97 protein-coding genes (1 of these 97 cut by a window edge) are annotated in these 113,158 nt (G+C 73.4%); 53 read left to right on the forward strand and 44 right to left on the reverse strand.

Features of this window, described 5'->3' with window-relative positions:
• Positions 1-597: 597 nt before the first annotated feature.
• Positions 598-783 (forward strand): hypothetical protein, encoded by a 186-nt coding sequence (locus ACFYZY_RS14090; RefSeq protein ID WP_388693236.1) that lies wholly within the window; start codon positions 598-600, stop codon positions 781-783.
• Positions 784-1,099: 316 nt separating this feature from the next.
• On the opposite strand, the gene ACFYZY_RS14095 is transcribed toward ACFYZY_RS14090, so the two are convergent.
• Positions 1,100-1,666 carry a Uma2 family endonuclease gene (locus ACFYZY_RS14095; RefSeq protein WP_388693237.1) on the reverse strand — a complete coding sequence of 189 codons (567 nt, stop codon included), beginning with the start codon at positions 1,664-1,666 and terminating at the stop codon, positions 1,100-1,102.
• A 197-nt stretch (positions 1,667-1,863) separates the two neighbouring features.
• Between ACFYZY_RS14095 and ACFYZY_RS14100 the strand changes: the two genes are divergently transcribed.
• From ACFYZY_RS14100 to ACFYZY_RS14110, 3 genes are all read left to right on the forward strand, one after another.
• Positions 1,864-3,891, forward strand: coding sequence for a thioredoxin domain-containing protein (locus ACFYZY_RS14100; RefSeq protein WP_388693239.1), 2,028 nt, complete (start codon positions 1,864-1,866; stop codon positions 3,889-3,891).
• 747 nt (positions 3,892-4,638) lie between these two features.
• Positions 4,639-4,872, forward strand: a complete 234-nt coding sequence (locus tag ACFYZY_RS14105) for a chaplin (protein WP_388693241.1) — start codon at positions 4,639-4,641, stop codon at positions 4,870-4,872.
• A gap of 241 nt (positions 4,873-5,113) precedes the next feature.
• A complete protein-coding gene (locus ACFYZY_RS14110; protein ID WP_388693243.1) occupies positions 5,114-6,442 on the forward strand; it encodes a glycoside hydrolase family 26 protein in 1,329 nt (442 codons plus the stop codon).
• 76 nt (positions 6,443-6,518) lie between these two features.
• On the opposite strand, the gene ACFYZY_RS14115 is transcribed toward ACFYZY_RS14110, so the two are convergent.
• From ACFYZY_RS14115 to ACFYZY_RS14150, 8 genes are all read right to left on the reverse strand, one after another.
• Entirely contained in the window at positions 6,519-7,655 is a 1,137-nt protein-coding gene (locus ACFYZY_RS14115; protein WP_388693245.1) for a GNAT family N-acetyltransferase, read from the reverse strand.
• On the reverse strand, positions 7,652-8,317 hold the full coding sequence (locus ACFYZY_RS14120; protein WP_388693247.1) for a lipopolysaccharide biosynthesis protein: 666 nt from the start codon (positions 8,315-8,317) through the stop codon (positions 7,652-7,654). Before ACFYZY_RS14120 ends, ACFYZY_RS14115 begins: the two co-directional genes overlap by 4 nt.
• 30 nt (positions 8,318-8,347) lie before the next feature.
• A complete protein-coding gene (locus ACFYZY_RS14125) occupies positions 8,348-9,541 on the reverse strand; it encodes a glycosyltransferase (RefSeq protein ID WP_388693249.1) in 1,194 nt (397 codons plus the stop codon).
• Complete coding sequence (locus tag ACFYZY_RS14130) at positions 9,538-10,344, reverse strand: polysaccharide deacetylase family protein (RefSeq protein ID WP_388693250.1); 807 nt, start codon at positions 10,342-10,344, stop codon at positions 9,538-9,540. Before ACFYZY_RS14130 ends, ACFYZY_RS14125 begins: the two co-directional genes overlap by 4 nt.
• The gene (gene murJ, locus ACFYZY_RS14135; RefSeq protein WP_388693252.1) at positions 10,238-12,046 is read right to left on the reverse strand and encodes a murein biosynthesis integral membrane protein MurJ; all 1,809 of its coding nucleotides are present in this window, start codon (positions 12,044-12,046) and stop codon (positions 10,238-10,240) included. Before murJ ends, ACFYZY_RS14130 begins: the two co-directional genes overlap by 107 nt.
• Before the next feature lie 280 nt (positions 12,047-12,326).
• Positions 12,327-13,673, reverse strand: coding sequence for an O-antigen ligase family protein (locus ACFYZY_RS14140; RefSeq protein ID WP_388693254.1), 1,347 nt, complete (start codon positions 13,671-13,673; stop codon positions 12,327-12,329).
• A gap of 2 nt (positions 13,674-13,675) precedes the next feature.
• Positions 13,676-15,127: a sugar transferase gene (locus tag ACFYZY_RS14145; RefSeq protein WP_388693256.1), complete on the reverse strand. Its 1,452-nt coding sequence runs from the start codon at positions 15,125-15,127 to the stop codon at positions 13,676-13,678.
• Complete coding sequence (locus tag ACFYZY_RS14150) at positions 15,124-16,260, reverse strand: glycosyltransferase (RefSeq protein ID WP_388693258.1); 1,137 nt, start codon at positions 16,258-16,260, stop codon at positions 15,124-15,126. The genes ACFYZY_RS14145 and ACFYZY_RS14150 overlap by 4 nt, the downstream gene beginning before the upstream one ends.
• Positions 16,261-16,712: 452 nt before the next feature.
• Between ACFYZY_RS14150 and ACFYZY_RS14155 the strand changes: the two genes are divergently transcribed.
• The 5 genes from ACFYZY_RS14155 (at position 16,713) to ACFYZY_RS14175 (ending at position 20,119) form a co-directional block, all read left to right on the forward strand.
• Positions 16,713-16,952: a chaplin gene (locus tag ACFYZY_RS14155; protein WP_388693260.1), complete on the forward strand. Its 240-nt coding sequence runs from the start codon at positions 16,713-16,715 to the stop codon at positions 16,950-16,952.
• Positions 16,953-17,453: 501 nt separating this feature from the next.
• Positions 17,454-17,789 carry a hypothetical protein gene (locus ACFYZY_RS14160; protein ID WP_388693262.1) on the forward strand — a complete coding sequence of 112 codons (336 nt, stop codon included), beginning with the start codon at positions 17,454-17,456 and terminating at the stop codon, positions 17,787-17,789.
• A 232-nt stretch (positions 17,790-18,021) separates the two neighbouring features.
• Positions 18,022-18,831 (forward strand): hypothetical protein, encoded by an 810-nt coding sequence (locus ACFYZY_RS14165; RefSeq protein WP_388693264.1) that lies wholly within the window; start codon positions 18,022-18,024, stop codon positions 18,829-18,831.
• Between the two features lie 152 nt (positions 18,832-18,983).
• Entirely contained in the window at positions 18,984-19,451 is a 468-nt protein-coding gene (locus ACFYZY_RS14170; protein WP_388693266.1) for a hypothetical protein, read from the forward strand.
• Positions 19,452-19,837: 386 nt separating this feature from the next.
• Positions 19,838-20,119 carry a chaplin gene (locus ACFYZY_RS14175; protein WP_388693267.1) on the forward strand — a complete coding sequence of 94 codons (282 nt, stop codon included), beginning with the start codon at positions 19,838-19,840 and terminating at the stop codon, positions 20,117-20,119.
• 68 nt (positions 20,120-20,187) lie between these two features.
• Here ACFYZY_RS14175 and ACFYZY_RS14180 read toward each other — a convergent pair whose 3' ends face one another.
• Both ACFYZY_RS14180 and ACFYZY_RS14185 read right to left on the reverse strand, forming a co-directional pair.
• Entirely contained in the window at positions 20,188-21,054 is an 867-nt protein-coding gene (locus tag ACFYZY_RS14180; RefSeq protein WP_388693269.1) for a tyrosinase family protein, read from the reverse strand.
• Positions 21,038-21,451, reverse strand: a complete 414-nt coding sequence (locus ACFYZY_RS14185) for a tyrosinase family oxidase copper chaperone (protein ID WP_388693271.1) — start codon at positions 21,449-21,451, stop codon at positions 21,038-21,040. Before ACFYZY_RS14185 ends, ACFYZY_RS14180 begins: the two co-directional genes overlap by 17 nt.
• A 174-nt stretch (positions 21,452-21,625) precedes the next feature.
• Between ACFYZY_RS14185 and ACFYZY_RS14190 the strand changes: the two genes are divergently transcribed.
• Genes ACFYZY_RS14190 through ACFYZY_RS14205 form a run of 4 tightly spaced genes read left to right on the forward strand, consistent with a single transcriptional unit; the run spans position 21,626 to position 24,772 of the window.
• Complete coding sequence (locus ACFYZY_RS14190) at positions 21,626-22,129, forward strand: DUF5949 family protein (RefSeq protein WP_388693273.1); 504 nt, start codon at positions 21,626-21,628, stop codon at positions 22,127-22,129.
• Positions 22,130-22,157: 28 nt separating this feature from the next.
• Positions 22,158-22,805, forward strand: a complete 648-nt coding sequence (locus tag ACFYZY_RS14195; protein WP_388693275.1) for a vitamin K epoxide reductase family protein — start codon at positions 22,158-22,160, stop codon at positions 22,803-22,805.
• Position 22,806: 1 nt separating this feature from the next.
• Positions 22,807-23,820, forward strand: coding sequence for a glycoside hydrolase family 26 protein (locus tag ACFYZY_RS14200; protein ID WP_388693277.1), 1,014 nt, complete (start codon positions 22,807-22,809; stop codon positions 23,818-23,820).
• 22 nt (positions 23,821-23,842) lie between these two features.
• Positions 23,843-24,772 (forward strand): hypothetical protein, encoded by a 930-nt coding sequence (locus tag ACFYZY_RS14205; RefSeq protein WP_388693279.1) that lies wholly within the window; start codon positions 23,843-23,845, stop codon positions 24,770-24,772.
• A 6-nt stretch (positions 24,773-24,778) separates the two neighbouring features.
• Here the strand turns inward: ACFYZY_RS14205 and ACFYZY_RS14210 are convergent, their stop codons facing one another.
• Complete coding sequence (locus ACFYZY_RS14210) at positions 24,779-25,384, reverse strand: TetR/AcrR family transcriptional regulator (protein WP_388693280.1); 606 nt, start codon at positions 25,382-25,384, stop codon at positions 24,779-24,781.
• A gap of 18 nt (positions 25,385-25,402) precedes the next feature.
• Positions 25,403-26,089 carry a hemolysin III family protein gene (locus tag ACFYZY_RS14215; RefSeq protein WP_388693282.1) on the reverse strand — a complete coding sequence of 229 codons (687 nt, stop codon included), beginning with the start codon at positions 26,087-26,089 and terminating at the stop codon, positions 25,403-25,405.
• 194 nt (positions 26,090-26,283) lie between these two features.
• Here ACFYZY_RS14215 and ACFYZY_RS14220 point away from each other — a divergent pair, with 194 nt between their 5' ends.
• Positions 26,284-28,107, forward strand: coding sequence for a phosphoenolpyruvate carboxykinase (GTP) (locus tag ACFYZY_RS14220; RefSeq protein WP_388693284.1), 1,824 nt, complete (start codon positions 26,284-26,286; stop codon positions 28,105-28,107).
• A gap of 261 nt (positions 28,108-28,368) precedes the next feature.
• On the opposite strand, the gene ACFYZY_RS14225 is transcribed toward ACFYZY_RS14220, so the two are convergent.
• Complete coding sequence (locus ACFYZY_RS14225; RefSeq protein WP_388693286.1) at positions 28,369-28,770, reverse strand: hypothetical protein; 402 nt, start codon at positions 28,768-28,770, stop codon at positions 28,369-28,371.
• Between the two features lie 97 nt (positions 28,771-28,867).
• Positions 28,868-30,079 carry a pyridoxal phosphate-dependent aminotransferase gene (locus tag ACFYZY_RS14230; RefSeq protein WP_388693288.1) on the reverse strand — a complete coding sequence of 404 codons (1,212 nt, stop codon included), beginning with the start codon at positions 30,077-30,079 and terminating at the stop codon, positions 28,868-28,870.
• Positions 30,080-30,363: 284 nt separating this feature from the next.
• Here ACFYZY_RS14230 and mptB point away from each other — a divergent pair, with 284 nt between their 5' ends.
• The 3 genes from mptB to ACFYZY_RS14245 all read left to right on the forward strand — a co-directional run bounded on the left by mptB (position 30,364) and on the right by ACFYZY_RS14245 (position 33,317).
• A complete protein-coding gene (mptB, locus tag ACFYZY_RS14235) occupies positions 30,364-31,848 on the forward strand; it encodes a polyprenol phosphomannose-dependent alpha 1,6 mannosyltransferase MptB (protein WP_388693290.1) in 1,485 nt (494 codons plus the stop codon).
• An 11-nt stretch (positions 31,849-31,859) separates the two neighbouring features.
• The gene (locus ACFYZY_RS14240; RefSeq protein WP_388693292.1) at positions 31,860-32,309 is read left to right on the forward strand and encodes a glutaredoxin family protein; all 450 of its coding nucleotides are present in this window, start codon (positions 31,860-31,862) and stop codon (positions 32,307-32,309) included.
• Between the two features lie 90 nt (positions 32,310-32,399).
• Complete coding sequence (locus ACFYZY_RS14245) at positions 32,400-33,317, forward strand: DUF6891 domain-containing protein (protein WP_388693294.1); 918 nt, start codon at positions 32,400-32,402, stop codon at positions 33,315-33,317.
• Positions 33,318-33,467: 150 nt separating this feature from the next.
• On the opposite strand, the gene ACFYZY_RS14250 is transcribed toward ACFYZY_RS14245, so the two are convergent.
• Together ACFYZY_RS14250 and ACFYZY_RS14255 are read right to left on the reverse strand one after the other, a co-directional pair.
• Positions 33,468-35,075: an amidohydrolase family protein gene (locus tag ACFYZY_RS14250; RefSeq protein WP_388693296.1), complete on the reverse strand. Its 1,608-nt coding sequence runs from the start codon at positions 35,073-35,075 to the stop codon at positions 33,468-33,470.
• Positions 35,076-35,250: 175 nt separating this feature from the next.
• The gene (locus ACFYZY_RS14255; protein WP_388693298.1) at positions 35,251-36,699 is read right to left on the reverse strand and encodes an alanine racemase; all 1,449 of its coding nucleotides are present in this window, start codon (positions 36,697-36,699) and stop codon (positions 35,251-35,253) included.
• A 123-nt stretch (positions 36,700-36,822) separates the two neighbouring features.
• On the opposite strand from ACFYZY_RS14255, the gene ACFYZY_RS14260 reads away from it, so the two are divergent.
• Genes ACFYZY_RS14260 through ACFYZY_RS14270 form a run of 3 tightly spaced genes read left to right on the forward strand, consistent with a single transcriptional unit; the run spans position 36,823 to position 39,307 of the window.
• Positions 36,823-38,130, forward strand: a complete 1,308-nt coding sequence (locus tag ACFYZY_RS14260; protein ID WP_388693300.1) for a sugar kinase — start codon at positions 36,823-36,825, stop codon at positions 38,128-38,130.
• A complete protein-coding gene (locus ACFYZY_RS14265; RefSeq protein WP_388693302.1) occupies positions 38,127-38,888 on the forward strand; it encodes an IclR family transcriptional regulator in 762 nt (253 codons plus the stop codon). The genes ACFYZY_RS14260 and ACFYZY_RS14265 overlap by 4 nt, the downstream gene beginning before the upstream one ends.
• Complete coding sequence (locus ACFYZY_RS14270; RefSeq protein WP_388693304.1) at positions 38,885-39,307, forward strand: RidA family protein; 423 nt, start codon at positions 38,885-38,887, stop codon at positions 39,305-39,307. Before ACFYZY_RS14265 ends, ACFYZY_RS14270 begins: the two co-directional genes overlap by 4 nt.
• Positions 39,308-39,364: 57 nt before the next feature.
• On the opposite strand, the gene ACFYZY_RS14275 is transcribed toward ACFYZY_RS14270, so the two are convergent.
• Complete coding sequence (locus tag ACFYZY_RS14275) at positions 39,365-40,318, reverse strand: helix-turn-helix domain-containing protein (RefSeq protein WP_388693306.1); 954 nt, start codon at positions 40,316-40,318, stop codon at positions 39,365-39,367.
• A 91-nt stretch (positions 40,319-40,409) separates the two neighbouring features.
• Between ACFYZY_RS14275 and ACFYZY_RS14280 the strand changes: the two genes are divergently transcribed.
• Positions 40,410-44,639 carry a S8 family serine peptidase gene (locus ACFYZY_RS14280; RefSeq protein ID WP_388693308.1) on the forward strand — a complete coding sequence of 1,410 codons (4,230 nt, stop codon included), beginning with the start codon at positions 40,410-40,412 and terminating at the stop codon, positions 44,637-44,639.
• Between the two features lie 64 nt (positions 44,640-44,703).
• Here the strand turns inward: ACFYZY_RS14280 and ACFYZY_RS14285 are convergent, their stop codons facing one another.
• Complete coding sequence (locus tag ACFYZY_RS14285) at positions 44,704-46,059, reverse strand: M14 family metallopeptidase (protein WP_388693310.1); 1,356 nt, start codon at positions 46,057-46,059, stop codon at positions 44,704-44,706.
• Positions 46,060-46,260: 201 nt separating this feature from the next.
• On the opposite strand from ACFYZY_RS14285, the gene ACFYZY_RS14290 reads away from it, so the two are divergent.
• Positions 46,261-47,538, forward strand: coding sequence for a serine/threonine-protein kinase (locus tag ACFYZY_RS14290; RefSeq protein ID WP_388693605.1), 1,278 nt, complete (start codon positions 46,261-46,263; stop codon positions 47,536-47,538).
• Between the two features lie 412 nt (positions 47,539-47,950).
• On the opposite strand, the gene ACFYZY_RS14295 is transcribed toward ACFYZY_RS14290, so the two are convergent.
• The gene (locus ACFYZY_RS14295; RefSeq protein WP_388693311.1) at positions 47,951-49,663 is read right to left on the reverse strand and encodes a chitinase; all 1,713 of its coding nucleotides are present in this window, start codon (positions 49,661-49,663) and stop codon (positions 47,951-47,953) included.
• Between the two features lie 323 nt (positions 49,664-49,986).
• Here ACFYZY_RS14295 and ACFYZY_RS14300 point away from each other — a divergent pair, with 323 nt between their 5' ends.
• From ACFYZY_RS14300 to ACFYZY_RS14370, 15 genes are all read left to right on the forward strand, one after another.
• On the forward strand, positions 49,987-51,054 hold the full coding sequence (locus tag ACFYZY_RS14300; protein ID WP_388693313.1) for a hypothetical protein: 1,068 nt from the start codon (positions 49,987-49,989) through the stop codon (positions 51,052-51,054).
• 123 nt (positions 51,055-51,177) lie between these two features.
• Complete coding sequence (cpaB, locus tag ACFYZY_RS14305) at positions 51,178-51,885, forward strand: Flp pilus assembly protein CpaB (RefSeq protein WP_388693315.1); 708 nt, start codon at positions 51,178-51,180, stop codon at positions 51,883-51,885.
• Positions 51,886-51,892: 7 nt separating this feature from the next.
• Positions 51,893-53,161 carry a CpaE family protein gene (locus tag ACFYZY_RS14310; RefSeq protein ID WP_388693317.1) on the forward strand — a complete coding sequence of 423 codons (1,269 nt, stop codon included), beginning with the start codon at positions 51,893-51,895 and terminating at the stop codon, positions 53,159-53,161.
• Between the two features lie 3 nt (positions 53,162-53,164).
• Positions 53,165-53,548, forward strand: a complete 384-nt coding sequence (locus ACFYZY_RS14315) for a TadE/TadG family type IV pilus assembly protein (protein WP_388693319.1) — start codon at positions 53,165-53,167, stop codon at positions 53,546-53,548.
• Positions 53,545-53,934 carry a TadE/TadG family type IV pilus assembly protein gene (locus ACFYZY_RS14320; protein ID WP_388693320.1) on the forward strand — a complete coding sequence of 130 codons (390 nt, stop codon included), beginning with the start codon at positions 53,545-53,547 and terminating at the stop codon, positions 53,932-53,934. Before ACFYZY_RS14315 ends, ACFYZY_RS14320 begins: the two co-directional genes overlap by 4 nt.
• A complete protein-coding gene (locus ACFYZY_RS14325; RefSeq protein WP_388693322.1) occupies positions 53,931-55,274 on the forward strand; it encodes a CpaF family protein in 1,344 nt (447 codons plus the stop codon). The genes ACFYZY_RS14320 and ACFYZY_RS14325 overlap by 4 nt, the downstream gene beginning before the upstream one ends.
• A gap of 27 nt (positions 55,275-55,301) precedes the next feature.
• The gene (locus ACFYZY_RS14330) at positions 55,302-56,243 is read left to right on the forward strand and encodes a type II secretion system F family protein (RefSeq protein WP_388693324.1); all 942 of its coding nucleotides are present in this window, start codon (positions 55,302-55,304) and stop codon (positions 56,241-56,243) included.
• Between the two features lie 11 nt (positions 56,244-56,254).
• Positions 56,255-57,142, forward strand: a complete 888-nt coding sequence (locus tag ACFYZY_RS14335) for a DUF5936 domain-containing protein (RefSeq protein ID WP_388693326.1) — start codon at positions 56,255-56,257, stop codon at positions 57,140-57,142.
• Between the two features lie 360 nt (positions 57,143-57,502).
• Positions 57,503-57,715, forward strand: a complete 213-nt coding sequence (locus ACFYZY_RS14340; RefSeq protein ID WP_388693328.1) for a Flp family type IVb pilin — start codon at positions 57,503-57,505, stop codon at positions 57,713-57,715.
• Positions 57,716-57,789: 74 nt separating this feature from the next.
• On the forward strand, positions 57,790-58,347 hold the full coding sequence (locus tag ACFYZY_RS14345) for a pilus assembly protein TadG-related protein (protein ID WP_388693330.1): 558 nt from the start codon (positions 57,790-57,792) through the stop codon (positions 58,345-58,347).
• A gap of 155 nt (positions 58,348-58,502) precedes the next feature.
• A complete protein-coding gene (locus tag ACFYZY_RS14350; RefSeq protein ID WP_388693332.1) occupies positions 58,503-58,937 on the forward strand; it encodes a hypothetical protein in 435 nt (144 codons plus the stop codon).
• A 9-nt stretch (positions 58,938-58,946) separates the two neighbouring features.
• Positions 58,947-59,567 (forward strand): OmpA family protein, encoded by a 621-nt coding sequence (locus ACFYZY_RS14355; protein ID WP_388693334.1) that lies wholly within the window; start codon positions 58,947-58,949, stop codon positions 59,565-59,567.
• A gap of 182 nt (positions 59,568-59,749) precedes the next feature.
• Positions 59,750-60,124: a hypothetical protein gene (locus ACFYZY_RS14360; protein WP_388693335.1), complete on the forward strand. Its 375-nt coding sequence runs from the start codon at positions 59,750-59,752 to the stop codon at positions 60,122-60,124.
• Positions 60,125-60,385: 261 nt separating this feature from the next.
• Positions 60,386-61,459 (forward strand): hypothetical protein, encoded by a 1,074-nt coding sequence (locus ACFYZY_RS14365; protein WP_388693337.1) that lies wholly within the window; start codon positions 60,386-60,388, stop codon positions 61,457-61,459.
• Positions 61,460-61,622: 163 nt separating this feature from the next.
• A complete protein-coding gene (locus ACFYZY_RS14370; RefSeq protein ID WP_388693339.1) occupies positions 61,623-62,741 on the forward strand; it encodes a hypothetical protein in 1,119 nt (372 codons plus the stop codon).
• Here the strand turns inward: ACFYZY_RS14370 and ACFYZY_RS14375 are convergent.
• Entirely contained in the window at positions 62,713-63,087 is a 375-nt protein-coding gene (locus tag ACFYZY_RS14375) for a DUF192 domain-containing protein (RefSeq protein ID WP_388693341.1), read from the reverse strand. The two genes, ACFYZY_RS14370 and ACFYZY_RS14375, sit on opposite strands and share 29 nt — an antisense overlap.
• Positions 63,088-63,128: 41 nt before the next feature.
• Between ACFYZY_RS14375 and ACFYZY_RS14380 the strand changes: the two genes are divergently transcribed.
• The gene (locus ACFYZY_RS14380; RefSeq protein WP_388693343.1) at positions 63,129-63,860 is read left to right on the forward strand and encodes a prepilin peptidase; all 732 of its coding nucleotides are present in this window, start codon (positions 63,129-63,131) and stop codon (positions 63,858-63,860) included.
• A gap of 402 nt (positions 63,861-64,262) precedes the next feature.
• Here ACFYZY_RS14380 and mgrA read toward each other — a convergent pair whose 3' ends face one another.
• Positions 64,263-65,300: an L-glyceraldehyde 3-phosphate reductase gene (gene mgrA, locus ACFYZY_RS14385; protein ID WP_388693345.1), complete on the reverse strand. Its 1,038-nt coding sequence runs from the start codon at positions 65,298-65,300 to the stop codon at positions 64,263-64,265.
• 126 nt (positions 65,301-65,426) lie between these two features.
• Here mgrA and ACFYZY_RS14390 point away from each other — a divergent pair, with 126 nt between their 5' ends.
• From ACFYZY_RS14390 to ACFYZY_RS14410, 5 genes are all read left to right on the forward strand, one after another.
• The gene (locus ACFYZY_RS14390) at positions 65,427-66,188 is read left to right on the forward strand and encodes an isoprenyl transferase (protein WP_388693346.1); all 762 of its coding nucleotides are present in this window, start codon (positions 65,427-65,429) and stop codon (positions 66,186-66,188) included.
• 430 nt (positions 66,189-66,618) lie between these two features.
• Positions 66,619-67,944 carry a PhoH family protein gene (locus tag ACFYZY_RS14395; RefSeq protein ID WP_388693348.1) on the forward strand — a complete coding sequence of 442 codons (1,326 nt, stop codon included), beginning with the start codon at positions 66,619-66,621 and terminating at the stop codon, positions 67,942-67,944.
• Between the two features lie 373 nt (positions 67,945-68,317).
• Positions 68,318-69,040: a transglycosylase SLT domain-containing protein gene (locus tag ACFYZY_RS14400; RefSeq protein ID WP_388693350.1), complete on the forward strand. Its 723-nt coding sequence runs from the start codon at positions 68,318-68,320 to the stop codon at positions 69,038-69,040.
• Positions 69,041-69,181: 141 nt separating this feature from the next.
• The gene (locus ACFYZY_RS14405; protein ID WP_388693352.1) at positions 69,182-70,567 is read left to right on the forward strand and encodes an AI-2E family transporter; all 1,386 of its coding nucleotides are present in this window, start codon (positions 69,182-69,184) and stop codon (positions 70,565-70,567) included.
• The gene (locus ACFYZY_RS14410) at positions 70,564-71,235 is read left to right on the forward strand and encodes a hypothetical protein (RefSeq protein WP_388693353.1); all 672 of its coding nucleotides are present in this window, start codon (positions 70,564-70,566) and stop codon (positions 71,233-71,235) included. The genes ACFYZY_RS14405 and ACFYZY_RS14410 overlap by 4 nt, the downstream gene beginning before the upstream one ends.
• Before the next feature lie 99 nt (positions 71,236-71,334).
• Here the strand turns inward: ACFYZY_RS14410 and ACFYZY_RS14415 are convergent, their stop codons facing one another.
• Positions 71,335-71,868: an alkyl hydroperoxide reductase gene (locus ACFYZY_RS14415; protein WP_388693355.1), complete on the reverse strand. Its 534-nt coding sequence runs from the start codon at positions 71,866-71,868 to the stop codon at positions 71,335-71,337.
• Positions 71,869-71,874: 6 nt separating this feature from the next.
• Positions 71,875-72,429 (reverse strand): peroxiredoxin, encoded by a 555-nt coding sequence (locus tag ACFYZY_RS14420; protein ID WP_388693357.1) that lies wholly within the window; start codon positions 72,427-72,429, stop codon positions 71,875-71,877.
• Between the two features lie 134 nt (positions 72,430-72,563).
• Between ACFYZY_RS14420 and ACFYZY_RS14425 the strand changes: the two genes are divergently transcribed.
• Entirely contained in the window at positions 72,564-73,547 is a 984-nt protein-coding gene (locus ACFYZY_RS14425) for a LysR substrate-binding domain-containing protein (RefSeq protein ID WP_388693359.1), read from the forward strand.
• Positions 73,548-73,583: 36 nt separating this feature from the next.
• Here ACFYZY_RS14425 and ACFYZY_RS14430 read toward each other — a convergent pair whose 3' ends face one another.
• Genes ACFYZY_RS14430 through ACFYZY_RS14440 form a run of 3 tightly spaced genes read right to left on the reverse strand, consistent with a single transcriptional unit; the run spans position 73,584 to position 77,160 of the window.
• Entirely contained in the window at positions 73,584-75,959 is a 2,376-nt protein-coding gene (locus ACFYZY_RS14430; RefSeq protein ID WP_388693361.1) for an FtsX-like permease family protein, read from the reverse strand.
• Complete coding sequence (locus ACFYZY_RS14435) at positions 75,956-76,639, reverse strand: ABC transporter ATP-binding protein (protein WP_388693363.1); 684 nt, start codon at positions 76,637-76,639, stop codon at positions 75,956-75,958. The genes ACFYZY_RS14430 and ACFYZY_RS14435 overlap by 4 nt, the downstream gene beginning before the upstream one ends.
• On the reverse strand, positions 76,636-77,160 hold the full coding sequence (locus ACFYZY_RS14440; RefSeq protein WP_388693365.1) for a PadR family transcriptional regulator: 525 nt from the start codon (positions 77,158-77,160) through the stop codon (positions 76,636-76,638). Before ACFYZY_RS14440 ends, ACFYZY_RS14435 begins: the two co-directional genes overlap by 4 nt.
• A gap of 254 nt (positions 77,161-77,414) precedes the next feature.
• Here ACFYZY_RS14440 and ACFYZY_RS14445 point away from each other — a divergent pair, with 254 nt between their 5' ends.
• A complete protein-coding gene (locus ACFYZY_RS14445) occupies positions 77,415-79,658 on the forward strand; it encodes a transglycosylase domain-containing protein (RefSeq protein WP_388693367.1) in 2,244 nt (747 codons plus the stop codon).
• A gap of 175 nt (positions 79,659-79,833) precedes the next feature.
• On the opposite strand, the gene ACFYZY_RS14450 is transcribed toward ACFYZY_RS14445, so the two are convergent.
• The 3 genes from ACFYZY_RS14450 to ACFYZY_RS14460 all read right to left on the reverse strand — a co-directional run bounded on the left by ACFYZY_RS14450 (position 79,834) and on the right by ACFYZY_RS14460 (position 84,271).
• Positions 79,834-81,765, reverse strand: coding sequence for a SpoIIE family protein phosphatase (locus ACFYZY_RS14450; RefSeq protein ID WP_388693369.1), 1,932 nt, complete (start codon positions 81,763-81,765; stop codon positions 79,834-79,836).
• 311 nt (positions 81,766-82,076) lie between these two features.
• Positions 82,077-82,742, reverse strand: coding sequence for a DUF402 domain-containing protein (locus ACFYZY_RS14455; RefSeq protein WP_388693371.1), 666 nt, complete (start codon positions 82,740-82,742; stop codon positions 82,077-82,079).
• Positions 82,743-82,849: 107 nt separating this feature from the next.
• On the reverse strand, positions 82,850-84,271 hold the full coding sequence (locus ACFYZY_RS14460) for a class II fumarate hydratase (protein WP_388693373.1): 1,422 nt from the start codon (positions 84,269-84,271) through the stop codon (positions 82,850-82,852).
• Positions 84,272-84,377: 106 nt separating this feature from the next.
• Here ACFYZY_RS14460 and ACFYZY_RS14465 point away from each other — a divergent pair, with 106 nt between their 5' ends.
• Positions 84,378-85,916, forward strand: a complete 1,539-nt coding sequence (locus ACFYZY_RS14465; RefSeq protein ID WP_388693375.1) for a ricin-type beta-trefoil lectin domain protein — start codon at positions 84,378-84,380, stop codon at positions 85,914-85,916.
• A 66-nt stretch (positions 85,917-85,982) separates the two neighbouring features.
• On the opposite strand, the gene ACFYZY_RS14470 is transcribed toward ACFYZY_RS14465, so the two are convergent.
• Complete coding sequence (locus tag ACFYZY_RS14470; protein ID WP_388693377.1) at positions 85,983-86,627, reverse strand: lipoprotein; 645 nt, start codon at positions 86,625-86,627, stop codon at positions 85,983-85,985.
• 173 nt (positions 86,628-86,800) lie between these two features.
• Between ACFYZY_RS14470 and ACFYZY_RS14475 the strand changes: the two genes are divergently transcribed.
• The gene (locus ACFYZY_RS14475) at positions 86,801-87,331 is read left to right on the forward strand and encodes an SRPBCC family protein (protein WP_388693379.1); all 531 of its coding nucleotides are present in this window, start codon (positions 86,801-86,803) and stop codon (positions 87,329-87,331) included.
• 71 nt (positions 87,332-87,402) lie between these two features.
• Here the strand turns inward: ACFYZY_RS14475 and ACFYZY_RS14480 are convergent, their stop codons facing one another.
• Positions 87,403-89,070, reverse strand: a complete 1,668-nt coding sequence (locus ACFYZY_RS14480) for a fumarate hydratase (protein ID WP_388693380.1) — start codon at positions 89,068-89,070, stop codon at positions 87,403-87,405.
• Between the two features lie 220 nt (positions 89,071-89,290).
• Here ACFYZY_RS14480 and ACFYZY_RS14485 point away from each other — a divergent pair, with 220 nt between their 5' ends.
• Complete coding sequence (locus ACFYZY_RS14485; RefSeq protein ID WP_388693382.1) at positions 89,291-90,013, forward strand: DUF1707 domain-containing protein; 723 nt, start codon at positions 89,291-89,293, stop codon at positions 90,011-90,013.
• A gap of 281 nt (positions 90,014-90,294) precedes the next feature.
• Positions 90,295-90,666 carry a WhiB family transcriptional regulator gene (locus ACFYZY_RS14490; protein ID WP_388693384.1) on the forward strand — a complete coding sequence of 124 codons (372 nt, stop codon included), beginning with the start codon at positions 90,295-90,297 and terminating at the stop codon, positions 90,664-90,666.
• Positions 90,667-90,795: 129 nt separating this feature from the next.
• Here ACFYZY_RS14490 and glpX read toward each other — a convergent pair whose 3' ends face one another.
• The gene (gene glpX / locus ACFYZY_RS14495; protein WP_388693386.1) at positions 90,796-91,827 is read right to left on the reverse strand and encodes a class II fructose-bisphosphatase; all 1,032 of its coding nucleotides are present in this window, start codon (positions 91,825-91,827) and stop codon (positions 90,796-90,798) included.
• Between the two features lie 119 nt (positions 91,828-91,946).
• On the opposite strand from glpX, the gene ACFYZY_RS14500 reads away from it, so the two are divergent.
• Entirely contained in the window at positions 91,947-92,480 is a 534-nt protein-coding gene (locus tag ACFYZY_RS14500; RefSeq protein WP_388693388.1) for a DUF4245 domain-containing protein, read from the forward strand.
• A gap of 147 nt (positions 92,481-92,627) precedes the next feature.
• Here ACFYZY_RS14500 and ACFYZY_RS14505 read toward each other — a convergent pair whose 3' ends face one another.
• The 4 genes from ACFYZY_RS14505 to ACFYZY_RS14520 all read right to left on the reverse strand — a co-directional run bounded on the left by ACFYZY_RS14505 (position 92,628) and on the right by ACFYZY_RS14520 (position 96,587).
• Positions 92,628-93,218 carry a malonic semialdehyde reductase gene (locus ACFYZY_RS14505; protein WP_388693390.1) on the reverse strand — a complete coding sequence of 197 codons (591 nt, stop codon included), beginning with the start codon at positions 93,216-93,218 and terminating at the stop codon, positions 92,628-92,630.
• A 177-nt stretch (positions 93,219-93,395) separates the two neighbouring features.
• Positions 93,396-93,668 (reverse strand): exodeoxyribonuclease VII small subunit, encoded by a 273-nt coding sequence (locus ACFYZY_RS14510; RefSeq protein ID WP_388693392.1) that lies wholly within the window; start codon positions 93,666-93,668, stop codon positions 93,396-93,398.
• A gap of 92 nt (positions 93,669-93,760) precedes the next feature.
• Positions 93,761-94,978, reverse strand: a complete 1,218-nt coding sequence (gene xseA, locus ACFYZY_RS14515; RefSeq protein ID WP_388693394.1) for an exodeoxyribonuclease VII large subunit — start codon at positions 94,976-94,978, stop codon at positions 93,761-93,763.
• A 247-nt stretch (positions 94,979-95,225) separates the two neighbouring features.
• Positions 95,226-96,587, reverse strand: coding sequence for an APC family permease (locus ACFYZY_RS14520; RefSeq protein WP_388693396.1), 1,362 nt, complete (start codon positions 96,585-96,587; stop codon positions 95,226-95,228).
• A gap of 105 nt (positions 96,588-96,692) precedes the next feature.
• Between ACFYZY_RS14520 and ACFYZY_RS14525 the strand changes: the two genes are divergently transcribed.
• Together ACFYZY_RS14525 and ppgK are read left to right on the forward strand one after the other, a co-directional pair.
• Entirely contained in the window at positions 96,693-97,736 is a 1,044-nt protein-coding gene (locus ACFYZY_RS14525; RefSeq protein WP_388693397.1) for a 4-hydroxy-3-methylbut-2-enyl diphosphate reductase, read from the forward strand.
• Positions 97,737-97,881: 145 nt separating this feature from the next.
• Positions 97,882-98,634, forward strand: coding sequence for a polyphosphate--glucose phosphotransferase (gene ppgK, locus ACFYZY_RS14530; protein WP_388693399.1), 753 nt, complete (start codon positions 97,882-97,884; stop codon positions 98,632-98,634).
• Between the two features lie 192 nt (positions 98,635-98,826).
• Here ppgK and ACFYZY_RS14535 read toward each other — a convergent pair whose 3' ends face one another.
• On the reverse strand, positions 98,827-99,618 hold the full coding sequence (locus ACFYZY_RS14535; RefSeq protein WP_388693401.1) for a DUF6542 domain-containing protein: 792 nt from the start codon (positions 99,616-99,618) through the stop codon (positions 98,827-98,829).
• Positions 99,619-99,779: 161 nt separating this feature from the next.
• Here ACFYZY_RS14535 and ychF point away from each other — a divergent pair, with 161 nt between their 5' ends.
• A complete protein-coding gene (gene ychF / locus ACFYZY_RS14540) occupies positions 99,780-100,868 on the forward strand; it encodes a redox-regulated ATPase YchF (protein WP_388693403.1) in 1,089 nt (362 codons plus the stop codon).
• Between the two features lie 127 nt (positions 100,869-100,995).
• Here the strand turns inward: ychF and ACFYZY_RS14545 are convergent, their stop codons facing one another.
• From ACFYZY_RS14545 to ACFYZY_RS14570, 6 genes are all read right to left on the reverse strand, one after another.
• Positions 100,996-101,388 (reverse strand): DNA-binding protein, encoded by a 393-nt coding sequence (locus ACFYZY_RS14545; protein WP_388693405.1) that lies wholly within the window; start codon positions 101,386-101,388, stop codon positions 100,996-100,998.
• Complete coding sequence (locus tag ACFYZY_RS14550; protein ID WP_388693406.1) at positions 101,388-101,639, reverse strand: hypothetical protein; 252 nt, start codon at positions 101,637-101,639, stop codon at positions 101,388-101,390. The genes ACFYZY_RS14545 and ACFYZY_RS14550 overlap by 1 nt, the downstream gene beginning before the upstream one ends.
• Positions 101,640-102,070: 431 nt before the next feature.
• Positions 102,071-103,093 (reverse strand): guanitoxin biosynthesis L-enduracididine beta-hydroxylase GntD, encoded by a 1,023-nt coding sequence (gene gntD / locus ACFYZY_RS14555; RefSeq protein WP_388693408.1) that lies wholly within the window; start codon positions 103,091-103,093, stop codon positions 102,071-102,073.
• 41 nt (positions 103,094-103,134) lie between these two features.
• Complete coding sequence (locus ACFYZY_RS14560; RefSeq protein ID WP_388693409.1) at positions 103,135-103,788, reverse strand: hypothetical protein; 654 nt, start codon at positions 103,786-103,788, stop codon at positions 103,135-103,137.
• On the reverse strand, positions 103,785-105,080 hold the full coding sequence (locus tag ACFYZY_RS14565) for an MFS transporter (protein ID WP_388693411.1): 1,296 nt from the start codon (positions 105,078-105,080) through the stop codon (positions 103,785-103,787). Before ACFYZY_RS14565 ends, ACFYZY_RS14560 begins: the two co-directional genes overlap by 4 nt.
• A protein-coding gene (locus ACFYZY_RS14570; protein ID WP_388693413.1) for an amino acid adenylation domain-containing protein crosses the window boundary here: on the reverse strand, positions 105,077-113,158 show its 3' portion. It continues 237 nt past the right edge of the window; only the last 8,082 of its 8,319 coding nucleotides appear in the window; its start codon lies beyond the right edge, outside the window; it ends in the stop codon at positions 105,077-105,079. Before ACFYZY_RS14570 ends, ACFYZY_RS14565 begins: the two co-directional genes overlap by 4 nt.

Here is a 113,158-nt window from a genome sequence, read left to right on the forward strand (position 1 = left end):
CGACCAGCTCGTACGAGACGTCGAGCATGGCAGGATACGGAACCAACAGAGCCCCCGGGCTGTCGGCAGTGTCGAGTGGAATCAACACCGCCAACGACCGGGGGCTCTGTCACGTCACCACCCCAGCTGACCAGGCCTTATAGTCCTTCAGGGGCAGGATGAAAAAGGCTCAGTGGCCACGCTGAAAGAGCTCACTGGCCGGTGGTCGAGCTGGATCCGCAGTTGTACTCAGATCAGGAGCGCGCCGCCTCCCTCCCTGGCCTCGCAGCCCACATCGTCGCTATCAAGCCGTTCTGACTCACCATCCGACTGGCTTTGTCTCGGGTCACATCGGCGTGCCCCTGGCGATGGGAACATCAGCCCCCCCTCGGATCGTTGCAGCCAGTGGTTCCCGCTGGTGCTCCGATGGGGACCGGTCTTCCTGGTTGGTCTGAGGCACCGGTACAGGTCCGTATGCGGGCGATGACACAGGCAGCCAAGCCGTACTGAGCGCGATCACCAGCAGCGCCCGGATGGATCAACCTGTCGTCAACGGCAGGGTGGTCGGGCTGGGCTGCCGCCGTGGCATCGGTCTGACCCCCTGCGGGGAGGAACCCGGTGCAGTTCAAGGTCATGACCGTCATCATCGTCATGCTCACCGCGCTCGTCATCGCGCTGGCCGCGATTTTGTGCAGCCTGATCAGCGGCAGCTCGCGCCAGGCAGCGATGAAGACGGGCGGCGTCGCCTTCGTCTCGGTGGCGGGACTCGGCATGGTGATCACCGCCTATCTGAGCCCTGCCTGAACCGAGATGCCGTGCGGGACGGCTCTCCGCCGTCTCGCACGGCCGGGATCACCACATGAGCCTCCATGCTCGACTTGGCGGGGATCGGCCTCGCCTCCCCGTGCCTTCCTGTCTCGCCGTCGGCGGCGACGTCCGCATGGAAGGTCGGCTGGTGGTCGAAACGCGTCAGCTCGCATCTGCCTGCAGTGCCGCGGTTCCAGTCGCGGCTGGAGCGACAGTGGCATCTATGGCGAAACGGGCAAATATCCTGATCGGCCCGCGGAGAACCACGATGGGGGCGCTGTCGGTCGAACGTCGAAAGCGGAGGTCTCCGCCCCTACATAACCCCAAGGTCGACCGTGATGGAGAAAGGCGCGGTGGCCTTCACTGTGCCGGTGAACATCTCGCCGTCCCTGTAAGCCTTGGTGGCGGGGTCGAGGACGTACGTGTAGACGATCGGGACACCGGTGGCGGCCTGCTCGACCCGCCAGTAGAAGGGGATGCCCGCCTTGGCGTACTGGTCCACCTTCACGATTCGGTCCGTGGTCTCCGAACCGGGCGACACGACCTCGACCACCAGCAGCACGTGCTCGGGGCGGGTGGGCGTGAGGTCGATGGTCTCCGCCCGGTAGACGGTGACGTCCGGACGGCGGTTGGTGAGCGGAACGTCCTGCAGGCGGACGTCGAAGTCCGTGTCGGCGTTCCAGTCCGGGCCCGCGGCGGCGTCCAGGGCATTGGCCAGGAGCCGGGCCAGCCGGTTGTGCCGCTTGGAGGCGCTCGGGCCCACGACGACCATCCCGTCCACGATCTCGATGCCGGCGCACTGCTCCTCGGACCAGGAGTCGTACTGCTCCGCGCTGATCTGCGTGTGCATCCACGCGGGCGCCACCATCTCGGCGGACATGGTGTACCTCCTTCGAGGAGCCTCGGCGGGTCCGGCGTCGCTGCGCCCAGCCTACTGTTCCGAGGGGTCGGGCCACCCGGTCCGGAGGGGGACGGACACGTCCGCCGCGTGATGGCTCACCGGCGCAATTCGGCTGAGCGGGGCGGGCCCGTGAGGGTTCCGCCGGTCGTGCCGGGCGCTGTGAGAGGCTGGATCGCATGAACCGGTTGGCCGGCACGACCTCGCCCTACCTGCTTCAGCACGCCGACAACCCGGTCGACTGGTGGCCGTGGGGACCGGAGGCGTTCGAGGAGGCGGAACGGCGCGACGTGCCCGTCCTCCTGAGCGTCGGCTACAGCGCGTGCCACTGGTGCCACGTCATGGCGCACGAGTCCTTCGAGGACGACGACACCGCCGCGTACCTGAACGAGCACTTCGTGTCCGTCAAGGTGGACCGCGAGGAGCGGCCCGACGTGGACGCCGTCTACATGGAGGCCGTGCAGGCCGCCACGGGGCAGGGCGGCTGGCCCATGACCGTCTTCATGACGCCGGAGGGGAAGCCGTTCTACTTCGGCACGTACTTCCCGCCCGAGCCCCGCCACGGGATGCCGTCCTTCCGCCAGGTGCTCGAAGGCGTTCACCGCGCGTGGACGACCCGGCGCGGCGAGGTGGGCGAGGTCGCCGCGAAGATCACCGCGGACCTCGCGGAGCGGGAGCTGGGCGTCGGTGCCGAGGGGCCGCCCACCGAGGAGACCCAGGCCCTCGCGCTCCTCCGGCTGACCCGGGACGTCGATCCCGCGAGCGGCTGGTTCAAGGGGGACACCAAGTTCCCGCCGTCGATGGTGATCGAGTTCCTGCTGCGCCACCACCAGCGGGCCGGTTCCGTGGCGGCCCTCGAGATGGCGGAGGGCCTGTGCGACGCGATGGCCCGTTCGAGCCTGTACGACCAGGTGGGCGGCGGCTTCCACCGGTACGTGCTCACGCCGGGGACCGGCGGTCCCCTGGTGCCCCACTTCGAGAAGATGCTGTACGACAACGCCCTGCTCTGCCGGGTGTACGCCCACCTGTGGAGGGCGACCGGCAGCGACCGGGCCCGCCGGATCGCCCTGGAGACCGCCGACTTCCTGGTCCGCGAACTGCGCACCCCCGAGGGCGGTTTCGCCTCCGCGCTCGACGCGGACTCCGACGACGGCACCGGGAGGCACGTCGAGGGCGCCTACTACGTGTGGACCCCCGAGCAGCTGACCGGGGTCCTCGGCCCGGAGGACGCCGCCCTCGCCGCCGCCCACTACGGCGTCACCGAGGAGGGCACCTTCGAGGAGGGCGCCTCGGTCTTCCGGCTCCCGCAGGACGCGGGCGTGGCCGACGCCGAGCGGATCGCGTCGATCGCCGCCCGGCTCCTCGCGGCCCGCGAGGAGCGCGAGCGCCCCGGCCGGGACGACAAGGTCGTCGCCGCCTGGAACGGCCTCGCCGTCGCCGCGCTCGCCGAGACCGGAGCCCTCTTCGACCGCCCCGACCTGATCGAGCGCGCGACCGAGGCCGCCGACCTGCTCGTCCGGGTCCACCTGGACGAGGGCGCCCGGCTCGCCCGTACCTCCCGGGACGGCCGGGCCGGTGCCAACGCCGGGGTCCTGGAGGACTACGGCGACGTCGCCGAGGGCTTCCTCGCCCTCGCCGCCGTCACCGGGGAGGGCGCCTGGCTGGAGTTCGCCGGCTTCCTCCTGGACGTCGTCCTCGACCGCTTCACCGCCGGGGGCGGCGCGTTGTACGACACGGCCGACGACGCCGAATCCCTCATCCGGCGCCCCCAGGACCCCACCGACAACGCCGCCCCGTCCGGCTGGACCGCCGCCGCCGGAGCGCTGCTCTCGTACGCGGCCCACACCGGTTCCGAACCCCACCGGGCCGCCGCCGAGGGGGCCCTCGGTGTCGTCGGGGCCCTCGGCCCGCGCGCGCCCCGGTTCATCGGCTGGGGTCTGGCCGTCGCCGAGGCCCTCCTCGACGGGCCCCGGGAGATCGCCGTCGTGGGCGCCCCCGGCGACGAGGCGTTCCGGGAGCTGCGCCGTACCGCCCTCCTGGCCACCGCCCCCGGCGCGGTCCTCGCCGCCGGGGACCCCGGGAGCGAGGAGTTCCCGCTCCTGAGGGACCGGCCGCTGGTGGACGGGAGAGCCACCGCGTACGTCTGCCGGCGCTTCGCCTGCGACGCGCCGGTCACCGATCCGGCCGGGCTGCGCCGCGGGCTCTGACCCCGGCGCGGAACGGGTACGGCCCCGCCGCCCCTCCCCGGAGGGGCGGCGGGGCCGCGTCGTGACCGGACCGCCCGGCTGCCGCCGTCGGAGATTCCGATGAATTCATCGGGCGGGTGGCGATCGGATGAACGAGAAACATTTGTTCGTACCGTACTTCGATCCGCTCGCGCAGGGGTGTGCGACGCGTGGAATCGGAGGTGAACGCCCTGCCGGAGCCCTTGTGCCATGATGCGGGAATCGCAGCGGAAGGAGCGAAAATGGCGCCCGATCCCGGGAAATGGGAACGGATGGCCTTCATTCCGAAGAGCCGGTACACGAGCGACCCGCCCGCCGCCGACCGCTCCCCGTCTTCGGCGTCTCCGGCGTCTCCGGCGTCCCCGGCGTCCCCGGTCTATTCCGCCCTGGTGGCCCAGTGGACGCGGGCGGGCCGGGCGGTGCCGGGGCTGCCGGACCGGGAGTGGGAGCGCCTGACGGCGGCGCCGGTCTGGCCCCGCTGAGAACGGGCGGGCGGACGAACGGGCGGACGCGGACGAACGGGCGGGCGCGGACGGCTCCGCGCCGATGGCGCCGTGCGGGCGGTTCCGTGCGGGCAATGGAGTGAAAGAACCCGCGCCGTCGTTATTCGGGTTTCCTTTGTGCGGAATGTTCGTTGTGTTGTGTACAGCGGAGGCCGGGGGAACTTCCTTCTCCCGGGCATCACGAGATCCGTGAGAATTGCTCCGCCGAGGAAAGGATCCAGACGAAATGAACTGTAAGAAGGCTGCGGCCGTCGTCGCCGGTATCGTCCTGGCCATGGGTGTGTCGTCGCCCGCCTTCGCGGACGCCGGCGCGGAGGGTGCGGCCGTCGGCTCGCCCGGCGTCCTGTCCGGCAACGTCATCCAGGTTCCCATTCACATCCCGGTCAACCTGTGCGGCAACAGCGTGAACGTCATCGGCCTGCTGAACCCGGCGGCCGGCAACATCTGCGTCAACGACTGATCCGAGGCGGTACGCGGACAGGCGCGGGGCCGGCCCCGGAGAGCACCCGCTCTCCGGGGCCGGCCCTTGTCGCGTCACGGGCCGCGCGGCCCGTCCGGCGCGGCTCCCCCAATGGGGCGATCAAATCCACCGATGGGCCAGTGAACAGAGGGAAGCAAGGTCCTCGGACGGCTCATAAGGAATATTTTCGGAGAAACATACTGACGAACTCCCATTTCACACTCGACATGGAGGAGCGGCCGTGGCAGTCGTACACCGGAGAACGCCGAGGACATGGCTGGGGGTGTTCACGGCCGCTCTCCTCGCCGCGGGTCCGTCCGTCCTGTCGTCCCCCGCCCACGCCTCCGTGTCCGATTCCGGGCCCGAGCCCGTGACCGCACCCGTGGCGGGGGACCCCGGGCCGTCCTCGCTCGCCGGTGCCATGGGTGCCTTCCTCTCCTCCGGAGCGCACGGGGTCGCCCGCATCGCCGAACTCGAACGCTGGCTCGGCGGCCGTGAACTCCGCGTCGGCCACACCTACCTGCCCGGCGACCGCTGGAAGAACATCGAGGGCCCTCCCGGTTTCCTCGACGCCTGGGCGGACTGGCGCAAGGAGAAGGCCGACCGCCTCTTCGTCCTCAACGTCCCCATGCTGGAGCGCAACGAGGCCCGCCTCCCCGACGCCGAGGTCCGACGGCAGCTCGGCCGCGGCGCGTCCGGCCGCTACGACCACCACTTCAGGACCCTCGCCGAGCGGCTCGTCGCCCTGGGGGCGCACGACACCGTCATCGTCCTCGGCTGGGAGATGAACGGCATCACCTACAGCCACCGGTGCGGTCCCGACCCCGCCGCGTGGAAGGAGTACTGGAACCGCATCGTCACCGCCATGCGCTCCGTGCCGGGCCAGAAGTTCCGCTTCGACTTCAACCCGAGCCGCGGCCTCGACGCCGTGCCGTGGACCGAGTGCTACCCGGGCGACGGCGTCGTCGACATCATCGGCATGGACTCGTACGACCAGCCGCCGGGAAGCAGTTTCGACCAGCACGTCAACGAGCCGTACGGGCTTCGGAAACAGGTCGATTTCGCGGCCGAGCACGGAAAGCTGATCTCCTACCCGGAATGGGGCCTCTTCCGCAACGGCGACAATCCGGAATACATGCGGCGCATGCTCGAATGGATGAACCTGCACAAGCCGCTTTACCACACGATCACCGATTACTGCCCGCACGGCGTCTGGCAGTGCGACGACAATCCGGAGTCGTCGCTGGTGTTCCGTCAGATGCTGTACGGGAAGGAACCGGAGGTTCCGACGGAGCCGAAGCCGGAGCCCGAGCCGAAGCCCGAACCGGAGCCCAAGCCCGAGCCGGAGCCGGAACCCAAGCCCGAACCGAAGCCGGAACCCAAGCCCGAACCGAAGCCGGAACCCGAGCCCAAGCCCGAGCCCCGGCCCCCGGCCGCCTGCTGGACCGTGGGTCTCGGTTCCTGGGTGGAGGGCTGGCTCGGCGGGTCCGTCTGTCTTCCGAAGGACCCCTGGAAGAGCGGGACCGACGTCGGCTGGAAGGACGCGTTCAAGGGCGCCTGGCCCTTCTGATCCTCCCGGTCCCCGGCCCCGGCCGGGGACCGTTCCCCGTGACGGCGACGGCGACGGCGGTGACGGCGGCGGGAGGTCACCCGCCGCGCCGCACGTGCTTCCCCGCCCGGGCGAGCGCCCGCCCCGCCCGGGTGTCCTCCCGCGCCCGCCGGACCGCCCACCGCCGCGCCCCGGCCGCGCCCGCCCGCGCCCAGAGCAGCGGAGCCGTACCGGCACCGGCCAGGAGCAGCCGGCGGTTGCGCACGGGCTCCGGACGCCAGTGGTGCTTGTACGGCTCGCTGCCCCGCAGCATGCTCAGGGCGGCCCGCCCGCCCGCGCCGGCCTCGCGCGCCCCGTGCCGCAGCAGCATCGCCGCCACGTCGACCTTGCGGGCGCGCAGCTCCGGGTCGGCCCCGTACAGGTACCCGCCGGCCAGCCGGGGCGACATCAGGGTCAGGTCGGCGGCGACCACGTCCCCGGCGAGCCGGAACTCGGTGACCATCGCGTCCCCGCGCTCCACCATGGGACGCACGGCCCGGACGAGATGCTGGGCGAACCGCTCGCTGGTGTGCTCGGTGGTCACGCCCCGCCCCTGCCACTGGAGCCGGTGGAGCCGCAGGAGCCGGTCCAGGGCGGCCGGGACCTCCTCGCCGGGCACCACGCGCGCGTCGATGCCGAGCGCGTCCAGCTTGCGCAGTTTGGCGCGGACCCGCTGGGCCTTCCCGGAGGGGATGCGGGCCAGGAGCCCCTCCATCGGTACGGCGGGCAGTTCCAGGCACAGCGAGTCGGGCAGGGTCCGGCGCGGACCGGGCCAGTGGGCGAGGACCCGCTCGCTGGCCGCGCCCGGCCGGACCTCCCGCAGGTCGACCACCGCGCCCCGGGCGGCCCGCGCGATCCCCCGGGCCAGGGCGGGCGCCGCCTCCGGGCAGCCGTCGTCGAGGAGCACGTCCGTGAAGTCGGTGATCGAGCCGCCGAGCTGGGTGAGGACGGGCAGCGGCCCCCGGGCCCGCATCAGGGGCGCGGCGGCCACGAGCCCGCCGTCCTCCCGCCGTACGAGCACCACCCGCAGCGCGCCGGGCCGCCCGTACGAGAGCCACCAGGAGTGCAGCCAGGAGTGGGACTGGAAGGGGGTGGCGGAGGAGCAGCACCGGTACAGCGCCGTCCACTCGGCCGCGAGCCGCCCGAAGTCCTCCCCGTCGCGGCAGACCTCGGTCCGCAGGGCCCCCGGGGTCACACCGTCTCCGGCTGGTGCGCGGCGGCGGCCGGGGCGGGCACGGCGGCGGCCCCGGCCTGACGGGAGTGGCGGGCCTCGTCGCGCGCGGCGGCGCGCCGCGGGCGGACGAGGAGGGCCAGGCCGCCGAGGAGCCCGCCCGCGCAGCCGCCGACGAGCGCGGCGAGCGGCGCGGACGGCGAGACCGGGTCCACGGGCTTCGTGGCGCGGGAGAACCGGACGACCTTCACGCCCGTGCTCCCCGCCACGTGCGCGCTGTCGAGGATCAGCGCGCGGGCCACCCCGTCGGCCATGGCCACCGCTTCGGCGGGCTTCGCGGACCGGGCGGTGATCGAGATCATCGGGGCGTCCGGGGAGGTCTCCGCCGTCACGCTCCTCCGCAGCGTCCCGGCGGTCACCCCGGCCCACACCTGGGCGTCGCCGGTCACCGCGATGTCGGTGGCGACCCGCCCGTACGCCTGGGCGAAGCCGACCGCCCCCGCCGGGTCGGTCCTTCCGGCCGGTACGACGATGACGTGGCTGGTCGCCGCGTACTCCGGGGTCTTCAGCGCCCCGTAGCCGCCGCCGAGGGCGGCCCCGGCGAGGACGGCGGCGGGCAGCACCGCCCAGCGGCCGGGGAGGCGCGGTCCGGCGGGCGGGAAGGAACGGAGGGGTGTGGTCTTCACGGGTCGGGTTTCTCCCACTTCACGGATGCTTCACGGGGACGGTGGCTGGGACGGGGACGACGGCTGGGACGGGGACGGGGCCGGAGTCCGGGGCCGGACCTGGGGCGGGATGCCGTGGACGGTCCGCTCGTAGAGCGACGCCAGCAGGCGGGCGCTGTGCGCGATGTCGTAGCGGCGGGCCGCCTCCGGCACCGGGAGCCGGGTGGTCCCGGCGGCCCGGAGGTCCCGCAGGGCGGAGGCCAGCCCGGGTACGGAACCGGTGATCCGGCGCGCGCCCGGGGCCGCGTCCGGCGGCAGGTCCTCGACCGCCGGACAGGCCGCGTACAGAACGGGAAGGCCGGCCGCCAGCGCCTCCACGACCGCGAGCCCGAAGGTCTCGTCGGGCGAGGGCGACACGAAGACGTCCATCGCGGAGAGCAGTCCGGGCAGCGAGGGCCCGGCCGCGCCGGGGGCCGGGGGGTCCTCGCAGGCCCCGGTGAGGAGCACCCGCCCGCCCGCCCCGAGGCCGTCGGCCAGCCGCAGCAGCGCCTCGCGCTCGCCGCCCCCGCCGACGAGGAGCAGCCGGGCCTCCGGCACCGCCGCCACCGCCCGTACGAGCAGGTCGAACCGCTTCCCGGGCGCCAGCCGCCCCACCCCGCCGACGACGTACGCGTCCTCGGGGAGGCCGAGCGCGGCCCGGACGCGGCGGCGGGCCCCCGCGTCGAAGGCGAACCGGCCGGTCTCGATGCCGTTCGGCACCACCCGGACGCGGTCCCCGGGCACGCCCCAGGCCACCAGCCGGCGGGCCACGCCGACCGAGACGGCGACCGTGGACGTGCCGAGCCGCTCCGACGCCAGGTACAGGGCGCGGGTGCCCGCCGACAGCGGCCGGCCCTCGATCTGGGTCTCGCCGAGGGAGTGCTCGGTGGCGACGATCCGCCGCACCCCGGCGAGCCGGGCCGCCGCCCTGCCGTACACGCACGCCCGGTACAGGTGCGTGTGGACGAGGTCGTAGCGGCCCCGCCGGACGATCCGGGCGAGCCGGGGCAGCGTGCCGAGGTCGCGGTTCCCCGTCATGCCGAGGTGGGTGACGGGGGTGCCGTCCGCCTCGATGCCCGCCGCGACCGGACCCGGGTCGGTGAGCGTGACCACCTCGCTCCGCACGGGAAGGTGGCGCAACAGGAGCCGCAGCTGCTGCTCGGCACCGCCGATGCCGAGGCCGGTGATGACGTGCAGGACCTTCACCGGGCACCGACCACGGCCGGCCCGTACCGGGCGGGGGCGGGCAGGTCGGCGGGGCGGCGCCGGCGCAGCGGGTGCAGGAGGCGCTTGGCGGCGAGCCGCCAGGAGGTGTCGTTCTCGCCGATGTGGACGCGGGGCAGGGCGTACGCGCCGGTGTACGGGCCCGGGTCGATCGCGCAGGCGTAGCGGTAGCCGGCCTCGCGCACGGCCCGCATCGCACGCCGGTCGAACCGCCCGTACGGGTAGCAGAAGCCCTCCACCGGGCCGCCCGTCAGCTCCTCCAGGAGCTCGCGGCTGCGCAGGGTCTCGGCGGCCAGCGTCCGGTCGTCGGCCTCGGGCAGCGGGACGTGCGTGAGGCCGTGCGAACCGATCTCCATCCCGGCGCGGGCGATCCGCCGGACGGCGTCCCCGGAGAGCAGCCGCTTGCGCGGGCCCGCCGCGTCCCAGCCGTTCTCGCCGCCGAGCCGCCCCGGCAGGACGTACACCGTGGCCGTGAAACCGTGCCGGCGGAGCAGCGGCAGCGCCGCGTCCGCGAAGTCCGCGTACCCGTCGTCGAAGGTCAGGCCCACCAGGCTCCGGGCGCGCCCCTGGGCGGCGGCGGTGAGCAGCTCCCCCACCGACACCCCGCGCAGCCCGCGCTCGCCCAGCCAGCGGAGCTGCCGGGCGAAGCGCACCGGGGAGACGGTCACCCGGTACGGGTCATCGGCGGTGTTCGCGATCGAGTGGTACATCGCCACCCACAGGGGCGGTCTCCCCCACGGGGGCGGCTTCGGCAGCAGGCGGCTCGGCGCGGTGACGGCGGGCATGGGGGGTCCTCCGGTGGGCGGAGCTGGACAGGGGGAGAAGGCCGGGCGCCTCGGGGGCGCAGACGAGGAACAGCAGGAAGACGCCGGCGACGGCGAGGGCGGCGACGGCGACGGCGAGGGCGGCGGGACCGATCGCGACCGAGCAGACCCAGCCGGCGCCGGTGGCCCCGGCGCCCGTGCCCGCGAGGCGCAACAGCCCCGCGCCGAGCCGGCCGGCCCGGACCGGGACGGCCTGGCGGTGCGCGCCCCGCAGCAGCAGGACGGCGGTGAGCGTGATGCCGAACGCGTTGGCGCCGGCGATGCCCACCGCGCCCCAGCACCGGGCGCCGGGCACGCCCGCGACGGCGGTCGCGACGAGCCCCGCGCCCATGGCGACGGCCGGGTACCAGAGCGGGCGGGCGGCGGAGAAGTAGCAGCGGACCAGGGCGCCGACCATCGTCTGGCCCAACAGGCCGAGGGCGTACACCCGCATGACGGTGGCGGTGGCGGCGGTGTCCGACGCCCCGAACTCGCCCCGCTCGAAGAGGAGTTCGACGATCCGGGGGGCGGTGGCGATCACCGTCGAGGCGCCGGCCAGTACGACGACGGCGGCGAGCAGCAGGTCCCGCTCGACCCGGTGCCGGGCCGTCTCCGTGTCGCCCGCCGCGAGGGCGCGGGCGACCACCGGGAAGCTGACCGTGCACAGCATCAGCGACAGGATCATCGGCATCTGCGCGACCTTCTGCGCGTAGTTCAGGTGCGAGATGGCGCCGGCGGGCAGCGGCGCGGCGAGGAACCGCTCGATCAGGGTCTGTGACTGGCGGCAGAGCGAGAACGCGACGACGGGCGCGATCAGGCCGAGCACCAGGACCCGGCCGTCCCTCCCGCCCGTGGGCGCGGGAGCCGCCGCGTCCGGCGCCGGTACGGTCCCGGAGCGCAGCGCCCGGACCAGGGAGGGCGCCTGCACGAGGACCATCAGGACCCCGCCGACCGCCACCCCGACGGCGGCCGAGCGCACCCCCCAGGATTCGCGCAGCACCAGGACGGTGCCGATGATCCCCACGTTGTACGCCACGTAGATCGCCGCCGGCGGCAGGAAGCTGCCGTGCGCGCGCAGCGCGGCCGAGCAGTAGCCGACCAGGGCGAAGGAGAGCACGCAGGTCGCGGTGGACCGGGTGCAGTCGACGGCGAGCGCCGGGTCGGGGAGGCCCGGCGCGAGGGCGGCGACGAGCAGCGGGGCGGCGACCACGAGGACGGCGGCGACGACGGCGGCGGTGAGGGTGAGCCGGGGGAGCGTGCCGCGCACGAGCGCGCGCACCGGGTCGGCGAGGTCGCCGGACGCGCCGCCGGAGCGATGCGCCAGGGCGCGGGAGAAGGCGGGCACCAGGATCAGCGCCATCGCGTCCTCGATGAGCAGCGTCGAGGCGAACTCGGGCACCGTCCACGCCACCAGGAACGCGTCGGTCGCGGCCCCGGCCCCGAAGTACCCGGCCAGGGTCTGGTCCCGTACGAGGCCGAGCAGCGCGCCGACGGCGGTGAGACCGGCGGTCACGGCCGCCGCCTTCGCCAGGAACCCCCGTCCCCGCTGTTCGTCGCCCGCGCCCCGCGCCCCGCGCGCGTGCGCGCGGGCCCGGCGCCCGGGGCGGGCGGACGGCGCGGACGCGGTCTTCGGCGCGGGGACGGCGGGCGACTGGGGCACGGACGGGGCGGACGGCTCGGACACGGACCCGGACGGGGCGGACGCGCCGGGCCCGGCGGACGGTCCGGGCGCACCCGGCGGGACGGCCGGCCCCGGGACCCACGGCGAGTCCGCCGGCACCGCCGCCGCCCACGGATCGGCCGTCCAGGGGACAGCCGTCCAGGGATCGGCCGGCGGGGTACCGAGCGGCGGGCGGGACGCGGGGCACGGCTCCCCGGCCCACGGCGCGTCGGCCCACGGCTCCCCGGCCTCCGGCTCCCCGGTCCACGGCGCGTCCGTGGGCCGGGGCTCCCCGGCCCACGGGTCACGCACGCCCCACCCCCACCCCCGCCAGCGACCACCGGGCCGCCAGGCCGAGCACGACCGACATCAGCACCGTCGAGGGCCCGCCGATGTCCGCGTAGAAGAAGTCCACGAGCTGCCAGACGAGCAGACCCGTCGCCACGAGCGCGCAGTCCGCACCGGGGCCGGGGCCCGGACCGGAAGCCGTGCCGGGCCGCCGACGCAGCGCGCCGGCCAGCAGCGCCGCCCAGCTGCCCGCCAGGGCCAGCAGCCCCACGAGACCCTGCTCGCTCAGGACGAGCAGGTACATGTTGTGCGGGGAGAGCAGCGGCTGGCGGTGGAAGCCGGCGCCCGCGCCCGCCGTGTCGCCGCCGGAGGACAGCGCGACCGAGGCGTGCGCGTCGCGGTACCGGGGGAAGCCCTTCAGGCCGACGCCCGTGAGCGGCTCCGCGCGCCACATCTCCCCGGCCGCCGCCCACATCGTGTACCGGTCCGTCACCGACTGGTCCGGCGCCGCCGTCACCCGGGTGATGCTGGCGACCCGCTCCTCCACCACCTCCGAGCCGATCCCCAGGCCGCCGACGAGGACGACCCCGAGCGCGCCCGCCGCGAGCGCGACCCGGACCGCCCGGAGCGGCCCCGCCAGGAGGAGCTGGAGCGCGCAGGCGAGCACGGTCGCGATCCACGCGCCCCGGCTGAAGGACAGCACGAGCGGGAGGAACAGCAGCCCCGTGCAGACCAGCGCGGCCGTCCGCGCCCGCCCCGGGCCGCTGCCCAGCGCGATCCCGGTGGCGGCGACCAGGCCGTACGAGACGGCCGTCGCCATGCCCATCACGTCGGTGGCCCCGAAGGTGCCGACGGCCCGGATGTCCTCGCCCCGGTACGAGGCGCCCGTACCGGTCAGGTACTGGGCGACGCCCACCGCGCCCTGGAGCAGCGCGAGCCCGACCAGGGCCCAGGCGACCACGGCGAAGTCCCGCCGGTCGCGGACCGTCAGGAGCACGGCGGCCGGGACGAGGACGAAGACCTGGACGTAACGGGCGACGCCCGGGAGGCTCGACGCCGGGTCGTTCGAGGTGATCGCGGCCAGGCAGATCCCCAGCACCGGCAGGCCGAGGACGACGGCCGCCGTCCGGGTCAGCGGCCGGGCCCCGTCGCGCACCACCCGCACCAGGCAGATCAGGACGAGGAGCCCGGAGGCCGCGTCCGCGACCGTCCCCGTGCCGCCGGTGCCGCCGTCCGCGCCGCCGGGGACGAGCAGCAGCGCGACCACGGCGAGGACCGGGGCGAGCGCCGCGGCCCGGCGCAGCCGGTCCCGCGCGGCCGGGGGGACCGGGGCGGCCACGGGCGGCGACGCGGCCGTGGCCATCCTCAGCTCCCCGTGGGCCGGACGAACTCGCCCGCCGTGCGCAGCAGGATGCAGACGTCCTGCCAGAGCGACCAGTGGTCGATGTAGTGGTTGTCGAAGCGGCAGCGGTCCTCGATCGAGGTGTCGCCGCGCAGCCCGTGCACCTGCGCGAGCCCGGTCAGCCCCACCGGCATCCGGTGACGGTCCGCGTAGCCGGCGTGGATCTTGCTGAACTGGGCGACGAAGTGGGGGCGTTCCGGCCTCGGGCCGACCAGGCTCATGTCGCCGCGCAGCACGTTCCAGAGCTGCGGCAGCTCGTCCAGGGAGGTCTTCCGCAGGAAGCTCCCGGCCGCGCTCATCCGCAGGTCGCCCGCCACGTTCCAGCGGGTGGCCGCCTCGGTGTCGTCGGAGGGGCGGAGCGTACGGAACTTGAGCAGGGTGAAGGGGCGCCCGTGCCGGCCCACCCGCTCCTGCCGGAACAGGACCCCGGGGCCGTCCGAGAGGCGCACCGCGAGCGCGCAGAGCAGCAGCACGGGCAGCGCGGCCACGAGCGCGAGCGCGGCGAGGACGACGTCGAGGACCCGCTTGGCGCCCAGTCCGCGCCGTTCGTCCAGCGGGACGATCCGGTGCCAGGCGTACCCCCACATGTGTTCGCCCATCGGACCGGGCCGGTGCCGGCCGCCGACCCGCCAGGTGGCGCAGCCGTACTGCTGGAAGAGCGTCACCAGGCCCGGGGCGTCGTCCAGGAACACCGCGTCGCACACGGTGTTCTGGATGACGGCCCGGTGGATCTCCTCGGTCGTGGTGAGCACCGGGAGCCCGGCCTCCCCGGCCGGCCGGACGCCGCCCTGCTCCGGCACGCCGACGATCCCGACCGGCCGCAGCCCGTACTCGGGGTGCCGGGCGGCGGCCGCCGCGAACCGGCGCGCGGCCGCCGCCCCGCCGACGACGAGGGCCGACCGGGGGTGGGCCCGCGCGATCCGGCGTCGCCGGGCGAGGACCAGCGCGCGGACCAGGCACACGACGAGGACGTGGACGCCGTACGCGGCGCAGAGCCGCGCCGGGCCGATCGCCAGGGCCGGGGAGTACGCGGCGGCCCCGGCCGCGGCCAGGCACCAGGCCACCCCGGCGCGGGAGGCGAGCGCGGGCAGTTCGTCCAGGGCCCGGACGTGCGCGGCCGGCCGGTGGAGCCCGGCCCACCCGTCGAGCACCAGGACGACCGCCAGGACCGGCAGCACGAGCCGGACGTCGTGGTGGGCCGTGCTCAGCACGGAGGCGGCGGCGACGACCGCCAGGCAGTCGGCCGCCACCGGCGCCGCCGCGCCGGGCCGGGTGCCGGGCCGGGTGCGGCCGCGCGGCGGCGCGAGCCGGCCGGGCGTGCCGCGGGGCGGCGCGAGGGGGGCGAGACCGAGGGTCCGGTCCGCCGTGGGCCGGGGACCCGGCGAGGAGGGAACGCTGGTGCTTTCCGTGGTCACTGCGCAATCGGCTCTCTGTGCTCGTCCCCCCGCACACCGGCCAGCTCGCGGTAGACGTCCGCGACGGCGGCGCCGGTGCGCCGGACATCGAAACTGCTGAGTACGTGTGCCTGGGCCTCGCGGCCCAGACGGCGCCGCAGCTCCGGCCTGCCGAGGAGGCGGCCGAGAGCGGCGGCGAGCGCGGCCGGGTCCTCGGGCGGGACCAGGCACAGGGGTTCGTGGTCCGGCGGCAGGCTCTCCCGGGCCCCGTCCACGTCGCTGACGACGACGGGCCGGCCGCTCGCCATGGCCTCCAGGGGCGCGAGCGCCATGCCCTCCCAGCGGGACGGCAGGACGACCACGTCGGCCGCCCGGTACCAGGGGGCGGTGTCCCCGACGGCCCCGGTGAACCGCACCGAGGGACCGGCGGCGGTCCGCAGCGCCTCCCCGTCCGGACCGTCGCCGACCAGGACGAGCCGGGCCGTGGGCACCTCCGCGAGGACGGCGGGCCAGGCGGCGAGGAGGACGTCCTGCCCCTTCTGGCGGCAGAGCCGGCCCACGCAGACGACGGTGGGGGCGGGATTGCGGGACGGTCCGGCGCCGGCGAACCGGTCCACGTCCACGCCGTTGTGGACGACCGACCAGTCCGCCTCGACCCCGGCCGCCTCGCCGGTCCGCCGCTCGGCCTCGCTCACGCAGAGGACGCGGTGCGTCCAGCGGGCGCCGAACCGTTCCCAGCGCCGGGCGAGCGCGGCGGTCGTCCCCCCGACCGCGGCGAAGGACCAGGCGTGCGGCTGGTACACCGTGGGGACGCGTCCCCGGACGGCGAGCCGGGCGCACAGCCCGGCCTTGGCGCTGTGCGCGTGGACGAGGGCGGGCCGTACGGTGCGGATCAGCCGGGCCAGGTCCCACGTCTCGCGGACGAGGGAGGGCCCGGGGGCGCGGCGGGCCCGCCAGTCGTGGACCTCGGCCCCCTCGGCGCGGACGGCGGCGGAGAGACCGGTGCCGGGCGGGCAGGCGACCGCGACCCGCAGGCCGGCGGCGCGCTGGGCGCGGACGAGGTCGGCGACGACGCGGGCGACCCCGCCGTCGCCGGGCTGGACCGCGTGCAGGACGGTGACGGACCCGGGGTCCGTGTCGCATGGTGACAGCACGTCAGCGCCGGACGTCGGCCCGGGCGGACGCCGCGCCGCGGGGCACGGCAGGAACCGCTGAATTCCGCATACAGGTTCTCCGCTTTGATGAGAGAAGGAAGGGAAGACCCGCGAAGGCCGGGAGGGGAGAAGGTGTCGTCCGCACGAAAGGAGTGAACGCGCGGCGGGCCCGGAAGCAACGTTCGGGAACGTTATAACCCCGGCGGGGGACGATGGCGGGCATTAGATGTCCGGCGACACCAACTGCCGTGTCCGGCGGTCCCGTTCTCCGCCGCGCGTGTCGCGGCCTTCCGCGTCCGGCGGCCCCGCCGGCCCCCGCGCGGTCCGGCACCCGGGTGAACGTCACCCGTTCGGGAGAGCAACCGATGGAAATGTGGCGCGTTGTTGAGAGAGTCGGGTCGCACAGTCCGCGCGGTCCGAGTCGCATGAATTCGATCGAGGAGCACTTCCCCATGTCCCGTATCGCCAAGGCCGTTGTCCTCACCGCCGGTGCCGCCGCCGCCGTCGCCGGTGCCGCCGGTGCCGCCGTCGCCGACTCGGGTGCCGAGGCCGTCGCCGCCCACTCGCCCGGCGTCCTGTCCGGCAACGTCCTCCAGCTCCCGATCCACATCCCGGTCAACATCTGCGGCAACACCGTCGACGTCATCGGCGTGCTGAACCCCGCCTTCGGCAACACCTGCGTCAACGCCTGATCGAGCACTTCTGATCGGTCCTTCCGCAGCCGGTGCGCTCACCCCTCGGGGTGGGCGCACCGGCTTTTTCTCGCCGTGGTGGAAGCGGTGCGCCTCCGAACGCGCCGTCGCGCGCCGCCCGGTGCAACGGCGCACGCCCCTCCGGAGGGTGGGGCGCCGGTGCGGATTCACCCGAACGAATGCGTGGCGCTCGGTAGTTCCGCGACTGCGGAGGGCTATGTCCGCAGGCACCCGGAGAGGGCGACGGACCGGCGGGCGGGGGAGGGGAACGGGTGTACGCCCACTCCGGAGGTCCGTTCTTTCCGGCCGCTCCGGTGCGTCTGCACGTATGTACGGCCGGCGCGGCGCCGACCGTGTCGACCGGACACGGCACCGAGAAATTCGCCCGTCCGGAGTTTCCGGCGGCCGTACTCCTCGTTACAGAGGGAGAACGCCGCGCGGCATTTCCCCGGAAACTCCGCGCGGAAAGTGACGTGAAAGAGCAGAGGAAGGATTCACCCCATGAAGCCCACCAAGGTCGCCGCGGTCGTCGCCGGTTCGCTGATGGCCCTGGGTGCCGCCGCACCCGCCATGGCCACGGAGGCGCTGACCCCCACCAGCCTGAACGGCGGTCTGGAGGCGATCAGCGCCAACGGGCTGAAGACGGACATGCTGAGCAACACCACGGAAGGCTCCCCGGTGAAGACCGTCACCGACACGGCGGAACGGCTGAACGAGACCGCCAAGGGCACCCCGCTGCTCGGCGGTCTCCCGGTCCCCGGCGGTCTCCCGGTCCCGGGTGGCCTTCCGGTCCCCGGCGGCCTTCCGGTCCCGGGTGGTCTTCCGCTGGGCGGCTGACGACACATCAGCGAGCCTGGCTGTCACGGGTGTGCGCGGCGGCCGGAGCGTTCCGCCCCACGGTCGGCTGATCGAATGATTTTCTGATCGGCCGCCGTGTGGCCCTCGCTCCGTGGGTCACTCCGCCTCCTACTCTCTCGCCAGTCCCACGAGAACGACGGTGGGTACCGGGCCGGACGGAGCGAGGGGGGAATCCTCGCCGGCCCCTCCTTTTCTCCAGAGGAAGAGCGGTATGCGGTCGATCATCAGCAGGAAAGTACTCACCGCGGCGGCAGCGACCGGCATCCTGTCGCTGAGTGGCGGATTCGCCCTTGCCGCGAGCTCCCCCGGGGCGGGTGACGGGCCGGGGTACGGCGGGTCCGGCCACGTCCAGGGTCCCCTTCCGGCGGACGTCTGCGGCAGGGCCATGGAGAGGGGCGACGCCGTCGCGGCGGCCCTCGGCCACCTGTGCGCGCCCGAGGAGGACCCGGGAGGCTACGGCGAGGAGCCGTCGCACCCGCCGACGACGCCTCCCACCAAGCCGCCGACGACGCCTCCCACGCACCCGCCCACCACGCCCCCCACGCACCCGCCGACGACGCCGCCGACGCACCCGCCCACCACGCCTCCCACGCACCCGCCGACGACGCCTCCCACGCACCCGCCGACGCACCCGCCCACTACGCCCCCCACGCACCCGCCGACGACGCCGCCGACGCACCCGCCGACGACGCCTCCGACGCACCCGCCGACGACGCCTCCGACGACCTACCCGCCGAAGCCCGACGGGTGCGAGGAGCCCGACCACTGCGGGCCCACCAAGCCGCCGACGACGCCTCCCACGAAGCCGCCGACGCACCCGCCGACGACGCCTCCGACCACGCCCCCCACGACGCCGCCGACCACGCACCCGCCGGTCACGCCTCCCACCACGACCCCGCCCCACCTCCCCGAGACCGGCAGCGAGGCCGAACTCATGGGGGCGGCCGCGATCAGCGCCGCCCTGGTCGTCGGCGGCACCGTCCTGTACCTCCGCGGCGGACGCGCCGCCCGCCGCCACTGACCCTCCGTACCGTCACGGCGTCAACCGGGGCCCTCGCCTTCACCGGCGGGGGCCCCGCGCGTTGCTGCACACAGGGGAAACCCGCCACGTTCCCCCGGGGGCCTCGTTGTCAGGGCATGACTCTGCGCTCTCACGCCGGCATGGGACTCCTCATGACCGCACTCGCCTCCGCCGCCCTGGCCGCGCCGGCCTCCGCCGTCGAAGCGCCGGTGGTCGTCCCGCTCCAGGGGCTCGAACCGGTCCTTCCGATGGACGCCCCCACCGTGGCCACCGGCGTCCCCGTCCCGGTGCCCGGCGCCCCCACCGGCTTCCAGGAGGGCACCGGCTCCCTCCCCGGCGCCACCCTGCCCAGCGTGCCCCTCGTCGGCGCCTTCCCGAAGACCGTGGTGGACGCCCCCCTGCCCGAACTCCTGAGGGGCGGCGACCCCGGTCACGCCCTCCTCGCCGCCCCGGGCTCGGAGATGCTGGCGGCCACCCCGGGCGCCACCGTCGGCAACCCGGTGACCGCACCGCGCGGTGCCGGTCTGCCGAAGCTCACCGCGCCCCGGGTCGGCCTGCTCGCCCCCACGGCGAGCGGGGCCCTGGACTCCACGCTCGGCCTGGCACCCGAAGGACCCTGACCGGCCGGTGGGCGAACGGGGCGCCCGCGGCCCGTTCGCCCGCGCTTCCGTTCCCCATGGCCCCCACAACTCCAAACCCCACAACCCCCGTACTCCCGTTCTGCGTTCTCCTGTGCGAGCGGTGACCGGGCGGGTGAAGGGACGATTCTTCCCCGCCACCCCAAGGGATGTCGGTCGTTGCAGAAGAAGGCTTGTCGCATGGCCGCGGCCCGCGGACCGGAGCCGTTCCGTCGCATCCGGCGGCGGACGGAATTCCGGTCCGCGGACCATTTTCCTTTTCTTTTCCCCGTTCGGCCCAATGGCCGTGACCCCTCGCCCCGGACGGCGTTGAACGGGCATGACGGCCGTGATTCCTGCGGTCGCTATCCACGTCCAAGGAGTTCTTGATGTCTCGCATCGCGAAGGCTGCCGTTGTCCTCGCCGGCACGGGTGCCGTTGCCCTCAGCGGAGCCGGCCTGGCCGTCGCCGACTCGGGCGCCGAGGCCGTCGCCGCCCACTCGCCCGGTGTCGTCTCCGGCAACGTCCTCCAGGTCCCGGTCCACATCCCGGTCAACCTCTGCGGCAACACCGTCAACGTCATCGGCGTGCTGAACCCCGCGTTCGGCAACACCTGCATCAACGCCGACCTCGACGACGACCACGACGAGGACGGCGGCTACGGCGGCTGATCCCCCCTACGTTCCCCCACGTGTCCCCCCGGCCCGCCCAGGGCCGGGGGGACACGTGCGTGCGGGGATCAGGCGTACCGGTAGATCCGGCTGTGGTCGAACATCGAGGCCGGAGTCACTCCCCAGGGCGCCATCGCCTGGTGCCGGGCGACGACCTTGCCGTGCTGCCCGTCACCCAGCGGCGGCGGCTCCGCCGGCAGGTAGGCGGCCCCCGGGTTGCGCTGCTGCCAGCGCGACCAGACCAGGTCCACGAAGGAGTGGTGCAGCCAGAAGACCGGATCGTTCACCGAACCGCCGCCGAGCATCAGGCCGCCGACCCAGCGGTGCACCCGGTTGTGGATGCGGAACCGGTCGTTGCCCTGCCCCGAACCCCACCCCTCCAGCCGGTTCCGGAAGCCGGAGGGGCTGGTCGAGTTCCAGGGCGCCACGTCGTACACCCGCTCCCGCATCACCTCCTCCAGCTGGGCCTGGGTGGGAAGCGTGATCGGATCGCGGGGGCGCCCGAAGTCCCTGGTCAGGAAGCGGCTCTGGGTCATCGAGTGGGTGATGTTCCAGCGCCCGGAGGAGTGTGCGAAGGGGCCCGTCATCACCTGGAGGTCGGCCCGGCGCCCGTTGCCGCCCATGAAGTCCTCGCCCCAGAGGGACGAGGCCGGACTGTTGTCGCGGGTCCAGTCCCAGTACGGGACGGACACCGCCGGATCGACCCGGCGCAGCGCCGTCTCGAACTCCAGCAGGAACTTGCGGTGCCAGGGCAGGAAGCTCGGCGTCATGTGGGCGACCCGCAACTTCCCCTCCCCGTCGGCGACGTAGTGGTCGATGTGGGTGCGGACGAACCGGTCGTACGTGCCGTCGCGCTTGAGCTCCAGGACGGCGGCGACGAACCGGCGGCGCTCGGCGGCGGTCAGATCGCGCTGGTTCTTACGCGTGTACACCACGCGGGGTCCCTCCCATCGGGTCGGCGGGGACGCCGTGGGCGCCGGCGAGGGGGGAGAGCGGGAACCCGCCCAGCTCGTCCACGGCCGCGCGGGTCGCCGCCAGGGGCGTCGGACAGGACTCGTAGTGGTCGACCGGCGTGACGTAACCGCCGTCGGCGCAGCGCATCAGGTGCAGCGGCCGGCCGTCGACCAGGGCCACGGGCTCACCCCCGGGGCCTGAGAAGCCCAGGATGCGGTGGCCCCCGTACATCTCGTCGAAGGCGTGCGGGTCGTCCGGGACCTCCTCCGGGCCCCCGTCCGGACCGCGGAGCGCGACCCTGCCGAGGGCGCCTCCCGTGAAGGCGGTGACGGCCAGGGCGAAGAGGGACCGCAGGGCGACGCGGCGCGGGACGATCATCGGTGATCTCCAGGTGGTCGGCTGGGGGTCCCCCCGCCGCAGGTAGGGGGAGCCTTCAGGGCACAACGATGAAAACCCGGGTTCGTTGCGGCGGAAATGCCAGCGGTGTGAATATCGGCCGACCGGGTGAAAGGGACGGGGGAAAGGGGTGGTTGCGGCATTAGCATCCGATTCATGACCACTTCCCCTGTCGCTTCCTCGGCTCGCAGTGCCTCACCGCTGGGGACCCTCACGGTGATCCCGTGGTCCAGCGAGCCCTCCGCCGACTCGGCGGGCACGCCGTTCCTCATGGCGTACTCGCTCGGCGACGGCCGGGACGGTCCGGAGGCCGGGCGGCGGGCGATGCGGTCGGCCCTGGAGAACACGGGCCTCTCGCTCGGCGACCGGCTCTTCGACCTGGAGCGGGACACCGGGATCAACGCCTCGCTGCTCGTGGAGGGCGGCTCGGCCGTGCTCACCCTGCCCTTCCTGAAGGCGCGGTGCCCGGTGCCGGACGAGTGGGGGGCCGCCGCCCGCGAGAGCGGCAAGGTCTATCTGATCTGCTCGGCGCGTCCCTGGCCCGAGGCCGTGCCGGGCCGGCCCGTGGAGGAGGAGCGGCTGCGCGCCTTCGTCTCGGACGAGGAGATGCTCGCGGACAGCGCCCATGTCCTGATGCCGGTCCGGCGCCTCCAGGGCTGAGCGGGCGGAAACGGAAAGGGGTCGCGCCATGACGACGGTGGACGTACGGGGCGGGGTGCCGGGACAGCGGCGCGGGGAGACGGCCGGGGAGCCCGGGGGCCCGGTCGGAGCGAGCCGGGCCCTCGCGTGGCTCCTGGTGGTCACGGGTGCGGCCGGGCTGCTCGCCGCCTGGGTGATCACGCTCGACAAGTTCAAGCTCCTGGAGGACCCCGGCTTCACCCCGGGGTGCAGCCTGAACCCGGTGGTCTCCTGCGGCAGCGTCATGAAGAGCGAACAGGCGGCGGTGTTCGGGTTCCCCAACCCGATGCTCGGTCTCGTCGCGTACGGGATGGTGGTCGCGATCGGCGCCGGCCTGCTCGCGGGCGCCCGTCACCGCCGCTGGTACTGGCTCGGCCTCCACGCCGGCACCCTCTTCGGCGTCGGCTTCTGCACGTGGCTGATGCACCAGTCGCTGTACGAGATCAACGCGCTCTGCCTGTGGTGCTGCCTGGCCTGGACCGCCACGATCCTCATGTTCTGGTACGTCACCGCGCACAACGTGCGGACCGGCGTCCTGCCCGCCCCGGCGGGGGCGCGGACCTTCTTCGGCGAGTTCGCCCTCGCTCCTCCGCTGCTGCACATCGGGGTGGTCGGGATGCTGGTCCTGACCCGCTGGTGGGACTTCTGGACGAGCTGACATGGGCCGTCGCCCCCGCCGGCCCGCCCCGCCGCGAGCCGCACCGACGCTGCTGCTCGCGGCCCTCCTCGTCCTCCTTCCGCTCCTCCTGCCGGACGGCCGGATCGCGCCCGGCCACCGGCACGCCGGGAAACGGCCGCCGGAGGTGGCGGCGGGGTTCTTCACCGGCTCCGACGAGGCCGGGGTGCGGCGGATCGCCCGGGTGCAGGAGTGGCTCGGCGGCGAGCCGCTGACCGTCGGGCACACGTACCTGCCCGGCGACCGCTGGTCCAACATCGAGGGACACCCCGCCCTCTTCGGCCCGTGGGCGCGCTGGAAGGAGGAGCGGCCCGGACGGCTCTTCGTGCTCAACGTTCCGCTGCTCGACCGCAGCGAGGCCCGGCTGCCCGACGCCGAGGTGCGCGCGGAGCTGCGGCGGGGCGCGGAGGGCGCGTTCGACGGGCACGTCCGGACCCTGGGGGAGCGGCTGGTGGCGCACCGGCTCGGGGACGCGGTCCTGGTCCTCGGCTGGGAGATGAACGGCACCACCTACAGCCACCGTTGCGGACCCGACCCGGAGGCGTGGAAGGCGTACTGGCGGCGGGCGGTGGGGGTGCTGCGGGCCGTGCCGGGGCAGCGGTTCCGCTTCGACTTCACGCCGAGCCGGGGGCGCGACGCCGTGCCGTGGCCGCTCTGCTACCCCGGGGACGACGTCGTGGACATCATCGGGATGGACGCCTACGACCAGCCCGAGGGGCTCCCCTTCGAGGGCCAGGTGAACGAGGAGTACGGCCTCGCCCACCACGTGCGGTTCGCGGCGGAGCACGGCAAGCCGGTCTCGTACCCGGAGTGGGGGCTCTTCCGCAACGGCGACAACCCGGCGTACGTACGGGGGATGCTCGACTGGTTCGCCGCGCACCGGCCGGTCTACCAGACCGTGACGGACTACTGCCCGCACGGGGTGTGGGAGTGCGCGGACAACCCGGAGTCGGCGCGGGTGGTCAGGGGCGCGCTGGGAGCGCCGGGCCGGCCCTGACGTCCGGTCTATGGTTCTCGGCATGCGACGCACGGATGCCCTCGGGGAGGACGGCGCCCGGGTGGGGCTGTCCCTGGAGGTGGGGTCCCGCGACCGGCCCGGACTGCGCCTGTTCGCTGCCGAGGGGCGGCTGCTGCTCGCGCAGGAGGGGCGGCCGGTGCTCCTCGCCGCCGTCGACGACGACCACTGCGGGGTCGTGTTCCGGCGCACCGACGCCTACCGCTCCGTCGTCCCGCCGCTGCGGGCCGCGGCCGCGCGGGAGGCGGCCGGGCGGCCGGACCGCTGGGCGCACCGCTTCGCGGAGCACCTGGCGCGGGCGCCGGACGGGCCGCTGCACGACGGGCGGTGGCTGCTCTCGCACGAGGGCCCGGCGTTCTGGAACCACCTGGACCCGCCGCCTTCCGCGGACTGGGGCGAGACGCTCGTCGAGGGGCATCCCGAGGGGTACCTCGACTGGTTCGTCCACAACGGGTCGTGGGAGGTCCTTCCGCTGCGGCCGATGCCGGACCACGGCGACGCGCGGGTCAAGGCGTACCGCAAGCAGGCCCGTGACGGGACCCTGCCTCCCGTCCTGCTGTGGTGGGTCAGCGGTCTCGACTGCCACGTGGTCCTGGACGGCCACGCCCGGCTGGCCGCCGCGATCGCCGAGTCGGTCACGCCCCCGCTGCTGTACCTGGACCGCACCGCGCCCGGCGACGAGGTGGCGGCGGGGACGGAGCGGGCGGCGGAGGAGTACGAGGCCGAACTGGTCCGTTTCGCCGGGCTCCGCGCCCGGCACGGCGACGTCGTTCCCGACGGCGCGGAGATCGCGGGGCCCGTGCTGGCCCGTCGTCTCGCGGAGCTGCGCACGGGGAAGCGGCCCACCTGGGCCTGGCCGCTGCCCGGCGGGCGGGACGAGTGGAGCCGTGTCGCCCGCGAGGTGACGGGCGGGGAGGGCGATCTGCCGGTCTGAGCGGGTTCAGGGGAGCGCCGGGCCGGCCTTGAGGGTGTCGACCGTGCGGTCGAGGAGGGCCACGAGGTCGTCGGCGCGGCCGTGTTCGGCCCAGTGGACGGTGGTCTCGCGCAGGGCGCCGAGGACGGCGGCGGTGAAGACCCGCACCTCCAGGTCGCCGGGGGAGCGGCCGGCGCGGTCGGCCAGGGCGCGGGCGAGGCGGCGCCCGGTCTCGGCGGTGGTGTCGGTGAACCGGGCCCGCACGGCGGGGATCTCCGCCATGAGCCGGGCGCGCAGCCGGGTCTCCTCCGGTTCCTCCGCGAAGGCGGTGCGGACCGCTTCGAGGAGGACCGCGCGCAGGGACTCCAGCGGTTCCTCGTCCGCGGGGCGGGCGCGCAGCCGGGCTTCGAGGAGGGCGTCGTTTTCGTCGGTGAGGAGGATGTCCTCGCGGACGGGGAAGTAGCGCGTGACGGTGGACGGGGAGACCTCGGCCGCCGCCGCGATCCGGTCGGTGGTCGCGGCCTCCCAGCCGTGCTCGGCGGCGAGCCGGTAGGTGGCCTTCCGGATCGCGGCGCGGGTCTTCGCCTTCTTGCGTTCGCGCAGGCCGGGGCGGGTGGGGGGTTCGGCAGCCATGGCCACCATGGTCCCAGGTCAGGCGTGCTGGTACGCCACCAGCGAGATGCCGACGTAGTGGACGGTGAAGGCGGCGAGGGTCAGCGTGTGGAAGACCTCGTGGAAGCCGAACCAACGCGGGGAGGGGTTGGGGCGCTTGATGCCGTAGACGATGCCGCCCGCGCTGTAGAGCAGGCCGCCGACGACGACCAGGACGAGGACGGCGATGCCGCCCGTGCGCAGGAAGTCGGGGAGGAAGAAGACGGCGGCCCAGCCCATCGCGATGTAGCAGGGGGTGTAGAGCCAGCGGGGCGCGCCGACCCAGAAGACGCGGAAGGCGATGCCGGCGAGGGCCGCCGCCCAGACCGCCCACATGAGCGGCTTCGCCGTGGAGTCGGGGAGCAGGAGCAGGGTGAGCGGGGTGTAGGTGCCCGCGATGATCAGGAAGATGTTGGCGTGGTCGAGGCGCCGGAGCACGGCTTCGCCGCGCGGCCCCCAGGTGCCGCGGTGGTAGAGCGCGCTGACGCCGAAGAGCAGACACGCGGTCAGGACGTAGATCCCGCAGGCGACACGGGCGCGGGACGAGTCGGCGAGGGCGACCAGGACGATGCCCGCGACGATCACGGCGGGGAACATGCCCGCGTGCAGCCAGCCTCGCAGCAGGGGCTTCAGCGGGAGCGCCGGGGACGGGTCGGCCGGGGTCACTTCCGGAGGGACTGCAGTCATGCACGGAATCGTACCTACGCTCCCGTAGGTCCCGTATATGAGTGGCGATGCTCACATGTGCGGCCCTCTGGACATATGGGCAGTTCCATCGGATGATCAAATGAGTGCGGTCGGCACCGGATGAGCAGCTACGAAGCATCCGGGTCGCGGCCCCCACGGGGCAAAAACCAAAAACCCCCTCAAAAGGAGCAATCGTGGCGCGCGACAACGCGGCTCCCACCGCCGTCCCCACCCAGCACCGTGAACTGGTCTCCTGGGTGAACGAGATCGCCGAGATCACCCAGCCCGACGCCATCGTCTGGTGCGACGGCTCCGAGGCCGAGTACGAGCGCCTGTGCGAGGAGCTCGTCGCCAAGGGGACCTTCAAGAAGCTCGACCCGACTCTGCGCCCGAACTCCTACTACGCCGCCTCCGACCCCTCCGACGTCGCGCGCGTCGAGGACCGCACCTTCATCTGCTCCGAGAAGGAGGAGGACGCGGGCCCGACCAACCACTGGAAGGCCCCGGCGGAGATGAAGGAGATCTTCGCGGGCGAGGACGGCATCTTCCGCGGCTCCATGAAGGGCCGCACCATGTACGTCGTGCCCTTCTGCATGGGCCCGGTCGGCTCCCCGCTCTCCGCCATCGGCGTCGAGATCACCGACTCCGCGTACGTCGCCGTCTCCATGCGCACCATGACCCGCATGGGACAGGCCGTCCTCGACGAGCTGGGCGACGACGGCTTCTTCGTCAAGGCCGTCCACACCCTCGGCGCCCCCCTCGCGGAGGGCGAGCAGGACGTGCCGTGGCCCTGCAACTCCACCAAGTACATCTCGCACTTCCCCGAGACCCGCGAGATCTGGTCGTACGGTTCCGGCTACGGCGGCAACGCCCTGCTCGGCAAGAAGTGCTACGCGCTCCGCATCGCCTCCGTCATGGCGCGCGACGAGGGCTGGCTCGCCGAGCACATGCTGATCCTCAAGCTGACCCCGCCGCAGGGCGAGTCGAAGTACGTCGCCGCCGCCTTCCCCTCGGCGTGCGGCAAGACCAACCTGGCCATGCTGGAGCCCACGATCTCCGGCTGGACCGTCGAGACCATCGGCGACGACATCGCCTGGATGCGCTTCGGCGAGGACGGGCGGCTCTACGCCATCAACCCCGAGGCCGGCTTCTTCGGCGTCGCGCCCGGCACCGGCGAGCACACCAACGCCAACGCCATGAAGACCCTCTGGGGCAATTCCGTCTTCACCAACGTCGCCCTCACCGACGACGGCGACGTGTGGTGGGAGGGCATGACCGAGGAGGCGCCCGCGCACCTCGTCGACTGGAAGGGCAACGACTGGACGCCGGAGTCCGGGACCCCCGCCGCCCACCCCAACGCCCGCTTCACCGTCCCGGCCGGCCAGTGCCCGACGATCGCCCCCGAGTGGGAGGACCCCAAGGGCGTCCCGATCTCCGCGATCCTCTTCGGCGGCCGCCGCGCCTCCGCCGTTCCGCTGGTCACCGAGTCCTTCGACTGGAACCACGGCGTCTTCCTGGGCGCGAACGTCGCCTCCGAGAAGACCGCCGCCGCCGAGGGCAAGGTCGGTGAGCTGCGCCGCGACCCCTTCGCCATGCTGCCGTTCTGCGGCTACAACATGGGCGACTACATGGCCCACTGGGTCAAGGTGGGTGCCGGCGCCGACCAGGCGAAGCTGCCGAAGATCTACTACGTGAACTGGTTCCGCAAGAACGACGCCGGCAAGTTCGTCTGGCCCGGCTTCGGCGAGAACAGCCGCGTCCTGAAGTGGATCGTCGAGCGCCTGGAGGGCAGGGCCGAGGGCGTCGAGACCCCGATCGGCGTCCTGCCGACCCCGGAGTCCCTGGACACCGACGGCCTGGACCTGCCGGCCGAGGACCTGGAGTTCCTCCTCAAGGTCGACCGCGACGTGTGGCGCGAGGAGGCCGCCCTGGTCCCCGACCACCTGAACACCTTCGGCGACCACACGCCGAAGGAGCTGTGGGACGAGTACCGCGCGCTGGTCGAGCGCCTGGGCTGATCCCGCACCCCGAACTCGTGGTGGGTTGCCCCGACATTCCGCCCTGACCAGTGGGGTCACGACGGCCCACCACGATCCGCCCGGCCCCCGGAGCCCCCTCAGGCTCCGGGGGCCGGCGCATGTCCGGACCCGGAGGCGCGGGCCTCCCGTACGGAGGGGCGGTGGAACGGAGTCCGGGGCACGGCCGGGGGTCCGGCCGTGCCCCGGAGGGGGGTGGGTGGCACCCGGTCCGCGCGGTTCGTGGCGCGCGGACCGGGGCCGTCAGGGGGCGGCGACCGCGGCCGGGGCGGGTTCCCCGGCCAGCGCCGCGGTGTGCGCGTCCATGCGCTCGGCGGTGAGGATCGCGGCGGCCGTGTCGGCCCGGGAGGCGGCGACGACCAGGGCACGGCCCGCGAGGGCGTGCGCCTTGCGGTGCAGTTCCCGCGCGGGCGTACCGCTCAGGGCCGCGTGACGCGCGGGCGGCGCGCCGCGCAGCCGTGCCACCTGCCGGGCGATGAGCTCGCCGGCCTCCGTGTCGCCCAGCTCGTCGGTGACGGCGAGCAGGGCGGCGAGGTGTCCGGCGAGCTGGATGTCCAGCTCCTCCTCGCGGGAGCGGTGCGGGTACGCGTCGTGGGCGTCGTCGGCCATCCGGTGGACCGACTTGGTGCGGATCGGTTCGTACATGGGGACGGCCTCCTGAGGTGCTCTGGAGCCATCCTAGCTTAGATCATGTCTAAAGTTGAGTCGTGTCCGGGGGGATTCCGGTGGCCGGCGCGGTCCGTCAGGGCTGGGCGTAACCGTCCAGGAAGCGCCCGATCCGCGTCACCGCGTCCGCCAGGTCCGCCGCGGCCGGCAGCGTGACGATCCGGAAGTGGTCCGGCTCGTGCCAGTTGAAGCCCGTCCCGTGCACGACCATGATCTTCTCGGCCCGCAGCAGGTCGAGGACCATCTGCCGGTCGTCCTTGATCTTGTAGACGTTCGGATCGAGCCGGGGGAAGAGGTACAGCGCGCCCTTCGGCTTCACGCACGTCACGCCCGGGATCTGCGTGAGCAGCTCGTACGCCGTGTCCCGCTGCTCCAGGAGCCGCCCGCCCGGACGCACCAGTTCCTCTATCGACTGCCGGCCCTGGAGCGCGGCGGCCACCGCGTGCTGCGCGGGCATGTTCGCGCAGAGGCGCATGTTGGCCAGGATCGTCAGCCCCTCGATGTACGAGGAGGCGTGGTGCTTCGGGCCGCAGACCGCCAGCCAGCCCGAGCGGAACCCGGCCACCCGGTAGTTCTTGCTCATCCCGTTGAAGGTGAGGCAGAGCAGGTCGGGGGCGATGGCGGCGGTCGGGGTGTGCGTGGTGCCGTCGTAGAGGATCCTGTCGTAGATCTCGTCCGAGCAGACGACCAGGTCGTGCCGCCGGGCGATCTCCGTCAGGGAGCGCAGCATGTCGTCGTCGTAGACGGCGCCCGTCGGGTTGTTCGGGTTGATGATCACGATCGCCCTGGTGCGGTCGGTGATCTTCCGCTCGATGTCCGCGAGGTCGGGCATCCAGTCGGCCTGCTCGTCGCAGCGGTAGTGCACGGCCGTCCCGCCCGCCAGCGACACCGAGGCCGTCCACAGCGGGTAGTCGGGGGCCGGGACGAGGACCTCGTCGCCGTCGTCGAGGAGGGCCTGCATCGCCATCTGGATCAGCTCGGAGACGCCGTTGCCGAGGTAGATGTCCTCGACGGAGAGCGGGATGCCCTTGGTCTCGTAGTGGCTCATCACCGCCCGGCGGGCCGAGAGGAGGCCCTTCGCGTCGCCGTAGCCGTGCGCGTGCGAGAGGTTGCGCAGCACGTCTTCCAGGATGGCGGGCGGGCACTCGAAGCCGAAGGCGGCCGGGTTGCCCGTGTTGAGCTTGAGGATGCGATGACCCGCGGCTTCGAGCCGCATCGCCTCTTCGAGTACCGGGCCCCGGATTTCGTAACAGACGTTGGCGAGCTTCGTGGACTGGATCACCTGCATGACGAGAGCTTACGGCCGCCCCGGCCCGGACGCTCCGTGTTCTGGGCCACGTCGTGGCGGACGCGGGTCCGGAAGCCGGACGGGGCGGGGCGCCGGGGGCCGGGCGGGCACGGGACGCCGGGACCGGACGTGGACGGGCGTCTCCGGCGTGGCGCGGGGGAGGGGCCGGGCGCGAGGGGGGGCGGGGAGGGGCCGGGCGTTAGGGAGCGCGCGGGGGGAGGGCCGGGTGCGGGGGAGGGGCCGGGCGCGGCGGGGTGCGGCGCGGCCGGATAGGTTGGCACGTCATGTGGTCTTTCAGCGCTTCCGGATGCCGGTGGCTGGGTGCGGGCGGGTCGCTCGCCGTCGCCGTGGGCGGATGGTTCGCCGGGACGCTGCCGGTGCGCGGCGGGCGGGGGCTGTGGGAGCCGCACGGTCCGGCGGCCACCTCCGCCGGGGCCGTCCTCGCGTACCTCGGCCTGACCCTGCTCGTCGCCGCGTGGGGACGGTACGGCGTGCTGCTCGCCCGGGACGTGCGGGACGGGACGCCCCCGGCCCCCGGGGCCGGGCGGGACGGGGTCCTCGCGACCCTCGCCTGCTGGGCCGCGCCGCTGCTCCTCGCCCCGCCGCTGTACAGCGCGGACGTCTACAGCTACGTCTCCCAGGGCGCGATGGTCCTCGAAGGGCACGACGTGTACGGCGCCGGGCCCTCCGTCCTCGGTCCCGGCGACCCGGGGGCGGACGCGGCGGCGAGCGTCGGCGGGCACTGGACCGACACCCCCGCCCCGTACGGCCCGGCCTTCCTGCTCCTCGCGGCGGCGGTCGTGAAGCTCACCGGCGGCGCGGTCGTGCCCGCCGTCCTCGGCATGCGCCTGGTCTCCCTCGGCGCGCTCGCGCTCGTGGCGTGGGCGGTGCGGGGGCTCGGCGGCGGGCCCGGCGGCCGGGCCGGCGCGCTGTGGCTGGCCGTCCTCAACCCGCTCTTCCTGATCCACGTCGTCGGCGGCACGCACAACGACGGCCTGATGACCGGACTCGTCCTCGCCGGCGTCCTGCTCGCGACGCGGGGCCGGTGGATCCTCGGCTGCGCCCTCGTCGGCCTCGCCCTGACGGTGAAGTCCCCGGCGGCGGTCGCCCTGCTCTTCATCGGCGTCACGGTCGCCCGCCGGGACGGCGGCGTACGGGGCGCGGCGAAGGGCCTCGTGCTGCCCGGGGCCGTCGCGGGGGCCGTGGCGGCGGGGGCGACGCTGCTCGCCGGGACCGGGTTCGGATGGCTGCGGACCCAGAGCGTGGCCGGGACCATCCACACCGCCCTGTCGGTCTCCAGCGACCTCGGACTCGGACTCGGACTGCTCCTCGGGGACGACCCCGACCCGGTCAAGGGCGTCGTGCAGAAGCTGGGCCTGCTCGCGGCCCTCGCGATCATCGCCGTGCTGGCGTGGCGGTCGTGGCGGGGGCTCCTCGACCCGGTCCTCGGTCTCGGCCTCTCCCTGGTGGCCCTCGTCGCGCTCTCGCCCATGGTCCAGCCCTGGTACCTGCTGTGGGGGACGGCCGTCGTCGCGGCGGCCGCCTGGCACAGCCGGGCGGGTCAGGTGCTCGCGGTGCTGTCGGCGGCGCTGGTGTACGAGACGGCGCCGTCCGGGCGCACGCCCTGGTACGGCTTCGCGCTGGCGGGGGCGGCGGCCGTGCTCGGCCTGGCGTGGACCCGGCGGGAGCCGTGGCCCGCCGCCGTGACGGGCGGTCCGCGTCCGTCCCCGTCCCCGTCCGCGTCCCCGGAGCGCCCCCGGTCCCGGTAGCCTCCGGCACCATGACGCGTGCCTGGGTTCCACCGGTGTTGCTGCTGCTCTGCGGTTCGTCCGTCGCGACCGGGAAGGCCCTCGGGGGGAACCCTGCCGGAGCTGCCGTCCTCCTGCTGCTGTTCGCGCTGCTCGCGGCCGCCGTCTCCCCCCTGGTCTTCCCGAGGTCGACCGGCGCGGCGGAGGCCCGGCGCCGCGCCGGGGCCGACGGCCGCCCCGTCGTCTACTGGCGGCCGGGCTGCGTGTACTGCCTGCGCCTGCGCGTCCGGCTGGGCGCCCGCGCCCGCCGGGCGCACTGGGTCGACATCTGGCGCGATCCGGAGGGGGCGGCGGCGGTGCGGGAGGCCACCGGCGGCGACGAGACCGTGCCGACCGTCGTCGTGGCGGGGCGCGCCCACGTGAATCCGGACCCGGCCCGGGTCCGCGCGTGGCTGGCGCCCGGGGACCCCGTCGCGACCTGACCGACGGCCGTCCCGCATCGGGGCCGGCCGGACCGCCGCGTCGCGGGCCCTGGGAGATCCGGGGTCGGGGGGGTGTGCCAGAGTCTGCGCATGCTCGAGATCGTGGTGAGGACGGAGAACGGGGAGCGGCACGTCGGCGTGTCCGCCGAGGAGCTGGCGGGGCTGGTCCGGCGGATCGGGAGTGACGGTGACCGGTTCCTGGTGGTCCAGCGGATACCCGACCTGCCCGACGTCTTCGCCCAGGTGTGGCACGAGGCCGGTGGCGACCACACGCTGGAGTACCGCGACGGCGCCGCCGACCGGCACTTCTGCGCGAAGGCCGACGGGCCCGAGGACGTGATCGCGGTGCTCACCGGCTGGGCACGCCAGGAGGACGGATGGGCCGAGGGCCCGGCGTGGTCGCTGCTGGACATGGGCCCCGCCCGCGAGGTGCCGCCGCTCGACCTCGGCGAGGACGAGCGCGAGGAGCTGGAGAGGCGCGTTCGTCAGGTGCTGGTCGGCGGCTACGCCACTCGCGCCGAACTGGCCGAGGTCGCGGAGGAGTACCTGGTCACCGAGGGCCGCCGGCCCGTCTCGCGCGAGCAGGCGGAGGCGCTGGCCGACCGGCTGTGGCTGGAGAGGGTCGCGGAGCAGGCCGCGTGGCGGGGCGAGACGGACCCCGAGCGGCTCACCCGCGCGTTCACCGCTCTGGAGGAGGCCGGCATCACGGCCCGCGAGAACTTCACCTGCTGCCGCACCTGCGGCCAGTCCGAGATCGGCGGTGAAGGGGAGCCCGACGCCCGCGGCTTCGTCTACTTCCACACCCAGTGCACGGACTCCGCCGCGGCCGGCCGCGGACTGACGCTCCTCTACGGCGGCTTCGACGGCTCGCCCGGGACCACCGCGGCCGTCGGCCACGAGGTCGTGGCCGCGCTCGAAGCGGTCGGTCTCCACGCCGAGTGGGACCGTGACCCCGGCCGGGCCATCACGGTCACCCCTCTGGACTGGCGCCGCCGCCTGATCGGCTAGGGCGGGTGGCGAAGGCGGCGCCGTCCGTCCGGAGCGCGGGCCCGGCGGCGCCCGGGGCGCGCGTTCGTACGGCGGAGGGCCGCCCCGGTACCGGACGCGCCGGCGCGGTCCCGGCTCCGTCCCGGGCGGACGGGGCCCGCGCCGCGCGTTCTAGGAACGCGGCACCGGCGTCCGCCTGATCGTCCTCCCCGCCAGGACGTCCGTCCGCCTGCCGTCCTCGATCACGAACCTCCCCCCGATCAGGACGTGTGGGATGCCCCTCGGCGGGGTCCGCGGGGCCGCGTACGTCGCGCCCGCCGCGACCGTCGCCGGGTCGAGGAGGACCAGGTCGGCCACGTACCCCTCGCGCACCAGGCCCCGGTCCGGCAGGCGGAGGCGGGCGGCCGGGCGGGAGGTGAGGTGGGCGACGCACTCCTCCAGGGAGAGGACGCCGAGGTCGCGCACGTACCGCCCCAGGTACTCCGGGAACGTGCCGTACGCGCGCGGGTGCGGCTTGAGGCCCTGGAGGATGCCGTCCGAGCCGCCGGTGTGCACCCGGTGGCGCATGATCGTCCGGACGTTCTCCTCGTGGCCGACGTGCTGGAGGATCGTGGTGCCGAGCCGGTCCTCGACCAGGAGCCGGCGGGCCGTGGCCCAGCCGTCGACGCGGCGGCCCACGAACCCCGCGAGCGCGGGCTCGTTCACCCCCGCGACCTCGATCGTGTCCCAGTCGACGGGGACGCCGTGGCAGCCGTCCGAGCCGACCACCTCCAGGTGGTGCCCGATCCGCGCGGCCGTCGCGTCGTCCCGGAGCCGCGCGAGCACCGCCTCCGGGCCGCCCTCGCTCGCCCAGCTCGGCAGCAGGGCCACCAGGGTCGTGCAGCCGGAGGTGTACGGGTACGTGTCGAGGCTGATGTCCGCGCCCGCGTCCAGGGCCCCGTCCAGGAGCGCGAGCAGCTCGGCGGCCCTACCCTCGTTCACGCCGAAGTTCATGGTGGCGTGGGCCAGGTGCAGGGCGCACCCGGCCTCGCGGGTGAGGGCGACCATCTCCGCGTAGGCGTCGAGCGCCCCGGCGCCGTACGAGCGGTGGTGCGGGCAGTAGTAGCCGCCGTACTCCGCGACGACCCGGCACAGTTCGGTCAGCTCGGCGGCCGGCGCGTACATCCCCGGGGTGTACGTCAGGCCGGAGGACATGCCGACCGCGCCCTGCTCCAGGCCCTCCGCGACGAGCCGCCGCATCCGGTCCAGCTCGGCCTCCGTCGCCGGGCGGTCCTCCCAGCCGACCGCCAGGGCGCGGACCGTCCCCTGGGGGACGAGGTAGGCGGCGTTGACGGCGATGCCCCGGCCGCCGTGCGCGTGGTCGAGCCGGTCCAGGTACTCGCCGACCGTGCGCCAGTCCGTGTCGAGGCCGGAGCCGTCGCCGTTCCAGCCGGTGATCGCCCGGCGCACCTCCGCGAGCGTGCGGTCGTCCACCGGGGCGTACGACAGGCCGTCCTGGCCCAGGACCTCCAGGGTCACGCCCTGGGCGGCCTTCGCGGAGTGGTCCGGGTCGCGGAGCAGCGCGAGGTCGCTGTGGGCGTGCATGTCGACGAAGCCGGGGGTGAGGACCAGCCCCTCGGCGTCCAGGGTCCGGCGGCCGACGGGCCGCTGGCAGCCCGCGGCGGCGGCCTCCTGGACGATCGTGGTGATCCGGCCCCCCTCGACGCCGACGTCGGCCCGGTAGGAGGGGCCGCCGCTGCCGTCGACGACCTCGGCGTCACGGATGACGAGTTCCAGCACTGTTCCGGCTCCCCGGCTCTCGGACGGTTTCGGAGGACGGCGCCCCGGAGGGGCGCGCGGTGGAGGGGGCGCCTTCTCCGTAGGGGGCGCCCCCCTACGGAGAAGGCGCCCCTTTCCGGAGAAGGTGCCCCGGAGGGGGGTGCTCCGGACGGAGGCGCCCCCGGGAGAAGGTGCCTCAGAAGAAGGTGCGGATGTGGTCGACCACCGTGCCGTCGGCCTCGACGAGCGGGATGAGCTGCCACTTGTCGAACGCCGTGCACGGGTGGGAGAGGCCCATCCCCACCCAGTCCCCTACCTCCAGGTCCGCCCCCGGCTCCGTGCGGAGCCAGGCGTGCTGGTCGGAGAGGCCCGTGACGGTGATGCCCTCCGCGGCCCGGACCTCACCCGTACGGGCGTCGCGGACCACCTGCGCCTCCGGGAGGTGCAGGTCGTGGGCGGCGTCCCGCTTGCCCGCGTTGGTGAACGCCTGCCCGTCGGTGGGACGGGAGACGACCTGCGACCAGAGCCGGAACGCCGGCCGGAGCGCGCCCTCCTCCGGCACCCGGTTGAAGGGGGTGAGGGTCCGGTAGTGGCCGTCGTCGTGCGAGACGTACGCGCCGGAACGCAGCAGCTTCAGGACCGGGAGCGAGAGGGCGGGCAGCTCCGCGAAGACCTCCGCGACCGTGTCGAACCAGGCGCTGCCGCCCGCGCTCACCACGATCTCCCCGATGCCGGCGTCGAAACGGCCCTCCGCGTCGAAGGCGGCGGCGAGGCCGGTCAGCCGCAGCAGCCAGGCCCGGACCCGCTCCGGGCTCGCCCGGGGCACCTCCCCCTCGTACCCGGCGACGCCGACGAGCCGCAGGGTCGCGGCGGCGGCGACCGCGTCGGCGACGGCGGCGCACCCGGCCTCCGTACGGACGCCGGTGCGCGCCTCCTCGCCCGCGCCCAGCTCGACCACGACGTCCACCGGGCGGGACGCCCCGGCGGCGCGCAGGGCCTCGTCCATCAGCTCGACACCGCGCACGGAGTCCACGTAGCAGACGAAGCGGAAGTCCGGGTCGGCGTCGAGCTCGGCGGCCAGCCAGCGCAGGGCGGCGGGGTCGGCCAGCTCGTTGGCGAGGAAGATCCGGGCGATGCCGTGGGCGCGGTAGACACGGGCCTGGTGGGGCACGGCGGCGGTGATGCCCCAGGCGCCGTGCTCCAGCTGCCGGTCGAAGAGCTGGGGGGCCATGGAGGTCTTGCCGTGCGGGGCGAAGGCGAGGCCGTGCCGCTCGGCGTAGGTCTCCAGGAGGCGCAGGTTGTGCGCGACGGACTCGGCGGAGAGGGCGAGGACGGGGGTGGTGTAGCCGCCGGTGAAGAGGTTCCGGCGCTGGGCGGAGAGTTCCCCGACGGTCAGGCCCTCGGCGTCCGGGGGGAGGGCCTTGAAGCGGTGGTCGACGCGTTCGGCGGCGGGGTCCGGGGCGCGGCGGGCCGGGCCGGCTGTCGTTCCCGTCCGCGCGGGCGTCCGGGCCGCCGGATTGTTCGCGGGTCCGTCCGCCGGGCGGTCCGTTCGGCCGTTCGCCGGGCGGTTCGTTCGGTCGTCTGCCGAGCGGTCCGCCCGGTCGTTCGCCGGGCCGTTCACCGGATCGTTCGCCGGGTCGGGCATGGGGTCTCCTCCTCGTCGACGTTGCAAGATGCGCAACGTCCATTGCGTATCTTGCTCATCGTTGTCTAACATCCGGGCCAAGGCCGGGTCAATGGACCCGTGGGAGACGCAGGGAGCACGGGAGTGAGCGGAGACGCACCCGCGGACGCGGCCGACGCGGCCCCGGACGTCGTCTGCCTCGGAGAGTCGATGGTCACCTTCCTCCCCTCCCGGCCGGGCCCCCTCGCGGACGTCCCCTCCTTCACCCGCGCGATCGGCGGCGCCGAGTCCAACGTCGCCTGTGCCCTGGCCGCCGCCGGCCACCGCGCCAAGTGGGTCGGCCGCGTCGGCCGCGACGGCTTCGGCGACCACCTCCTCGACACCGTCGGCGGCCACGGCGTGGACGTCACCGCCGTCCGCCGCGACCCGCACCGGCCGACCGGGGTCTACTTCCGCACGGACCAGGACCGGGCCACCGGCGCCCACGAGGTCGTCTACTACCGGGCCGGTTCCGCCGCCTCGGCCATGTCCCCGGCCACCGTCCCCTACGAGACCGTCGCCGGCGCCCGGATCCTGCACCTCACCGGCATCACCGCCGCCCTCTCCGAGGACTGCCTCGCCCTGATGAGGGACCTCACCGCCCCGCGCCCCGGCCGGCCGCTCGTCTCCTTCGACGTCAACCACCGGCCGGCCCTGTGGCGCGACGGCGGCGCGCCCGACGTGCTGCTCGCGCTCGCCCGCCGCGCCGACGTCGTCTTCGTCGGCGCGGACGAGGCGGAAGGGCTCTGGGGCCTGGGGAGCGCCCGCGCCGTCTTCGGCGCCCTCCCCGAACCCGGGGTCGTCGTCGTCAAGCTCGGCGCGGACGGGGCCGTGGCCGTCGACCGCCGCTCCGGGGGAAGCGGTTCCGGGGACGGCGGTGCCGGAGAGGCTGGTTCCGGGGGAAGCGGTTCCGGGGGCGGCCGTACCGGAGACCGCCGTCCCGGGAGCCGCGTGGCCCCCGAGGAAGGCACCTTCGTCCCCGCCCCCCGCGTCGACGTCGTCTCCCCGATCGGCGCGGGGGACGCCTTCGCCGCCGGTTTCCTCTCCGCCACCCTCCGCGGCCTCGGCCTCGGGGACCGGCTCCGCCACGGCCACCTCATGGCCGCCGCCGCCCTCACCGTCCCCGGCGACCTGGCCGCCGCGCGGCGGCCCTCCTGGACGGACCGTGCCGACCGCCTGGTGGCCCTCGACGACGCGGCCTGGGAGACACTTCACCTCGGCCCCGGCTGGACGGAGGCCGGCCGGGAGGACGCCGGCCGGCCGGGGGACGGCCGGAAGCCCTCCGGCGGGGCGGGCTCCGGCGGGGCGGCCCCCGACCGGGCCGGGGACGACCGGGAGGACGCCGGCCGGACGGCGGCCCGCCCGGCAGGGCCCGGCCGTACGGGAAACGACCAGGAGGTACGCACGCCATGAGCCAGACCGTCGACCGGGCACTCAGCATCCTGCCGCTGCTCGCGCGGGGCCCCGCCGACCTCGGGCAGGTCGCCGAGAGCCTCGGCGTCCACAAGTCCACGGCCCTGCGCCTGCTCCGCACCCTCCACGAGCACGGTCTCGTCCACCGCCAGCAGGACCAGCGCTACCGTCTCGGCGCCCGGCTCTTCGCCCTCGCGCAGGAGGCCGTCGAGAACCTCGACGTCCGCGAGATCGCCCACCCCCACCTCGCCGCCCTCAACGAGCGCACCGGGCACACGGTCCACCTCGCGGTGTACGAGGAGGGGGAGGTCCTCTACATCGACAAGGTCGAGAGCCGCTACCCGGTCCGCATGTACTCGCGCATCGGCCGGCCCGTCGCGATCACCGTCGCCGCCGTCGCCAAGCTGCTCCTCGCCGACCTGCCCGAGGCCGAGCGGCGCGCGGTCGCCGCGAAGCTCGACTACCCCCCGTACACGCCCCGTTCGACGCCGAACGCCGCCGCCTTCCTCAAGGAGCTGGAGATCGTGCGCGAACAGGGATGGGCCACCGATCTCGGCGGCCACGAGGAGTCCATCAACTGCGTCGGCGCTCCCGTCCGCGGCGCGGACGGGCGGGTCGTCGCCGCCCTGTCGGTCTCGGCGCCCAACGTGGTGGTCACGGCCGACGAACTCCTCGCCCTCCTCCCGCAGGTGCGCCGCACCGCGGACGCCATCAGCCGGGAGTACTCCGGCACCGCCCCGACCAAGGACACCGCATGACCGAGCAGACGACCGCGAAGACCGCGATCACCCCCGCCACCCACACCGCCCCGCCCGCGAAGTTCTCGCACGGCGTGCGGAAGGGCAACATCCTCCAGGTCGCCGGCCAGGTCGGCTTCCTGCCCGCCGTGGAGGGACAGGCGCCGGCGGTCGCGGGCCCGACCCTGCGCGAGCAGACCCTCCAGACCTTCGCCAACGTCAAGGCGATCCTGGAAGAGGGCGGCGCGACCTGGGACGACGTGATGATGATGCGCGTCTACCTGACGGACGTGGACCACTTCGCCGAGATGAACGAGATCTACAACCGGTACTTCGAGGAGCAGGGCCTCAAGGCCCCCGCCGCCGCCCGCACCACCGTGTACGTCGGCCTCCCGCCCGGCCTCCTCGTCGAGATCGACGCGCTGGCGGTCCTGGGCTGAGCCGGACCGCACCGGCACCGGGGCGCCGCGGCCCCGGACGCCCCCGACGCCGACGGCTCAGATCCAGCCGCGGCGGGCCGCGACGACACCGGCCTGGAAGCGGTTCACCGCCCCCAGGAGTTCGTGGAGGCGGCTCATGCGCCGGCGCATGGTGCGGACCGACCAGCCGAGCTGACGGGCTATCGCCTCGTCCTTGAGGCCGCTGACCAGCAGGGTCAGCACCAGGCGGTCCTCCTCGCCGAGCGGGTCCTCGGCGGGGAGGTCGAGCGGCAGGGCCTGCTTCCAGCACAGCTCCCAGTAGTCGGTGAGGGCGTCCAGCAGGGCGGAGGGGCGGACGACCGCGGCGCGCACGCCGTCGAGGTCCAGGGAGAGCGGCATCAGCGCCAGCCGCCGGTCCGCGATGGCCAGTTTGATCCGCAGGCCCGGCATCACCCGGGCCTGCTCGCCGCGGCGCACGAGCCCGCGGATGTCCTCCAGCACCCCCGGCCACTCCAGGGCCTCGGGGGCGTAGACCGCGCGGTAGCGCACGCCGCGCCCCAGCGCGTTGCTCTCCACCGGGTTGGAGGTGGTCAGGGCGTACGGCGGCCGGTCCAGCGTCATGACGTCCTCGCGCGCCTCCTGCTGGAGGCGGACGAACCAACGCCCCAGCGCCTCGCGGCCGGTGGCGATCTCCACCTCGTCCTCCCCGGTGGCACCGGCCTGGGCCGCCGCGAAGAGGCGGGACAGCTCGCCCGCCGCCGAACGGACCCGGTCCAGCTCCTCGGCCCTGGCCCGCACCAGGGACTCGACCGCGGCGCCCGGCTCGATCGCCGCGTACCGGCGGCGGACGCCCGCGAGCCGCCCGACCAGGCCGTGGTCGTGCAGCCGGTCCAGCGCCCTGGCGGCGCGGACGGGGGAGCAGCCGAGGTCGGCGGCGAGTTCGGCCGGGGCCGCCGTACGCCGGGTCAGGACGGCCCGGTAGACGCTCTCGTCGAACGGATCGATGCCTGCGGCGGTGAGCTCGGTCGTCATATGCGGATACTGGCCCACTTGTGCCAGGGGCAGCAATGGGCCGCCGGAATCCGTTGTACGGAGAGTGACTTCGGGGCTAGGACCTTTGTTCATGGCCAAGAACCCACGAAGAAGCCGGCGCCTGGCGGCCGTCACGGTCACCACCGCGGCGCTCGCCGGAACGCTCACCGCGCTGCCCGGCACCACGACCGCCACCGCGGACTCGCCCGACACGAGCCGGCGGGTCATCGTCGAACTGTCCGGGGAGGCGGCCGTCGCCGCCGCCCCCGGCGGTTCCCTCACGTCCCCGGCCGCCGCCGCGGCCTCCGCCGTCGGCGCCGCCCGGCAGGCCCTGGCGGTACGGCAGGACGCCCTCGTCGCGACCGCCCGGAACGCCGGACTGCACCCCGCCTCGCCCCGCAAACTCGGCCTGCTCGTCAACGCCGTGGCGATGACGGTGCCCGCCTCCGAGACGGCGCGGCTGGCCGCCCTGCCGGGCGTCGCCGCCGTCCGGCCCGACACCCGCGTACAGGTGCGCACGGACACCAGCGTGCCGCTGACCGGCGCGCCCGAGGTGTGGAAGCGCGAGGACCCGGCCGGGACGAAGGCCACCGGCAGGGGCACCGTCGTGGCGGTCCTGGACAGCGGCGTGGACTACGGCCACCCCGACCTGGGCGGCGGCTTCGGCGAGGGCCACAAGGTCGTCGGCGGCTACGACTTCGCCAACGGCGACGGCGACCCGATGGACGACAACGGGCACGGCACCCACGTCGCGGGCATCATCGCGGGCAGGGCGGCCGCGAAGGGGGGCGTCACCGGCATGGCGCCCGACGCGCGCCTGCTGGCCTACAAGGTCACCGGCGCCGACGGCAGCGGTTACACCTCCGACATCATCGCCGGCATCGAGGCGGCGGCCGACCCGGCCAACCCCCACCGGGCCGACGTCATCAACATGAGCCTCGGCGGCCCCGGCGACGGCACCGACCCGCTGGGCCGCGCGGCGACCGCCGCCGTACGCGCCGGAGTGGTCGTCGTCGCGGCGGCGGGCAACAGCGGACCCGGCGCCGGCACCGTCAACACCCCGGCGTCGGCCGACGGCGTCATCGCCGTCGGCGCCTCCACCAGCGGAGTGCGGACGCCCAGCGCGTACCTGGCGGGCAGGGAACCCGAACTGATCCAGACGTACCGGGGCATCCTGTCCGCCAACCCGCCCCGGGAACCGGTCACCGCCCCGCTCGTGGACGTCGGCGCGGGCACCGCCGAGGACTGGAAGCGGGTCGGTGACGTACGGGGCAAGATCCTGCGGGCCGACATCCTCGTCGCGCCCGGTACGGACGTCCTGAGCCAGAACGACGTCGACTGGGCGCGCGAGGCCGAGGAGCGCGGCGCGCTCGCCGTGCTCGGCGGCCTCCCGGCCCACGGCGGGCCCGTGCTCGCCACCACCCCGGGAACGGTCGAGGTCCCGGCGACCCCCGCCCGCCCCGACTTCGCGCGGACCGCCGCCTCCGGCGACTCGCTGCGCATGGACCGCCTGGTCCTCATGGGCATCGACACGACCCAGTACGCCCAGCTGAGCCGCGAACTGGCCGCCGGGAAGGTGCTCGTCACCCTGCGCGGCACCGACTCCACCGACCAGGTGGCTTCGTTCTCCTCGCGCGGCCCCGGCACCGGCTTCGCCCTCAAGCCCGACCTGGTCGCCCCCGGCGTGGAGATCCGCTCGGCGATCCCCACCTCGATGTACGGGCCCGGCGTCTACCGCATGTCGGGCACCTCGATGGCGAGCCCGCACGTCGCCGGCGCCGCCGCGCTGCTGCGCCAGCTGCGCCCGGACCAGGGCCCCGACGCGATCAGGTCCGCACTCGTCGGCACCGCGAAGCAGCTCCCCGGCGCCGGTCCCACCGTCCGGGGGAACGGACGGCTCGACGTGGCCGCCGCGGCGGCGGCCACCCTCGGCGCCTCCCCGACGGCCGTGTCGTTCGGCCTCGCCGACCTGGCGGACCGGACCGTCGGCGGCACCGCGGAGATACGCCTGACCAACCCCGGCAAGGAGCCGCTGACCACCGCCCTCGGCAGCACCGGGCCCGCCACCGTGTCCCCGGCGCGGGTCACCATCCCCGCCGGGGGGACCGCGACCGTCACCGTCACCCTGCGCGCCGACCGCCCGGCCGCCGACACGGAGATCAGCGGCCTGATCACGGCCACCCCCGCGCGCGGCCCGGCCCTCCGGGTGCCGTACCTGCTCGTCGTCCGGCACCTGGTCGTCCAGGCGTCCCCCGACCCGAGCGACGGCCGTTCCACCGTGCACGTCGCCGCCCCGGCCGCCCTGGACGCGCCGCCGGAGATCACCGTCACGCCGCCGCACGGCAAGGCGTTCACCCTGCGCACCACCATGAACGGCGCCGGCTACTACCAGGCCGACGTGACAGGGAAGGCGGCCGGTGCCCACCGGCTGGCCGCGCGGGCCACGACCACCGACGGCCGGCGGATCACCGGCACCGGCGCCTTCGAGGTCACCCCCGCCGGCAGCCGCGGCGACCGATGGGAACCCATCGGCCCGAACGGCGAGGCCGGACACGTCGCGCTCTCGCCCGCCCGGCCGAAGCAGGCCGTCATGACCCAGTACGGCAAGGCCGCCCCCTGGCTGACCACCGACGGCGGCGCCCACTGGCGCCAGGTGGGCCGGCTGCCGGTCGCCGACGGCAGCGGCACCGGGGCGGTCGTGGTCGACGCCCGCCGTCCCGACCGCTGGTGGTACGCCGTGAACTCGGCCGGCGACCCCACCCGCCGGGGCACGATCCTGCGCACCGACGACAACGGCCGCACCTGGCGCAAGCTCGACGTGCCCGACGTCCGCGTCGACGAGTTCGTCGCGGACGAGGGGACCCGCACCCTCGCCGCCGTGACCGGCGACACGCTGAGGGTCAGCACGGACGCGGGCGACAGCTGGGCCGCGTACCCGACCGGCGTGACCGGTCCCGTCCGCGAGGCCGCCCTCGTCGGCGACACCCTGTACCTGGCGACCTTCGACGGCGTCTGGCGGATCGACGGCGTCGGCAAGGGCGACCCCGGCCCGGCGCGCCTCCTCCTCGACGAGCCCGTGGAGGGCGTCTACGGCATGGCGGCCGACTCCGCCGTGGTGGCGACGTACGTCCCCGGCACGGGCGTCCGCGGCTCCTACGACAAGGGCCGCACCTGGTCCACCCTGCTGCCCCTGGAGAGCGGCGGCCACGGACTGTCCGCCTCCGGCGGCGACCTGTACCTGCGCACGCTGTTCGGCGCCGGGCAGGTGAGCCACGACCACGGCAGGACCTGGAAGCCCGCCCCCGCCCCCTCCAAGGCGGCCATCGCGTTGGACTACGACCGCTGGGCCGACGGCTCGGTGACCGTGTCCAGCGAACAGGACGGCCTGTACCGCGGTTCGGCCGACGGCACCGGTTACCGGAGGATCGGCGTCCAGGGCCTGACCGTCTTCGCCCTCGCGGCCAGTGGCGACCGGCTGCTCGCCGGAACGGTGAGCGGCACCTACCGCACCGCGGTCCCCGTCGCGAGCCCCGAATGGGGCCCGTCCGGCGGGGAGGGCATGACCGGCCGCCTCACCTCGCACATCGCCGTCCCGCCCGAGGACAGCAGGGTGGTGTGGCAGGTCCGGCGCACCGCGACCGGCCTCTTCGAGGTCTCCCGCAGCGGCGACGCCGGCCGGACCTGGCAGGTGAAGGGGGTGTCGTCGGAGATCCCGACCTCGATCCTGGTCCACCCGGCCGACCCGGACCGGGTGACGATCGGCTTCAGGAGCATCCTGGGCGACGGCCTGTTCTCGACCCTCGACGGCGGCAGGACCTGGAAGAACCTCTTCCACCCGAGGGCCTTCGAGGCCATAGCCGGTGATCCGCGCGACCCGCGGCGCCTCTGGCTCGGCAACGCCTCGGGCCTCTACCGCTCGGACGACGGCGGCGTCACCGTGACCAAGGTCGCGGAAGGCCCCGTCTCCGCGATCCTGGTGGACGACCGGCGCCTGCTCGTCGGAGGCTCGTCCGTCCGGGTCAGCACCGACGGCGGCAGGACCTTCCGCACCGCCGACACCGGGCCGCTCGCGGTCCACGTCTCGGACCTGCTGCGGGCCGGCGGGGCGCTCTACGCGGCCACCACCCGCTCGGCCGCGTCCGGACTCGTCCAGGGCGGCCGGGGCGTACTGCGCAGCACCGACAACGGCCTGACGTGGGAGAACGTGTCGAGCGGCCTGCAGAACACCGACGCCACCAAGCTGGCCGCCGCTCCCGACGGCCGCACGCTCTACGTCGGTACGGTCGACGGAGGGGTGCACCGCCTGAAGCTGCGCCGCTGACCCGTACCCGTGCGCGGGGCCGGCGGGAGGTTCCTCCCGCCGGCCCCGGCCTTCGTTCAGGGGGTCAGGCCGCGCAGTACTGACCCTGCTTCCCGATCGAGCGGTACATGCAGTCCGCGTTCTCCAGGAGCTGGAGCACCGCGTCCCGGTTGCGGGCCGTCTCGCGGTCGATGACCTCGTCGGGCGGGTAGAAGCCGCCGCCGGAGGACGAGGACGGGTACATCTCGAAGGTGTACGCGAAGATCTTCTGCGTACCCCACAGGTAGTCGTCGATCGAGCCGTCCGTGACGTACAGGTCGCTGGACTGCTCGGGCGTGTAGCCGTTGCTCGCCGCCATCTTCTTCCCCACGGTCGCGAAGGCGTTCCGGTCGTCCGCGGTCATGCCGGTGGTGGTGTCGGCGGTGGTCCAGCCGAACGGCCAGAGGACCAGTTCGCTGTACGTGTGGAAGTCGATGGCCGCCTTGATCTGCTGCTTCCCGCCGACCACCCGGGAGCGGACGAAGTCGGCGACGACCTTCACCTCGGGGGCGGACTCGGGGGCCGCGCCCCGGTAGGTCTCGGAGCCCTTGGAGCCGGACGAGCCGCCGCAGCAGCCCCACTTGTAGTCCCAGTTCCGGTTGAGGTCCGTCCCGACGTACGAGGAACCGGAGTTGGGCTGCCGGTTCTTGCGCCAGCTCCGGTACGAGCCGGAGGCGATGTCGTACTCGCCGCCGTCCGGGTTGAGGTCCGGGACGATCCAGATCTCGCGCCCGTTCACGGCGTTGGTGATCCTGCTGTCCGTGCCGTAGCCCGCGCCGAGTTCGCGCAGCAGGTAGAGCGCCATCTCGACGGTGAGGTGCTCGCGGGCGTGCTGGTGGTGGGTGAAGAGGACCTCGGGCTCGTTCTCGTCGGCGGCCACGTTGTCGCTGACCTTGATCGCGACGATGTCCCGGCCCTCGTACGACTTCCCGATCACCCGCTTGCTCATGATCGAGGGGTACTGGGCGATCCGCTGGTCGATCTCCGCGTTCGCCTCGGCGTAGTTGTGGTAGCGGGAGTCCGCCGACGGGAAGTCGAGCGGGCCAGGGGCGGACCGGACGGCCCCGCCGCGGTCCGGCGGGGCGGGCAGGGCCACCGGCTCGTGGCCCAGGGCCCGGAGGCGCCCGAGCTGCTCGGTGTTCGCGCTGACCACGACCGAGCGGGCGTCGACCTCGTCGATCGAGACGCCGGTGGCGGTGAGCGCGGTGCGGGCGGCCGGGGTGGAGGGTCCGGCGATCTCGTACTGCCGGATCACCTCCCCGGTCCCGGCGGCGCGGGCGGTGCCGGCCGGCGCGGGGTCGGCCCCGGCGGGGGTCGCGAGCGCGGAGAGGGGCGCCGCGAGGGCGAGCGCCACGAGGGCCGCCAGACCGGCGGACCTCCTGCCGCGGAGGGGACGTCGCATGCTGTCTCCTGGGTGGGGGGTGGGGGGTGGAGGAGTGCGGGAGTGCGACAACGAGAACGACGGAGCGAAGTGGAGCGGCGCGCCCGGCACATGGTGGACTCATGTCATGGACTGGTCAAGGTGGGCGGTTCGGTCATACTGTCCCGCGTGGGGACCCTCATCGGCAGATACGTCATCGAGAACAAGCTGGGCGAAGGCGGCATGGGCACCGTGTACCTCGCCCGCTCGCGCGGCGGACGCGCCGTCGCCGTCAAGGTGGCACGGCCGGAACTCGCCTCCGACCCCTCCTTCCGCGCGCGCTTCCGCGCCGAGGTCGCCGCGGCCCGGCGGGTCGGCGGCTTCCACACCGCACAGGTCGTCGACGCCGACCCCGACGCCGAGGCGCCCTGGCTCGCCACCGCCTACATCCCCGGCCCCACCCTCGCCGGACTCGTCGCCGCCGAGGGCCCGATGGACGAGCCGCGGCTGCGCGCGCTCGGCGCCGCCCTCGCGGAGGCCCTGGAGGCCATCCACGCCTGCGGGCTCGTCCACCGCGACCTCAAGCCCGGCAACATCGTCATGGCGTCCGACGGACCGCGCGTCCTCGACTTCGGGATCGCCCGCGCGGTCGAGTCGACCCGGCTCACCGCCACCGGCTCCGCCTTCGGCACCCCCGGTTACCTCGCCCCCGAACAGGCCCTCGGCGAGGAGGTGACGGGCGCCACCGACGTCTTCGCCCTCGGCGCCGTCCTCGTCGCCGCCGCGGGCGGGCGTCCCTTCGGCGAGGGCACGCCCATGGGTCTCATGTACCGCTCGGTCCACGAGGCCCCGGACCTCGGCGCCGTCCCCGAGGCGCTGCGCGGCCTCGTGGCGCGCTGCCTCGCCAAGAACCCGGCCGAGCGGCCGACGCCGGACGAGATCCTGGACGCGCTGGGGGAGGCGGAGCCGGGGGCGGGGACGGGAGCGCCGACCGCCACGGCGGTCGTGCCGGCGGCGGACGGGGGAGTGCCCGCGGTGTCCGGCGGGGGCGTGCCGCCCGTCGGTCCCGCCGCGGTGGCCGCGGCCGGTTTCGTGACGGTCCCCGCGTCCGCGCCCCCGGCCGGATACGGGTATCCGCCCGCGCCGGGCTTCGGGCCCCCGGTCGGCGCCGCGCCCGTCCCGGGCTACGGGCCTCCCGCCGCCTACGCCGTCCCCCCGCCGCCCTCCTCGGCGCCGGGGGACCCGGCCGTCTTCGTGGCCGCCGACCGGGTGTCCGGGATCGTGGTGGACGGTTCCGGGATGCACCTCCAGCTCTACGGCGAGGAGGCGGAGTTCGGCTGGGAGGAGGTCGCGGGCGTGGACCTGGTGCGCACCCGGCGCGGCCGGGGACTGCGCGTCGCGGTCTCGCTCCGCGAGGGCGGCGCGTACACGTGCGAGCTCGACGGTCGCCGCGCCGCCCGCGTCGACGAGTGGATGGTCCGGCTCGACGCGGTCCTGGCCGGTTTCCTGCCCCGCCGCTGAACGCGCCTTCCTCCGGGGGCGGATCGTCGTTCCCGGAGTGGCCAGCGCTTTTGAAGCGGGACAGTGCTCTCGAAGTTGACCAGTGCTCTCGAAGTGGATCGGGGCTCCTGGAGCGGACCGGCGCTCCCGGAACAGGCCGTCACCCCCGAAGTGGAGCAGTGCTCGCGAAGCGAACCGGCGCTCCCGAAACGAATCAGTGCTCCCGAAACGAACCGGCGCTCCCGAAACGGAGCAGCGCCGCCGGGGGAGCGGCGGCGCTGCGGGACCCGTAGGCGCGGGGGAAGGGCGTACGCGTACGGGGAGTTCCTGCGCGCACGGGAAGGACGTACGCGTAAGAGGGGGTTCCGCGCGCCGGGAGAGGCCGTGCGCGCGGTGGGTGTCCCTCCCGGGCGCGGGAGGGACACCCCGTCCACTACGGGAGGCCGTGCACGTGCGGGCCGACCGCGTTCGACCAGGCGTTGCCCGCCGTCGCGTCCCAGTTGGTCGACCAGGTCATCGCGCCGCGCAGCGTCGGCCACGCCTGGGCCGGCTTGAAGGTGCCGCAGCCGGTGAGCTTCGTCAGGCAGTCGAGGGCGTTGTTCACGACCTGCGGGGAGACGTAGCCGCTGCCCGCGCCCCGGGTGGAGGCGGGGACGCCCAGGCCGACCTGGGACGGGTCGAGCCCGCCCTGGATCTGGATGCAGGCGAGCGCGGTGAGGAAGTCCACCGACCCCTGGCTGTAGACCTTGCCGTCGCAGCCCAGCATCGAACCGCTGTTGTAGTACTGGGTGTTGACGACCGTGAGGATGTCCTTCACGGCGAGCGCGGTCTTGAAGTACTCCGTGCCCGTGGACTGCATGTCGATGGTCTGCGGGGCCATCGTGAGCACCAGGCCCGGGCCCGCCTTCGCGGAGAGCTGGCGCAGCGCCTTGGCGAGGTAGGTGGAGTTGATGCCGTGTTCGAGGTCGATGTCGACGCCGTTGAAGCCGTACTCCTGCATCAGGGCGTACGCGCTGTTCGCGAAGGCGGTCGCGCTCGCGTCACTGTTGATCGTGACGTTGCCCTTCTCGCCGCCGACGGAGATGATCACGGACTTGCCGGCCGCCTTCTTGGCCGCGACGTCGGCCTTGAAGTCGGCCACCGAGGCGTAGCCGACGGCCGGGTCGAGGGTGAAGGTGATCTGGCCGGGCGTGGTGGTCGAGTCGGCGAAGGAGACGGCGATGATGTCGTACGCCGCCTGCACGTCCCGCAGCTTCTGCTTGGCCGCTCCGTTGTCGAAGTTCTGCCAGTAGCCGGTCACGGCGTGCTTGGGCACGGCCGGGCCGGGGCCGGTCTGGTTCTTGGCGGTGCGCGCTGTCACGGCGGCGGACTTCGCGGACTCGCCCGCCGCGTTCGTCGCGGACACCTGGAACTGGTAGGCGGTGTCGGCGGTGAGCCCGGTGACCGTCGTGGAGGTGCCGCTCACGGTCTGCGGGGCGGTGCCGTCCCGGTACACCTTGTAGGCCGTCGCGCCGGAGACCGCGCCCCAGCTCAGGCTCACGGAGGAGGAGGTGACGGTGCCCGCCGCGAGGCCGGCCGGGGTGGACGGGACGACCGGGTCGGGGTCCGGGACGCCTCCCCCGTCGGGCCCGAAGACGCTCACGTCGTCGACGAGGTAGGGCGAGGTGCCGTACCAGCCGTGGGTGTAGATCTCGACCGAGGTGGTGGAGGCGCCCGTGGTGAAGGTGGTGGTGAGCTGCTTCCAGGACGGGGAGTCCGGCGTCCAGGTGGAGACCGAGCCGGTGCCGGTCCCGGTGCCGCTCGCGCCGAGGTAGGCGTACCCGCCCTGGACCCAGGCGCTCAGCGTGTACGTCGAGTGGGGCTTCACGGTCACGGTCTGCGCGCACTTGGCGTTGTCGAGGCCGGCGGGGGCCGCCTTCAGGGCGCCGGTGCCGGTGCGGACCGGCGAGGAGACGGCGGTGCCGCTCCCGCCGGAACAGGCCCAGTTGGCCAGGCCGTTCTCGAAGCCCGCGTTCCTGGCGACGTTGACGTCCGCCGCCTGGGCGGTGCCGGCGCCGCCGACGAGGACGAGCCCGGAGCCGACGGCGAGCGCGAGGGCTCCGCCGAGCCATCTGCCTCCGCGCGGGCGGGTGGGGGTGCGGTCCACGTGCGTCCTCCGTGGGGGAGTTGGGGATGTGGAGGTGCCGTACGGCGCCGTACGGAAGGGGCGTACGGGGGTACGGGTTTCGGACGGTGGCCACCGTTGTGGGAACAAGTTGGTCCAGACCAATCGCATTGTCAAGACTTCCGGCGGCGAGAGGCGTCCGGCCGGACGCGACAAATGGAGGGAGCTTGGCGGATTGTGTGTTCACCACCCCGGGGCACGTGGATAAGGTGCAGAGACGGCGGCACCCCGGTGCGACGCCGTGAACGCGGTAGGTGAGCCGTGACTCCCGGGAAACCGGGAGCCGGAGGGGACGGGGGGCCGACGTGCCGACAGCGATCGCGGTCACCAGCGCCGACCTGGTGCTGCCTCCGGTCGATCCCGGAACCCCGCGGGCCGCCGTGTTACCGCCCCCCGAGGGCCGTCCGCTCGACGCCTCGGTGGCGGACATGCGCCAACTCCTCGCACGGTACGGACACGTGGTCGTCGTCTGCCCCACCTCCGCGCCGGTCGCCGTCGCCCGGCGCCTCCACGCCGTCCGCGCCCTCCTGGAGAGCGACCGGATCGCCCTGGTCAGGACCGACCTGCCGCCCCTCGGCGCGGCCGTGCTCGTCCGCCAGCTGTGCCGGCTGGCCGGCTGCGACTTCACCCCCGGCGTCCTCGCCTCCGCCGCCCGGCTGCTCGCCCACTACATCTACGCGGGCGCCGTCCTCGGCTCGGTCTCCCGGCTCGACCGCGTCCCCGTCGGCCTCGGCTCCCACCTCAAGAGCTGGCTGCCCGGCGCCCACTTCGCCGTCCTCGCCGGTCCCACCCCGCAGATCGTGCGCGTCGGCGACCGGGAGGAGTCCCTCGCGGGGCCGGAGTTCACCACCGAACTCCTCCTCGCCCGCGGCCGGCTCCAGACCGACTGGCCCGCCACCACCCTCGTACCCCGGTGGCGCATCCCGGGCCCCGTCCAGGAGACCCCGCTGCCCGCCTCCTCGCCCGCCTGGTGGGGCACCGGCAGGCTCGTCGAGTTCGCCGCCCACCTCCCCGACCTGTCGGTCCTCCACCAACTCGTCTCCTCCGTACGACGGGACACCTGCCACTGGTGCGGCATGGACCTCATCGGGGACCGCTGCGGCTTCTGCGCGGCCCCGCTGACCGTTCCCGACCAGGAAGACCGGGGAACCCGCGCGGTCCGGCGCGCCGGCGCGTACGGGGAGCCGTACACCGGCGCGTACGAGGAGCCGTACGCGGACGTGTACGAGGAACCGCGCACCGGCGCGAACGCCGTCCACGGACCGGGGACCGCCGTCCCCCACGCCCTGGGCCCCGCCGGACGGACCGCCCCGCCCGCCCTCGGCCCGGCCCCCCGCGCGCCCGGCCCCCACACCCCCCGTGCCCTGCCGTGAACGGTCTCCCCGGGCCCCCGCCTCCTCCCCGCCCCGCCACCGGCCCCGTACCACCGGCCGGCCGCCGGCCCACCCGTCCACCCGTCCGCCCGGACCCACGTCTCCGATCGAGGTAGTACGGCCATGAACTCCCGCCAGCGCCGCGGCGTCGTCCTGCTGCTGCTGTCCGTCCTGTGCGCCCTCGGCGCCTTCGCCGGTGTGCTCGCCGTCATCAGCGACGTGAACACCAAGGTCGGTCCGGAGACCACCGCGTACCGGATCAAGAAGGACGTGGCCCCCTACACCACCCTGACCCCGGGGCAGTTCGAGAAGATCACCATGCCGAAGCGCTGGCTCTCCGAGACCGCCGTCACCGACCTCGGCCGGCTCCGGGGCAAGATCGCCGTCACCGAACTCAAGGCCGGCTCCCTCCTCCAGGAGGACATGATCGTCGACCGGCCGGCGCTCCGGCCGGGCCAGCAGGAGATCGCCATCATGATCGACGCCGCCACCGGCGTCGCGGGCAAGATCACCGCCGGCGCCACCGTCAACATCTACGCCACCTTCGCGGGAGAGAAGAAGGGCGACCCCGACCAGTCCCGGATGATCGTCGCCGGCGCCCGCGTCCTCGACGTCGGCAGGCTCACCCCGGTCTCCGACCGCTCCGACCGGTCCGACCGCGCCACCTCCACCGTCCCCATCACCTTCGCGCTCTCGACCCTCGACACCCAGCGCGTCGCGTACGCCGAGTCCTTCGCCGAACACGTACGCCTCGCCCTCGTCGCCCCCTCCACGGGCGGCGCCCCCGTCGACCAGCGCGACCGCACCTACACGCTCGACAAGGACAAGTGAGGCCGGTATGACCACGAGGATCCTGCCGGCCGTCGGCGACCCCGACGCGGCCCGGTCCGTCGTCACGCTGCTCAGCCAGCTCCCCGACGCCGAACCCGCCCCGCCGGCCGCCGACTCCACCCAGCTGGTCGACACCCTCGCCCGTCTCGCCGCCGCCTCCCTGGACGAACTCCCCGAGGTCGTCCTCGTCCACGAGCGGATCGGCCCCGTTCCCGCGCTCGAACTCGTCCGCGAGGTGGCCCTCCGCTTCCCCGCCGTCGGCGTCGTCCTCATCACCGCCGACGCCAGCCCCGTCCTCTTCTCCGCCGCCATGGACTCCGGGGCCCGGGGCCTGGTCACCCTCCCCCTCGGCTACGAGGAACTCGCCAGCCGCGTCCAGGCCGCCGCCCAGTGGTCCGCCGGCGTCCGCCGCCACCTCGGCACCGGCGCCGACCGGGGGGCCGGCGGACCCGGCGGACCCGGCGGCACCGTCGTCACCGTCAGCGGCGCCAAGGGCGGCGTCGGCACCACCGTCACCGCCGTCCAGCTCGCCCTCGCCGCCCGCGCCTCCGGCAAGAGCGTCGCCCTGGTCGACATGGACCTCCAGAACGGCGACGTCGCCTCGTACCTCGACGTCCAGTTCCGGCGCTCCGTCGCCGACCTCGCCGCCATCACCGACATCTCGCCCCGCGTCCTCCAGGACGCCGTCTACGTCCACGAGACCGGGCTCTCGCTGCTGCTCTCCCCGGCCGAGGGCGAACGCGGCGAGGAGGTCACCGACCGCGCCGCCCGCCAGGTCGTCAGCGCCCTGCGCGGCCGCCACGAGGTCGTCGTGGTCGACTGCGGCTCCCGGCTCGACGGCGCCAACGCCGCCGCGATCGAGATGGCCGGCACCGCGCTCCTCGTCACCACCCCCGACGTGGTCGCGGTCCGGGCCGCCAAACGGACCGTGCGCATGTGGGAACGGCTCCAGGTCCGCAAGGCCGAGGAGACCGTCACCCTCGTCAACCGCCACCACCGCTCCAGCGAGATCCAGCCCTCCCTCGTCCAGAGGATCACCGGCACCCGCGTCGCGGGCGTCGCCGTCCCCGCCCAGTTCAAGGAGCTCCAGGCCGTCGTCGACGCGGGCCGCCTCCACGAACTCGACGCCAGGTCCACCGTCAAGCAGGCCCTGTGGGCCCTCGCGGGGGAGCTGGGCCTGACCGGGGCCCCGGCCGCGGGCGCCCCCGGCAAGCAGCTCGCCCGCGCGGGCGACCGGGGCTCCCTCGGCCTGCGCCGCCGCACCGGGGGCCGCTGACCGATGCGCATCCACCGGGACGGCGCCACGGGCGCCGGGGACGACGGGGGACAGGTGGCGATCGAGTTCGCCGGCATGGTGCCGCTGATCCTGCTCACCCTCGCCCTGCTCTGGCAGGTCGTCCTGGTCGGTTACGCCTACACGCTGGCGGGGAACGCGGCGGACGAGGCGGCGCGGGCGTGCGCGGTCGACGACGACGGCCCGGCCGCGGCCCGCCGCCACGTCGACGGGGCCTGGAGCGCCTCCGGCGGGGACTGCGTGCCGAGCGGCGGGATGGTCCGCGTCCACGTCGAGGTCGAGGTCCCGGCCCTGGTCCCGGGCCTGGGAGGACTCTTCCCTGTCACGGCCGACGCGGGCGCGGTGAAGGAGGAGGACCCGGCACCATGAGCCCACGACCGCGCACGAGAGCCCGCGACCGAGGCCAGGTCGCCGTCGAGTACCTGGGCTTCCTCCCGATCCTGCTCCTCGTCGGCCTCGCGGGCCTCCAGCTCGGCATCGCCGCGTACGCCGTCCAGCAGGCGGGCACGGCGGCCCGCGCGGCGGCACGGGCGGCGAGCAGCGACGCGGAGGACGCCCCGAGCGCCGGGGAAGCGGCCGCCGCGGCCGCGAGCGGCTGGCTCCGCCCCTCCGTCTCGGAGCCCCGCAGGGGCGGTGGCGAAGTCACCGTCACCGTCACCGTGCGCATCCCTTCCGTCGTCCCCTTCTGGAAGGACTTCGGCGACGCGGAGAAGACCGTCACCATGCCGACGCCCGACGAGGAGGACCTGCCATGAGCCTGCGCTCCCGGATGCACACCCCCGAGGAGAAGGGCGCGGTCACGGCCAGGGAGGACGGCCATCTCGTCGCCGCCTTCCGTGCCAAGCTCCTGGAGGAGATCGACCTCACGGAGATGTCCGCGCTCGCCGCCGCCGAACGCCGGGCCCGCCTGGAGCGCGTCCTCGGGCACATCATCAGCCGCGAGGGCCCGGTCCTCTCCACCGCCGAACGCTCCCGGCTGATCCGCCGGGTCGTGGACGAGGCCCTCGGCCTGGGCGTCCTGGAACCGCTGCTCGAAGACGCCTCGATCACCGAGATCATGGTCAACGGCCCGGACCAGATCTTCGTCGAGCGGGGCGGCCGCGTCGAACTCCTGCCGCTCCGCTTCGCCTCCCACGACCAGCTCATGCAGACGATCGAGCGGATCGTGTCGACCGTCAACCGGCGGGTCGACGAGTCGAACCCGATGGTCGACGCCCGGCTCCCCTCCGGCGAACGCGTCAACGTGATCATCCCGCCGCTCTCCCTCACCGGCGCGACCCTCACCATCCGCCGCTTCCCGCGCGCGTACACGCTCCACGAGATGCTCGGTCTCGGCTCCCTGGACGAGCAGATGCTGCTCCTGCTCTCCGGGCTCGTGCAGGCCAAGTTCAACCTGATCGTCTCCGGGGCCACCGGCACCGGGAAGACGACCCTCCTCAACGCCCTCTCCGGGCTCGTCCCGGAGGGCGAACGGATCATCACCATCGAGGACTCGGCCGAACTCCAGCTCCAGCAGTCCCACGTCATCCGCCTGGAGGCCCGGCCGCCCAACATCGAGGGCCGCGGCGCCATCACCATCCGCGACCTCGTCCGCAACTCCCTCCGCATGCGCCCCGACCGGATCATCGTCGGGGAGGTCCGCGGCGGCGAGACCCTCGACATGCTCCAGGCGATGTCCACCGGCCACGACGGCTCGCTCGCCACCGTCCACGCCAACTCCGCCGAGGACGCCCTGATGCGGCTCCAGACCCTCGCCTCCATGTCGGAGGTGAAGGTGCCGTTCGAGGCCCTGCGCGACCAGATCAACAGCGCGGTCGACGTCCTCGTCCAGCTCACCCGGCACCCCGACGGCACCCGCCGGATCACCGAGATCGCCGTCCTCGCCTCGCACGGCCGCGAACGCTTCCTGCTCGCCACCGTCTGCCGCTTCCACGCCCAGCCGCTCGCCGCCGACGGACGGGTGTACGGGCAGTTCACGTACCACCCGCTGCCCCGCCGGGTCGCCGAACGCCTCTACCTGGCCGGGCAGCCCGTCCCGCAGGCGTTCGGCGTGGCCGCCACCGACGCCCACCTGACCACCCGCGAAGCCGTCTAGGCCCCGCACGACCGAGGAGCAAGGGCCATGACCGACCCCTTCTGGCCGACGGCCGCCGTCGCGCTGCTCTGCTGCGTCCTGGGCGTGACCGGCGTCCAGCTGTACGCGAGCGGGGCCCGCCGGCACGCCGCCCTCGTCGCCCGCCTGGACGAGACGGGCGCACCCGAGGCCGCCGGCCGCCGCAGGCGCCGCTTCCGGGGCATCGACCGGCGGGTGCGCCGGACCGCCCTCGGCCGCAAGTTGGAGCTGCGGATCGCGGCCACCGGCCTCGACGTCACCCCGGGGGAGTTCACGGTGGCCCTCACGGCGACCGTGGCGGTCCTGTGGGCGGTGGGACAGGCGGCGCTGTCGCCGTTCTTCGGCCCGATCTGCGGTCTCCTCGGCGTCTGGGTCGCCCTCGGGTACCTCAACTGGCAGCGCCAGAAGCGCATCGAGAAGTTCATCAACCAGCTCCCCGAACTCTCCCGCATCCTGGCCAACGCCACCCAGGCCGGACTCGCCCTCCGCATGGCCCTCGGTCTCGCCGCCGAGGAGCTGGAGGCCCCGGCCGGCGACGAACTGGAGAAGGTCGCCCAGCAGCTGGCCGTCGGAACCTCCCTGGACGACGCCCTCGGCGAACTGGCCGAACGCCTGCCCTCCCGCGAACTCGTCGTCCTCGTCACCACCCTGGTCCTCGCCAACCGGGCCGGCGGCACCGTCGTCTCCTCCCTGCGCAACCTCACCGAGACCCTGGAGGAGCGCAAGGAGACCCGGCGCGAGGTCCGCACCCAGCTCTCGCAGGTGAGCATGACCGCGTACTCCGTGCCCGTCATCGGCGTCGGATCGCTGCTGCTCATCGACAACCTGCAGCCCGGGTCCCTGGACCGCATGACCGGTTCGGGGCTCGGGCAGCTCGCCGTCGTCGTCGCCCTCGCCCTGTACGGGGTCGGCTTCGCCGTCATCCGCCGCTTCTCGAAGATCGACGTGTAGGGACGGCCGCCGTGGACCTCCTCCTCGCCCTCCTGGCCGGACTCGCCGTGGCGGGCGCCTGCTACGGGATACGCCTCTACCGGGCCGACGCCAGGCTCCCCGACGACCTCCGGCTCGCCCTGGAGGTCGGCGCGACCCGCACGGGCGCCGTCGACTCGGCGGTGGACCGCCTGGGCATGCGCTGGTCGCCGGCGGTCCTGCGCCTGATGGGCCCGAAGCGGGTCAACGCGGTACGCCGCCGCATCGACCTGGCCGGAAACCCCGGCGGCCTCACCATCGACCGGTACGGGGCGCGCAGGGCGGTCTACGGCTTCCTGGGCGTCCTGGGCGCCCTGACGATGCTGAGCAGGGGCGCGTACCTGACGGCCCTGCTCCTCCTCGCCTTCGGGGCGTTCTGGACGGAGGTCGGCATCTGGTCGGCGGTCCGCATCCGCAAGGACCAGATCGAACGCACCCTTCCGGACTTCCTGGACGTCCTGGCCGTCGTCGTCTCGGCGGGCCTCGGCTTCCGCCAGGCGCTGGAACGGGTGGCGGAGAAGTACGAGGGTCCCTGGTCCGACGAACTCCGCATCACCCTGCGCCAGATGGACATGGGCGTCAGCCGCCGCCAGGCCTTCGACGAACTGCGCCGCCGCAACGACTCGGAGCAGGTCGCCCAGTTCGTCACCGCCCTCCAGCAGGGCGAGGAGCTGGGCGCCCCGATCGTGGACACCCTCATCCAGATCGCCAACGACATGCGCCGCACCGACGCCCAGAACGCCCGCCGCAAGGCGGCGAAGGCGGTCCCGAAGGCGACCATGGTCATCACGACCCTGATGGTCCCGGCGACGATCATCCTCCTGGGCGCGGGCCTGTTCCTGGGCACGGGGACGGACTTCGGGGCGGTGACGGGCAAATGAACCGACAATTTCCAGCCAGAATCCCGGGTTTCACCCTCCTGACATTTCGGCAGAACGCCTTCGCGCGTGCAACCGTGTGTGGGACAGTGCGGAACGAGTGCGAGGGAGGCGGAGATGAGGGACCCGAGCAGCCGGCGGACCACCGGGAGGACGCCCGTCCCCACCCGGCGGTCCACAGGGAAGGCGCCCGTCTTCACCGAACCGCCCACCCGCACCCGCACCGAGGCCATAACCTCCTGCCAGGGCACCGGGCCCACCCGATGAACGGGGCCCACGAACGGGCCTCCGGCCCCTGTCCGCCGACCCGCCCGTCGGCGTACGGTACCCGTGCGGAGGCGTCCGAACGCGGAGGGGACCACGATGAACGACGCGATGCTGAAGGCCCTGACCAAGGCCACGATCGAACTCACCGACCGCGCGGGCTCCCGGGACCGGGGGCAGACGGCGGTGGAGTATCTGGGGATCATTGTGGTGGTGGTGGCGATTGTGGTGGCGATTACGGGGACGGATATCGGAAATTCGATCAAGGATGCCATCACTCGCAAGATCGCAAGCCTGACGGGTGGCAAGTAGCTTCAGGTCGATTTCATAATGACACTGGTCAGGCATTTCCCGTTTATGTTGCTGTCGTAGCAGGTCTTCTGTTCTTGGCTTTCGCCTACTTCATGGTCGGGCAGGCTGCTGTAACTCGCAATAATGCCCAAACAGCTGCAGATGCGGCGGCGCTCGCGGCTGCCCAAGATGCCAGGGATCAACTGCGTAAGGGGTGGCTCGATGTCGCCCTTGAGCCTGAACGGTGGGAAGTATTCCTTCAAGGGAGGAGGTACGTGGAATCCTCTGCATGCGAACGAGCGGCGGTTTTCGCCTCCAAGAATGGTGCACAACTTGAGGATGGCGATTGCGTGCGCTTCCGTGGGAGATATGAGGGTTTTAGTCTCACGGTGAGTACGGCAGGGGGGGAAGGGGGGAAGGCTACTGCATCTGCGAAAGCTGTGATTAAGCCGAACTGCGCTTTCGGGGTACCGGGAGCGTCGGAGTCGGAGGCAGGTAGTTCGTCCCCCGGCCCAGTGGAGACAGGCGAGGAGTCGGAGACGGTCGTGGGTCTTTCCTGCGGAGGTGTCCCCTGGGTGATCGACCCCGATCATCCAGAACTTCCCAATGCTGCTGATCTTTTCATTGTCCGACTGGTTGGCGACGACGAGTAAAGGAAGCACGCTTCATGAACGTTCGAAGCGCACGAAGGGGGCTGTCCTCTTTTGTGGTCGCGTCAGTGGCTCTTCTCGTGGTCGGTTGTGGAGCCGAGGGGGACTCGAAGGCGGGCAAGCCTGCTTCCACGACCGTTACCCCTTCTGGGGGGAGGGTGGCCACGCAGGCTCCGAAAGCGCCTGAGCAATCCACAGAAACACTGGCTGTGCTCAAGGGGCAGGAAGGTCTGGAACTCGCTATCACCTTGGCGACGCGCGATGCAGGAGGCTTCCTCACGGTAAAGGGGGTATTGAAGAATGCCGGTTCTGGGGCTGCGGTACTTTCGGGTTTGGTCAGAGGTAACGAAACCGAGGTGATGAAGCATGGTAATTCGCTCGGTGGTGCGACCCTCGTAGACTCTGTTGCCAAGAAACGATACTACGTTTTGCGGGATACAGATGGTCGGCCTCTTGCGACCACGGGCCTCAGTATTCTTCCTGTAGGGGAGACCGCTGCCGTCTTCATGCAATTCCCCGCGCCCCCCGCCTCCACCACCGAAGTCTCCTTCCAGCTCCCCACCTTCGAACCCGCCACCCTCACCCTCTCCTGAGGCGACGCCATGACGACGACACACCGCCGCCTCGCCACCCTCGCCCTCGTCTCCGCGGTCCTGTGGCCCGCCACCGCGCCCGCCGCCCGCGCCGACGACCCGCCCGGCTCCGCCGGCAGCGCTTCCCCCGCGCCCGTCATCGACGAGACCGCGCCGGGGCTGATGCTGCCCGACGGGGCCGTGCTCGCGCCCGCCAAGGTGCTCGACATCAAGCAGATCGTCGAGGAGGAGGGCGGCGCGCAGCGGCGGCAGGACACCAACGTGGACGTGACCTTCGCGCTTCAGGCCGAGGTCCTGTTCCCGAAGGACAGCGCCAAGCTCGGCGCCGCCGCCACCAGTCGGATCGCCGCGATCGCCGCCGAGATCAACAAGCAGGGGTCGGGGCGGGTCCGGGTCTTCGGGTTCACCGACAACCTCGGGACGTACGAGCACGGCCTGAAGCTCTCGAAGCAGCGCGCCGTGGCCGTGCAGCAGGTGCTCGCCCGGACCCTCGACCCCGGGACGACCTTCGACATCCGTGGTTACAGCGAGGACTATCCGATCGCCGACAACGCCACCGAAGAGGGCCGCAAGAAGAACCGGCGGGTCGAGGTCTCCTTCCCGCGCACCACCCCGCCCGCCGCCCCCTGAGCAGCGGCACCAGGAGCGGGGGCCGTACGGCAGGCGCCATGAGCAGGGTGCGGGTCCGGTGGCTCCCCAGCGCCTTCGTCCCCCGGCGCGGCCGCCCCACCGCACCGCGTGCCGCCTCCGCGTTCCGTCGCAAAACACGGAATCGGCGGTGTCCGCCCGCCGGTCGGGGGCATTCTGAACAGATGACGACGATGCCGAGCGTGACGCCGGGTGAGCAACTGGTCAGTGATCTCGTCACCCGGATTCCCGGGTTCCGGGGGGCCTATGAGACCCATGTGCTCCGTCAGGGCGGTGTGTTGCCGCACGTGTTCTTCTGGGACGTCGTTCAGGACACCGTCCGTTCCTTCCTCGGCGAGGACCCGGCCGCGCCCGACTGGCGCCGCACGCTCGTCTTCCTGGAGGAGGAGGTCCGTCGCGGGGACCACGGCGTCGACGAGGTCATCGTGACCTCGTTCCTGGGCGACCTGCCCTCCCCGCACGAGCCGGGACACGCGATCGTCCACCGGCTCGGCCCCGTCATGGCCGCGAAGTTCGCCCGCGTGAGGCCGCTCGGCTGATCCCTCGGCTGATCCCTCGGCTGACCCCTCGGCCGGTCTCCGGCCGATCCTCCCCCGGGCGACCCCAGGCCGATCCCCGCACCGGCCTCTCCACCGGCCCCCCGCACGGCCCTGAGCGGCCCCGTGCAGCCCTGAGCGGCCCCGTGCGGCCCCGTGCGCCCCCGCGTTATTCAACTAGCCTCCCACCAGGGGTACTTGGGTATCGTTCCCCGGACATGCCGAGGCTGACGCGCTCCGGCGCGGACCGGGGGTGGCGGAAACGTGCTGAGTGACGAGGACGTCCTGGCGGCCGTGCGGCGCAGTCTCCAGGAGCGCGGCGAGACCGGCCGGGTGCTTCCGGAGGAGGCGGACATCAGCCACCACCTCCTGATCGAGGGGAAGATCCTGCGCAGCATGGAGACCCGCACGGAGGAGGAGCGGTTCCACCAGGGCTCCATCGACCTGTCGGACCGGCCCGTGTACGGCTCCGACCTCCACGCGTACCGCATACCGCCCCCCGAGGACCCCGCCTCCGGGACGACGCTGAGACTGGTGCGGCGCGGTTCGGTGGACGACCGGTCCTGCGACTGCGGCAACGGCGTGGTGGCCTGCGAGCGCTGCAAGGGGAGCGGCGAGCTGCCGTGTGCCCCGGCCAAGGCGTGCGGCGAGTGCCGGGGGATCGCCGCCTGCCTGTGGTGCGACGGCACCGGTCGCCGCAGCCGTCAGACGCACAGCCGGCTGAACACGGGGCAGCAGGCGAGGGAGGGACGCGTCACCTGCGGCACGTGCGGCACCGCGAACGCGGCGTGCGCCGGCTGCCGCGGACGCGGCGGGACCACCTGCGCCCGGTGCGGCGGATCGGGCTCCCGCGCCTGTCCCGACTGCGACCGGACGGGCACCGTGCCCCACCGGCGCTGCGGCGGCACCGCGCGGACCGTGACGTGGACCGAGGGCGTCGTCACCCGGAGCCCGCTCGTCGTGAAGGTCACGTTCTCCTCCCCCGAGCTGCCGTACGGGGCGTGGAGGAGCGCCCGCGACCACGGGGCCTGGACCGGCGTCCGCGTGGTCGGCCCGCGCTCCTCCCTCGCGCGCGACACCGCCGGGGACGTGGCCGCGGCCCTGGAGCCGTGGCTCGTCCGGCACGACGGGGAGGTGGGCCGCCGGGTCGACCTGCGCCACCTGTCCCTGGCGCGCGTCACCCTCGCCCCGGACCCCCACCGGGTGTTCTTCGTCGTCCCCGGGCACGACGGGCCGCACGTCGCCGCGTGGCCCTCCGTGAACCGGATCCGGCTGATCGCCGCCGTCGCGCTGGCGGCCCTGGTGACCCTCGTCGTCGTGTCCCGCCTCCTCGTCTGAGCCCGGCAGGAAGAGACCGTCCGCCCCACTGTCCCGCCTCTTCGTCCGAGCCCGACGGGAACGGAGCACCCGCCCCACCACCCCGGCCCCGCTCCACCACGCCGGCCCCACCACCCCGCCCCCCGCCGTCCCACCCCACCGCCCCGAACCGATAATCGAACCCATGCCCCCGCCCCGCCCCGACGGCCCCCGCCGTTTCCCCCGCCCCCTCCTCCTCGCCCTCGGCGGCTACGCCGCCACCCGCGCGATCGGTCTCGCCGTCCTCGCGATCGCCGCCGCCGCGACCGGCGAGGACGGGGCGCACCGGCTCAAGGGCCGCTGGGACTCCGTCTGGTACACGCGGATCGCCGAGCACGGCTACGGGTACGAGGTCACCCTGCCCAACGGCGACGTCCACTCCGACCTGGCCTTCTTCCCGCTCCTCCCCGCCCTGGAGCGGGGGCTCTCCACGGTGCTCCCCCTGGACGCGGCCACCGCCGGGCTCCTCGTCTCCTGGACGGCCGGGCTCGCCGCCGCCTGGGGCATTTTCAAGTGCGGCGCCCACGCCTTCGGGCCGCGGACCGGGACCGTGCTCGCCGTCCTGTGGGGCGTGTACCCGACCGCGTTCGTGCAGTCCATGGCGTACACGGAGACCCTCTTCACCGCCCTCGCCGCCTGGTCCCTGTACGCGGTCCTGCGCGACCGCTGGATCCTCGCCGGTCTCCTCTGCGCCGCCGCCGGCCTCACCCGCCCCACCGCCGCCGCCCTGGTCGCCGCCCTCGGGACCGCCGCCCTCGCCGCCCTCGTACGGGACCGCCGGCTGCCCGCGCGGACGGTGGCCGGCGTGCTGCTCGCGCCCCTCGGCTGGCTCGGGTACGTCGTGTACGTCGGCGTCCGCGCACACAGTCCCACCGCCTACTTCGAGGTCCAGGCCGCCTGGGGCAACTCCATCGACGGCGGCCTCGCGCTCGCCCGGTTCGTCGTGGGCCTGCCGTGGCCCGCCGCCCTCGGCCTGACGGCGGTCCTCGCCCTCCTCGCCGGGCTCGTCGTCCTCTGCGTACGCCAGGGACAGCCGCTGCCCCTGCTCGCGTACACGGTCGGCGTCGTCCTCGTCTCCCTCGTCGGCGCCGCCTACTTCGGGTCGCGTCCGCGCCTGATGATGCCCGCGTTCGGGCTGCTGCTCCCGCCCGCCGCGGCCCTCGCGAAGCGCCGGCCGCGCACCGCCGTGCCCGTCCTCGCCGTCCTCGCCCTCGCCTCCGCCGCGTACGGCGCCTTCACCCTGCTCGGCCCGGGCCCCCCGTGACGGCCACGTCCACCCGCACCCCCCGCCGCACCCCCCACTCCGCCAGCGCGCCCGCCTCCGCCTCCAGGACGTGCCGGCCGCGCGGACGGACCATGCCGAGCCGGCCCGGCCGCATCGTGGCCACCGACAGGACCCGGAACGAACGGTCCAGGTACGCCACGTCGATCGCGAACCGCATCCCGAAGGTGTGCACGCTGTTGGTCCGGACGATCAGGAGCGCTCCCGCGACCCCGTCCCGTCCGAGCAGTCCCCGCCGTCGCGCCCGGTACGACGCCGCCACCTCCAGGGGCACCGGAGGACCCCCCGGCACCGTCAGCGTCCCCGTTCCGTCCGCCCATTTCGCCATGTGCCAGACCGTAGCCGCACCGACTGCCTAGGGTCGGCTCCGTGTACGTCTCGCTGATCGCCGCCGCCGCCCTGTGGGGGGCCGCCGCGGGGCTGCTCGTCCCGCGCGCCGCGTACCGGCTCTCCGTGGAGCCGGGCGAACCGTGGCGGGACCGCTGCCCCGCCGGGCACGTGCTCGCGGGCCCCGCGCGCGGCTGGCTCGGCGGGTTTGGCCGGGGGGCGTGCGCGACCGCCGCCCCGGCCGGCGCCGTCGTCCCCACCGCCCTGGTCTGCGCCGCGCTCGCCGCCGCCACCGGCCCCCGGCCCGAACTGGCGGCCTGGCTGCTCGCCGCCCCCCTCGCCGTCCTCCTCGCCCGTGTCGACGCCCGCGTCCACCGGCTGCCCGACGGGCTGACCCTGCCGCTCGCCGCCGGCCTGCCGCTGCTCCTGGGGGCCGCCGCGCTCCTGCCGGGCGGCGCCGGCTCCTGGCCCCACGCGCTGCTCGGCGCGGCCGTCCTCGGCGGCTCCTACCTGGTGCTCTTCCTGATCAACCCGCGCGGACTCGGCTTCGGCGACGTGAAACTGGCGCTCCCGCTGGGCGCGGCCCTCGGCTGGTACGGCTGGGAGGTCCTCTTCGCCGGGGCCTTCGCGGGGTTCCTCCTCGGCGCGGTGTACGGCCTCGGGCTGGTCCTGCTCCGGCGGGCCGGCCGCTCCTCGGCGATCCCCTTCGGGCCCTTCATGCTCGCGGGCGGCCTCCTCGGCCTCCTCCTCGGCGCGTCCACCGCCACGCCCTGAGGCCGCGGCCGGGGACCCCGGGGCCCCCGCCGTCAACGTCGTACCCCTCGTCCTCCGTCCCTCCTGGGAGGGACGGAACCCCGCCGCCACGCCGGGGCGCAAAACCGCCACGGGGCCCCGGAGCCCTTGTCCCGCTTGGGGACCGGACGGTCCGGAGCGGCGCGCCGGACCGACGTGGCGCGCACCACGACCACCGAAGGGTTATGGTGGAAACCCCCCCTCGGGCCGGTCCGTATCCCCCCCACGGACCGGCCCGTTTTTCTTTCCCGGACGAGCCCCCGGCCCCGGGACCCGGCCCCCGGCCGGCGCCCCGGACCACGGCCCGGCTCCCGGACCCCGACCGGCCCCCGACCCGGCCCCGCCCCGACCGGCCCCCGCCCCGACCGGGCCCCGGCGGAAGCCTCAGCTCCGGCCGGCCCAGATGTTCGTCCCCGCGGTGTCCACCGCGAACGAGTCGATCTCCACCAGCTCCGCGTCCGTCAGCGGCGCGCCGCCGAGCGCGGCCACGTTCTCCTCCAGCTGGGCGACGCTGGACGCGCCGATCAGCGCCGAGGTCATCCGCGGGTCCCGCAGCACCCACGACAGCGCGAGCTGCGCCAGGGACTGCCCGCGCCGCTCCGCGATGTCCGCGAGGCCGCGCAGGCGCCGCAGCACCTCGTCGGAGAGCAGGGCCGGGTCGAGGGACTTGCCCTGGGTGGCCCGCGAGCCCTCCGGGACGCCCTTCAGGTACTTGCCGGTCAGCAGTCCCTGGGCCAGCGGCACGAAGGAGATGCAGCCCATGCCGGCCGCCTCCAGGGTGTCCAGGAGGTCGTCCTCCTCGGTCCAGCGGTTGATCATCGAGTACGACGGCTGGTGGATCAGGGCCGGGACGCCCATCTCCCGCAGGATCCGCGCGGCCTCGGCGGTCTGCTCACCGGTGTACGAGGAGACGCCGACGTACAGCGCCTTGCCCTGCCGGACGGCGGAGGCCAGGGCCCCCATCGTCTCCTCCAGGGGGGTGTCCGGGTCGAAGCGGTGCGAGTAGAAGATGTCGACGTGGTCGAGGCCCATCCGCTTCAGGGAGGCGTCCAGCGAGGACAGCAGGTACTTGCGGGAGCCCCACTCGCCGTACGGCCCGGGGTGCATCAGATAACCGGCCTTGGTGGAGATGACCAGTTCGTCCCGGTAGGGGGCGAAGTCCTGCGCGAAGATCTTGCCGAAGTTCAGCTCGGCCGAGCCGGGCGGCGGCCCGTAGTTGTTCGCGAGGTCGAAGTGGGTGACGCCCAGGTCGAAGGCGCGGCGCAGGATCGCCCGCTGGGAGTCCAGCGTGCGGTCGTCGCCGAAGTTGTGCCAGAGGCCGAGTGAGATCGCCGGCAGCTTGAGGCCGCTGCGGCCCGCGCGGCGGTACTCCATGGTGTCGTAGCGGTCCGCGGAGGCGCGGTACGAGGGGGAATCAGTCACGTATCTCTGCTTATCACGGACTTGTGACCGTCCCGGACTGGGAGCCCGCACCCCCGCGCAGTAGTGTGGCGGCCTGCGGACCGCCGATGCCTGGGGGCCCGTCGCTGCACGGAGGGGTAAAGAACAGTGAACCTGCGCGACCTGGTGTACGGGCTCTACGCACGCCGGGTGGAGGGCCGTCTCGACCACGCCCAGGTCCCCAAGCACATCGGGGTCATCCTCGACGGGAACCGGCGCTGGGCCAAGGCGTCCGGCGGGACCCCCGAGCAGGGACACAAGGCCGGCGCGGACAAGATCCAGGAGCTGCTCGGCTGGTGCGCCGAGACCGACGTCGAGGTCGTCACGCTCTGGATGCTCTCCACGGACAACCTGAACCGGCCCGAGGAGCAGCTCGTGCCGCTGCTCGGCATCATCGAGAACGCCGTGCGCGCGCTGGCCGCCGACGGCCGCTGGCGGGTCCACCACGTCGGCACGATGGACCTGCTGCCCGCCCGGACCCAGTCCGTGCTCAAGGAGGCCCAGGAGGCCACCCGGACCAACACGGGCATACTCGTCAACGTCGCCGTGGGGTACGGCGGGCGCCAGGAGATCGCCGACGCGGTCCGCTCGCTCCTCCTGGAGCACGCCGAGCGGGGCACCAGCTTCGAGGAGCTGGCCGAGATCGTCGACGTCGAGCACATCTCGGAACACCTCTACACGCGCGGCCAGCCCGATCCCGACCTGGTGATCCGCACCAGCGGCGAGCAGCGGCTCTCCGGGTTCATGCTGTGGCAGAGCGCCCACTCGGAGTACTACTTCTGCGAGGTCCACTGGCCGGCCTTCCGCAAGGTCGACTTCCTGCGGGCACTGCGCGACTACGCGGCCCGGCACCGGCGCTACGGGACCTGAACCGCCCGGACGGAATCCGAACCACTCGGACGACGTTCGAACTCCCGGGCGAAGCCCGAACGTCCGGGCGTGGGCCGGTGGGCGCCCTGACAGGGCCCGACGGACACCCTGACAGGGCGCGGCAGACACTCGGGCAGGATCCGGCGGACGCCCGGCCGGAACCGATCACCTCGTGTTCACGAACACGTCGTCACGCCCCCTGGCATGGCCGCCCCCGTTCGAGGGCATATCCCTGGTGAAGTGAGCGGCACGGAGACCGCCACCCGGGAGGCCCCTTGCGCCAGGACGACCGTGCGGGACACGCACGGGAGAAGCGGAGGGCCGTGGTCCGGCCCGCGCAGCGCGGCCCGATCCCGGTCCCATCCCGCAGCGACACCGGTTCCGTCGCGCCCCGACCTCACAGGGGTCTTCAGAGGGGGTCTGTCCTTCCGTGGTGACCAGCACGAAGCGCCGCCTTTCCGACCGGCGCACCTATGTTCTCGACACCAGCGTCCTGCTGGCCGACCCCAACGCCGTCTCCCGCTTCGAGGAGCACGAGGTGGTGCTCCCGATCGTCGTGGTGACGGAGCTGGAGGCCAAGCGGCACCACCCGGAGCTCGGGTACTTCGCCCGGCAGGCCCTGCGCCTCCTGGACGACTTCCGGGTCCGGTACGGACGCCTCGACGCCCCCCTGCCCATCGGGGACCTGGGCGGCACCCTGCGTGTCGAACTCAACCATTCCGACCCCGGCGTCCTGCCCGCCGGCTACCGGTTGGGGGACAACGACTCACGGATCCTCGCGGTCGCGCGCAACCTCCAGGCCGAGGGGTACGACGTCACGGTCGTCTCCAAGGACCTGCCGCTGCGCATCAAGGCGTCCTCGGTCGGGCTCCTCGCCGAGGAGTACCGCGCCGAACTCGCCGTCACGGACTCCAGCGGCTGGACCGGGATGGCCGAACTCTCCCTCTCCGCCGACCAGGTGGACCTGCTCTACGACCAGGACACGCTGTACGCGCCGGAGGCCGCCGAACTGCCGGTCCACACCGGCCTGGTGCTCCAGTCCGAGCGCGGCAAGGCGCTCGGCCGGGTCACCGCCGAGGGGAACGTGCGCCTCGTCAGGGGCGACCGGGAGGCGTTCGGGCTGCGCGGCCGCAGCGCCGAGCAGCGGATCGCGCTCGATCTGCTCCTCGACCCGGACGTCGGCATCGTCTCCCTGGGCGGCCGGGCCGGCACCGGCAAGTCCGCGCTCGCCCTCTGCGCGGGCCTGGAGGCGGTCCTGGAGCGCCGCCAGCACCAGAAGGTGATGGTCTTCCGCCCGCTGTACGCGGTCGGCGGCCAGGAGCTGGGGTACCTGCCGGGCAGCGAGGCCGAGAAGATGAGCCCGTGGGCGCAGGCCGTCTTCGACACGCTGTCCTCGGTCGCGAGCCGCGAGGTCGTCGAGGAGGTGCTCGGTCGGGGGATGCTGGAGGTCCTCCCGCTCACCCACATCCGGGGCCGCTCCCTCCACGACGCCTTCGTCATCGTGGACGAGGCCCAGTCCCTGGAGCGGAACGTCCTGTTGACCGTTCTGTCCCGGATCGGGGCGAACTCGCGTGTCGTGCTGACCCACGACGTGGCCCAGCGCGACAACCTCCGGGTCGGCCGGTACGACGGAGTCGTCGCCGTCATCGAGAAACTGAAGGGGCATCCGCTCTTCGCCCACGTCACCCTCACCCGCTCCGAGCGTTCCCCGATCGCCGCGCTCGTGACGGAGATGCTGGAGGACGTCCAAATCTGACCGATTCGTAAGCACTTGTGTGCGTACGACAGAGGGCGCCGCCCGGCGAAGCGCAGGATCTTAGCCGGGCGGCGCCCTTCTGTCCGCAACATCGCCCGGAACACTTGCTCCTGTCGAGGTGTGAGCTTTCACACGCACCACAGAATTGCCTTGCGGTGGCGCGGTCCGGCAGAGTCTTGCTTCCGTCAGGCCCCGCATACGGCACACGTGCATCCCCAGGGGTGCCCACCGCACAACTCAACAGCCGTCCGCCGTATGCCGCCCACAGCACCACGGGCCCGTGTCTCCTGTGACCCCGTACGTCGGAGACCAGTGCCAGGGGCAAGATTTCGCCCGCGTGGTCACCTGTGCGGGCGTGCTGGAAGGAAACCGTGTGAGCCGGATCTCGGTCCGGGGATTCGCAGTGGCTTCGGCCACCGCGGTCACCACCGTCGGCGCCGTCGTCGGCGTCGCCTCGGGCAACGCCGCCCAGTCCGCTGACGACACCTTCGAGGCCGCCGCGGCCGACACCACCCTCCTCGCGGACATTCCCGCGGGCGAGCAGGCGCAGGTGCAGGTCTCGTCCCTCTCCGAGCAGGCCGACGTCCAGGCCGCCGCGGCCGACTCGGTCGCGAAGAAGTCGGCGGAGGAGGCGGCCCGCATCCGCGCCGCCCAGGACGCCGAGGCGAAGAAGCAGGCCGCCGACAAGGCGGCCGCCGAGGCCAAGGCCAAGGCCGAGAAGGAGCGCAAGGAGAAGGAGGAGGCCGAGCGGGCCAGCCGCTCCGCGATCCGCGAGTCCGTCTCCTTCGCCGCCCAGGGCTCGTACACCGTCGCCGAGGTCAAGGCGATCGCCCGCCAGATCGTCCCGTCCGGGCAGTTCCAGTGCTTCAGCAACATCGTGGACCACGAGTCCACCTGGAACTACCGCGCGACCAACCCGTCCTCGGGCGCCTACGGCCTCGTGCAGGCGTACCCGGGCTCGAAGATGGCCTCGGCCGGCGCCGACTGGCGGACCAACCCCGCCACCCAGATCAAGTGGGGCCTCAACTACATGAACGAGCGCTACGGGAGCCCGTGCGACGCCTGGTCGTACTGGCTGACGCACCGCTCGTACTAGTACCGGCCAGTACCGGCGCCTCAACCACGGGAAGCCCCCCGCCGTCCTACGGCGGGGGGCTTCCGCGCATGGGCGTGTAGGTTCGAAGGTCAGGGGCACCCGGGGAGCTGACGGGAAGAGCGGGCGGGGAAGAGGGAAGAGATGTCGAGAGTGCCAGGGTGGCTGAACCGGCTGGGCGAGAGCCTGAGCCGCATGGGTGAACGTCTCGACGAGCGCAGGGCGGAGGCGGAACGGGACGACGAGCTGGACGCGCCGTACGGAAGACCCGGAGGCGGCTCCCGCGCGGACGCGGAGGACGCCGCCGGGGACACCGCCGAGGACACGGCCCTCTCCGTGCCCGCGCCCCCCTCGTACGCGCCGGCCGTCGCCGCCCGCCCCGACCCCGCCGCCGCGATCCCCTGGGGCATGCGCGTGGCCGCCGAGGCGGGCTGGCGGCTGCTCGTCCTGGCCGGCACGGTCTGGGTCCTGATGAAGATGATCAGCTCCGTCCAGCTGGTCGTCCTCGCCTTCGTCGCCGCGCTCCTCGTCACCGCCCTGCTCCAGCCCACCGTGGCCGCGCTGCGCCGCAGGGGGCTGCCCCGGGGGCTCGCCACCGCCGTCACCGCCGTCTCCGGCTTCGTCGTGATGGGCCTGGTCGGCTGGTTCGTGGTCTGGCAGGTGATGGACAACATCGACAACCTGTCCGACCAGGTCAAGGGCGGCATCGAGGAGCTCAAGCGCTGGCTCCTCAACAGCCCCTTCCACGTGACCGAACAGCAGATCAACGGCATCGCGAAGAACCTCAGCGACTCCGTCGGCGCCAACGCCGAGCAGATCACCCAGGTCGGCCTCCAGGGCGTCACCGTGGTCGTCGAGGCGATGACCGGCATCCTGCTCGCCATGTTCTCGACGCTCTTCCTCCTGTACGACGGGAGGAAGGTCTGGGAGTGGGTGCTCAAGCTGGTCCCCGCCCAGGCCCGGCCGGGCGTCGCCGGCGCCGGACCGCGCGCCTGGCGCACCCTCACCGCCTACGTGCGGGGCACGGTCCTGGTGGCCCTCATCGACGCCGTCTTCATCGGCATCGGCCTCTACTTCCTCGACGTGCCGATGGCCGTGCCGCTCGCCGTCTTCATCTTCCTCTTCGCCTTCATCCCGATGGTCGGCGCCGTCGTCTCCGGCGCCCTCGCGGTCGTCGTCGCCCTCGTCACCAACGGCGTGTTCACCGCCCTGATGGTGCTCGTCGTCGTCCTCGCCGTGCAGCAGATCGAGGGTCACGTCCTCCAGCCGTTCATCCTCGGCCGGGCGGTGCGGGTCCACCCGCTGGCCGTCGTCCTCGCGGTCGCGGCCGGCGGCCTGACCGCGGGCATCGGCGGCGCCGTCGTCGCCGTCCCCCTGGTCGCCGTCACCAACACGGCGGTCGGCTACCTCCGCGCCTACAGCACCGAGCAGGCCCTGCGCAGGACACCGGAGCCGCGCGGGGCGACCGCGTACGAGGTCGCCCCCACCCCGGCACCCGGCGCGGCGCCCGACAGGACGGAGGGGGCGTGATCTCGGAACCGGAGCTGGAGGGCGGGGAGGAGCCGGGGAACCCCGAGGTGCTCACCGCCGACCCGCCGCCCCGCCCGCCCCGGTCCCGTCGCCCCTGGCTGTGGGCGCTCGGGGGCGCGGTCGTGGCCTCGGCCCTCTGGGGCGGCGTCCTCTACGCGTACGGACAGCGGGAACCGTCGGGGCCGGACCTGCGCGGGTACGGGGCGGTGGAGAACCTCTGCGAGGCGGCGCGGCTGGAGGCCCTCGCCGGGGTCCTGGGCAAGCGGACCGGAGCGGGCTCCTCCCCCTTGATGGACGAGGCGGCGGTCCACGAGTCGGAGTGCTCGGTCAGCTTCGGATCCCCGGGGGCCGAGCTGGGCGTCAGGGTCGCGTACACCCTGCACAGGGTGGTCGACCCCGGGCCGGAGTTCGAGGCGCGGTGCCGGCAGGCCGGACTGCTGCAGAAGATCGACGGCATCGGCGAGCAGGCGTTCTTCGAGGACATGGGGGAGGACGGGGGCCGGCTCCGGGTCCTCGACGGCCAGGCCGAGATCGACGTCGTCCTCTACCACCAGAGGGAAGTGGTGGACGGGGAAGCGGTCACGACCGTCCCCTCGGTGGACCTCTCCGGGATCGAGACTCCGATGACCAAGGACGTTCTCGCCCTGATGGCCGCGCTCAGGAAGTGACGGGGCGCCGGGGCCGGGGGCCGCGGAAAGGCCCGTGAACGGCGGAAGGACCCCGGGGCCCGATGCCCCGGGGTCCTTCTCGTGCGGTGTGGCCGCGCCCTACTCGGCGAGGACCGCTTCCGCGTCGAGGGTGACGCCGACCGCCTGGATCACCGCGGCGATCTTCACGGCCTCCTGGATCGTGGTGCGCTCGACACCGGCCTGGCGCAGGACCTGCTCGTGCGAGTCCAGGCACTGGCCGCAGCCGTTGATCGCGGAGACGGCCAGCGACCACAGCTCGAAGTCGACCTTCTCGACGCCCGGGTTGCCGATGACGTTCATCCGCAGGCCGGCGCGCAGCGTCCCGTACTCGGGGTCCGACAGCAGGTGCCGGGTCCGGTAGAAGACGTTGTTCATCGCCATGATCGCGGCGGCGGACTTGGCCGCCTGGTACGCCTCGGGCTTCAGGTTCTCCCGGGCCTCCGGCTCCAGCTCCCTGAGCACCTTCGGCGAGCGCGAGGCGATCGCGCAGGCGAGGACGGTGCCCCACAGCTGCTGCTGCGGAAGCTCGCTGTTGCCGATGACCGAGCCGAGGTTGAGCTTCAGGTCCTTGGCGAAGTCCGGTATGGCTGCCTTGAGTTCATCGAGGGCCATGTCGGATCACTCGCCCGAGAGGAGCTTGACCGGGTCGAGGGTGGTCTCGCCCTTGGTCCAGTTGCACGGGCACAGCTCGTCGGTCTGCAGGGCGTCGAGCACCCGCAGGACCTCCTTGGGGTTACGGCCGACGGAGCCGGCGGTCACCATGGTGAACTGGATCTCGTTGTTCGGGTCCACGATGAAGACGGCGCGCTGGGCGAAGCCGTCCTCGCCCTCGACGCCGCAGTCCCGCATGAGCTCGTGCTTGGAGTCCGCGAGCATCGGGAAGGGCAGGTCGCGCAGGTCGTCGTGGTCCTTGCGCCAGGCGTGGTGCACGAACTCGGAGTCGCCCGAGACGCCGAGGATCTGGGCGTCGCGGTCCGCGAACTCGTCGTTCAGCTTGCCGAACGCGGCGATCTCGGTCGGGCAGACGAAGGTGAAGTCCTTCGGCCAGAAGAACACCACGCGCCACTTGCCCTCGTAGGCCTTGTGGTCGATCTGCTCGAACTCCTTGCCGCTCTCCAGCGACACGCAGGCGGTCAGGTCGTAGGTGGGGAACTGGTCACCGACAGTGAGCACGCGCTCTCCTTGCAGCTGGGAAGTGCCCCTTTTGAGGGCCTTCCGTAGGGGTTGGACGGATCACCAGCATGGCACGGAGTGCATTGATCAGGGAAATAGCTAGAGTGGGGCGTGTTGATCGAAGGTGGTTATCAGTGGCATCCCCGTACCTCCCCCCGCTCGGCCCCCAGCGGGGCAAACAGCCCAGTCTTTCGCAGCTCAGGGCCTTCGTCGCGGTCGCGGAGCATCTGCACTTCCGGGACGCGGCGGCCTCCATCGGCATGAGCCAGCCCGCGCTCTCGGGCGCGGTTTCGGCACTCGAAGAGGCACTCGGTGTCCAGCTCCTCGAGCGTACGACGCGGAAGGTACTGCTCTCGCCCGCCGGGGAACGGCTCGCGGTGCGCGCGCGAGCCGTCCTCGACGCGGTGGCGGAGCTGATGGAGGAGGCGGAGGCGGCGCAGGCCCCGTTCACCGGGGTGCTGAGGCTCGGGGTGATCCCGACCGTCGCCCCCTACCTGCTGCCCACGGTCCTGCGCCTCGTCCACCGGCGCTACCCGGACCTCGACCTCCAGGTCCACGAGGAGCAGACCTCCTCGCTCCTGGAGGGGCTGGCGGCCGGTCGGCTCGACCTGCTCCTCCTCGCCGTGCCGCTCGGGGTGCCCGGGGTCACCGAACTCCCCCTCTTCGACGAGGACTTCGTCCTGGTCACGCCCGCCGGGCACCCGCTGGCCGGACGGGACGACATCCCGCGCGAGGCCCTCAGGGAACTCCGGCTGCTGCTCCTGGACGAGGGCCACTGCCTGCGCGACCAGGCTCTCGACATCTGCCGCGAGGCCGGGCGCTCGGACGGCGCCGAGGTCACCACCACCGCGGCCGGCCTCGCCACCCTGGTCCAGCTGGTGGCGGGCGGCCTCGGCGTGACCCTGCTGCCGCGCACCGCCGTCACGGTCGAGACCGCCCGCAACACCGCCCTGTGGACCGGGTTCTTCGCCGATCCGGCCCCCTCGCGGCGGATCGCCCTCGCGATGCGGACGGGCGCGGCCCGGCAGAGCGAGTTCGAGGAGCTGGCCGGGGCGTTGCGGGAGGCGATGCGGAGGCTGCCGGTCCGGGTGGCGGGCGCGGACGGAACCGGCGCCTGAGGCGGGGCCCGGCGCCCGCGCCCGTACACGTACGGGTTACTCCGTGCGCAGCCCGTCCGCACGCATCAGCCGCCACAGGGCCGGCAGGCTCAGCAGCGTCACGACCGCGATCAGGGCGGCGCCGATCCCGACGACGGGCAGGAAGGCCCACCAGTCCTGGACCCGCTGCCCGCCCATCCTGAGCAGGACGAGCCCGAGCCCGAGGCCGCCCGCCACGGCGAGGGCGAGGCCGAGGGCGATCGGTACCGCCGTCTGCCACAGCACCGACCAGCTCAGGGTGGAGCGCCGGGTGCCGAAGGCGACCAGCGAGGAGAGCAGCCGCCTGCGGTCCTTGAGCTGTTCGAGGGTCGTGACCAGGAGCGAGGCCGCCACCAGGAGCATCGTCAGGGTGGAGCCGACGAGGATGCCGGTGCGGACGCTGGAGAAGGCCGCGTCGCGCTCGACGTCCTTCAGGTCGCGCACCCAGGAGGTCGGGTCGATCGCCGCCGCCGTGTTCCGCACGCGGTCGGCGGCGTCGGGCACCGCCGGGTCGATCCGGATCATGCTCTGCGCGTGGGGCTCGTGGAGCAGGGCGGCGTCGATCGCCGACGGGGTGGCGAGGAGGCCGTACTGGTACAGACCCGTCGGGTCGGGGCGGGAGTCCACGACCCGGGCGGTGGCGGGGACGCGCCACAGCGGCGGAGGGCTCGCGGCCCGCCCCGGCCCGCCCTTCTCCGGGTGCGGGTGCGGGTCGCGCAGGGCGACCGTGGCGCCGGGCCGCGCGACCCGGGTGATCCGGGCGTCGTCCGGGGCGCCCTGCAGGCCGTGCGGGAGGAAGACGAAGACGTCGCCGTCCCCGCAGGAGGGCAGCGCGGCGTACTCCTTGAGGGAGGCGCAGTCGCCGACCCTGATCGAGGCCAGCGGGGCGAACTCCTCGCCCTTCCCCAGGGGGCCGGGCCGCCACACGTGCGACTCGACGACGCCCATCGCCTCGGTGACGCCCTCGGTCCGTCCGAAGCGGGCCACCATCCCGCGGGCCTCGTCGGCGGTCCTGGCGTGGGCGCCGACGGCGAGCTGGGCGCGGGAGGCGTCCTCGCCCGTGAACCGCGTGAAGTCGCTCTCCATCGCCTGGAAGAGCATCTGGAGCGCGATGGCCCCGGTCGCCGCGACGACGATGCCGCTGACCGCGCGGGCCGCCGTGCCGCTGCTCAACTGGAGCCTGCGGACGGCGAGCTGCCAGGCGACCGGCCCGCCGCGCAGCCGGCCCATCCCGGCCTCCACCAGCCACGGCAGCAGCGTGGTCAGTCCGATCAGGAAGAGGACGGTGCCGGCCACGACGGGCACGGTGTCGAGACTGGTCGCGGTCGCCTCGACCCGGCCCATGAGCGGGACGAGCAGGGCGGTGCCGGCTCCGAGGAGCAGCAGCCGCCACCACAGCCGGCGGCGGCGCGGGACGGAGGTCCTGACGACTCCGAGCGGTTCGATCGCCACTCCGCGCAGGGCGAAGAGGGTGACCACGACCGAGGAGACGGGGACGGCGGCGAGGGCGAGCGCGGCGAGCGCGGGCATCGGCACGACGTCGGAGGGGAAGGCGTTGACGTCCCAGACGGTGAAGGCGCCGGCGAACTGCCGGGCCACCGCGAAGAGCCCGATCCCGGCCAGGAGGCCGAGGAGCGCGCCGGCGAGGGATTCGCCGGCCGCGATCCGCCGGGTCGTGGCGGTGTCCGCGCCGACCAGGCGGAGCGCCGCGAGCCGCCGGTCGCGCTGCTCGCCGCCGAAGCGGACGGCGGTCGCGATGAAGACGAGCACGGGCAGGAGCAGGACGACGCAGGCGACGACCACGAGGAGGATCAGGAAGGCGTTCATCGGCTCCGCGGGCACCGACCAGCCGAAGCCCCTGCCGCGCCCGTCGGAGTTGCCGGCGTCGAGGAAGCCGGCGTGGGCGACGTACCGCAGGTCGGCCGGGCCGATCAGCCCGTCCTTGCCGATCGTCCCGGCCACCCGGTAGGGGAGCCGCTCCTTGAGCAGGGCCCCCCCGGGGGAGTCGAGCAGCTCGCGGAGCGCGGGGGAGACCAGCATCTCGCCGGGCCGGGGGAACGCGGCCGCGCCCGGGGGGACCGGGGGCGCGTCGCCCTCGGCGCGCAGCAGCAGCCCGGAGACGACGTCGTCCCGGTAGGTGGTGGCGCGGGTGAGGTGGAGGAAGGTGTCGGGGCCGGGGCGGGGGGCCTCCGCGCTCGCGTCGACGGCCCGCACCGCCTCCCGCACCTCCCGCTGGAAGAGCATCTGGGGCAGCGAGGAGGCGAGCAGCAGCAGGGCCGTGCCGAAGCCGACGCCGGCCGCCGTCAGCAGGGTGCGGAAGAGGCCGGGGCGACCGCCGGCGACGGCGAACCGGGCGCCGAGCGTCAGGTCGCGGACCCAGGTGCGGAGCTTCATGCCGCCCACTCCGCGTCCCGCACCCTGCCGTCGCGCACGATGATCTCGCGGTCCGAGTAGGCGGCGACCCGGGCCTCGTGGGTGACGAGGACGACGGCGGCGCCGGTGTCCCGCGACGCGTCGGTGAGCAGGCTCATGACCCGTTCGCCGTTGAGGGAGTCGAGGGCGCCGGTGGGCTCGTCGGCGAAGACCACCCGGGGGGCGGTGACGAGCGCGCGGGCGACGGCGGCGCGCTGGCCCTGGCCGCCGGAGATCTCGCCGGGGCGCTTGTCCGCGACGGAGTCGACCTCCAGGCGGGCCAGCCATTCGAGGGCGCGGGCCTCGGCGGCCTTCCGCTTCTCGCCGTTGAGGCGGAGGGGGAGGGCCACGTTCTCGACGCAGGTCAGTTCGGGGACGAGCTGTCCGAACTGGAAGACGAAGCCGAAGTCGGTGCGGCGCAGGGAGCTGCGGGCGCTGTCGGAGAGCGCGGTGAGGTCGCGGCCGTCGTAGGTGAGGGTGCCCGCGTCGGGGCGCACGATTCCGGCCAGGCAGTGCAGCAGCGTGGACTTGCCGGAACCGGAGGGGCCCATGACGGCGACGACCTCGCCGGCCCGGAGGGAGAAGTCGGCGCCCGTGAGCGCCGGGGTCGGTCCGTACGCCTTGTCGAGGCCGGTGGCGCGCAGGAGCGGTGCGGAGGTCATCGGCGGATCTCCTCGGCGAGCCGGTCGAGCCGGGCGGCGGTCAGTTCCAGCCAGCGCAGGTCCGCCTCCAGGTGGAAGAGGGCGTGGTCGCAGATGAGCTGGTCGGCGAGGTCGCCGTCCTGCTTGCGGCGGGTGAGCTCGCGCATCAGGCGCAGGTGCTCGGAGCGCTGGGTGTCGAGGAGTTCGGCGGCCCCGCGCCCGGTGAGCAGGGCCAGGACGACCTTGGTGTAGAGCGTGGACTGGAGGTACGGCTCCGGCTTCTCCGGGGTGGCGAGCCACCGGGCGACGTCGGTGACGCCCGCCTCGGTGATGGCGTACCGCTTCCGTTCGGGGCCGCCGCCCGCCTCGACGCCGTCGACGGCCACGAGGCCGTTCTTCAGGAGCCGGGACATGGTCGAGTAGACCTGCCCGTAGTGGAGCGGCCGGTCGTGGCCGAACTTCTCGTCGAAGGCGCGCTTGAGGTCGTAGCCGTGGCGCGGACCGGACTCCAGGAGTCCGAGGAGGGTGTGACCGATGGACATGGGCGTCACTGTACATGGGGTGTATACGCACGATGTATAGCTGGCCGGAGGCAAGCGGAACGCCTCGTTCGCGCAACCGTCCGGCCCGCCGGAGCGTCGGTTCCTCTGGGTGCGGGTGCTGATTCTCACGTCCGGAAAAGGCGTGATCGGTCTCCTTTGTCCGCCTCGTCGGTGTTAGCTTGCTGAGCTGATCCGGCGGGTACGGGGACAGCGCCGGGGCGCGGGGACACACGACGAGCGGAGCGACGGGACACATGGGCCGACCTGACACGGGAAAGGCGAAGAAGGGCGGCATACGCCGCTTCTTCTCCCCGAAGAAGCTCCTGGGCACGTTCCTGATGGTCTGCCTGATCGGCGCGGGCGCCCTGTACGTCGTCTACCTCATGGTCCCGGTGCCGTCGGCCAACGCCGAGGCGACCATGCAGAGCAACATCTACAAGTACGCCAACGGCAAGATCCTCGCCCGCACCGGCAAGGTCAACCGCGAGATCGTCGGCCTGGACAAGATCCCGGAGAAGGTCCAGAAGGCGTTCGTCGCCGCCGAGAACAAGAGCTTCTACCGGGACAACGGCGTCGACATCAAGGGCACCACCCGCGCCGTCTGGTCCACCCTCACCGGCAAGGGCAAGCAGGGCGGCTCGACCATCACCCAGCAGTACGTCAAGAACTACTACCTGAGCCAGGACCGGACGGCGAGCCGCAAGCTCAAGGAGATGGTCATCGCCGTCAAGGTGGACCAGCGGATGGACAAGGGCGACATCCTCGCCGGGTACATGAACACCAGCTACTACGGGCGCGGCGCCTACGGCATACAGGCCGCCGCCCGCTCGTACTACGGCGTCGACGCCTCCCGCCTCACCACCGCCCAGGGCGCCTACCTCGCCGCCCTGCTCCAGGCGCCCAACCAGTACGACTGGACCGCCGCCAACGCCACCGGCCGCAAGCTGGTCGAGGAGCGCTGGAACTACGTCCTCGACAACATGGTCGGCGAGGGCTGGCTCCCGCCCGCCGAGCGCGCCGGCACGAAGTTCCCCGTACCGCACAAGCCCAGGCCCCTGCCCGGCATGGAGGGCCAGACCGGCTACATCGTCGAGGCGGCGAACGAGGAGCTGGCCCGCCAGGGCGTCAGCGAGGAGGACATCCGGGCCGGCGGCTGGACGATCACCCTGAACATCGACGAGAAGAGGCAGAAGGACCTCGTCAAGGCCGTCGAGAAGCAGCTGGAGTCCAAGCTCGACCGCAAGGGCAACGCGAAGCACGCCACCGTCCAGGCCGGCGCCACCTCCGTCGACCCGAAGACCGGCGCGGTCGTCGCGATGTACGGCGGCGTCGGCGCCACCGAGCACTGGATCTCCAACGCCACCCGCCGCGACTACCAGCCCGCCTCCACCTTCAAGCCGATCGTCCTCGCCAGTGCCCTGGAGAACGGGTCGACCACCCAGGACGGACGGACGATCGGCCTCGGCACGGTCTACGACGGCACCAGCAAGCGCGAGGTCGTCGGCAGCGACATCCCCTTCGCCCCGGAGAACGAGGACGACCGCGACTACGGCTCCCTCTCCGTCCAGCGGGCCGTCAACAGCTCCGTCAACTCCGTCTTCGCGCAGATGATCGTGGACGTGGGCCCCGGCAAGGTCAAGCGCACCGCCCTCGGACTCGGCATGAAGGACGGCAAGGACTTCCCCGAGGCCCCCGCCATGTCCCTCGGCACCATGAACGCCTCGACCATGGACATGGCGGGCGTCTACGCCACGCTCGACAACCACGGCAAGAAGGTCACCCCCACCCTGGTGAGGACCGCCGAGCACCGGGACCGCAAGGTCCGGGGCGGGAACGCGATCGGCGGCCAGGCCGTCAGCCGCGAGACCGCCGACACCGTCACCAAGGCCCTGACGGGCGTCGTGAAGCCCGGGGGCTCCGGCTTCCGCGCCGCCGGCGACTACGAGGCCGCCGGCAAGACCGGCACCTCCGAGAACAACCGCTCCGCCTGGTTCGTGGGCTACACGCCCGAACTCGTCACCGCCGTCGGCCTCTTCGGCGAGAGCCCCACGGGCCGCCAGGTCACCCTCACCGACACCATCAACGAGGGCCGTGCCAACGGAGGCCGCACGCCCGCCCAGATCTGGGGCGACTACACGAACCGCGCCCTCGACGGCGGCTCCGACGCGGAGTTCGACCTGGAGACCAAGGGCCCGGACGAGACCGAGCCGGACCCCACCCGGACCACCGAGGCCCCGGACGAGCCGACCCGGGAGCCGTCCACCACCCCTCCGGCCACCCCGACGACGCCGGCGCGGACCCCGGCGACCACCCCGCCGGTGACCCCGTCGCACACTCCGGCGACCACGCCGCCGACGCCCACCCGGGAGCCGGTGACCGACGAGCCGTCCCCGCCGCCCTCGATCGAACCGCCGGACGGCGGCGCCACCGAGCCCGGCCAGGACCCCGTCCGGCCCGGCCGCCCCGGCGGACCGGGCACCCCGCCGCCCCGGCAGTGACGGCACGGCGGTGACGTCCCGGCGGTGACGGCACGGCGGAGGGCCGGACCCCGTGCGGGTCCGGCCCTCCGCCGCACGCGGGCCCGTACGCCCCTCACGCCCGTACGGGCCGCCGGCGTCGTACGGGTCCGCGGGAAGGGCGCTCACGCCCCCCGCGTGCGGGCCCCGTCCGCCCTCAGGCGCGGGTCGCCAGCTCGAACCAGACCACCTTGCCGCCCGAGAGCCGGGTGGCCCCCCACCGCCGGGCCAGCCGGTTCACCAGGAAGAGGCCGCGGCCGCCCTCGTCCGTGTCCCGCGCCCGCCGCTGCCGGGGCAGCTGCGGGGAGTCGTCGCCGACCTCGCAGCGCAGCACGTCCGTCCGGAGCAGCCGCAGGGTCACCGGCCGCTCCGCGTACCGCACGGCGTTCGTCACGACCTCGCTGACCAGCAGCTCCACCGAGTCCGTCAGCTCCTCCAGGCCCCAGCGGGCGAGCGCCCGCCGGGCGAGGCGCCGGGCCCGGCCCGGAGCGGCGTCCTCCGGTTCCAGGAACCAGTACGCCACGTCGCTCGGCGCGATCCCGTCGAAACGGGCCGCGAGCAGCGCGATGTCGTCGTCCCGGTCCCCCGGGCCCAGCATGTCCAGGACGTCGTCGCAGAGCGCTTCGAGCGGCGGCGAGTGGTCCGGGCCGGTCAGCTGCGCGGTCGCGGCGAGCCGCTCCCGCAACTGCTCGATCCCGGTCCACACGTCCCGCACCCGGGACTCCACCAGACCGTCCGTGTACAGCAGCAGCGTGGCACCGGCGGGGGCGTCCAGCTCGACCGCCTCGAAGTCCACCCCGCCCACCCCGATCGGGGCGCCGGACGGCACCCGCAGGACCTCCGCGCGTCCGCCCAGGTGGAGGAGTATCGGCGGCGGATGCCCCGCGTTCGCCACGGTGATCCGGTGCGAGACCGGGTCGTAGACCGCGTACATGCAGGTCGCCATCCGGTTCTCGCCCAGCCGCTGCGCCTGCTCGTCCAGGTGGTGCAGGACCTCCTGCGGCGGCAGGTCGAGCCCGGCCAGGGTCTGCGCGGTGGTGCGCAGCTGGCCCATGATCGCCGCCGACGTCATGGAGTGGCCCATGACGTCGCCCACGACCAGGGCGACCCGGCTGCCGGGCAGCGGGATCGCGTCGTACCAGTCGCCGCCGACCCGCGCCGTCTCGGCGGCCGGCAGGTAGCGCGACGCCAGCCTGACCCCGGTCGGCTGCGGCAGCGAGTCCGGCAGCATCGTCCGCTGGAGCTCGTCCGCGATGTACGCCTCGCGCCCGTACAGCACGGCCTTGTCGATGCCGAGCGCGGTGTGGGTCGCGAGCTGCGCCGCCACCAGCAGGTCGTTCGGGTCGAAGCCGGCCCGCTCGGGGCGGCGCAGGAACACGGCGGCGCCGATCACCCGGCGCCGGCCGCGCAGCGGAGCCAGTATCGCCCGCGGTCCGCCGGGCAGCGGATGGCCGGTGCCGAGCAGCTCGGTCAGCGCGGCGCGGGCGGCGGCGGAGTCGCCGAAGACCGGCCGCACCCCGCGCAGCACCTCGGCGAGGGCTCCGCCGGGCCGCACCTCGCAGAGTTCGGCCGCGAGGGTCGGCTCCGGATCGGGTACGAGGACCGCGTCCCCGGACTCCGGGTCCGTTAACCGCAGCCGGTCCGACCGGCGCAGCCGCAGCACGAACGGGGCCGCCGGACGCTCGTCGCCCACCGGCAGCGGGTCGCGGAGGTGGACCAGGATCTCGTCCGAGAAGGTGGGCACGGTGGCCCGGCACAGACCGAGCACGATCTCGTCCAGGTCGATGCCGCGGGCGATGCGCCGCGTCGCCGCCCCGACGAACCGCAGCCGCTCGCCCTCCCGCCGGGCGGCGCCGTCCCCGGCCCCGCCGGGCGGCTGGGGGGAGACCGCGACGGCCACGGCACCGGGCCCACCGGCCCCGCGAGGCGGTGCGGGCAGGCCGGCGGCGGGGGCCTCCGTACCGGGGAGCGCCGCTCCGCCCGGCCGGTCGGGCAGGCCGGCCACCGCCTCCTGGCGGGGGCGCGCGCGTTCCTGCGGCCGGGCAGCCAGGGGCTGCCGTCCTTCGTGGGAGGTGGGATGCTCCGTCACGCGTGGGGTTCCGTCCGTCCGGGCCGGTGGTGCGATGCACTCGCTCTTCTCGCCGATGCCGCGCCCGCGACGGGGATAAACCCCTCGCGGGCGGCGGATGCCGAGGCTCCGCACGTCGCGGGGACGACAGGGGGCGCGCCACCCGGGCAGACGTCCGGCACTGCTCTCCCCCTCGTGGGTGACTGGCGGTCAGGACCCGCTCCGTACGCGGCCCCTGTCGTACTGTTCGGTAGCTCTGACGTGCTGTTCGTTCCGTTTCCGACGTGCGGAGGACGATCCTACGTTTGCCCCCCTGGGGCGCGACAAGGGTCTCACGGGGCCGTGTGCGCCGAAGTGCGGTCCCAGTCCGCCGGCAGCTCCGGAACCCGCCACGCCGGATCGGGCCGCCAGTGCTCCCAGCCGTCCCGGAACGGCGTCCCCCAGGCCCGGACGCGCTCCACCGCCAGCTCCCCGGCGGCCCGCACCCGGGCCGCCTGCTCCGGCCCCATCAGGCCGGACCGCTGGGCCTGCGCGAACTCGTCCTCGTCCCGCCACACCCAGGTGCGGTCGGGGTAGACGGAGATGTCGAGGAAGTGGTCCTCGGAGTCCACGCCTCCGGACCACCGCGTCCGGGGCTCCTCCAGGTTCACGTACCAGCTGCGGAAGCGCCAGCCGCGCTCCCAGAACAGCCACACCGACCACGGCTCGCCGGGCCGCGCCAGCTTCAGGACCCCGGTGCCGGACCAGCGCGCCCGGCCCGTGGTGCGGGGGGCGGTGTAGCGGGTGGCGAGCGGCTCCTCGTGGACGGGGGAGCCGTCGGCGAGCACGGGCCGCACGCACTCGGTGCCGGGCGCCATCCAGACCGCGAGCAGATCGGCCGTGTCCCGGACGACCGTCACGGGCCGGCAGATGTGCACCGCTCCGGTGCCGTTGCCTCGGTAGCGCCAGAGGATGTGGTCCCCCGGCGCCCAGTGCGGGGAGCCGTCCGATCCTGTCATGCGCAGATCTTAGGGCGTGTGCCGGAAGCGGCGCCGTCCGTCCGGAGGACGGCGCCGCTTCCGGCACACGCCCCGGGGGCGCGCTCCCGGCGCCGCCGCGGCACGGGTCACGGGCGGCCGCCCCCGTCCTGCGGGCGCGTCATCCGCAGGACGTCGAGGGCTTCGTCCAGCTGTTCCAGGGTGAGGTCGCCCCGCTCGACGTACCCGGACTCGAGGACCACCTCGCGGATGGTCCTCCGCTCGGCGAGGGACTTCTTGGCGACCTTGGCGGCCTCCTCGTAGCCGATGTACTTGTTCAGCGGGGTGACCACGGACGGCGAGGACTCGGCGTACTCGCGGGCGCGTCCGGCGTTGGCCGTGATCCCGTCGACCGTGCGGTCCGCGAGCAGCCGGGAGGCGTTGGCCAGGAGCCGTACGGACTCCAGCAGGTTCTTGGCCATCACCGGCAGCATGACGTTGAGCTCGAAGTTCCCGGCCGCGCCCGCCACCGCCACCGTCGTGTCGTTCCCGGTCACCTGCGCGGCGACCATCAGGACCGCCTCGGGGATCACCGGGTTCACCTTGCCGGGCATGATCGAGGAGCCGGGCTGGAGGTCGGGGAGGTTGATCTCCGCGAGGCCCGTGCGCGGCCCGCTGGCCATCCAGCGCAGATCGTTGGCGATCTTGGTGAGGGAGACGGCGAGGGTCCTGAGCTGTCCGGACGTCTCCACCAGGCCGTCGCGGGCGCCCTGCGCCTCGAAGTGGTCGCGGGCCTCGGTCAGCGGCAGCCCGGTCGTGCGGGCGACCTCCTCGATGACCGCCGCCGAGAAGCCGGGCGGGGTGTTGATGCCGGTGCCCACCGCCGTGCCGCCGAGGGGGAGTTCCGCGAGCCGGGGGAGCGCGGACCGCAGCCGTTCGACCCCGTACCGGATCTGGGCCGCGTACCCGCCGAACTCCTGGCCGAGGGTGACCGGGGTGGCGTCCATCAGATGGGTGCGGCCGGACTTCACGACCTCCGCGAATTCGGCCGATTTCCGCTCCAGGGCGGCGGCCAGGTGTTCCAGGGCGGGGATCAGGTCGCGGGTGACGGCGCCGGTGGCCGCGATGTGGATGGAGGACGGGAAGACGTCGTTGGAGGACTGCGAGGCGTTCACGTGGTCGTTGGGGTGGACCTCCCGGCCCTCCGGCAGCCGCTCGGTGGCGAGGGTGGCGATCACCTCGTTGGCGTTCATGTTGGACGAGGTGCCCGAGCCGGTCTGGAAGACGTCCACGGGGAAGTGCTCGTCCCAGCGGCCCTCCGCGACCTCCCCGGCCGCCGAGACGATCGCCCCGGCCCGGTCCCCGTCGATCACCCCGAGCCCGGCGTTGACCTTGGCGGCGGCGGCCTTGATCCGGGCCAGGGCCTCGATGTGGGCGCGCTCCAGGCGCTGGCCCGACACGGGGAAGTTCTCCACCGCCCGCTGGGTCTGCGCCCGCCACTTGGCGTGGGCGGGAACCCGCACCTCACCCATGGAATCGTGCTCGATCCGGTAGCCCTCACGGTCGTTCATCTTCTTCAACCTCCCGCAAAAGTTGAGCAGTTGTCTTGTTCGATGTATTCCCAAGCCGCGTACCGGCCAGTAAAAACCGTGGGTAACCCCACTTCCAGGAGGCGCCATGACGCGCACCAGGTACAGACTCCGCCGACCCGCCGCAGCCGTCGCCGCGGCCGCCGCGGTCCTCGGAACCATGATCGCGGCCACCGCTCCCGCCGGCGCGGCCGACACGGCCACCGGCACGAGGGCCACCGTCTCCTCCGTACCCCTTCCCCCCGCCCTGGAGGCGATCCGGGCGGCCGAGGCCACCAAGATCTACGGAAGCCCCGAGGAGCGCCCGCTCGACCAGCGCAGGACCGGCCTGGTCTCGCTCGGCGACAGCGAGATCTCCGGCGAGGGCGTCGGGACCTACGAACCCCCCACCAACGGTCCCACCAACTGGTGCCACCGCTCGCCCGACGCCGCCATCCACCGCACCGGGATCCCCGCGGACCTCACGTTCAACGTGTCCTGCTCCGGCGCGTACAGCGGCAACATCCGCATCGGCGGCTCCCGGCAGTACGCCGACGAACTCGTCCAGAGCGACAACCTCGCGGTCAAGGCCCGCAACACCCGCGTCAAGATGGTCCTGCTCGTCGCCGGAGCCAACGACGACCTCCAGTTCGGCCCCGTCATGACCGACTGCGTCACCCGCTACCTCCTCAGCCAGGGCGCCTGCGAGCCCAAGTACGCCCCCGGCTGGCAGGCCCGCGTCGACGGACTCGTCCCCAAGGTCGAACAGACCGTCCGCGACCTGAGGACCGTCATGCGCGACGCCGGGTACGCCGACGGCGACTACAAGCTCGTCCTCATGGGCTACCCCAGCCCGATCGGCCCCGACTTCCGCGACAACCCGAACTTCCCCGGCAAGCTGGCCTGCGGCGGCCTGGGCTACGACTCCGACACCGTCTGGGGCCGCAACACCGCCGTACCCGCCTTCGAGCGCGGCATGCGGAAGGCCGCCGCGAGCACCGGCGCCACCTACCTCGACAACTCCCGCCTCTTCCACGGCCACGAGGTCTGCATGGAGGACCCCTGGGCCCGGGGCCTCTACATCGACCTCTCCAAGCCCGGCCTGCCGGACGAGAACTCGGTCCGCCAGTCCTTCCACCCCAACGCGCGCGGACACGCCGCCTTCGCCTCCTGCCTCACCCAGCTCTACACGTCCGGCCTGCGCGAGGCGAGCTGCGCCGACGTGAACTCCACCGGCAGGCCCACCCTCTTCCCGCTCGCCTGGGACGACGCCTACCGGCCGTTGAAGAACCAGGCGACCGGCGACTGCCTGGACGTGGACGCCGCGAGCAGCTCCAACGGCACCCGGGTCCTCGGCTGGGACTGCCACGACGGACGCAACCAGACCTGGTGGTACGACTCCGCCCGGCAGACCGTCCACACCGGCCTCACCCAGGACCGCTGCCTCGACGTGCCCGACCTCCAGTACCGGACGGGCACGGCCCTGCTCCTCTGGAACTGCCACGGCGGCGCCAACCAGAAGTTCGTCCGTGACGGCGCCACCATCCGGCCCGCCGCCGCGACCGGCGTCTGCCTCACCCAGGGCGCGGCGAGGGAGCCCGTCAGGCTCCAGACCTGCGACGGCTCCGCGAACCAGAAGTTCGCGTAGCCCGTACCCCGCCGGGAACACCGCGGCCCCCGCCCAGCACGGGACGGGGGCCGCGGCACGCCCGGATCAGGAGCCCTTCAGGGTCGTGCGGGCCAGTTCGTACGCCGGGAGCATCGCGCGGTGCTCCCCGGTGTCCGACCCGCCCAGATCGACCACGACCACCCCGCGCGGGGTGGTGACGGCGAAGGCGCGGGCCTCCTTGCCCGCGTCGTTCCCGTCGAGTGACTCGCTCCGCACCGTGTAGGTCGCCTCGACGGCGGGCAGCGCGCCCGCCGTCGTCTCCCGGTAGGAGGCGCCCGGACTCTTCCCGCCCGCCGTCACGAAACCTTCGAGCACGGCCCGCGCGGACCCCTTCTCCGCCGTCCACACCCGCAGGAACCCCAGGTGTCCGGCCGGTTTGGCGTCGATCTCGCAGCGCATGACGGCCGGCCCCCGGCGGGCGAGCTCCGCGAGTTCGGACCCCTCGGGGACCACGACCGCCTTCGGCTTCCACTCCGCCGCGAGCGTGAAGGAGACCGGCAGGACGCAGGCCGTCCCCGGGCCGCCGAGGGAGGCCCCGGCGGCGGGCGCGGCCGGGGCTCCGGTCCCCGGCGGCCCCGCGGTCGGCCGCGCCCCACCGGTGACCTCCGGCAGCGGCTCGGGACCGCAGCCGGACAGCAGCGGTCCCGCCGCGAGGAGGACGGGGACCAGGAGCCGTATCGGAAGTCTCATGACCGGCAGGGTAGTCCCGGACCGGACCCGCACGGTCCGGGAGGCCCGGGAGGTCCCGGCGGGCGGGGCCGGCGCGGCGGCGCGTCCCCGCGTCCGGACGGGAGTGACCGAAGTCCCGTTGTGGAGGCGGACCGGCCCCCGGGATGATCGGGGACCGGAACGGAGGGAGCGCCATGAAGTACGCCGAGGGGCCGAGCGCGCACGGTGACATCCACATCGGGGCGTCCGTGCCCCTGGTCTGGGGGCTGGTGACCGACATCCTGCTGCCCGCCCGGTTCAGCCCCGAACTGCGGCGCGCCGCCTGGCTCGACGGGGCGGACGGCCCCCGGGTGGGCGCGCGCTTCGAGGGGTACAACCACCACCGGCTGCTCGGCGAGTGGCGGACCGTCTCGTACGTGACCGAGCTGGTGGAGCGGCGGGTGTTCGCCTGGGCCGTCACGGACGCGGACGGCCTCTTCGGGGAGCCGGTGCCGGACCCGGCGGGGGCCCTGGCGACCTGGCGCTACGAACTCGCCCCCGAGGACGGGGGCACCCGGCTGCGGCAGTCGGCCCGCCTCGGTCCGGGCCGCAGCGGGGTCACCCTGACCGTCGAACGGTGGCCGGACCGCGAGGAGGAGATCGTCGCCGCCCGGCTGGGAGAGCTGCGCACGGGGATGGAGGCGACCCTCGCGGGCGTCAAGGCCCTCGCCGAACAGGGCGGTTGACGCCCGGCACGGACGGCGGGAGGAGCCCCGGCCGGTGGTGGCCGGGGCCCCTCGGGGGACGCCGTCCCGGGTCAGGCGAGGCCGGGGCCCCGCACCGGGATGTGGGTGAACGTCGGCTCCGGCGCCGGGTTCTGGAAGAAGTCGTTCCCCTTGTCGTCCACGACGACGAAGGCCGGGAAGTCCTCGACCTCGATCTTCCAGACCGCCTCCATGCCGAGCTCCTCGTACTCGACGACCTCGACCTTCTTGATGCAGTCCTGCGCGAGGCGGGCCGCCGGGCCGCCGATCGAGCCGAGGTAGAAGCCGCCGTGCGTGCCGCACGCGTCGGTGACCTGCTGCGAGCGGTTGCCCTTGGCCAGCATGACCTTCGAGCCGCCCGCCGCCTGGAACTGCTCGACGTAGCTGTCCATGCGGCCGGCCGTCGTCGGGCCGAAGGAGCCGGAGGCGTACCCCTCGGGGGTCTTCGCCGGACCCGCGTAGTACACCGGGTGGTCCTTCAGGTACTGCGGCATCTCCTCGCCCGCGTCCAGGCGCTCCTTGATCTTGGCGTGTGCGATGTCGCGCGCCACGACCAGCGGCCCGGTCAGGGAGAGGCGGGTCTTGACCGGGTGCCTGGTCAGCTCGGCCAGGATGTCGTCCATCGGCTGGTTGAGGTCGATCCGCACGACCTCGCCGGCCTCCAGGTCGGAGTCCTCCGTCTCCGGCAGGAACCGCGCCGGGTCCGTCTCCAGCCGCTCCAGGAAGACGCCCTCGGCGGTGATCTTCGCGACGGCCTGGCGGTCGGCCGAGCAGGAGACGGCGATCGCGACGGGCAGCGAGGCGCCGTGGCGCGGCAGGCGCACCACGCGCACGTCGTGGCAGAAGTACTTGCCGCCGAACTGCGCGCCGATGCCGATCCGCTGCGTCAGCTCGAAGACCTTCTCCTCCAGCTCCTTGTCGCGGAAGCCGTGGCCGGTCTCGGCCGAGCCCTCGGTGGGCAGCTCGTCCAGGTAGTGCGCGGAGGCGTACTTGGCGGTCTTCAGGGCGAACTCGGCGCTGGTGCCGCCGACGACGATCGCCAGGTGGTACGGCGGGCAGGCGGCCGTGCCGAGCGAGCGGATCTTCTCCTCCAGGAACTTCATCATGCTCGCCTCGTTGAGGACGGCCTTCGTCTCCTGGTAGAGGAAGGACTTGTTGGCGGAGCCGCCCCCCTTGGCCATGAAGAGGAACTTGTACGCGCCGCCGTCGGTCGCGTACAGCTCGATCTGCGCGGGCAGGTTCGAGCCGGTGTTCTTCTCCTCCCACATGGTCACCGGGGCCATCTGCGAGTACCGCAGGTTGAGCTTGGTGTACGCGTCGTAGACGCCCTTGGACAGGGCCTCCTCGTCGCGGCCGCTCGTCAGCACGTTCTGGCCGCGCTTGCCCATGACGATCGCGGTGCCGGTGTCCTGGCACATCGGGAGGACGCCGGCGGCGGCGATGTTCGCGTTCTTCAGGAGGTCGAGCGCGACGAACTTGTCGTTGCCCGACGCCTCCGGGTCGTCGATGATCCGGCGCAGCTGGGCCAGGTGGGCCGGGCGCAGGAAGTGCTGGATGTCGTGGATCGCCTCGGCGGCCAGCGTGCGCAGCGCCTCCGGCTCGACCTTGAGGAACGTACGCCCGTCGGCCTCGAAGGTGGAGACGCCTTCGGAGGTCACCAGGCGGTAGGGCGTGGTGTCCTCTCCCAGGGGGAGCAGATCGGAGTACGAAAACTCTGGCATGACGGCGGTCATTCCTCACTCGGCGGACGGCGGCGCCGCCTCCGTTGGCGGCGCGCCCTCCAGCGTAGAACGCGCCCGCCCCGGCGTTCCTGTGAGGTAGGGCTCACCCGCGCCGGCGCCGGGTCCCGGGCGCGGCCGGGCCCCGGCCGCCCCGATTCCGTCCGCGCCTTCCGGCCCCGCCCCCTGGTCGCGATCTATCGCGTTTCGCTAGGCTGCCTCCGTGGACCTCGAAAAGCAGCCCGAACCCGAGAAGCAGCCGCAGCCGCAGCGGTCGGCCGCCCCCGCCGAGACCGCCCCCGCGGCGCCCGTCTCCGCCCATCCGGAGGGCTCGCTGCGGGCCTCGGACGCGGACCGGGACCGGATCGCGGACATCCTGAGGGACGCCCTGGCCGAGGGGAGGCTCGACCCCGAGGAGCACGCGGACCGGATCGACGCGGTCTACCGTGCCAAGACGGTCGGGGAGCTGGAGCCGATCGTCCGCGACCTGCCGGCGGCCCGGACGACCCGGCCGGAGCCCGGGGAGGCGTACGCCTACGGCCCCGACGACCCGGAGGGCGCCCCGGACAACCTCGTCGCTGTCTTCTCCAGCACCACCCGCAAGGGCCGCTGGCGGGTGGGCCGCCGGACGAACGCGTTCGCGTTCTTCGGCAACGTCGAGATCGACCTGACCGAGGCGATCTTCGCCCAGCGCCTCACCACCATCAACGCCACCTCCGTCTTCGGCAACGTCGAGGTGCGGGTCCCGGAGAACATCAGCCTGCGCGGCAACGGCAGCGGGATCTTCGGCAACTTCGAGGTCGTGACCCTGGAGGGCGTCGATCCGCAGGCCCCGGTCGTCGTCGTCAACGGCTACTCGGTCTTCGGGAACGTCGAGGCGCGGCCCAAGCGCGGCAAGTGGATCACGGACCTCCAGGCCAGGGCGCGGAAGCACCTGGGCCACTGACGGGCACCGGACGCGGACGCCCCGGCCGGGCGCCCGGCGTCCGGGCGCGGGGGAGCGCGCCGGCCCGGCGGGGCGGGAGCGGACGGTCGCGAGGCGCCGCGAGGGCGGGAAGACCGGCCACGAGGTGCCGCAAGGGCGGGAAGACCGGCCACGAGGTGACCGGAATGCGCCGTCCGGCGTCCGCGGGGCGGTGCGCGGCGGCACCCAGTGCATAGGCGCACGCACAGTGGGTAAGGCTCGTGCATCGCCCTCGCCCGCGAAGCCGTCGTCAGGAGTAGACCGTGCTGCAACTGCCGCATCAGCCCCTCCAGGCCGTCGCCGTCCCCCCGCCGCGCACCCCCGCCCGGGAGGACGAGGGCGGTCCGTGGCACGCGGAGGCGGTGTGCCGCAGGGACGAGGCCGGACTCTTCTTCGCCCCCTCCAAGGAGCCCACCGCCGCGCGCCTCGCGCGCGAGGAGGCGGCCAAGCGGGTCTGCGCGCGCTGTCCGGTGATGGTCGAGTGCCGCGAGCACGCGCTGCTCCAGCCGGAGCCGTACGGGGTGTGGGGCGGGCTCACGGCGGCGGAGCGCCGCGTCGTGCTGGCCCGGCGCCGGCGGCGCGAGGTGGAGCTGAGGAAGTCGGCCCCGGCCGAACGGATCGCCAAGGCGGGCTGACCGGACCCCGACGGAGGCGCGGACGCTCCGCGCGGGCCCGTACGGGAAGGGGCGCCCCCACCGCACATGGGGGCGCCCCTCTTCGTGCCGTCCGTCCGGCGGCTCCCGCCGGACCGGCGGCGGACCGTCTCAGTTGGCGCGATCGAAGTCGATCTTGCTGTACGCGCGCAGCTTCGAGAGCCGGTGCGTGGAGTCGATCTGCCGGATCGTGCCCGACTTCGAGCGCATGACCAGGGACTGCGTGGTCGCCGTCTCGGCGCGGTAGCGCACCCCGCGCAGCAGTTCGCCGTCGGTGATGCCGGTGGCCACGAAGAAGACGTTGTCCCCGCCGACCAGGTCGTCCGTGGAGAGCACCCGGTCCAGGTCGTGGCCCGCGTCGAGGGCCTTCTGCCGCTCGGCCTCGTCCTTCGGCCAGAGCTTGCCCTGGATCACGCCGCCGAGGCACTTGATGGCGCAGGCGGAGATGATGCCCTCGGGGGTGCCGCCGACGCCCATGAGCATGTCGACGCCGGTGCCCTCGCGGACGGCCATGATCGAACCGGCGACGTCGCCGTCCGAGATGAACTTGATCCGGGCCCCGGTCTCGCGGATCTCCTTGACGATGCCCTCGTGGCGGGGGCGGTCCAGGATGACGACCGTGATGTCCTCGGGCGAGGAGTTCTTCGCCCTGGCGACCCGGCGGATGTTGACCGAGACGGGGGCGTTGATGTCGACGAAGTCGGCGGCCTCCGGGCCGGTGACCAGCTTGTCCATGTAGAAGACCGCGGACGGGTCGAACATGCTGCCGCGGTCGGCGGCGGCCAGGACGGCGATCGCGTTGGGCATGCCCTTGGCGTTGAGCGTGGTGCCGTCGATCGGGTCGACCGCGATGTCGACCTCGGCGCCGGTGCCGTCGCCGACCCGCTCGCCGTTGAAGAGCATGGGGGCTTCGTCCTTCTCCCCCTCGCCGATGACGACGACGCCGTCCATCGAGACGGTGGAGATCAGGGTGCGCATGGCGTTGACCGCCGCGCCGTCCGCGCCGATCTTGTCGCCGCGGCCGACCCAGCGCCCGGCGGCCATGGCGGCGGCCTCGGTCACGCGGACCAGTTCGAGGGCGAGGTTGCGGTCGGGGGCCTCGGGGGAGACCTCCAGTTCGGGCGGGAGGGTGTGCTCGGTCATCGGGGCGCACCTTTCTGTACGGCGACGGCCGGGAAAAAAAGAGGGTGCTGCGACTCTATCGTCAGGTCGACAAAATGAGCAGGGGGGCCTACGTATGAGCACGGGACCGTGATGCGACCATGGGGGGCGTGGCAGGTATGCGAGGCAGGCAGACGGTACGCGGGATGTTCCAGTCCCTCGGTGTGATCATGGTCGCCGCGGGCGTGATGTATCTCTTCATCCCGCACGACGAGAGCACGGAGCCGGTCAAGGCGAAGGACTACCGGGTCGAGCTCCTGACGGCCCAGCGGGCGGCGCCGTATCCGGTGCTGGCCCCCGAGGGCCTCGGAGAGGGCTGGAGGGCGACGGTCGTCTCGTACCGGCGCGAGAAGGCCGACGCGTGGCAGCTCGGCTTCCTCTCCCCGGACACGCAGTACGTGGCGATCCACCAGTCGACGGCGGCGGCGGGCACGTTCGTGCCCGAGGTGACCCACAAGGCGAAGAACACCGGGAGGACCCGGGCGGTCGCCGGCGAGGTCTGGCAGCTCTGGGAGGGCCCGAAGTACGACGCGCTCGTGCGGTCGGAGGGCGGCGCCACGACCGTGGTGACCGGCACGGTCTCCTTCGACCGGCTGGCCGAGATGGCGGGCTCGCTGCGGTCGAAGAAGGTCTGAGGCGCTCCCGGGGCCGAGGGCGTCGGGAGGGCCGGGACGGGTCCGGGACGTGCCGGGCCGGCCCGGGAGGCGTACGGGAAGGGCCCCGCACTCGTGGAGTGCGGGGCCCTTCCCGTGGCGGTGGCCGCGGCCACCGGCCCGCCGGTCTCAGACGGTGGTGACGACCTCGTCGAAGGACAGGCGCGGGGAGCGCGGGAACCAGGCGTCCTCGCCCGGCTTGCCGATGTTGACGACCATCAGCGGGGTGTGGTCGTCGTCGAGGAACTCCTTCTGGACGCCGGCGAAGTCCAGGCCGGTCATCGGACCGGCGGCCAGGCCGGCGGCGCGGACGCCCACGATGAAGTACGCGGCCTGGAGGGCGGCGTTCAGCAGGGCGGACTGCTCACGGGCCGGGCGCTCGGCGAAGAACATGTCCTTGGCCTGCGGGAAGTGCGGGAGCAGGGCCGGCAGCTCGTCGTGGAACTCGTTGTCGGCGGAGAGGATCGCGACGAGCGGCGCGGCGGCGGTCTTCGGCCGGTTGCCCTCGGCCATGTGCGCGACCAGGCGCTCGCGGGCCTCGGGGGAGCGGACCAGGGTGATGCGCAGCGGGGACTGGTTGAAGGCGGTGGGGCCGTACTTCACCAGGTCGTAGATCGCCCGGACCTGCTCGTCGGTCACCGGCTCGTCGGTGAACGTGTTGGCGGTGCGGGCCTCGCGGAAGAGGAGGTCCTGGGCGGCGGGGTCAAGGGCGAGGGACATGCTGCGTACCTTCCGGACTGCGCGGCTGCGCGAAAGCGCACAAGAGGGATCACTCGTACGGAGTTCAAGCGATGTCTCCGACAGTACGCCCAGGATTGGTGAAAGTTCAACTACCTAATCCGGATAGTGATCCGCTTCACTCGTGATCCTACGCCGGGACGGGAGCGGACCGGAAGGTCACCCCTCCCCGTCGTCCCCGGTCCCGTCCTCCCCGCCGTCCGCCTCCGACGCGAGGGCCGCGTCCAGGCGGGCCCGCGCCCCGTCGAGGCGGAGCCGGCACACCTTCGCCAGCTCCTCCCCGCGCTCCCAGAGCGCCAGGGACTCCTCCAGGGTCGTCCCGCCCGCCTCGAGCCGCCGGACGACCTCGATCAGCTCGTCCCGCGCCTGCTCGTACCCGAGCGCCGTCCCGTCCGTGCCCGTACCCGTACTCGTGCTCGTGCTCGCTGCCATGTTCCGTCCTCTGTCGGTGATCGGTGATCGGTGGCCGGTGTGCCGTGGTCGTGGCCGGCGGCCATGTGCGGGGGCGTCCGGCCCCGGAGCGCTCAGCCGGGGTCGGCCACGCGCCGTACCGCGAACTCGCCCTCCGCGACCCGGGCCCGCAGCTCCTCGTCCCCGGAGACCTCGCCGGGGGAGCGGACCACCGTGCCGTCCGCCCGCTGGAGCACCGCGTACCCCCGTTCCATCGTCGCGGCGGGCGACAGCGCCCGGACCCGCGCCCGGGTGTGCGAGAGCTCCGAGTCGGCCCGGTCGAGCAGATGGCCGAGGACCCGCCGGCTCCGGGCGAGCAGCGCGGCCACCTCGTCCTCGCGGACCTCGACCATGCGCAGCGGCCGTTCCATGACGGGCCGCGCGAGCGCGTGCGCCAGTCCGCGCTCCTCGCGGTCGAGGAGGCCCCGCACGGTCCGCAGCGCCCGGTCGCGCAGGCCGCGCACCCGGTCCAGCTCCTCCCCGACGTCCGGGACGACCTTCTTGGCCGCGTCCGTCGGCGTCGAGGCGCGCAGGTCGGCCACCAGGTCGAGCAGGGGCGAGTCCGGTTCGTGCCCGATCGCGGAGACCACCGGCGTACGGCAGTCGGCCACCGCCCGGACGAGCTGCTCGTCCGAGAACGGCAGCAGGTCCTCGACGCTCCCGCCGCCCCGGGCGACGATGATCACGTCCACCCCCGGGTCCGCGTCCAGCTCCCGGACCGCCCCCACGACCTGCGGAACCGCCTTCACGCCCTGCACCGCGACGTTCCGCACCTCGAAGCGGACGGCGGGCCAGCGGCGGCGCGCGTTCTCCAGGACGTCCCGCTCGGCGGCCGACGCGCGTCCGCAGACGAGGCCGATCCGGTGCGGCAGGAACGGCAGCGGTCTCTTCCGGTCGGACGCGAACAGGCCCTCGGCGGCCAGGGTCCGCTTCAGCTGTTCGAGGCGGGCGAGCAGCTCCCCGATCCCGACCGGCTTGATCTCGACGGCCCGCAGCGACAGCTGCCCGCGCGGCGCGTACCACTCGGGCTTGGCGTGCACGACGACCCTGGCCCCCTCCGACACGACGTCCGCGACCGCGTCGAAGACCTGCCGGTAGCAGGTGACGCCGATGGAGATGTCGTACGAGGGGTCCCGCAGCGTCAGGAAGACGACCCCGGCGCCGGGGCGCCGCGACAGCTGCGTGATCTGCCCCTCGACCCAGATCGCCCCGAGCCGGTCGATCCACCCGCCGATCAGCCGGGAGACCTCACCGACGGGGAGCGGCGTTTCCGCGGACGTAGTCAGAGCCATGGACCGAGCGTAACGGCGCGGTAGGACAACGTCAGGGCGCCGAGGGGCGGAAGGGCGGAGGACGTCACGGCGCCGGACGCCGGTCGTCGGGACGGTCCGGGGCCGGGGCCGGGTCCGGGTCCGTACGGGACGGTCCGATCCCGTACGGGACGGCCGGGGCCGTGCGCGGACCCCACCGCGCCCCCGCCGCGCGCGGCTCCGGACACCCCGCCGCGCGCGGTCCCGCGCCCCGGGCGCCCTCCTCCCGTCAGGGCTCCTGCCGCACCCCCTGCACGGCCAGCACCACGAGCCCCACGCCCAGCCACACCACGCCCACCACCTGGGCCGCCGTCGACGCCTCCACGATCACCGCGACCAGGATCGCCGCGCCGACGACCGGGACCACCACGTGTTTGAGCACGTGCGGCGGCCCCTCTCCCCTCCGTACGGCGAACCAGCCCACCACGCTCGCGTGCAGCAGGACGAAGGCCGTCAGGGCGCCGACGTCGACCACCGACACCAGGTGGTCGAGGCCGTCGTCCCGTCGCGCCGCCCACACCGCCGCGATCATCGTCACCGCCGCCGCCACGAGCAGCGCCACGCGCGGCACGCCGCCGTCCGTCCGGGCGAGCGGGCGGGGCAGGCGCCGGTCGCGGCCCATCGCGAAGAGCAGCCGGCCCCCGGCCGCCTGCCCGGCGAGCGCCGCGAAGGCCGCGCCGATCGCCTTCGAGGCGGCCACCAGGTCGTGCAGCCAGCCGCCGACCGAGGTGTCCACGGCGTCGTAGAAGGCGGAGCCCTGCTTTCCGGGGTCGGCGGCGAGGTCGGCGGAGGAGACCGGTTCGAGCAGCGCCACCAGCCAGGTCTGGGCCACGAAGAGCACGCCCGCGAGGGCCAGGCAGAACAGCAGCGCCCGCGCCACCTTCTCCGACCCCCCGGTGACCTCCTCGGCGAAGGAGGCGATCGCGTCGAAGCCCAGGTAGGAGAGGACGGCGACCGAGACCGCGCCGAGCACCGCCGCGAGCGAGAAGGAGACGTCCCCGGTCAGCGGCGACCACCAGTCGCGCTGCGCCCCGTCCCGTACGAGCGTCACCACGGCCGAGACGGCGAAGACCAGCAGGACCACGATCTCCATCGCGAGCACGGCGAAGCCGACCCGGGCCGCCGCCCGTACGCCCCACAGGTTGAGCAGGGTGGTGACGACCACCGCGATCCCGGTCCACACCCACCGGTCCACCTCCGGGACCAGGGCCTCCATGGCGATGCCCGCGAAGAGGTAGGCGACGGCGGGGATCAGCAGGTAGTCGAGCATCGCCATCCACCCGGCGACGAACCCCGGCCCCTCCCCGAGCCCCTTGCGCGCGTAGGTGAAGACGGAACCCGCCTGGGGGGCGACCCGCACCATCTGGGCGTAGCTGAACGCCGTGAACGCCATGGCGACCGTGGCCACCAGGTACACGAGGGCGACCGCGCCGTGCGACTTGGCGTCCAGCGTCCCGAAGACGCCGACCGGCGCCATGGGCGCGATGAAGAGAAGTCCGTAGACGACCAGGTCGCGGAACCCGAGGTTCCGTCGAAGCCCCGTGTGGTCCTCGCCGCCCGTACCCGCCGTCACCCGCGATTCCTCGGCCATGGACCCAGTCTCGGCCACGGCGGCGGCCGAACCGCTGACCGACGCGGCCGTACGGAACGCGGCCTTCCGCCGACCGGCGCGGCCGTGCGGGGACGCGGCCTTACGATGGGACGCATGACTGCAACGCCCGCGCCGACGCCCGATTCCGCCTCCGCGACGAACCGCCCGAAGCGTGTCCTGCTCGCCGCTCCCCGCGGCTACTGCGCGGGCGTGGACCGTGCCGTGATCGCGGTGGAGAAGGCCCTGGAACAGTACGGGGCCCCGATCTACGTCCGGCACGAGATCGTCCACAACAAGTACGTCGTCCAGACCCTGGAGCGGAAGGGCGCGATCTTCGTCGACCAGGCGACCGAGGTGCCGCCGGGCAACATCGTGATGTTCTCCGCGCACGGCGTCGCCCCGACCGTCCACGAGGAGGCCCGGCAGGGCCGGCTCGCGACCATCGACGCCACCTGCCCGCTGGTCACCAAGGTCCACAAGGAGGCCGTCCGCTTCGCCAAGGACGACTTCGACATCCTCCTCATCGGCCACGAGGGCCACGAGGAGGTCATCGGCACCTCCGGCGAGGCCCCGGACCACATCCAGCTCGTCGACGGCCCCGAGGACGTGGCGAAGATCGAGGTCCGCGACCCCTCCCGGGTCGTCTGGCTCTCCCAGACCACGCTGTCGGTGGACGAGACGATGGAGACGGTCGACGCGCTGAAGGAGAAGTTCCCGCAGCTGATCTCCCCGCCGTCCGACGACATCTGCTACGCCACGCAGAACCGCCAGACCGCGATCAAGGAGCTGGCCGGCCAGGCCGAGCTGGTGATCGTCGTCGGCTCGAAGAACTCCTCCAACTCGATCCGCATGGTCGAGGTCGCCAAGCAGGCCGGCGTGCCCGCCGCGTACCTCGTGGACTTCGCGAGCGAGATCGACGAAGCCTGGCTGGAGGGCGTCACCAGCGTCGGCCTCTCCTCCGGCGCCTCCGTCCCGGACGTCCTGGTGCAGGAGGTCCTGGAGTGGCTCGCCGAGCGCGGTTACGCGGACGTCGAGATCGTCAAGACGGCCGACGAGTCCCTGACCTTCTCGCTCCCCAAGGAGCTCCGCAACAGGGACCTGCGGGCCGAGGCCGAGAAGCTGGGCGCGGCGGCGCCGGTCGAGGACTGAGCCGACGGAGCGCTCCCGGCGGGTCGGCCTCGGTGGTTCGCCCCGGCGGGTCGTCCCCGATGGGGGAGCGGACCGGCCGGGGACGACCCGGTCGGGGAGGCCGGACCGAGGAGTAACTCGGCGCCCCAGCCTTTACGGTGGGTCCATGAACGTCTTCGGAGTGGACATCGGCGGCTCGGGCATCAAGGGCGCTCCCGTGGACCTGGAGCGCGGCGCGCTCACCGCGGAGCGACAGAAGGTACTGACTCCACAGCCCTCCACACCCGACGGGGTGGCGGACTGCGTCGCGGAGGTCGTGGAGCACTTCGGCTGGACGGGACCGGTGGGAGTGACCTTCCCCGGCGTGGTGACGGGCTCCACGATCCGTACGGCCGCCAATGTCGACAAGTCGTGGATCGACGTCGACGCGGGCGCGCTCCTCGGTGAACGCCTCGGGGGACTCCCCGTGACCGTCCTGAACGACGCGGACGCGGCCGGGATCGCGGAGATGACCTTCGGCGCGGGCCGGGGCCGCAAGGGCACGGTGATCATGCTGACCCTCGGCACGGGCATCGGCTCCGCCCTCTTCGTCGACGGCCGGCTCGTCCCCAACACGGAGCTGGGCCACCTGGAACTGAAGGGCCACGACGCGGAGAAGCGGGCCTCCACGAAGGCCAAGGAGGACGAGGACCTCACCTGGGAGCACTGGGCGACCCGCAGGGTGCGGAAGTACCTGGAGCACGTGGAGATGCTGTTCTCGCCGGAGCTCTTCATCATCGGCGGCGGCGTCAGCCGCAAGGCGGACAAGTTCCTCCCGCTCATCGAGGGCGTCCGCGCGGAGATCGTCCCGGCGGAGCTCCAGAACAACGCGGGCATCGTGGGGGCGGCGATGGCGGCGCGGGCGGCGTCCGGAGCCTGAGGGGGAAGGGCCGGGGGCAAGGACGGGGAACGGGGAGCGGACGCGCCCGGCTTCCGGCCCCCGGCCCCGGCCCGTCCGGCGCGACGGATGCCCGGCCCCCGGCCCCGGCCTGTTCGGCGCGACGGATGCCCGGCCCCCGGCGCACCGGTGAGCCGGGCCTGCCGGTGTGCCCGGCCCGCCCGTGTGCCCGGCTCACCGGGCCTTGGCGGCCCTCGTGGTTTTCGTACCCTTCGTACCCTTTACGTCTTGCGCGTCTTTCGCGTCCTTCGGGGCCGGTGTCGAGGCCGGGGACGGAGGGCCGGCCGCTCCCCGGCCCGGCCGGGGCCGTCGCTGTCGCCGCCCCATGTCCCGCACCTTGCGGACGCTCGTGATGACACCGGCGACCAGGGTGCCGCCGTACAGCCATCCCGCCTGGACGGCCAGGGCGGTCACGACGGCCATGGCCTGGCTGCCGAGGCCGCCCGTGCCGCCCGCGACGGGGACGATGCCGACGGCGAAGGCGATGGGGACGCCGATGGGGGCGGTGACCAGGTCGGCGGTACGGACCCAGAGCGCGGTCAGGGCGCTGACCAGCAGGAACACCAGCCCGTAGGCGACGGGGGAGGCGTCGAGGAGCAGCAGGTCGAGCAGACCGGCCGCCAGCATGACGGCCGAGGCGAAGAGCCCGGCGCCGAGGCCGGTGAGCCGGGGCGCGGGGAGCCGCCGCAGGGCGAGGACGACGGGAGGCACGGGCCGGCCGCCGGGCCGCCGGGCGGGGGCGCGGTCCGGGGTGCGGCCGGGAGTGCCGGGAGATCCGGCCCGTTCGGCGCGGGCGCCACCGGGGGCCCGCCCGGCACCGCGGGTCACGCGGTGCGCGGAGGCGCCCTCCGCGAGCGGACCGGAGGGGGCGGCGTGCGGTGCGGCGGGCGGCGGGGCGACGGGCGGTTTGCCGGGGGATTTCGGCCGTCGGCGCCCTTGGGGCCGGCTTGTCCTGTGCTGCTCCATCCGACCAACGTAGGTCGGCGGGGGGCGGGAACCGGGTCCGGGACACGCGCTTTGGGCGACCTTGCGCCCGAGAACGGCCGAAGGCCGACGTCACCGGCCGGTTCGCCCCGCCCGTAAACTGGGGGACCGGCCCCCCGTCCACACTTCAGGAAGTCGCCACCGTGTCGCTCACGATCGGAATCGTCGGTCTGCCGAATGTCGGCAAGTCGACCCTGTTCAACGCCCTGACCAAGAACGACGTACTGGCGGCCAACTACCCGTTCGCCACGATCGAGCCCAACGTCGGCGTCGTCGGCGTCCCCGACGCCCGCCTCGCCAAGCTCGCGGAGATCTTCGGCTCGCAGCGCGTCCTCCCGGCGACGGTCGACTTCGTCGACATCGCGGGCATCGTGCGCGGCGCGAGCGAGGGCGAGGGCCTGGGCAACAAGTTCCTGGCGAACATCCGCGAGTCGGACGCCATCTGCCAGGTCATCCGCGCCTTCAAGGACGAGAACGTCGTCCACGTCGACGGCAAGGTCTCGCCGAAGGACGACATCGAGACGATCAACACGGAGCTGATCCTCGCGGACCTCCAGACGATCGAGAAGGTCCTGCCGCGCCTCCAGAAGGAGTCCCGGATCAAGAAGGACGTGGCGCCGAAGGTCGCCGCGGTCGAGGCGGCCCAGGCGATCCTGGAGCGCGGCGACACCCTCTTCTCGCAGGGCGTCGTCCAGGGCTCGGAGAAGGCGGAACTCCTCCACGACCTGCACCTGCTCACCGCGAAGCCGTTCCTCTACGTCTTCAACGTGGACGAGGACGAGCTGACCGACGACGCCTTCAAGGCGGAGCAGAGCGCCCTGGTCGCCCCGGCGGAGGCGATCTTCCTCAACGCCAAGCTGGAGCAGGACCTCGCGGAGCTGGACGAGGAGGACGCCATGGAGCTCCTCCAGTCCGTCGGCGCCGAGGAGCCCGGCCTCGCCACCCTCGCCCGCGTCGGCTTCGACACCCTGGGCCTCCAGACCTACCTGACGGCCGGCCCCAAGGAGTCCCGCGCCTGGACCATCAAGAAGGGCGCGACGGCCCCCGAGGCGGCCGGTGTCATCCACACCGACTTCCAGAAGGGCTTCATCAAGGCCGAGGTCATCTCCTTCGCCGACCTCGTGGAGACGGGCTCGGTCGCCGACGCCCGCGCGGCCGGCAAGGCGCGCATGGAGGGCAAGGAGTACGTGATGCAGGACGGGGACGTCGTGGAGTTCCGCTTCAACGTCTGACGCCAGGTCAATATCTGTGCCCGACCCGCCTGTTGCCGGGTCGGGCACAGTTGTGTGTCCGCCGTGAGTCCTCGATCCCGCGATGCGGTGACAGCGTTTGGCCGGACGGCGTGGCGGCGACGCGGTCTCAGACCTTGACGACCTCCACGGAAGGGCCGCACAGGAGTGTCAGGTCCTCGGGGTCGGAGGTGAGGACGGTGACCGGCTGGGGCGCGTTGCGGGCGATGGCGGCGAGAGCGGCATCGATGGCGTACTCGTGACCGTGAAGGTGATGGCTGCGAAGGAGGATGGCGGCCTGGTCGGTGATCTCCTTGGTGACGTCGTGAACGTCGATGCGGGAGAGGACCCACTTGATGCGGGCCGGGTGGATGCGCTCGTAGTCGGCCTCAAGCGTGGTCATGGCGCTGGTGGCGACGCGGACGCCCTCCTCCGACGCCGCCTGGACCAGGGCCACGACGGTGCGGTCCTTGCGGTAGAGCTTCGAGAGTCCTTCGCTGTCGAGCAGGAGGGTGCCGGGCATCAGGTGGCGGCCCCGCCGGCCTGCCGGTGGTCGTGGCGCAGCAGCGCCCGGGCGGCCTCGACCTCCTCGCGGGTGAGAGCTTCATTCTCGGTCTCGAAATCGGAGACGATCTCCCGCAGCTTGTCCATGGCGACCCTCTGTTCGAGAGCCTCGGCGACGTAGGCGGAGAAACCGCCGGGCCCGACATGGGCGCGTACGGCCTCGGCGAGATCCTCGGGCAGGCTGATCGAATACTTCCTACTACCGCTCATGGGGCCGATCCTACCGGCGGTCGTAAGTCTGGGGGTGTGAATGGCTGCCCCGGGGTTCGGTCGATCCGCAGGGAGCTGCGAACGTCCGTCGAGGCCGGTGCGGGCGGTGGGAAGATGCGGGGAGGGCCAGAGAGGGGCGGGAAGCGTGCGGCATGCGCTGGACGGGTTTCCGCCGTGCTGCAGCAGCCCTTCGGCGGTCGGACAGGGGTCGCCTGCGTGGCGTTCCGGTCACGGTCGCCGCGTCGAGGCGCCCCGCGCCTGGTCGACCGCTGCGGAGAACGCCTCCGGCGCGGCTTCCTCCCGTCCCGGGGCGCGCCGGGGAGCCGGGACCGCGAACGCCGGCCATGTCGCACAGCGCGCCCGGGAGCCCACGCGGCACGGCGGAGGCTCCGTCCGGGAACGGACGGAGCCTCTGGTCCCGGGCATCCGGATCAGCCCAGGAGGCGTCCTGCGGCGGACTCCCGCGCGGATCGCGACTTGCGGAGATCGCGTGCGACGACCGCCTTCTGCAGCCAGCGGTCGGCCCCGTCGTAGCGTGCCGTGAACGCGCGACGGCCGTGCACGGCGAGGTAGTTGTCGACGATCAGCAGGCTGCCCGCTTCCACCACCACGTCCTGCTGCACCCGCTCCAGCTCCGTCACCAGCTCCTTGAGCGCCACTTCCGCTTCGTGGTCGCCGTCGACGCAGCGCATGAAGAACGGGTCGATGCGCAGGTACGGAGCGTCCTCGGCGCCGAAGAGCACGGCGACGGGCTCGGGGTTGTCCCGCATCGCGCGCATCCGCAGCAGTCCGGGGTCGTTGGGCCGCTGAACGGCGAGCTGACGCAGGTGCTCGTCGTCGGGCAGGATGTAGAAACGCGGTTCGGACAGCACCCGCCGCGTGTCCGCCGACAGTTCCACCTCCTGGACCGAAGCCAGCGTCGTCGGAACCCGGTCGTGGTTGCGGATGCCGAAGAGGGCCAGGTAGTCGCAGCGGTAGGGATGGAACGCGTCCTCGGTGTGCCATTCGAGGAGCACGTCGCTGCCGTGCCCGTTCTGCTCGCCTTCTTCGCCGGCGATGGGCAGCACGTTCTGGATCATTCGTCCGGACTGCAGCGTGGGCCAGCTGAACACTTCGCCGAGGCACTGGCCCATCAACCCGAGGAAGAGCTCTTCCCGGCGGGTGCGTCCGGCGGCCGCGGCCTCGGCCCAGGTGCCGGGTGTCGGGCCGACGGCCTCGTCGTCGACGCCGAAGCCGCGCAGCAGGAAGCCGGCGGCCGCGTCGTTGCGCCGGAAATCCTCCAGGGCCCGGCGAAGACCGGTCGGGACCTTCGACACCAGCTCCCAGGCGTTGTCGTAGAACGCCTGCTCGCCGGGATCGCTCTGTGCCACGTGCGGGTCGGAGAGCAGCTGCTCGAGGGACGCTATGTCGTCGGCGGAGAGGTCGTAGTTCAGGATTCCGCGGTACTGGCTCATGGGCGCCTTACTCAGGGTGTCGGATGTGGGGTGACGGTCTTTTAAAGGCCGGTGTGCGGGATGCGGTCCTGCTGTTCTTCCGCCGCGCTTCCCCCGGGGGCCCACCACGGGATGTGACGGTCGAGAGGGGCGATCGGCATGACGGCCTTGAACATGTCGTTCTCCATGGTGGCCAGTCGCACGTCGTACGGTTTGCCGACCGCGGCGAAAGCGCGTTGGATTCCCGTGCGCTGCCGGTCGATGAACTTGGCGTTCCGCTCGAAAGTGCTGACGGGTTGCAGCAGGAAGTAGGTCCGTTGGTCGCCGTGGCTGTACCGCGGCGATGTCTCCGGGTAGCAGGGGGCGAAGGAGACCAGGAAGAACAGTTCGCCCTCGATCATCGCGTACCAGCGTTCATCGGGCTGCGGATCGTCGGGAATGTACACGCTCGGGAACATCCGGGTGAGCGTGGTGTAGAAGCGTCGGGTGAGATCCACCAGCGCGTCCAGCGTGGTGCCGAGCGTCGGCTCCTCGAAGGTGATGATCATGCCGTCGAGCGAGCGTTCTTCGGCCGTGCGGAAGAAGTCCGAGATGAGGTCACGGTGCCGCGCCAGCTCGTTCTCGACGTCATCGGTCGGAATGGTGATCCCGGGCCCCAGCTTCGACGGCTTGGCGAAGGGGCAGTACGTCTTCTGCGTGATCTCCTCGAAGCTCATCCCTGGTTCCCCGCCTTCACTGCTTCCGCGCCCGCCGGCGCCGGTGCGCTATGGGCTTTCGTGGCCCGGCAGCCGATGACGTAGAACCACCAGCTGGCTATCACGACGGCGATCAGGACGTAGAACATCGCGGCCGGCACGAAGTGCTGGAGCAGGAAGCCGCAGAGGATCGGTCCCAGGGCGATGCCGATGTGAATGAGATTCTGTGCCCCGAAATAGCTGCCGCGCAGGTTGTCGGGGGCGATGGAGTCGATGAACGTGAACTCGGCGGGCACCAGGACGACCTCGCCGAGGCTGAAGACCACCACGGCGGCGACGATGACGGCCGCGTTCGTGGACAGCGACATCGCGACCAGCCCGATGACGAAGGCGCCGATCCCTACGGTCAGCCACTTCAGGAGGTTGTCCTGCTTCAGGCGGCTGCCGAGGGCGTACTGGGCGCCGATGACCGTAATGGCGTTGGCGGCGGAAATGTAGGCGACCAGCTTGTAGGCGGTGTCGCGGTCCTCCACCAGGACGAGGTACTGCGACATGAAGGTCAGGAGGGGCCCGTACACCACGATGCTGAGAATTCCACCGATGGTGAAGTAGGTCAGACGCCGGTCCGCCCCCATCACCTTCAGCACGTCGCGGAACTTGGGGGTCTCTTCCTCGTCCTGCTTCTCCGCGCTCTGCTCCGTTTCCCCGGCCGGTGTCGTCGTACCGGTGCCGGCGGGCAGGAACCGTTGGCGGAAAATTACCAGAGGCACCAGGGAGGCGCCAATGACGATGACGCTGAGGAAGAACGGCCCGCCGGATCCGAGCGTGAGCGCGGCGATGCCCAGGAAGGGGCCCACCGCCGCACCGATGTTCTGCAGCGAATACCGCAGGGAAAACACCTTGACGCGGTTCTCGGCCGGCACCAGTTCGGAGAGCAGGGCACTGCCGGCGACGCCCATCGACCAGGAGGCGACGTTGGTCATCAGCAGGATGACCGTGACGGCGACCGGATCGTGGAACACCGTCAGGCTGAGATTGAACAAGATGATCGCGATGTCCAGCGCGATCACCAGATCGATTTTTCTGAACCGGTCCGCGAGGTAGCCGCCGTAGACGCCCGCCAGCGTGCCGACCAGTACGCTGCCGCCGATCACGTAGCCGATGGTGGCGCCGTCCATGCCCACCGTGTCGTACAGGTAGATGGGCATGTAGGCCAGGATCGCGAAGGAACTCAGGCTCCGCGCGGCCGCGGAGGCCAGGAGGACCTTCATCGCGAACGGAAGTCCACGGACCATCGTCAGGAAGTTCTTCATCCGTTTTCCCCTGCCGCGATCGTTTCGAGCGTACCGATGATGGATTCCTTGATCTCGTCGATCTGGTCGTCGTCGAACACCTCGGGGTGGTATCCGACGGTGAAGGTGAGGTGCCGGTCCGGAGTCACCGTGATGCTGAGCGGGTAATGCGGAATGCCCGCCCCGTCCTGCGCCCGCTCGCGCACCCGCAGTCCGTCGGTGCCGCTCTCGTCGAGGAGATCCGCGGGATAGCTCTGGAACACGTAGCAGGCGTCGAACAGTTCGCCCGCCCCGAAGATCCGCTGGATCTCGGTGAGCTCGAGGGAGCGGTGCGGGAAGACGTCCAGCTGCGACTCCTGCACCCGGGCCATGGTCGCGCCGACGGGTTCGCCCGGCTGGACGCGCACGCGCAGCGGCACGGTGTTGAGCAGCAGCCCGACCATGGACTCGACGCCGTCGAGTTCGGCCGGCCGCTCGGAGACGGTGTTGCCGAACAGCACGTCGTCGCGCCCGGTGAGGCGGCCGAGCGCGATGCCCCACGCCGTCTGGAGGGCCGTGTTGAGGGTCACCCCGGCCCGTGCGCACCGCTGCCCCAGTGAAGCGGTCAGCTCCGGCGTCAGCGTGACGTCCGTGGAGCGCAGCGGGACGTCCGGCGCCGGCTTGGCGGCATGGACCCTGGACGGGCCGTCGACGCCCGCCAGGTAGCTCCGCCAGGCCGACACCGCGGCCTCGCGGTCGCACGACGCGAGCCACGCCAGGTAGTCCCGGAAGGGCGGCGCCGCCGGCAGCCGCTCGCCGCGGTACAGGGCGAACAGCTCCCGCCACACCAGCGAGTTCGACCAGCCGTCGAGCAGGATGTGGTGGTCCCCGACGAGCAGCCGGTGCCGCTCCGGTCCGAGGCGCAGCAGGGTGAAGCGCATCAGCACGGGCGTCGACAGGTCGAACCGCCGGCTCTGGTCCGCGGCGAGGATCTCCGCCTCCCGGCGCTCCTGCTCCGCCGGTGCGAGCCGGGACAGGTCGTGCACGGTCCACGGGACCTCCACCTGTTCCCGCACCACCTGCACCGGCGCCTGGACGCCCCTGTGGGTGAAGCCGGCGCGCAGGTTGGGGTGTCTCGTCAGGAGCGCGTGCGCCGCCCCTCGCAGCCGCTCGGTGTCCAGCGGCCCGTCCAGGTCGAACAGGCTCTGCCGCTGATAGGGGTCGGGGCCGTGGTGGTCGGCGGCGGTGTACAGCAGGAAGCCCTGCTGGAGCGGGGTGAGCGGCAGGATGTCGCAGAGGCCGGGGTAGTCGGTCTCCAGCTGGTTGATGGCCGACTGCTTGACGTCGACCGAAGCGACGTCCGAAGGGGTCAGCCCACCGAGCTCCGGATGCTCCGCGAGGCCGGCCAGCGCGACCAGGAAGGTCGTCCACCGGTCGGCGAGCGCCCCCACGGCGGCTTCGGTGAACCGTGTGGCGTCCCAGGACCAGACGGTCTCCAGGGCCTTGCCGTCACCGGTCGGCCGGACGTCGATGCCGAGAGCGGGTTCCGTACCGCCGTCCCCGAAGCGCGCGTCGCCGTCGGCACGGTCCGTACCGGCGGGCATCACCCGGAAGCGCACGTGCGAAGTCCCGTACGGGGACAGCCGCCGCGCGGCCGCGGGGTCGGCGAGCAGCGCGGAGTGGTTCCGGCCGGCTTCCGGTACGGCGCGTACCTGCTCCTTGACCCGCTTCAGCACACGGGCCAGCTCGCGCGGTTCGGCCAGGACCTTGTCCAGGTCCGGGGTGCCCGGGTTGAGGCGCACCGGGTGCGCGGCCGGGGAGTCCGCCGTGGCCAGGTCGAGCCGCAGCCAGGCGCCGGCTTCCGGCAGTCGCGTACGGCGCCACTCGACGAGCACCGGAGCGAGCGCGGCCACCGCGATGTGTTCGGGGCCGCAGTGGTACAGGCGCGGCAGGTCGGTCAGCAGCCGCTCGGCGTCCTCGCCGGTGACGCGCCGGGTGATGCGTCCCCGGTCCACGCCGGGTGAGGCGCCGGACACCGGGTAGGCCGGGTCGGGAGTCCGCAGGATCTTCTCCCAGGCGTCGACGTCCACGACCGCGCCGTCGTCCGCCGGGTGCGCCTCGGCGTGCTGGGCGGCCCGGGCCACCAGAGCCTCGACCGTCTGCTCGTGGAACACGTCGCGCGGGGTGATCCGGAAGCCCTCCGCGCGTGCCCTGCTGACGAGCTGGATGGACCGGATGCTGTCGCCGCCGAGGTCGAAGAAGCGGTCGTCGGCGCCGACCGCCGCCAGGCCGAGGACGTCGGCGAAGAGCGCCGCCATCGCCACTTCCCGCGGCGTGGCCGGCGGCCGTCCCGTCCGGGAGCCGAACTCGGGCGCGGGCAGCCGCCGGATGTCCAGCTTGCCGTTGGGCGTCAACGGCAACGCGTCCAGTACGACGACGGCGGCGGGCACCATGTGGTCCGGCAGCCGTCGTGCCGCGTGGCGGCGCAGTTCGGTGGCGAGGCCGAGGCCGCGATCGGCGGCCTGGGGGTCGTTGGCGAGCTGCCGCGGCGGACGCCCGTCCTCGTCCGAGGCCAGGAACACATCGGTCAGCCCCTGCCCCGGGGCCCGCCCGTCGGCGAGGAACACCACGTCGAACCGGTCGCCCTCCTCGGTGTCGGTCCACGTCGGGTGCACGGTGTAGCCGAGCCCGGCGCCGATCCCGCACAAGGTCTCGGGGTCGACCCCGGGCCGTACGTCGGCGGCCTCGGACAGGTCGCGTACGGAAGCGCCGGTTCCGGAAGCCACCCGCCGCGCGGTCGCCACCTGTGCCGTCACCCGGCCGTTGGGGACGCCGGTGACGCGCAGCGCCCGGGGCCGGGCCGTGGCCAGGTGGGCTTCGACGTCCTCGGCGCTGCTCCACCCGCGCGCGGGCACGTCGGCGAGGGACAGCAGGTCCGCTCCCCGCTTGTGCAGGACCACGTCGTAGCGGAAGTCCGTCAGCTCGTTGCGGAAGGACCCCCGCTTGAGCTGTACGTCCACACCGGCGATGTCCGGGACCAGGTCGCCGATCCGGGCGAAGAAGGCCGGGTCGAGCAGCAGCTCGCTCTCCAGCTCCTGCTGGTGGGCGACGATGTCCCGCACCGTGGCCGGCGAGTCGTCGGCGTGCGCGCCGTCGTGCAGGACGATGGCGGTGACGAAGGCCCGCAGCAGCCGCAGGTTGCGGATGTCGCCCAGCACGATCCGCCCGCCGGGAACGAGCATCTCCGTGGTCCGGCGCACGACGTCGACCAGGTAGTCGACGCTGGGGAAGTACTGCGCCACCGAGTTGATCACCACGGTGTCGAAGCGGGCGGGCGCCAGCGCGCCGACCTCGTGGGCGGCCATGGTGTGCAGCTCGACCCGGTCGCGCAGGTCGCCGCCCGCGATCGCCCCGCCGAGGGTCCGGATCAGGGCGTCGGAGAAGTCCACGCCGGTGTACGCGGTGCAGTGCGGTGCGACCGGCCGCAGGATCAGACCGGAACCGACCCCGACCTCCAGCACCCTGGCCGGCCGCAGGTCGAGGATGCGCCGGACCGTGGCCTCCTGCCACTCGGTCATGTGCTCCAGCGGCAGCGGCTCGTTGTCGTAGCTGGAGTTCCAGCCGGTGAAATCCTGTTCGGCGCCGAGGTCGCGCTGCTCGCTGTATCCCTGCTCGTGGATCTGGTGCCACTTGTCGACGTGATCGATGTCGCGGGCCCCGCCGTGCGCCCGGGGGACCACGTAGCCGACGAGCTGCTGATGGCCGGGGGTGTCCTCGCGGACGACGACGGCGGACTGCGCCACCTCCCGGTGGTCCTTCAGGACCGCGTCGATCTCGCCGAGCTCGATGCGCATCCCGCGGATCTTGACCTGGTCGTCGGCGCGTCCGACGAAGTCCACCACACCGGCCGCACCGTTCGCGCGCCAGCGCGCCAGGTCTCCGGTGCGGTACATGCGGCTGCCGGGGGCGCCGAACGGGCAGGCCACGAACCGCTCGGCGGTCAGGGCCGGCCTGCCAAGATAGCCGCGGGCCAGGCCGTCACCGCTGATGTACAGCTCGCCGGTGACGCCGGGCGGCACCGGGCGCAGCGCGGCGTCGAGGATGTACACCTCGGTGTTGCTCAGCGGGCGGCCCACCGGCACCGACGCGTCCTCGAAGCCGTCCGGGCCGCTGCCGCACTCCCAGTACAGGGTGTCGACGGTGGCCTCGGTCGGCCCGTACGCGTTGATCATCCGGCGGCCCGGCGCCCAGGCGGCGGCCAGCGCGGGCGGGCACGCCTCACCGGCGACCATCACGTTGCCGCAGTCCGCGAGCGCGTCCGGGGACATCCCGCTGAGGATGGTGGGCGAGAAGGTGACGTGCGTCGGCCGGTACCGGGCCGTCACCGCACGCTGCCGGTCGGCGGAGAGCAGCTCGTCGGGCGAGGTGAGCACGACGGTCGCGCCGGCGAGCAGGGTGCAGCACAGCTCGCAGAACGTCGGGTCGAAGTTGATCGAGGAGAACTGCAGGAACCGCGAGCCCGGTCCGAGCCGGAACCGCTCGAGGTAGCTGTGGGCGAGGTTGGGGATGCCCCGGTGCGTGACGGCGACGCCCTTGGGGCGCCCGGTGGAGCCGGAGGTGTAGATGACGTACGCCAGGTCGTCCGGGCGCAGCGGCGCGCGGCGGTCCGCGTCCGTCGGCGCGTCGGAGCGGTGCCGCGCCAGCTCGCCCGCCGTGTCCGGGGCGTCGAACTCCAGGCGCGGCAGCCGCCGCGCCCCGTCGGTCAGCTTCGCGACGACGTCGCTCGTGGTCAGGAGCATGACGGGAGCGCTGTCCTCGATCATGAAGGCGAGGCGGTCCGGCGGATAGTCCGGGTCGAGCGGCAGGTACACGCCGCCGGCCTTGAGGATGCCGAGCAGCGCGCACAGCAGTTCGGGGCCGCGCCGCATCGCGAGTCCGACCACGTCGTCACGGCCGACGCCGCGGGAGATCAGCCAGTGGGCGATCCGGTTCGACCGGCGGTCCAGCTCGGCGAAGGTCAGCTCCGTGTCCTCGTGGACGAGCGCGACGGCGTCGGGGGTGCGGGCCACCTGATCGGCCAGCAGCCGCGGATAGGTCGCACCGGACAGTTCCAGGCCGGTGTCGTTCCAGTCCCGCAGGATCGTGCGCCGCTCGGCCGCGCCCAGGACGTCGACGGACGCCAGCGGACGCGCCGGGTCGTCGGCCACCGACCACAGCACCCGCAGCAGCCGTTCGCTCAGGGTCTCGGCCGTGGACCGGTCGAACAGGTCGGTCGCGTACTCGATCTCACCGCTGAGCCCGTCCGGCCGGCCGCCCGCGGTGAACCGCTCGGTCAGCTCGAAGGTCAGGTCGAACTTCGAGGTGCGGGTCGGCACCACCTCGAGCGCCGCCGCCGGCTCACCGAGGCGCCACTGCGGGGCCGCGTTGTTCTGCAGCACCAGCATGACCTGGAACAGCGGGTGGTGGCTGGTGCCGCGGGTCGGGTTCAGCACCTCGACGAGGTACTCGAACGGCAGGTCCTGGTTCTCGTACGCGGCCAGGTTGGCGGTCCTGACCCGGGCCAGCAGGTCGGTGAAGGCCGGATCGCCCGAGGTGTCGGTGCGCAGCACCAGGGTGTTGACGAAGAAACCGACGTTGTCGTCGACGGCACGGTCGGCGCGTCCGGCGAGGGCGCTGCCCAGGGGGATGTCGGTGCCGGCGCCCAGCTTGGTCAGCAACGTCGCCGTGGCCGCCTGGAGCACCATGAACAGGCTGACGCCCTCCCGCTTGGCCAGCTCTGTCAGCCGGTCCGCGAGCGGGGCCGGCACCTCGAAGGGCACCACGTCGCCCCGGTAGGTCGCCGTGACGGGGCGCGGACGGTCGGTGGGCAGCTCCAGCAGCTCCGGCGCGCCGTCGAGCTGCGCGCGCCAGTAGGCGAGCTGCCGCGTCATGAGGCTGTCCGCGTCGTCGGTCGAACCGAGGAGTTCGCGCTGCCACAGGGTGTAGTCGGCGTACTGGACCTCCAGCGGCGGCGTCGTGGGAGCCGTGCCCGCGCGGTGGGCGGTGTACGCGTCGCACAGGTCGCGCACCAGCGGGACCAGCGACCAGCCGTCACTGGCGATGTGGTGGATGCACAGCAGCAGCACGTGCTCGTGTTCGCCGGTGCGGAACAGGTCGACGCGGACCGGGATGTCGGTGGTGAGGTCGAAGAGGTGTCCCACCGCCGTGTCGATGGCGGCGGGCAGCTCCTGGTCCGTGACCTCGTGCACGGAGATGTCGGCGGCGGCGGCCACGGCGGCGTCGGAGCCGGCCACCACCACCTGTTCGGCGCCGAAGGGCCCGTCCGCGAACCGGGTGCGCAGGCTTTCGTGCCGCTGCAGGAGGTGGACGACGGCCGCGCGCAGCGCCGCGATGTCGAGCTCTCCGGTCAGCCGTACCGCGACGGGCATGTTGTAGGTGGCGCTGGGGCCTTCCATCCGGTGGAGGAAGTACAGGCGCTGCTGGGCGTACGACAGCGGCAGCGAGGCGCCGCGCTCCATCGGGCGCAGGGCGGGACGGGCCCGCTCGGCTCCGGTGAGCAGCAGGGCGAGGGCGGCCGGGGTGGGCTCGTCGAAGACGGCGCGGATGGGTATCTCGACGCCGAGTTCGCCGCGGACGCGGGCGACGAGGCGGTTGGCGGCGAGCGAGTTGCCGCCGCGGTCGAAGAAGCTGTCGTCGGCACCGACGTCGCTGAGCCCCAGCACCTCGCCGAACAGCCCGGCCAGCACCCGCTCCTGCGGGGTGGCCGGAGCCCGGCCCGACCCGGTGCCGGAGCGGGTCGCCGCCGGCAGCGCCTTGCGGTCGATCTTGCCTGCCGGAGTCAGCGGGAAGCGGTCGAGGATCCCGATGCCGGACGGCACCATGTGCGCCGGGAGCCAGGCGCCGAGGGCGTGGCGCAGCTCGTCGGCCGTGGGGCTGTGGCCGCCCGCCGGTACGACGTACCCGGTCAGCTGGGCCACGCCCGAGACGTCCTCGCGCATGATCACGCGCGCCTGGGCCACCTGGGGAAGCCGGCGCAGCGCCGCCTCGATCTCGCCGAGCTCGACGCGGTAGCCGCGGATCTTCACCTGCTCGTCGGTCCGGCCGACGAAGTCCAGCGTGCCGTCGGCACGCTGCCGCACCAGGTCTCCGGTGCGGTACATGCGGCTTCCGGGGGCGCCGAACGGGCAGGCCACGAACCGCTCGGCGGTCAGCGCGCCGCGTCCGCGGTAGCCGCGGGCCAGGCCGTCCCCGGACAGGTAGAGCTCGCCCGTCCCGCCCCGCGCCACCGGCGCCAGGCGGTCGTCCAGGACGTGGACCCCGGTGTTCCACAGCGGGCGTCCGATGGTGACGGGCTCCCCGGCGGTCACCGGCGCCAGGAGCGACCAGATGGTGGTCTCGGTCGGGCCGTAGAGGTTCCACACCGAGGCCGTGCCCGCGGCGAGGAAGTCGGCGAGGTCCTGCGGCAGCGCCTCGCCGCCGCACAGCAGCCGCGCCGTACCGGGAAGTTCGGCCGGGCTCCAGTCGGCCTCCCGCAGCAGCTGCCACAGCGCCGGGGTTCCCTGCACCAGCGTGGGCCCGGCCGCGGCCAGGTACCGGCGCAGCGCCACGCCGTCCACGGTGGTCTCCCGCGGCACCAGGTGCACCGCGGCGCCGTTCACCAGCGGCAGGTACAGCTCCAGTCCGGCGATGTCGAAGGAGATCGAGGTGGTGGAGAGGACGACGTCGCCCGGGTGCACCTCGAACCGGTCGGTCAGGCAGTCCAGGAAGTTCGCGAGCGAGCGGTGCGTGACGACGACCCCCTTGGGGCGCCCCGTCGAGCCCGAGGTGTAGATGGTGTAGGCGCCGCGGTCCGGGTCGAAGTCCGGGCCGGCGGTGCCGGCCGGAGCCGGGACCCGCGGGTCCTCCTGCCGGTCCTCCCGCCGGTCCAGGTACAGCACCGCGCCCGTGTCGACCCCGGTCAGCTCGTCGAAGCCGGCCTCCGCCTCCCGGGTGGTGATCAGCGCCCGGGGCGCGGCGTCGGCCACCATGTAGGCGAGCCGGTCCGGCGGGTAGTGGGGGTCCAGCGGCAGGTACATCGCCCCGGCCTTGAGGGTGCCGAGGAGCGCGGCGACCAGATCGGG

Source organism: Streptomyces sp. NPDC001744, from assembly GCF_042892575.1.
Lineage (GTDB): Bacteria > Actinomycetota > Actinomycetes > Streptomycetales > Streptomycetaceae > Streptomyces.

Bases quoted from the DNA above. Each gene is read 5' to 3' on its own strand.
- ACFYZY_RS14280 (WP_388693308.1), top strand. From the start codon at position 40,410: ATGGCCAAGAACCCACGAAGAAGCCGGCGCCTGGCGGCCGTCACGGTC.
- ACFYZY_RS14200 (WP_388693277.1), top strand. From the start codon at position 22,807: ATGGGCCGTCGCCCCCGCCGGCCCGCCCCGCCGCGAGCCGCACCGACG.
- ACFYZY_RS14325 (WP_388693322.1), top strand. From the start codon at position 53,931: ATGAGCCTGCGCTCCCGGATGCACACCCCCGAGGAGAAGGGCGCGGTC.
- ppgK (WP_388693399.1), top strand. From the start codon at position 97,882: ATGAACGTCTTCGGAGTGGACATCGGCGGCTCGGGCATCAAGGGCGCT.
- ACFYZY_RS14320 (WP_388693320.1), top strand. From the start codon at position 53,545: ATGAGCCCACGACCGCGCACGAGAGCCCGCGACCGAGGCCAGGTCGCC.
- ACFYZY_RS14565 (WP_388693411.1), bottom strand. From the start codon at position 105,080: ATGAAGAACTTCCTGACGATGGTCCGTGGACTTCCGTTCGCGATGAAG.
- gntD (WP_388693408.1), bottom strand. From the start codon at position 103,093: ATGAGCCAGTACCGCGGAATCCTGAACTACGACCTCTCCGCCGACGAC.
- ACFYZY_RS14170 (WP_388693266.1), top strand. From the start codon at position 18,984: ATGACCGCACTCGCCTCCGCCGCCCTGGCCGCGCCGGCCTCCGCCGTC.
- ACFYZY_RS14360 (WP_388693335.1), top strand. From the start codon at position 59,750: ATGACGACGATGCCGAGCGTGACGCCGGGTGAGCAACTGGTCAGTGAT.
- ACFYZY_RS14470 (WP_388693377.1), bottom strand. From the start codon at position 86,627: ATGAGACTTCCGATACGGCTCCTGGTCCCCGTCCTCCTCGCGGCGGGA.
- ACFYZY_RS14160 (WP_388693262.1), top strand. From the start codon at position 17,454: ATGAAGCCCACCAAGGTCGCCGCGGTCGTCGCCGGTTCGCTGATGGCC.
- ACFYZY_RS14205 (WP_388693279.1), top strand. From the start codon at position 23,843: ATGCGACGCACGGATGCCCTCGGGGAGGACGGCGCCCGGGTGGGGCTG.
- cpaB (WP_388693315.1), top strand. From the start codon at position 51,178: ATGAACTCCCGCCAGCGCCGCGGCGTCGTCCTGCTGCTGCTGTCCGTC.
- ACFYZY_RS14465 (WP_388693375.1), top strand. From the start codon at position 84,378: ATGACGCGCACCAGGTACAGACTCCGCCGACCCGCCGCAGCCGTCGCC.
- ACFYZY_RS14455 (WP_388693371.1), bottom strand. From the start codon at position 82,742: ATGACAGGATCGGACGGCTCCCCGCACTGGGCGCCGGGGGACCACATC.
- ACFYZY_RS14165 (WP_388693264.1), top strand. From the start codon at position 18,022: ATGCGGTCGATCATCAGCAGGAAAGTACTCACCGCGGCGGCAGCGACC.
- ACFYZY_RS14520 (WP_388693396.1), bottom strand. From the start codon at position 96,587: ATGGCCGAGGAATCGCGGGTGACGGCGGGTACGGGCGGCGAGGACCAC.
- ACFYZY_RS14475 (WP_388693379.1), top strand. From the start codon at position 86,801: ATGAAGTACGCCGAGGGGCCGAGCGCGCACGGTGACATCCACATCGGG.
- ACFYZY_RS14155 (WP_388693260.1), top strand. From the start codon at position 16,713: ATGTCCCGTATCGCCAAGGCCGTTGTCCTCACCGCCGGTGCCGCCGCC.
- glpX (WP_388693386.1), bottom strand. From the start codon at position 91,827: ATGACCGAGCACACCCTCCCGCCCGAACTGGAGGTCTCCCCCGAGGCC.
- ACFYZY_RS14225 (WP_388693286.1), bottom strand. From the start codon at position 28,770: ATGTACGAACCGATCCGCACCAAGTCGGTCCACCGGATGGCCGACGAC.
- ACFYZY_RS14550 (WP_388693406.1), bottom strand. From the start codon at position 101,639: ATGAGCGGTAGTAGGAAGTATTCGATCAGCCTGCCCGAGGATCTCGCC.
- ACFYZY_RS14140 (WP_388693254.1), bottom strand. From the start codon at position 13,673: ATGGCCACGGCCGCGTCGCCGCCCGTGGCCGCCCCGGTCCCCCCGGCC.
- ACFYZY_RS14195 (WP_388693275.1), top strand. From the start codon at position 22,158: ATGACGACGGTGGACGTACGGGGCGGGGTGCCGGGACAGCGGCGCGGG.
- ACFYZY_RS14095 (WP_388693237.1), bottom strand. From the start codon at position 1,666: ATGTCCGCCGAGATGGTGGCGCCCGCGTGGATGCACACGCAGATCAGC.
- ACFYZY_RS14240 (WP_388693292.1), top strand. From the start codon at position 31,860: ATGACGCGTGCCTGGGTTCCACCGGTGTTGCTGCTGCTCTGCGGTTCG.
- ACFYZY_RS14330 (WP_388693324.1), top strand. From the start codon at position 55,302: ATGACCGACCCCTTCTGGCCGACGGCCGCCGTCGCGCTGCTCTGCTGC.
- ACFYZY_RS14100 (WP_388693239.1), top strand. From the start codon at position 1,864: ATGAACCGGTTGGCCGGCACGACCTCGCCCTACCTGCTTCAGCACGCC.
- ACFYZY_RS14130 (WP_388693250.1), bottom strand. From the start codon at position 10,344: ATGCCCGCCGTCACCGCGCCGAGCCGCCTGCTGCCGAAGCCGCCCCCG.
- ACFYZY_RS14500 (WP_388693388.1), top strand. From the start codon at position 91,947: ATGGGGGGCGTGGCAGGTATGCGAGGCAGGCAGACGGTACGCGGGATG.
- ACFYZY_RS14245 (WP_388693294.1), top strand. From the start codon at position 32,400: ATGCTCGAGATCGTGGTGAGGACGGAGAACGGGGAGCGGCACGTCGGC.
- ACFYZY_RS14415 (WP_388693355.1), bottom strand. From the start codon at position 71,868: ATGGCCCTCGATGAACTCAAGGCAGCCATACCGGACTTCGCCAAGGAC.
- ACFYZY_RS14190 (WP_388693273.1), top strand. From the start codon at position 21,626: ATGACCACTTCCCCTGTCGCTTCCTCGGCTCGCAGTGCCTCACCGCTG.
- ACFYZY_RS14510 (WP_388693392.1), bottom strand. From the start codon at position 93,668: ATGGCAGCGAGCACGAGCACGAGTACGGGTACGGGCACGGACGGGACG.
- ACFYZY_RS14230 (WP_388693288.1), bottom strand. From the start codon at position 30,079: ATGCAGGTGATCCAGTCCACGAAGCTCGCCAACGTCTGTTACGAAATC.
- ACFYZY_RS14405 (WP_388693352.1), top strand. From the start codon at position 69,182: ATGTCGAGAGTGCCAGGGTGGCTGAACCGGCTGGGCGAGAGCCTGAGC.
- ACFYZY_RS14430 (WP_388693361.1), bottom strand. From the start codon at position 75,959: ATGAAGCTCCGCACCTGGGTCCGCGACCTGACGCTCGGCGCCCGGTTC.
- ACFYZY_RS14525 (WP_388693397.1), top strand. From the start codon at position 96,693: ATGGGACGCATGACTGCAACGCCCGCGCCGACGCCCGATTCCGCCTCC.
- ACFYZY_RS14340 (WP_388693328.1), top strand. From the start codon at position 57,503: ATGAACGACGCGATGCTGAAGGCCCTGACCAAGGCCACGATCGAACTC.
- ACFYZY_RS14265 (WP_388693302.1), top strand. From the start codon at position 38,127: ATGAGCCAGACCGTCGACCGGGCACTCAGCATCCTGCCGCTGCTCGCG.
- ACFYZY_RS14355 (WP_388693334.1), top strand. From the start codon at position 58,947: ATGACGACGACACACCGCCGCCTCGCCACCCTCGCCCTCGTCTCCGCG.
- ACFYZY_RS14215 (WP_388693282.1), bottom strand. From the start codon at position 26,089: ATGACTGCAGTCCCTCCGGAAGTGACCCCGGCCGACCCGTCCCCGGCG.
- ACFYZY_RS14505 (WP_388693390.1), bottom strand. From the start codon at position 93,218: ATGTCCCTCGCCCTTGACCCCGCCGCCCAGGACCTCCTCTTCCGCGAG.
- ACFYZY_RS14435 (WP_388693363.1), bottom strand. From the start codon at position 76,639: ATGACCTCCGCACCGCTCCTGCGCGCCACCGGCCTCGACAAGGCGTAC.
- ACFYZY_RS14105 (WP_388693241.1), top strand. From the start codon at position 4,639: ATGAACTGTAAGAAGGCTGCGGCCGTCGTCGCCGGTATCGTCCTGGCC.
- ACFYZY_RS14175 (WP_388693267.1), top strand. From the start codon at position 19,838: ATGTCTCGCATCGCGAAGGCTGCCGTTGTCCTCGCCGGCACGGGTGCC.
- mptB (WP_388693290.1), top strand. From the start codon at position 30,364: ATGTGGTCTTTCAGCGCTTCCGGATGCCGGTGGCTGGGTGCGGGCGGG.
- ACFYZY_RS14535 (WP_388693401.1), bottom strand. From the start codon at position 99,618: ATGGAGCAGCACAGGACAAGCCGGCCCCAAGGGCGCCGACGGCCGAAA.
- ACFYZY_RS14445 (WP_388693367.1), top strand. From the start codon at position 77,415: ATGGGCCGACCTGACACGGGAAAGGCGAAGAAGGGCGGCATACGCCGC.
- ACFYZY_RS14255 (WP_388693298.1), bottom strand. From the start codon at position 36,699: ATGCCCGACCCGGCGAACGATCCGGTGAACGGCCCGGCGAACGACCGG.
- ACFYZY_RS14480 (WP_388693380.1), bottom strand. From the start codon at position 89,070: ATGCCAGAGTTTTCGTACTCCGATCTGCTCCCCCTGGGAGAGGACACC.
- ACFYZY_RS14460 (WP_388693373.1), bottom strand. From the start codon at position 84,271: ATGAACGACCGTGAGGGCTACCGGATCGAGCACGATTCCATGGGTGAG.
- ACFYZY_RS14290 (WP_388693605.1), top strand. From the start codon at position 46,261: ATGGGCACCGTGTACCTCGCCCGCTCGCGCGGCGGACGCGCCGTCGCC.
- ACFYZY_RS14370 (WP_388693339.1), top strand. From the start codon at position 61,623: ATGCCCCCGCCCCGCCCCGACGGCCCCCGCCGTTTCCCCCGCCCCCTC.
- ACFYZY_RS14285 (WP_388693310.1), bottom strand. From the start codon at position 46,059: ATGCGACGTCCCCTCCGCGGCAGGAGGTCCGCCGGTCTGGCGGCCCTC.
- ACFYZY_RS14440 (WP_388693365.1), bottom strand. From the start codon at position 77,160: ATGTCCATCGGTCACACCCTCCTCGGACTCCTGGAGTCCGGTCCGCGC.
- ACFYZY_RS14275 (WP_388693306.1), bottom strand. From the start codon at position 40,318: ATGACGACCGAGCTCACCGCCGCAGGCATCGATCCGTTCGACGAGAGC.
- ACFYZY_RS14210 (WP_388693280.1), bottom strand. From the start codon at position 25,384: ATGGCTGCCGAACCCCCCACCCGCCCCGGCCTGCGCGAACGCAAGAAG.
- ACFYZY_RS14545 (WP_388693405.1), bottom strand. From the start codon at position 101,388: ATGCCCGGCACCCTCCTGCTCGACAGCGAAGGACTCTCGAAGCTCTAC.
- ACFYZY_RS14270 (WP_388693304.1), top strand. From the start codon at position 38,885: ATGACCGAGCAGACGACCGCGAAGACCGCGATCACCCCCGCCACCCAC.
- ACFYZY_RS14375 (WP_388693341.1), bottom strand. From the start codon at position 63,087: ATGGCGAAATGGGCGGACGGAACGGGGACGCTGACGGTGCCGGGGGGT.
- xseA (WP_388693394.1), bottom strand. From the start codon at position 94,978: ATGGCTCTGACTACGTCCGCGGAAACGCCGCTCCCCGTCGGTGAGGTC.
- ACFYZY_RS14315 (WP_388693319.1), top strand. From the start codon at position 53,165: ATGCGCATCCACCGGGACGGCGCCACGGGCGCCGGGGACGACGGGGGA.
- ACFYZY_RS14560 (WP_388693409.1), bottom strand. From the start codon at position 103,788: ATGAGCTTCGAGGAGATCACGCAGAAGACGTACTGCCCCTTCGCCAAG.
- ACFYZY_RS14310 (WP_388693317.1), top strand. From the start codon at position 51,893: ATGACCACGAGGATCCTGCCGGCCGTCGGCGACCCCGACGCGGCCCGG.
- ACFYZY_RS14185 (WP_388693271.1), bottom strand. From the start codon at position 21,451: ATGATCGTCCCGCGCCGCGTCGCCCTGCGGTCCCTCTTCGCCCTGGCC.